Here is a 112906-nt window from a genome sequence, read left to right as displayed (position 1 = left end):
GTGAGTTATCAAGACCGCCGTAAGTTGTTCGAATTTCATCAACGAGAAAATATTTAGCCATTATGTCTTCAATTTTTTCTCGATTTTCTTTATCAAAAAAAGTGTGTTCCATTTAATCACCACCTTTCAAAATAAGTATATCAAATAAGGAGATATAAAAATGAACAATCTAGTAATCATGAAAAATCAGCAAGCAGTAACTAGCAGTTTACAAGTAGCGGAAGTATTTGAGAAGAATCATCGTGACGTTTTAAAAAGCGTTGACGAGCTGCGAGATGGGGTTGCGCAGAATTTCGCAGACCCCACGGATGGGGTGGCCGAAAATTGGGCAGACCTATTCTACGAAGATGTTTATACACATCCCCAAAATAAACAACAATACCGAGTTATCTATATGAATCGAGATGGTTTCACATTATTAGCGATGGGTTTCACTGGAATGAAGGCTCTGAGCTTTAAATTGAAATACATCGAAGCATTTAACCAAATGGAAAACAGCATCAAAACTCAATTGGAGTTACCAACTACACCACAAGGCATGTTGAAACTCGTATTGGAAAACGTCAACGACTCAAATGAGAAGGTTGAGGAGTTGGGAACACGATTAACCGACTTAGAACAGAACACACCGGTGGCGCCAGGCGACTATAACTATATTTCTCGTCGTATCAGTCAACGTGTCCGCGAAGTCGGCAGAGGTTACGGTGAGCTTACCCAGAAGCAACGTGGCGAGCTGTTTAGAGACATAAATCAAGGTGTTAAACGGATTGCAGGCGTTGGATCACGTTCGCAATTACGTGAACGACACTATAAAGCGGTTATCGACTTTATTAATGATTGGGAACCATCGACTGCCACTAAAACTTTAGTACGCCAAATGGCACTTGAATTGGAGGCTTAAACATGCAAAACAAAATTAACGAACTAGCTAATTTAATTATTGGTGATATTAGAAAAGAAGCCCTGAGCCACGGTAACAGCTACAACGAAGCCATTGATTACCTAAACGCAAAAAAAGAAAGTCTCCACTTGAATTATAAGGATAATCCTGTTTATGGAGTTCAAATTGATTTAATAATCAACGCGATACAGGAATTAAAAAAAGAAGCTATGCAGCTTCCTTTGAAAAACATTAAAAATTAAGATCAATGTCATGCTTATACGGATATGTATTTAGCATTTTATCATGAGAATCGCTTAAACGGTCAAATGCTCCCTTAACAACATCCTTTGGTGCTTTTGATTGATAGATTCTTAAAAATGACTTTGCTTTTTCAGTGACTGCTTCAAAAGTGAAATCATCCTTTAATTCCATATTGTTATAAAGATTGTCTTTCATATCCATCAGTCCTTGTATGAGTAGGACATAGCCATCTAATTCAGTAGAGCTAAATGCGTGAATTGATAGTTGGTCTACTAATACTCTGGAATTTTCCACAAGCATATTAGCAATTGATATTGCGTCATCTTCTACATCGAATAACATTTTATCACTACCTTTAATTAAATTTCAGCATTGCAGTGCTGATAAAGACAAGTATATCAAAATAAAACAGCTTAGGGAGGGCTAACCAATGTCAAGAGGTATCAGCCAATTAGACAAACCACGCAAACCAGATTCGGAGTTTCCAATGTTAATGACTAAAGAGACATTAGGTGGCTATCTAGGCAGAGATGCCAGCATGGTTGACTGGCTTATTTTAAACACCGAATTAGGCCGGTCGGCTATGGAGTATCCAAGGAAACAAACGGTCTATAGCAAACTTGTGGTTAATAAATGGCTTGAAAAGGAGGGCTGGTAATGAACTGGGATATTTACAAACAACTGGCCGACCGCTGGTACGAAGGCTACAAGCACAAACTTTATATTCAGCAACAAAAGGAGCGAAATCATGGAGAAGATTTATGTAACGGATGACGACCTAACAGTGTTAAGACTCTATCACAGCTGTGATCAAGTAGGGTTCACTAAACACGGCTTGAGTAAAGCTGGTGCGCGAGAGTTTGCTTCAATCTTAGGCGAACCAGGCTACACCAAATACGACGGCGCGGAGTGTTTCGGGCTATCAAAGGGAAAGATTGGCGTTGCAGCATTTATTGAACAGGGAGGGGACACAAAATGATTCAAATTGATGGGTTTATTTTCTTGTTATTGCTTATCAGCGTCGCGGTTCTCTGTTATGGTGCTGGCAAGATTGGATTTAAAAATCTATGGGGGTTCGATGATGACAAGTCTAATAGTAACGTTATTAAGTTTATCGACGGCCGGTATGTTAAGCCTAATCGAAAAGCGCAATAAAAAAGCCGACAGTGCTAGAGACACTGACGACCAAGGTTAAATAGTCTGGAAAGCTATTCGACCTCATTGTATCACGACCCAATAAAAAATGAAATGAGGTATTTAAATGATTATAGGGGCTGCAAAACACGTCCGATTACACATATCGGGTATTGACCCAAAGACTGGTGAAGAAACAAACTATTCTTTCTGGGCAGACGAAGACTATTCGTGCGACTACGTATTGAGAAATCTACTACGCGAGAGCGATCACGATTTAATTCAGATGTTATAAGACTATGGCTTAGATTCTGAATTCTTACTAGAAGCAATGGGGGCGGAACAAATATGATTACTCAAGAATTAAATACAGAACAGACGCCAGAACTTAATAAGGCGTTGTATGAAACTGCAAAGATGTTTGTACAACCCGTTAAAAATAAAGAAGCGCATTACGGTAAATATGCCGATTTAAGCGCTATTGATTCGGCGATTCGCAAAGCGATTAAAAAAGCTGATTCTGGTCTTAGTTTTTACCAAGGTGTTCTAGACAATCAGAGTGCAAATGGCAAAGACTCATGCAAGATTTACACAACAATTCGCCATATTAGCGGAGAGTCACTAACTATTTATGGTGATTCATTTCCGCGAGATGCAAAAATGCAAACTCAAGGTGCCAATGAAACTTATGCAAAAAGAACAAGTCTATGCCTAGCGTTTGGTGTTGTTGCAGATGATGACGATGATGGACAAGCTGTTGCATTGCTTGATGATTACACAGCTAAGCAAGAAGAGGCTAGAGAGCGAGTTGCCAAATGGATTACATCCGAGTTTATGAATCTAAAAAAAGACGAAGTCGACAAATTGCGATTAGTGCTTAAACACAAAGACAAGAAGCCTGCTGATCTAACATACGCAGAAGTATTTCAGTTAGCTGGGGCGCTCAACTTTTATAAATTACAGCAAGGTCAATTTGAAGAAAAATGACGGTCTACGGCAAACTTGGTAAGTACTCTAAACACAAACTCGAAATTGAAACAGATGATGAGCTAGACATCAACAAGATTAGCAAGTACGCCAACGGTCGTCAGGTGTCCGTCAGCGTTGAGATTGAAGACGGTAGACGTATTAGTCCTGACCAACGTAAGAAGACATACGCGCTGATTCATGACGTTTGCGACTACTTAGGTTATCCAGATGATGCAATGGAAGCATGGTTTAAATATAAGTTTATCCAGAAAAAGGGCATTGAGTGGTTCAGCCTAAGCGATTGTAGTATGTCGCTGGCAGCAAGCTTTCTAACATTTATCTTAGATGTTTGTTTTAAACAAGAAATACCTTTTAAAACTAAAACATGGGATATGATCCCGACAGACTACCACTTAACGCTGCAATGTTTGAAACATCGTAAGTGCGTCATCTGCGGTAAACGAGCACAGTTCGCACATGTTAACGCTGTTGGCATGGGTGTTAACCGAAATAAAGTCGACCATACTAAGCGATTCGTTATGCCACTCTGCGTTAATCATCACACTGAGCAGCATAACAAAGGGATTGATTCGTTTATTAATTATTATCACATTAAGCCAGTCAAACCGGACTTAGAAACATTGAGAATATTAAAGGTTAGAGGGGATTACGAAGATGCAAGCAATTAACAACAAGTTAGACAGCGCCTACTTAAAGATTGACGGTATGTTAGCACTACTTAATTACATGCAACAAGATTTTGAAGAAAGACTAAAGCATAGTATTGACCCTAAAAAACAAATAAGCGACATATTAAATACGGGTTACGGGCATGAAGTTGCTATAGGCAACGCTAGTAGTGGGATATCAGGGCTCACTGAAGATTTACGTGAGCTACAAGAACTTACGAACGAAGCAAATCGTGAAATTTTACAAGCTAATCATACTTTAAGAGGTGTTGAAAATGGCACAACGCAGAATGTTCAGTAATCGAATTACCAACAGTGCTAGGTTTATCAAAATGCCATTGAGCAGCCAGGCGCTTTACTTTCATCTTGGATTACACGCCGATGATGACGGTGTGGTAGAAGCATTTTCTATTATGCGCCAAACTGGGGCGGTTGAAGATGATTTGAGAATTCTTGTTGCGAAAGGGTTTGTCAGTGTTTTAAACGATGACTTAGTAACATATATTACTGACTGGAACGAGAATAATAAGATTCGAGCTGACAGAAAAGTCGATTCAATCTATAAAGATTTACTTTTAAAAATTATGCCAACCGCAGAATTAAAGCAGCCAAAACCCAGAGCTGACACAGGCAAAGTAACTGGACGTCCAATGGACAACCAATGGACCGCACAGGTTAGGTTAGGTAAGGATAGGTTAGGTAAGGATAGTAAAAAGAATAGTCGCAAGTCTCCGACTTACAACGCCGACAATTTGAATTATAAAGCAGCAGTTTATTTTTGGGAAAAGATACAAGATGTGTTCCCGAAGGCTAAGAAGCCTAACTTACAGAACTGGGCCAATGAAGTTCGTTTGATGCACGAACAAGACAAACGATCATACGACGAGATAAAAGCGGTTATTGATTGGGTCAATCAAGACGATTTCTGGGTAGGTAATATTTTATCGCCCAAGAAACTGCGAAAACAGTATGATGCGTTAGCGATTCAAATGACTCGTAAAGGCAAACCGAAGACAGCAGCTTACAAGAACCCTACAGAAATATCGGACGATGACTTACCGTTTTAGGAGGTAGAACGTGGAAGGAACGAACCGAGCTCTATCAGTCTTATTTAAAGGTTTAGAAAACTACGACAAGCAATGTCCTAACTGCTCAGCACAATTAGTTCGACCAAAAACATTATCGAGAGTGACCGGACAAAAGATGGCTGGCGCTTGCATGAGTTGCGGGTATAAGGAACCACCTACTGAACCACAAAATAATAAAGCGTTAACTAATTTAGAAATGAGCCAAATTGCGCGTAAGAACGATGCCACCAATTACTTATACAAGTATTCAATGCCATCAGATATGGATAGTTTTAAAAACCGATTCACCAACTACCAAGCAAACACGCAGGGGCAAAAAGATGCGTTGGAGTTTGCGAAAAAAGCGGCAGAAAATATTGCTGCGCGAGAACCAACTCACGTCTTAATGTATGGACAAACCGGCGTGGGCAAGACTCACTTAACTATGGGGATTATATGGGACGTGTTAGAACGTACTAAATACGCGTTAAACGTTGTATTTGTCGATTGGCGTGAACTCTTAGATGAAAGAAAACGTGGTATTAGTGATCGAGAAGTAAAGCGCCGTACAGAAGAAGTTATAAAACAAATAAAGCGTGCCGATTTAGTCATCATTGATGATTTAGGCAGTGAACGGGTCAACGAATACAGTGCAGACACGCTAGACGAGATTTGGCGTGCCAGAGAAAATAAGGCAACTATCGTTAATACCAATTTGGCTGGTTCGGCCTTAAAGGAAAACTACGGTGACCGTGTAATGAGTCGGTTTGGTAAGAATGGAATGTCCTATGCGTTTAAAAATATTCAAGACTACAGAGCGAAGAAGTAGGTGTGAATAAATGAAATTAGTAATCACGGGTGAACCAGTAGCGGCTGGTCGTCCAAGGTTCAGTAGTCGCGGTGGATTTGTTAAAGCGTATGATCCCAAAAAGAGTCGGGATTATAAGACTCTGCTTAAAGAGCAGGCTATGCAACAGCTACCAGATGATTATCAACCGATTGATTGTCCAATTGAAGTCGATATAAATGTCTACCGGTCAATCCAAAAATCGGTTAGCAAGAAAGAATATGCTAGAAGGCTCTCAAATGAGGTTAGACCGACAGTTAAACCCGATACGGATAATTACATCAAAATCATTTTAGATGGCTTAAATGGGCTCGTATGGCTTGATGACAACCAAATAACAGACGTAGCAGCGCATAAATATTATTCGGATAAACCGAGAGTGGAGGTAGTAGTCAATGAGTTATCCAAAATTAAGTGCTAAAGCAAAGACGTTACTAAAATACCCAGAGGTCAAACGAGCTATGCGAAATTTGCAAAAATCAAAGGCAATTGAAGAGCGAGCTTGTTTAGATGATTATAATAGCCAACCTGACCAATTAACTGGAGCGATTGCGGGTCTGAATATGCACTACAATGATTTGCATTTCAAGCTTGAAAAAGTCCTGGGCGTCTACGGAATTGACCTTGTGATTACCAATAATCGCCGCAAGGCTGAATACGACAAAATCCCAAAGACTCATACACAGGCAGAAGTTGATGAGTATCTGGCCAAAGAGTACGGAATTAACAAAATTTGCTGTTTATCAGCCAGAAATGAGTGGCTGACTGAAGATGAGTTTCAGGAACAGATTAAGGTTGGGAAAATAATGCAAGACATATTCGATAAGACGTTTGAAAAGAAGAGAGGGATTCAAAATGATTAATAGAGTTGTATTAGTTGGACGTTTAACTAGAGATGTTGACCTTAAATACACATCATCAGGTGCAGCGGTTGGGACCTTTACCTTAGCTGTAAACCGCCAATTTACCAACGCCAACGGTGAGCGTGAAGCAGACTTTATTAATTGTGTTATCTGGCGTAAATCAGCGGAAAACTTCGCTAACTTTACTCACAAAGGTTCGTTGGTCGGAATTGACGGCCGGCTTCAAACAAGAAACTATGAGAACCAGCAAGGCCAACGTGTTTATGTGACAGAAGTAATTGTTGATAATTTCTCGCTGTTAGAATCACGTGGGAACGATAAGGGAACGAATAAAGCGCCATTTAACGGCAAAAACACTGGAACAGGAACCGATCAAGGTAACGAAACGGCTAATAAGTCGCAAAGTGATCCGTTCGCTGGTAACGGGCAAGCGATTGATATTAATGATGACGATTTACCATTCTAGGAGGTGTGAACAATGGAAACAAAACAACAGACGGGATTATTAATTAATTGTGATGAGTTTAAACTCACGTCAACTGATCCACGGCAATTTACGGCAACAGTCGGTAGCAAGACAACTTATCACACTAGGTTGAACGACGCAGTTAACTGGATTGAAGCATCGATTGCTTTAAACAGTGGACAAGGTAACTGAAATGCGTCGCAGATATAGAGATAACAAAAGATTATATGGTGAAATTTAGGTAGCGAGACAGTGTGTCTATGATTGCGCGATGGAAATACCACTCAAGGAGGGCAAGGCAGATGAACGAAGGGCGGATAACTAACAGATGGGATGAATACACTACAAGAAAATTCATCGACAAACTACTTTTGGACCCGCGAACGAATGCAGTGTTGAATGCAAAAGAAATGGCGCAGACGTTTAGACTAAAACCCAAATCAGTTTATTCAAAAGTGATTGATTTGCGAAATGCGAATCTCTTACCAGCTCTTGATATGAAGAATGACGAAGTTAACAAAAGGTATTCCGCAAATGAAGATAAAATCATTAAGAATATGGTTTTAAATGGTGCAACGTCAAAGGAGATTGCTAGAGTCTTAGATAGATCTGAAGAATCTATTGCACGAAGGCGCTGGTTGTTAAAAATAAAGGTGGTCTATCTATGGACTGAGGAAGAGATTGATTTTCTCACCCAAAATATTCATCTCGACAGCAATGGCATCACGCAAAACACTGAGTATTTATCGAATAAATTAAGGAATCACACGAGAAGAGCGGTTCAGCATAAAATTTCCCTATTGCGTAAGGAAGGGAAAATACCGCCTAACATAAACAGAGGGACTACTAGGAACAATTTTTATAAAAATTTTAAATATGGGAGAAACTATGCTGGAGATTGAAGAGATTAATAAGCTGTTGGGCGTTGACGATTCTTGGAAGGCGCCAGAAGCGTTAATGAAAATGTTGATGAGGCGTGAGCAACGTGAAGGTTTATTTAAGCGATTCTTAGAAAAGGAAAGTGATTTAAGTTTTGACTGGTTCCGAAACTACTTTGAGTCTGAGGCTGCTGATCGAAAGAATAAGAAACAGGACTTTACACCAGACGGTGTCACGAAACTGCTCACAAAGATTATTGGCGACGGGAATAGCACGATAGATTCAGCTGCTGGTACGGGTGGAATCACGATTAGTAAGTGGTGGAACGACTGCACAAAAGTATTGCCGTGGGATTATCTACCATCGAACTACCTTTATTGGACTGAAGAGCTATCAGACAGAGCTATTCCGTTTCTACTATTCAACTTATCGATCAGGGGCATGAATGCGGTGGTTGTTCATATCGATTTATTGAGCAGAGAGGGATGTAAAGGCGTTTACTTCGTGCAAAATACAGCAGATAACTTTTTAGGATTTAGCAGCATTAATGTTATGCCGCAAACACGAGAAGTGAATCAATTTTTTAACGTAAACAGTTGGGCGCCAGATGCCACAGAGGCGCGCATTGAAGATAAGGTGTGGCCAGAATATCTAACGCGAAGAGGAGCAATTTACAGTGATGAATGAAGTGTTAGTTAAACACCATAATATGAATTTGTCTGTTGAAGATGAGCATGGAAATTTCAGACGAATCGACAAGAAGACGTTAAGGCGGCAAATTCGATCAATGACTTTTTATCAATATTATGTGTGGTATATCGAAAATAACAAACTGAACAAAGTGCGAGATGTCACGTATGAAAAATACGCGCTGACAGGAAGAGATATTAAGCGTATAGCCGGCGATATGTTGCTAGTTGATTTAGAAAACAATCGGATTAGCCTTCAATGGATTCTTGATAAATATGGTCAAACGCACAGAAGGCAGACGTGGTTGGACTTTAAAGGCAAGATACTTCAAGCGTTACGGTTTGCGGCCGAAGATGGTTACATTAGTGGATTCGCACAAAGTGGCCTAGTAATAAATACGATTGAGCATACTTGGGACGACAAAAAGCGCGATGATGTTTTTACAAAAAAGAAAGCTTTTAGTGCTACTGAGTTTGTAAAGTTTAAATCGTACTTGGATTTTAAGTTAGATGAGATGTTGGATAAAGAACCGGTTTACGAAGATAAGTCATTGCATATTAATAGCCGTTCAAAGACGCAAACAATACAGAACAAGTTATTAATATTATCAATCGCAATCCATACAGGCATGCGCTTTGCTGAAGTACTAGGGATAACGGAAGACTGCGTGTTTGACGACAAAATTAAGGTAAATAAAACATGGGACTATAAAACTTTTAGTGGCTTTATTCCAACTAAAAATAGGGCATCGCTAAGAGATGTGGCTGTTGATCAAACAATTGTGGGGCTGATTCGCAGGTACATTAAGTTTAAGCATAATTTTTTTCCAAAAGCTGATTTGAATTTACCAATATTTTTAGAATGTAAAGATACGGTTTTCTATAACGATGTGGTTAACAGTAATCTTTATACGATTGAAAAAAAACTAAATGTTGAACGACTATCCATACACAAATTACGCCACTCATACGCATCCTATTTAATTTTTCAAGGGATACCAGAAACAGTTATCGCTAAACAGCTTGGCCACACAGACACAAACATGTTGCATCGAGTGTATGGGCACCTTTTGGAGGAACAGGCCGAAGCTGGTTCATCTAAGATTAGAGGACTTATGGGATAAATTTAGTCGTAACGTTTGACCATTAACGCATAATCGAGGTTTATAGCCTAGAAATCAAATGTAAATAAAAGCGTGGACCGAGTTGCGACTTTGAAATAGATACGCAAATAAAAAGACTGCGTTAGCAAGTATGTGTATGACGATTTTACGGATGAAGTTGAACTCATGCAATACACCGGCTTAAAAGACGTACACGGCGTTAAAATTTACGAGGGAGATGTTGTGTTACGCCTTGACAATCCGGAAGGAAAACCGTTACTAGTCGTGTATGTTAGCGAAGGTGCACGATTTGTAACCGATCGAATAAGTTTTTATCAACCGATTGGAGAATTTCGCTACGAAGTCATCGGTAATAAATTCGAAAATCCGGAATTGTTGGAGGCTGAATAATGACAAATATAAAATGCCCGTGGTGTGGACATACCAATGAGTATGAACTTTGGGAACTAGCACCGGGTGCACGTTTTGAAGATGAACAGTGTCCAGATTGCGGCAAGTGTTTTGGCTATGATGTTGTGTTGGTTGAAGAATGGTTTGCTGACAATATTAAGAGGGTAGGAAAATGATTGGTGATATCTATCTAACTTTAAAGAGATGGTTTAAGCAACAAACGTGTATCCATGATTACGGAGCGTTCAAGGAACTTCATTGTCGAGTTGAAGGTTGCTCAAGCTATCAAGAATGTAAAAAGTGTGGAAGGTGGCATTGGTCATGATTAAAACCTACAGAAAAACAGCAACAATCCAAGCTGAACAGTTTGATGGGTCGGAAGAGATGATTAATCGTTATCAGATTGGAATACCTCGTAGTGGTTATATCGGGCATAAACCTAGCTATATCCTGTATACGCTCGAAGGTGCAATGAACTTAGAAATCGGTGACTGGATTGCGACAGGCATTAAAGGCGAACACTGGGTGATTGCTGATGATGTGTTCAAGGCTAGTTATGTGGAGGCTGACTAATGAACAACTACGAGCAACTCAAAGCTGACAACAAGCGGCTAAAGGAACGAAATGAATGGTTAGAGCAAGCCAACTGCGATTTAAATAAAGAAATAGAAGCAGCTTACGAGAGAATCCGTCAGCTTACAATTAAGATTGAAGAAATGTTTTAGGCACAAAAAAAGTCGCCCGGCAAGACGACTTTAATGAATTCACGGTAGTTCATTATTGACCACTATGTAATGAACATAGGTAATTATAACATAATAAAAGCCGTTCACGAAAGAACGACATAGTTAGTCTGTGATTACTCTAATTATATCATATAGGGAGCGGTTGCCAGTGTTATTACCAGAATTAGATGAACAGAAATGTAGAGACAACGCAAGATTAGTATTAAAACAGTATCGTCGTAAAGCCCGGATGGCAGGACAGCCGCTTTCTAATTTGAAATCGCCGGTTGTTACGGATATGCCACGATCTGATAGTTATGGTAATAGGGTTGAAAATGTGTACGTTAAAGGCGCAGATGCTGCAATTGATTTGGCTAAAATGGAGAAAGCTGTTTACTCATTGTGTCAAACAAGTTTTGAGACACTTTATTATACTTACATGACTCTAAATCGTCATCCTGACTATGCTATTGCAGGTGAGATGGGTGTGTCATTGAGCGCATTCAAGAAGTATCGCAATGATGCATTGGTTGAGTTTTTAGAGGCTTATGAGCACGGGAAATTGCTATGCTATAAAAAAAGCCGATTTGTGGCTAATTTGTAGCCAATTTAGAGCCATTTTATCCGTTTTTATGTGTTAAATTAGTATTATCAAATAGTTGCCCGTATAAATCTGCAAGGAAGGAGATTCCTTGTTGGACTTAATTAGTTGCGGGCAATTGTCCTAGTAGCTTAATGGTAAAGCGGCGCGGATGTGCACCTGCGATCACGATTCGGGTTCGAATCCCGACTAGGATGTAATAAGGTAGGCTAGACGTGTTGATGAGCGCGGTTTGATAGCCTGAAAGCGACGGTACGTGTGCACATGTATTCGTTACAGAAGTGGTAGCAGGAAACCTCAGCCACATCATCGTATCGCAGTGGCGGAATAGGTAGACGCAATGGGCCGGTAAGTCCAGTAACGCGTTGTGTGGTGCAAATCCACACCTGCGATATTGCACAAGCTGATAGGTTTAATACTTATCTGATTTGTGTTAGCATTATCCTTGCTCCAGATATTTATATACGCGCGAGGCAGGTTGAATACCTGTCTTTTTTAGTGTTTAATATAGTTGCGTATATAAATTGAATTTTGGAGGAAGCATAATGGATTTGATAGAACTAAAAAATGTTATCAGCACTGGCAGTAAACCAACATTGCATATGGCGCATAGGGGAAGTAAAATTGCAGTAGTCACTCCGAGCATTGGCGATGAATTGGCTCAGCAAATAAAAGATATTTTTATTAAAGAATTGGAAATTAATGGAGACGCCATACAAGAAAAATATAACGTTGTTGGATGTAACGATGAAGTTATAGAATTAGCAGATACAAAAGAATATAGAACGGAAATTGAACTAATAACCGAGGCCATAAAGACTCCTACTAAAAAGTTTAGGTTTAAACCAGATAATTTTGACTTTTTCATTTATGAATTTCCTAGTAACGTTCCAGACGAAGAACCTGTGTATGCTTTCCGAAGGACAAGAAAAATGAAATTCTTAAAGAAGGGGTTTATAGGAAGATTATTTACTGAGGGGTATTTTTCGGATCTAGAATTAAAGGATTTAATTGGTGTTGATGATTATATTGACTTTATAATTTATAAAGATGAGATATTAATATTGCAGCATATTTCTTTTGAACGAATATTAAAATTGAACAATCAGTTTACCGAACTAGCAAAAAAAGTCTTGTCGAACAAAAAATTTAGCGAGAAAATAGTGGGGTTTGATAAACTAAAAGAGGGTGCATTGTCCAATGCAAATTATGTTAAGCGTTTATCAAAATTGGGCAGCGATAATAACCCAACTTTATTTTTAGAAGACTTAAAAGCAACGAAGAATGTTTCGGAAGAGTTTAATTTGGAAATACGAATTGATGTAGAAAAAGATCAAATATTTTATGAAGATGATTCTCAACTGGGGAATTTTATTAATTTAATGCAGGATGCATATTATCATACATTAATTGGTAATAAATCGGGGGTTGATGACAGGAGGTAGAGTGAAATGGCTGGAATGGTATTTAAATGGTTAATATTTGTATCGTCATATATACCTGTGTTTATTATGATTTTTTTAAATAATTTAAGTGCCTTTTCTGGAGAAAAGTTAAAAGAAACGTGGAATTTAAATGCAAACTTTTGGATTATATTAGTTATATTGTCCATCGTTTCTTTTTTATCCTTAAAAATTTGGTTGTATCTTTTAAAGCGTCAGGCAGATAATGATGGGAAACGACGATATAAAATCGATAAGATAAAACCTAATGACTCCGAAGTACTTAATTTTTTTGTGACGTTCATAATACCTGTTATTTCATTAAAACCGAATTCAGCTCCATCCATATTGATGAATACCCTGTTATTGGTTATAGAAGGAATATATTTTGTTAAAAACAATTCTTTATATTTTAATGTTTTACTAATTATAATGGGGTATCATATTTACTCTTTTGGCGATGATTGTATCATTATTACCAAAAAAAATAAGGACGATTTAATTTTTGAAGAATCAGAAGCCAGTCAAGTTGGAACTACAAATATATTTTACATCTAGAGACAGCCTAGGCTGTCTTTTTTAGTCCAAATCGCAATAATAAATAAACTAAATAAGTCATAGCCAATCGGTTATGGCTTTTTTGCTGCAACAAAATACGACCACCAAAAGGCGGCCGCGTACTAGAGTAGAGATAATATAAAAAGGGTGTCGGATGTTGGAATTCACCCAACAAAGCCATTATATGGCAAGAAACGATTATGGTCAATAATGGAGAGTGGGAGTCATAGCAAAGTTAATACATTCAAAGTACGGCTACGAAACACCTGAATGGACGGCAGCCGATGCCCGTTTAGAGAAGTGGCTTAAACAGAAGAAAGAGAAACGCCGTTCGAGTGAGCGGCGTATTTTATTGCAGAAAAACAACCATAAAAAGGAGGGCGGTGCTATGTAATGAGCAAGCAAGAACAAGCTAATAAGGATTATTTGTCTGGTATGAAGTACAAAGACATTGCTGAGAAGTATGGCGTCTCAATATCAGCTGTTAAAAGTTGGAAGTCACGTTATTGGAGTGATACGACTAAGTCTAAAAAGGTTGCAACCAAATCACCGAAAGTTGCAACCCAAAAGAAGAAGGTTGCACCCAAAATAGTGAAGGAATTATCTGCTAATGATGGGTTAAACGATCAACAGAAAATGTTCTGTTTGTACTATTTGCAACGCTTCAATGCGACGTGGGCTTATATGCAAGCATATGGCGTTGATTATCGAACTGCTAATGTAAATGGCCCAAGGTTGCTAGTAAATGCTAGTGTGCGCAAGCAAATAGATAAGCTACGTGGTGAGATTGCGAGTGACTTGATGCTAACTGCTGATGACATTGCTAAACAGTATGCTAAGCAGGCGTTTGCGGATGTTGGTGATTATGTTCGATTTGGGTCGTGGCCAGAGGAATTAAAAGTATGGGACAGAAAACAAGAAGCATACGTACCACTTACTGATAATGATGGAAAATTAGTTATCCGGCATAATTCCTATGTTTACTTCAACAATGACAGGGAACTTGATACCTCTCTGATTAAATCGGTGAAGATGGGTAAAGATGGGCCAGTGATTGAACTCTATGACAAGCAGAAGGCGATGGATACACTCATGAACTATGTAGGTGAGAAGCAGACGCTTAAGGGCCAACTTATGCAGGCTCAAATTGACCGCTTGAAGATTCAGAATGGTGATAACGATCCTGATGAAGATGACGACGACGGCTTTATTGACGCTATTGATAAATCAATGGAAGGCGTGTGGACTGATGAAGCGAAAGAATAACGTTTTTAAGTTCACACCATTTTCTAAGAAGCAGATGCAGGTTCTAACTTGGTGGCGTTATGAAGGCACCAAAGATAAAGAAGCTGTCATCTGTGATGGCTCCGTACGTGCCGGTAAGACGTTGATCATGTCGTTGTCTTATGTGTTGTGGGCGATGACCGAGTTCGATGACGAGCAGTTTGGTATGGCTGGGAAGACAATTGGTTCATTTCGTCGTAACGTTGTGCGTCCACTCAAGCGAATGCTTAAGAGCCGTGGCTATCGTGTTAAGGATAAGCGCGCTGATAACATGCTTGAGGTCACAAAGAATGGTGTAACAAATAGTTTCTTTATCTTTGGTGGTAAGGATGAAGCTGCACAAGATTTGGTTCAAGGTTTGACAGCAGCAGGGTTCTTTTTTGATGAAGTTGCTTTGATGCCACAATCATTTGTTAATCAAGCAACGGCGCGTTGTTCTGTTGAGGGGTCTAAACTGTGGTTCAATATGAATCCGGAAGGCCCATATCACTGGTTCAAGCTTGAATGGATAGATAAGATTACCGAAAAGAACGCGTTGCACATTCACTTTACAATGAATGACAATCCGTCCCTGAGTGAGCAAGTACGTGCACGATATGAGCGTTTATATACTGGAGTGTTCTATCAGCGATACATTCTTGGATTGTGGGTGCTGTCTGAAGGTGTTATCTATGATAACTTTGATAGGCAAACAATGTCTGAAGATATCCCCGATGATATGCATTTCAGTAAGTATTATGTGTCATGTGATTATGGGACGCTTAATCCGACTGTATTCTTGCTGTGGGGATTGAATAACGGTGTTTGGTATTGCATCAAGGAGTATTACTACTCGGGGCGTGAGACCAAGCATCAGCGGACTGATGAGCAATATGCTAATGAGTTAATTAAGTTCTTAGACGGTATTAAAGCACAGATTATCATTGATCCGTCTGCAGCGTCATTCATTACTAAGTTAAGAAGTATGGGATTCACGGTCATTAAGGCACAGAATGATGTGCTTGATGGCATTCGTGCTACTCAAACGGCGTTGAATCTTGGGCAGATTAAGTTTAGCAATAAATGTATAAACGTGTTTAAAGAGTTTGCGTCTTACATCTGGGATATTACAGCGGAGCAACGTGGCGAAGATAAGCCTGTTAAAGAACATGATCACAGCATGGATGCAATGCGGTACTTCGTATTCATGGTTATTTACAAGAATAGAACAGCAAAAGTGTCAGCCAAACCGGCTGGCCTTTTTGGTTAGGAGGGATATTTTGGGATTTCCGATTGATAGAGAGTTGGCAGGGGACATTAATAACCCTAGCCTTGAACTCTTAGATTATGTGTTACGGAAACAAGCGAAGAACAAGCGGCGTTTTGATAAGTTGGACCGTTATTATAACGGCAAACATGATGTGTTAAATCGTCAGCTTAATGAAAATAGCAAGAATACCAAGATAGTTATCAATCATGCTAAATACGTCACTGATATGGCTGTCGGTTTTGTGACTGGTAACCCATTTAGTTATACTGCTGCGCCCGATAAGAATATCAAAGCAATACAGGATTCGTTCGATGCAATGGACATCGTTTCACACGATACTGAACTAGAGAAAGACTTATCTGTTTTCGGGGTAGCCTACGAGTTGTTGTACCTGAAGGCGATTGACGATAAGACGACTGAAGAACGGATTGAATCAATTGATCCCCGTGGTGTTGTGTTAGTCACCGATGACTCAGTAGAAAAGAATCCTTTATTCGGCATTCATTATCAAAAGAAGTTTGATTTGGATGGTCGTGAAAATGGCTATCTAGTTAAGGTCTACACCGATAAAGGCGTGCTTAGTTATCGAACCATTTCAGGGCTGAGGATGATTACTGGTAATGTTGGTAAACCTAAGTATAAGGAACACTATTTTGGTGGTGTTCCGATTATTGAGTATCGTAATAACGAAGAGAAACAAGGCGACTTTGAACAAGCTATCTCATTAATTGATGCATACAATGTACTTCAATCCGATCGTGTGTCGGATAAAGAAGCGTTCATTGATGCTTTACTAGTTGTCTATGGATTCAAAATTGAAGGCGAACTAAGGAATGGGATGATTGAAGCGCCTGGTAAAGGCAGTGACGGCGCGTCTGTTGAATGGTTAACTAAACAGTTTGATGAGTCACAGCTACAAGTATTGATCAAGTCATTGCAAGATGACATTCACAAGATTACTTATGTTCCTAATCTCAATGATGAACAATTTGCTGGGAACATCTCAGGTGAAGCCATGAAGTATAAGCTGTTTGGTTTGCTGAACCTCATGAGTATGAAGTCTCGCTACTTAGTTAAAGGGCTAAGACGACGCTTAGAATTGATGCAAAACATCATGCTTGTTAAGTCGCAAGATGTTGATGTGAAGGGCACTAAGATTGATATCACGCCTAACATCCCTGTTAACTTAACAGATATTATCAATAATATTCGTAATGCTGATGGCTTTATCCCTCGTGAAATCACATTAAGCTGGTTACCTGGTGTTGATGATCCTGCTGAAGTGGTAGCAATGTTGGATAAACAAAAAGCTGATGACATCGAACAGAACCAAAAAGCTTTGGGGCAACCAAGTAACAGCAAGTTGGATGACAAACCAGAAGGTAAAGGAGGTTATCGCGATGATCAAGGCGACGTTTCAACTAAACAAAAGCAACCAGATAACGGGTTATCGGATTAGCGGTCATGCTTTGTTCTTACCAAAAGGGATGGACATTGTTTGTGCGGGCGCTTCAGCGCTCACGATTGCTATTACTAATGAGTTGCGTAAGGACATCAGTGTTGATCATGGCAATGGCTATATTGCTGTTAGCAATATTCTACCTAGTACGGTTAATTTGACATTAACACGTACCCTTTTATCGGGGCTACAAAGCATTGCGGAACAATATCCGGATAACTTAACGATAGAACAATTAAATAGCTTAGAGGCGTAAATATGGCTGATAAGGATAAGCTTACTTATTGGGAGTTACGGTCAGCACTTGAGGAACAGAAGCTATTTAAGCGTGGTGACGAGTACGAACGGAAAGTTATCGATGTTTATAACCAAGCTAGACAGTACCTCACTAATGCGGTAGATGAGCTATACAAGCGATACGATGGCCAAACTTCATTAACTGAAGCTCAAGCAAAGGCCGCTCTAAACAATACAGTGCCAGCTACAGATTTAGTAGTTTTGCAGAATATTGTTAAAACGATTGATGATAAAGAAACTAAGGTTAAGGTACAAGAATATTTAGATTGGGTGGCCGCCAAGTCACGAATTACCAAGATGGAAGAACTGAAAGCTAAAGCTTACATAGTAGCTAAACAATTGGCAGACGTTCAATTGGAGCAATCAACTGATTACTATGTTAATGCGGTTAAAGACGCTTATGCCAGTGCTTCTAGAGAGGCGATTATAGGCAACGCTCAAACTAAAGCGGGTGTTTATCAGGGAGAAACGGTCCCGATGGTTAACCATGAGACCAATCGAATTGAGTTTGTTAAACCTGAAAAGACTACTCCAGTAAAAACTGATAATGCTGATGTGTTTAATGAATTATCTACTCATGAAGTTAAACAAATACTTGATACGCCTTGGCTCGGTAGCAACTATTCTAAACGAATCTGGAATGACACTGACTTATTGGCCAAGAAGTTGCAAGAACTATTTGCCGTTTCTGAAATGACTGGTATGAGTCAACGTGAAATGGCTGATAAGATTGCCAAGGAATTTAACACCGGTATCGGTGTTGCTAGACGCTTAATCCGTACTGAAGCTAATCACGTACACAATCAGGCTAAGTTAGCTGGTTGGAAAGCACATGGCGTCGAAAAGTATTCTTTAGTGGCTGTGCTAGATTTTCGGACTTCTCAAAAATGTAGAGATATCGACGGAAAGGTATTTGACGTTGATAAAGCAACTGTTAATGTTAATTTTCCACCGTTGCATCCTTGGTGCCGAACGGTTTCGGTCGCTTGGTTTAGTTACGCCAAGTATGGTGGCAATCGAACGGCTAATGATCCTATTACTGGCGAGACGTTTAAGCTCAATACTGATGATACTTACAGGGATTGGGAACAGATGCTAATCGATAAGCACGGGAAAAAGGCTGTTACTCGAAAATGAATTATTTGAGACCTGTCAAATGTCTTTAAACTGGGCAAATTACAGCGTGTGTAGGCTAAGTGTTTCACATTTAGAGATAAGCATTGTGTGTGGGTCAGAAATGATGTTCATGGGATGCTTATTTTTTGTGGAATGAATTGGTGTGCATGAGCTTAGGAGGAATTTTAAATGAAACATGTCAAGTTATTCTCAAATGTCTTACCAATGAAGTTACAACTATTCGCTGATGGCGGAGAAGGTGGACCCGGTGCGGGAGAAGGCGGTACTGGTGGTAATGGCGCAGGTGAAGGTGGGCAAGACCCAAATTCAAGCCAAATTACTTTTACCGATCAATCGGAATTAGATAGCTGGTATGACAAGAAGTTTGCTAAGTCTGCTGAAAAGCTAAAGGAAGGTTGGAAGCAAGAACAATCACAACAAAAGGCGTATGAAGATATGACGCCGGATGAACAACGCGAACATGATTTGGAACAACAACAATCTGAATTGGCTGATCGCGAGCAAAAGGTGACCATCGCTGAAAATCGGGCAAACATCACGCAAAAACTAGCTGCTGATGGATTACCAGTTGGATTAGTTGCTGCTTTTGAACCAGCTTTGGCTGATACAGATAATCTAGAAGATCTTTATACCAAAGTTGCTAGTGGTTACCGCGACACAGTTAGGGAAGCAGTCGATAAAAAGTTGGCAGGCTCATCTGATGTACCTGGTTCAACCGGAGGTGGTGGCGGTGGTAGCCAATCTGTTGGTGAATCATTAGCCGAACAACGCAATGCTAGTCAGCAATCCCAAAAATCTATTTGGGATAAAAAATATTAGGAGGAACTAATTATGTACGTAGGAAAGAAAGTTACAATGTCAGACGTCAACTTTTTAGCAAGTGAACACTTTATTTCGTTCACTGAACAAGTTGATGAAAATACAGTGGGTGTTATTACTGATGATTTAGGCCACAAAGTTGTACCTGCTGGCACAGTATTCCCTTCAAACGATGGTAAAGCAAAAGGAATTACGATTCATGAAGTTAACGTTTCAAACGGGCCACAACCAGTTGGTTTAATTGTTGAAGGTTGGTTATTGGCACAACGATTGCCAGTAATGCCAACTGATGAAGCTATGAAAGCTATGACTTCAATTAAGTGGCGTGACGTTGAAAAGAAAGATGAACCATCAGAAACAGGAAAATAATTAGAATACCGGAGGAACAGACATGAAAAAACAATTAGTTATGAATTTACAACATTTTGCAGACATCTTAGAAGTGTTTACTAAGAAAGATATTCTAGATTACACACGGAACCGTGCGTACCCTGAAATGCTTGGTGACGCTTTATTCCCATCTCGCAAAACTCAATCGTTAGAATTAGATCAGATTAACGCTGGTAGCATGACGCCGGTTATTGCATCAGTATCAGCATTTGATAGTGAAGCTGAAATTGGTAGCCGTGAAGCTAGCGCTCAAACGCTTGAACTAGCGTTGATCAAACGTAAAATGCAAATCAAAGAAAAAGATTTGATTGCACTACAAAATCCACGGACACCACAAGAAGGCGAGTACCTTCAAGGACGTGTTTATAATGACATTGATACTTTAGTTCAAGGCGTCCAAGCTCGTGCTGAAAAGATGACAATGGAAATGCTATCCACTGGTAAAATCACTATCAAAGGTAATGGCCTAGATGCTAATTTAGACTACTCAGTTGACAGGAAACATCAAGCTACATTATCAGGTGCTGAATCATGGACTAATGATGCAAGTGATCCGATCAAAAACTTAGAAAACTGGTCAGACAGCTTAGACGTTGCACCAACTCGCGTTTTAACATCAAATAAAATTTTGCGTATCTTTATGCGTCATCCTAAAGTGATTGCTGCCATTTTCGGTAAAGATTCAGGCAGAACAATTGGGATGGCCGATTTGGATTCCTTCATGCAAGCCCATGGATTACCTGTTATCCGTACCTATGATAATAAGTACAAAACACAAGATAAAAATGGGAAATATATCTCTGAACGCTACTTCCCAGAAAACAGCTTTGTGATGATGAATGATGACTTGCTTGGCGAAAAGGTATGGGGACCAACACCTGAAGAAATCGCATTAACAGGCGCCGGTGACGTTGAATCATCAATGATTGGGAATGTTTATGCTGGTATTTACCGTTCAACGATTGACCCAGTGGGGACATGGACTAAAGCATCAGGCTTAATGATTCCATCATTCGCTGCTGTTGATGAAGTATTCCAAGCAACCATTGATCTAACTAAATAATTGGAGTGATTGTTGTGAGCGATGAAAAAAGTAAACAATTAACTGCGTTGAAGCGTCTTACAAGTGAAGAGGATAATGATGCTGCTTTGATTGCTGACTTGTACGACGATGCGATCACTGAGGTTCTTGATTATACTAATCGGGATAAGATGCAAGATGGCATGTACGTATATGCTAAAAAGATTGCTAAGATTGCGTTTAATCAACTGGATGTCGAGGGTGAGACGGCTAGAACTGAAGGCGGCGTTGTTCAAAACTTTGAATTAGGAATCCCTACAAGTATTCGTTCCAAATTAAATCGTTACCGAATTGCTAAAGTGAGGTCTTTATATTGAGACTCAAACGAAGCGATTTAGTAGCGGTTTTTTTACGGAAACGAATAGTAGGGCATGATGATGAGTTGAACGAGATCATTACCTATGGTGATGGTCAAAAGCTAATGATGAACGTTCAGCCTGCATCTGGGCAAGTTGCAGCCGAATTGTATGGTGAGCGCCTACGTTACTTTGCTAATGCTAAGTATGTTGGTAGTGCAATCAAAGAGAACCGTAACGAGTTAGATGGTATTTGCTTGAATGTTATACCTGAGGATGATCCAGATTATCGGATTGTAGCAATCAACACTTACAGCAATCATCTAAACATGACTCTAGAGAGGATTAAGCAAGATGGTGAAAGTAGAAGTAAAAGGGATGAGCCAACTCAAAGCGAAACTCGATAGGCTGCCTAAGGTCATAGAAGATGCTGTTTGGGATGCGAACTTTGATATTGTCGAACTTGCTAGAGCCGATACCGTTAGAGAAATCCAATCTTCCACTAAACATGGGAGTGGCGAGACCGCCGGGTCATACAAGGATGAAGTTGTTATTAATAGCAACGGGCATGTTGTTGGCCGGATTTGGTCTGATAACCCAACAGCAATCTTTCGAGAGCTAGGTACCGGTCAAGTTGGCCAAGCCTCACCTAAGGATTTACCTGAAGGAGTCACACCTGTTTATCGACAGACACCTTGGTTTATTCCTGCTGAAGGGGTGCCTGATTTAAACGCTCTGTATGGCATGCCATTGATTACTATCAAAGGCAAGAAGTTCTATCGGACAAATGGGCAACCCGCCAGACAAGCACTCATGCCGGCCATAAAAGGGGCTAAACAGCAGGCTCCTGAAATCTATAAAGCTAATGTCCAGAAACAACTTAGAAAGTTGCGTGGTTAATTTGGAGATTATTAATATCAAACAGATTGTGGCAGATATTCTGTCTAAACAAACGGATTTAAACTATTGCGGTACATCATATCCAGATGAGTTAACTAAGTTTCCTGCAGCAGTTTATCACACCACACATAAGCCACATTTTATCGATGCGGGTAAGCAGGAACTAGAAACTGATTGGACTGTTTCCATCGATTTGTTTAACGATCATAGTTCTCTTACAGAACTCTCAAACAAGTTAGTAAATGAGCTTGTTAAGTTAGGGTTTTCTTACACTTCAGGAGACCAAAATTTAGCGGACGTTAAACGTACCGCTTTAGTATTTAACGCAATGGTTGATAACCAACGTAGAATGGTATTTCAAAATTAGGAGGAATTTCAAATGAAGTTATTAAAAACTGATTTACAAAAATTTGCAGAAACATTCGTAGACCCTAGTCTGGGTTTACTGACTAAAGGAACGAAACTGGCCTTTAAATCTAGTGCAGAAACGGATTTTGTCGAAGTAGCTGCAGTCAAAACAATTCCAGATATTGGGTCCGATCCAGAAAAAGTTGATGTTACGTCACTCGAAGACGATAAGAAAAAATCTATTGCAGGCTTGCAAGATTCTACTAACTTAGCTTTCGGAGTGGTCTATAAAGGTAAGAATTTCTATCAATTGTTAGATAAACAGGGTACTGATAAACAATATGATTGGAAAATTACTTATCCGGACGGTTTAACAGTAACATTTAAAGGCGCATTCTCGCTTAAATTGGGTAATGCTGAAGTTAATAAGAGCATGGATTACACAATCACGGTTGTGGTTTCTGATGGGCCTGATATTGCAGCCCCAAAAGCGTAACGGGAGTCACGCTTAATAAAACAACTTTAAGCTTAAAGGTTGGTGCTGTTGAAACACTAACCGCGTCCGTCACTCCCACGGATGCCACTGATAAAGCTGGTAAATGGTCTAGCGACAAAACTTCAATCGTTACAATTGATCAACACGGAAAAATAACTGCTATTACAGTTGGTACAGCCAAAATTACATTTAAAACAGATGATGGTTCATTTGTTGCAACATGCACAGTAACTGTTACCGCAGCATAAATAATTATTGGAGGAAACAAACATGACAAACGGTAAACAATTTAACTTAGGCGGTCTAATGTTAGACCTACGATTAAACGGAAAGGCAATCTTAAACATTGAAAAGCGCTTAGGCACATCAATCATGTCACTTTATATGGGTGGCAATGGTGGGGTAGTATTACCCGCCACTAACAAGCTATTAATCGTATTACAAGGTGCAAATCAAACTCACGGTATTACTGATAAAGATATGATTGGTGGTTTCGAAAAGTATCTCGAAGCAGGCAACACACCAATGGATTTAAATAATGTCATTCAAGAATTATTGGATGAAGCTGGTTTTTTCGGCAAGAAGAAGGACGATACCAAGACAGATGGGGAATCAGTGGAAACGACTCTAGACGGGGAACCAACGGAAGTTACGGATCCAGAAGAAACACTATAACCCAACCTGAATTTAAAACTGTGACCGAATTACTCTATGGTATTTATCCATATGCTGTAGAAAATGGCATCAAGGCTGACGAGTTTTGGCAGATGACGTTTGATGAAATTATGATTCACATTACTGCGACAATTAAACATCACAGAACCATGCTTAAAGAGCGTGCGGTAATGGACCATAAGACAGCAGAACTCATGGCGTTTGCCGTCAATGACCCAAGCAAGATGCCATCTGTTGAAAAGCACTACAGCTTTATGGATGACAACGCAGAACGTCAACCAGACACATTAAATAATGAGCCTGATCGAACTGAGCCAGAAGAATGGCAAAGTGATCAGGCTCTTTTAGTACAACAGGCTATGGCTGTTAGAGCTACTAACGAAAGGAAGAAGAAATGACAAAATATCAAGGCATTATCTACTACAAACATAATGGAACCAATGTATTTATGAACGCAGTTAAGGCAACAGATATTATTTCATTGTTCTGCTTCGATAAAAAACAAGTGGCCAAGTTAAATGAACGTTGGCCACTCAGTAAGAATAATATCTATATGTTATTTGAAGGGAAAGAAATTAAATTAGAGTCCGAGTGATGAAGTAATCAATTTACTGGCCACCGATGAAAGAATATTTAGTGACGCATTACCAACTTTTTTAGCGACAGTTGTGGTTGTTTCGGACCATATTTTGGGATTGCAAATATTGTCTAAAAACTTATTACCTTCCCAAGTAATTGTTCTAATTATCAACATATAATTACCTGCAAAATCCATTTTACATGTACCGGTGATGTATCCGGCATCCATTAATTGTTGCAGTGAATAAACAGTATCTTCAAGAGAATACTGATCAGGTGTCTTTTTGAGGTCGGCTAGTTGTAACGGGAAATCTCTTAACGGAAATGATTCAATCTCCAGTAATACGTCTCTTACGCAATCATGATTAAGTTTCATCGGTGTTCCTTCTTTCAATTTAATGTCTAAATTATAACAAAAAATGGAGGTGAGTAAATGGAGTTAGAAACGCTTGAGGTCTATATCGATGCCAACCTAAGCCGGATTAATGAGCAGCTTGAAAAAATCTATCCAGCTTTTGAAAAAGCATTTAGCAAAGTCGAACAAATTACTGGTGCTTCAATGGATAAGACTGAAAAGTCTATGGATATTAGCAAAGGCAGCAATAAGTTAATTGATGAAGTTAAAAAGATTAACGACAATATGTCCAAACAGTTCGACAACATGTCAAAAAATGCTGAATCATCCATGAGTAAAACAGGTGACGGTATGGCTAAAGGCATGGCTACATCAAGAGTTAAGGTTGGCAAAGAAGTTGATCAGTTGGTCAATAATGTTAATTCAAAAATGGAGCAAGCCAGAGCGATTCAACAAAAGGTTTCGTATCTTCAAAACAAGAAGGCTGTTGCTACTTCGAGCGGGAATCCCCTAGTCGCACAGAAGTTTGATGCTCAAGTAGCATCTGCTGAAGCGCGAATGACGCGATATCAGAATCAAGCTAAAGCTCTTGCTGCCGAAATGCAGTCGGAGTTTAATGCTGTGCCCGCATCATTAAACAAAATTGCTCAAACAATGGACCGGAATGAAGCTTCAATCAATCGCCTTAAAGCTAATATCAAGACATTGAAGGCTGAACAAGCTGATGCTGAAATGCCGACAGGTAACTTTACAGATGGGTTTAAAACAGCTCCCACAGCAAAATCAACGAAGATCGGTGATCAAGCGGCTAAGCAAGAAGCTAAGATGGCTAAACTCATTGCTCAAAATGATTCTTTAGGTGCAACATATGCAAAGGTAGAGGATAGAAGTACTAGCTTAGAAAAAGCTATTAAAAAACTTAACCTTGAACTTGGACAATCAGCAACAAGCTCAAAAAAATCAGCATCATCTATGAATGGGCTGAGCGCTAAGATTAATGATACATCAAGTAGATTTTCTAAGTTAAGTAGCATGTCCAAAAAAGCATTTGGGACAATGATGAGTCCGCTCGGAACGATAACTAAGCACCTATTTAATATCGGTAGTGGATCGAAAAATTTAGATAAAGTTGGTGGGGCTGCTGGTAGGAGTGGCGGAATGTTATCAGGAATGTCACGAGGGCTGAAATCCTTAGCCTCCCAATTGATTATATTCACGTTACTGTATCAAGGTGTAACGATGCTTGCATCAGGCTTAGGTAGCGCTTTAATGACTAACTCGCAGTTCGCAGCATCCTTTAATCAAATTAAGGTTAATCTTTTGACCGCTTTTTATCCTATCTATTCAGCTGCATTACCGGCTGTTAACGCGCTTATGAGCGTTCTTGCTAAAGCAACAAGTTATATTGCACAATTCACTTCGGCGTTGTTTGGGATGAGTTTTGGCGCTGCAAAACAAGGAGCATCAGGACTTTATAATCAAGTTCGTGCTATTAATGATACAGGTAGCGCTTCAAAGGCTGCTGCCAATCAAATTAAAGAAACTAACAAGCAAATAACTGCTGCTAATAAGAAGGCTGCTGATTCGGCAGCTGCTGCCAATGAAGCTTCTCGTAAACAGATGCAAGAAACCAAAAAGAAGGCGCAAGAACTTAAAGGGGCTTTAATGGGCTTCGATGAAATTAATGTGCTTTCATCTGCTGAAGATAAACCTGATTATTCTTACGACAAACAAAAGGCCGATAAGCAACCGTTACAATCTGCTGATTCTCTTGATGATAATAAACCGGGAACTAACTTTAATATTCCGGATGGAACACAGTTTGGTGGTGCCATTGCGGCAGCTAATGCATTAAAGAAAATTCTCGCTGATTTATTTAAGCCCATGAAGGAAGCGTGGGACAAGTATGGGAAAAGGGTTATCGAAGCTTGGAAATACGCTTTACGTGAGGTAGGCGGATTAATCAAGGCTATTGGTAAGTCGTTTATGGAAGTTTGGACGAATGGCACAGGTGCGGTATTTATTGGTAATATTCTTAAACTATTAGCCGATGTTTTAAATATCATTGGCGATGTAGCTAAAGCGTTTAAAGATGCTTGGAATGATGGTGGACGTGGAACTAATTTAATTCAAACAATCTTCAACGCCTTGAACTCTGTACTTGATCTGTTACATGTAATCGCAACTTCGTTTAGAGAAGCGTGGAATGATGGCACTGGTGTATCTATTGCTAAGAATTTAATAGATTTATTTACTAATATTGCCGCAATCATTGAAGCAGTTGCCAAAGCATTTCGAAACGCGTGGGTCGATGATGGTAATGGGACTAAATTGATTTCTTCTTTCTTAAAGATGTTTGACAGTATTTTAGGATTATTAAATTCGATTGCGAAGTCGTTTAAAGATGCTTGGAATGATGGAGGAATCGGTGAAAAAATTGCCAGTAATTTATTGGGGATCTATACAAATATTTTCAATACAATTAGCGGTCTAGCCAACCAATTTAAAAGTGCTTGGAATACGGCAGGACTAGGACAGACGATTTTTAACGATATTTTAAAAATCATCAATAGCGTATTAGACTCACTAAAGGGTGTCACAAAATCCACATCTGATTGGGCGAAAACATTAGATTTTAGACCATTACTTAATTCGATTGATGGGTTACTTAAAGCTATTCAGCCGTTAACTAAGAATATTGGCGATGGATTACAGTGGTTTTATAATAATGTATTGCTCCCTCTTGCTGGTTTTACAATCACCAAATTAATACCTGCCTTTTTAGACGCATTATCGGGCGCAATAAAGTTATTGAATGGTATCATCGATGCTTTAAAGCCTGCCGGAAAATGGCTTTTTGATAGTTTCTTAAAACCAATGGCGCAATGGACAGGTGGAGTTATAGTTTCAGTTCTTGAAGGTGTCGGAAAGGCACTCGGTGTTGTGGGCGATTGGATAAGCAAGCATTCGGAAGGTTTTTCAAATTTTGTTATTGCGGTAGCGTCATTTGCGGCTGCCTTAAAATTAATATCAATGGTAGAGACAGCAGTTACTGTTGTAGGCGGAATTATGTCAGCGTTAAGCGGAGTCGGAGGAATATCCGGTGCTTTATCTTTATTAGGATCAAGTTTAGGAGGCATTGTTACATTGCTTGGTGGTCCATTTACGCTTGCAATTGCGGCTGCGATTGGCGCTGGTGTCCTTCTTTGGAAAAACTGGGATACTTTGAAAGAGAAGGCTGGTCAGCTTGGTAAGTGGATTGGTGAAAAATGGGATGGTATTAAGAAAGTAACCGAGAAGGTTTGGAACGGAATCACAAAGTTCCTTAAAAAATGGGGTAGTGATATTCTCATCCTTATGGTTACTGGACCAGCCGCTCCTTTTATTTTATTTGGAAAATACGTTTCTAAACATTGGGATGAAATTTCTAAATCAACATCTAAAATATGGGGAAACGTAAAGTCAACAATAACCAAAAAAACAAAGGAAGCTTTTGATAATGGTAAGAAATATTTTGGTAATCTAAAAGATTCAGCTGCTTCTCATTTTGAAAGTATTAAAAAATCGGCTTCGGATAAATTTGAGAATATTAAATCAACGATTTCTTCAAAAGCGAGCGCTGCTAAAGACGGCGCTTTACGCGCTTGGTCATCAATGAGAGATAATACTAGTCCGTACTTTAGTTCTGTTAAGTCAACTGCAAAAAACGCGTTTGATAACGTCGCAAGTTGGGCCGGCAATTTAGGTGGCAGAATGGCATCGGGACTTAGATCGGGTGTTTCTGCAATCAAAAATGCTGCCAAAAGTATAGGGTCAGCGATTTTATCTCCAGTTAAAAAGGCCATAAATGGAGCTCTAAAAGGTATACGACATGTATTGAATAGTGTAGGAGCAGGTTCAGCGGCAAATAAAATTTTTGATTTTAATATTCCTGGATTCGCAAAAGGCGGAACTCATCGTGGCGGGCCTGCGTTAGTTAATGATCAATCAGGCGGAACGTACAGAGAAGCCTACCAATTACCAAATGGTAAGGTGGGCGTGTTCCCTGAGCAACGAAATATTATTGCCAATATGCCTGCAGGCACAAAGATTATGAATGCCACAAACACAGCAGGATTAATGCAATCAAATATTCCGCATTATGCATTTGGTATAGGTGATTTTACTTTCCCAGAGATTCATATTCCTAATTTAAGTAATATTTTTAGTGGTCTGGGTGGTGCATGGGATTCTGTCGTAGACACCACCGAAAGTATTTTGGATGATGTAACACATCCTGGCAGAGTTTTAGATTATTTTGTAAATAAATTTACTAGTTTTTCAGGACTTACTGGTATGCCGCTTGATCTTGCAAAAGGTGGTGTAAAAACTGTCAAAGATGGTGCATTGAGTACTGTTAAAAAGGCCCTAGAAGAGTTTTCTCCTGAACCTAGTGGTAGTGGTATCAAGAGATGGGCAGGTGTAATTCGTAAGGCGCTATCTAAGAATGGCTTGCCTACTAATGGTGCTTATACTAATGCGTGGTTACGCCAAGTTCAAACAGAGTCTGGCGGTAACGAGCATGCTATACAGGGTGATATTGGGGATATTAATAACAAGACTGGTAATCTTGCTCAGGGCTTATTACAGGTTATTCCGCCAACCTTTAGAGCTAATAAGTTCCCTGGCCACGGGAATATCTTAAAAGGTTACGATAATGCACTAGCGGCAATCCATTACGCTAAGGGTCGCTATGGCTCTGATATGCTAGGCGTTATTGGTCGCGGTCATGGTTACGCTAATGGTGGACCAATCTTTAAGCACGGATTGTATGAAATGGGTGAAGGCAATAATCAAGAAATGGTCTTGCCTCTAACCAATAGATCACGCGCTTGGGAATTAATGCAACAAGCATCAGAAATGATGGGCTTTGGTCAACTTCAATTGCCTGAAGTATTGTCTCGAGAAGATAACTTTTCAAGTAACTTTGATTTATCAAATGGCAATAATAATCAAACTGGTGGTGTAGGCACTAACAACGTGCTATCAGTAATTGCAGAGTTGTTAAGCAATAGAGGTAATGATGGCGGGCAACAGGCAACCGTTGAACAACCGCTCATTCTAGAACTTAATGACGACGTTTTGGGTAGAACTGTTATTAAAGTGATCAATAAAGAAATCAAGCGGACCGGTAAGATTCCGCTCAATATTTAGGAGGGATTGATATTCGTGTCATATTTAAAAATTGGTGGGACAGTGGTTAAAGCACCGCAGTCTTTTCAGGTAGCGATTCAGGATATTGATGGTAATACAACAAGAAATGCAAAAGGTAATATGAACCGAGATAGGGTCGCTGTGAAACGGAAGTTACAAGTTTCATGGGGGCCTTGTTCTATGGCTGAATCTGCTGCTATTCTTCAAGCTGTGTCGGCGGTATTCGTCGATGTTACATATCCTGACCCGCAGGACGGAGAGGTGGTAACTAGAACATTCTATGTGGGTGATCGAACAGCACCAACCTATTCATGGAATCCAAAGCTTGCCAAGATGGAATGGAAAGGAATCAGTTTTGATTTTGTCGAGAAGTAAGGAGGGCGAAGTATGTTAAAAGTAAGTGATGCGTTCAATGATGCATTCGCAGCATCTGGCCGAGAGTTGCGCGCACGTGTCACTATTGGTAAAAGTGTCTATAGTAGCGATGATTTAACGAGTGTAGCCTATGACAGTGGCGCAATGACGGGTGAGCAATTTTCAATTGGATCAACCTACATGAACTCGGCAAAGATTACCTTTAGCCATCTAGTAGAAGGCTTAAAGCAACTTGATGAAGTATTGTTAGAGTTCGGGATTGTTAAAGCTGATGGGACAACTGAATATGTCAAGATGGGCACATTCATCATTGATGATAAGATCCAGATGGACCGCAACAACAACTCAACAACTATTGAATGTACGGATCGTATGGTGATGCTCGGTGGAGCGTATAAATCAAAGATGAGTTATCCTGCTACCATTAAATCAGTGGCGGTAGAAATTGCTAATATGGCGGGCGTTAAAGCTAATGACACAAGCTTTGCAAGGTTGCCAAACATATCTATCAATGAACTGGTTGGCTATTCTTACCGTGACGCGATTGGGATTATTGCACAGTTTGCGATGGGCTTTGCGTTATTTGATCGTGATGGCTATCTTGATATTAGAACACTTGTTGATAGCGAATTTAAAATTGATCCAAGTCAATACTTCTTAAAAGGCCTCGTTAAAAACGAGACCTTTTTTAAGTTGAATGGCATTAGTTGTACTGTTGTGACTACAAGTAAGGATGAAACCGGTAATGAGACGTCCAAAACAACGGTGCTGCAAAGTGGTTCAAGTTCTGGAGCACAGATTAAGCTAGCTAATAACGTCATGACTCAAGATGTTTTAGATCGTATGTATGAAGAGCTCAAGTTTACTAATTACTATCCGTTCAGTTTAAATTGGAATGGCAATCCCGCTGTTGAAGCTGGCGATTGGCTAACTGTTGAAGATTTACAAGGTAATGAATTTAAAGTCCCTAATATGTCCTACACGATTACTTACAATGGTGGTTTAACAGCTACTTCTAAGGCAGATACGTCGGTTGGTTCGCCAGCAACTTATAGTTATGGTGGGATAATTAGTAATGTAGTAAATGAAATTGGTGGTCGTGAGGGTGCAGAGGGCAATCATATTTATGAAGGCACTGAGGAACAAGAACCACTATTCCCTAAAGAGGGAGACCTTTGGTATAAGCACGTTGGCCCAGATACTGAAGAACGGATTTACACTAATGGAGCTTGGAAGTTCTTAACTTCAACGAAGACTTCAACTGATGCTAAAAAAGCGGCTGACGAAGCGTCAAAAGAAGCGGAAGAAGCAAAGAAGCAGGCTAATAAGGCAGTAGATGGTGCCAATCAGGCCGTGGCTGATGCGGGATTTGCAAAGCAGCAAGTTATCGACGTTGATAAAACTGCCAATCAGGCTAAGGCTGATGCGGCCGCAGCTGGACAACAGGCTAAAGACGCATTAACGAATGCGGGCGCAGCCTTAACCAATGCTAAAAATGCCTTGGATAACGTTAATAAGTTAGATCAGACGGTTAAAACTGAAGTAACTAACATTAATGGGCAGCTTTCACAAAAAGTTAACCAGACTACGTTCGACACGTTAAAAGGCACTGTCACAAGTCAAGGCACGATTATTAATCAAAATAAGGCGGCAATCCAACTGAAAGCTGACTTATCGCTAGTCAACACGATTAAGCAAACCGTCACTAATAACACCGCTACTATTGATTTGAATAGCAAAGAAATCAAGTTAAAGGCCAACCAAAGTACGGTTGACTCGCTTAATGGTACGGTTAAAAATTTAGATGCGGAACAGAAAATACAGGCTGGGCAAATCACACAGACAGTATCTAAGACCGAGTTAACGTCAAAATTGAATGGATATGCCACTCAAACTTGGACGCAAGGTCAAATTAAGACTGAAGCCGACCAGATTAATATAGGCGTACAGAAGGTGCAAACTAATCTTGACAATATGCAGATTGGATCACGAAATTACCTTCTTAACAGTGACGCTTCCGATGGAACTAATCATTGGAATGTTTACAATAACGAATGGGTCATTGATAAAAGTGTCGCTATTGATGGAATTGCGTCGTTTAGAGGTAAAACAGCTGAGGTTTGGAGCGGTGGCACTGTTAACGGGATATGGCAAGCAATGTCAAATATCAGTCCTAACAGTAATATTTTGGTCTCGTTCTATGCAAAAGCCGATAAAAATGGCGCCTCGCTACATAGTGAGCCAAACGGTGGCGTTGGTGCTAAAGATTTCACGTTAACGACTGATTGGAAACGATACAGTTATTCGGGCACCTTAAAATCAGCTGCGGTCTACTGGATGATGAAAACTATCGGCGCTAACTACTGGTTAGCTAAACCGCAAGTTGAAACCGGGACAAAGGTCACGGATTATCATCGAGCGGTGGAAGATTATACGAGTCAAGTTGAGTTTAGTCAATTGAAGATAACAGTTAATAGTGTCCAGACGACTGTTAGTAATAAGGCTGATAAGTCACAAGTGACACAGCTAGCAGGCCAAATCACTAGCGCGATTCAATCAATTGATAAGTTAAACACCGAGTACACACAAGTTCAGCAGACAATCAAAGGAATTCAAACAACGGTTGGTAATAAGGCTGATAAGTCACAAGTGACACAGCTAGCAGGCCAAATCACTAGCGTGGTCGGGTCAATCGGCTCAGATAATTTAGTCGTTGATGGAAGTTTTGAGCATGTTGCGATTGGGAGCAAACCACTATGGTGGACGCTTTCTTATATGCCAAATAATATGGTTGTCATAGCGAATCCTCCTGCATCTAACGCAACGGTTAGAGCTGATGCGCATGTTTTGAAGTTGACAGGGGCTGCGACTGGGAACGTCGAGCCCAGCGGCCCGTTTTTTAGCGTGACACCGGGTGACGAGTTTTACTGTGAGTTTAAAACTAGATGGAGCACTACAGGTCTTAAAGGCGATGTAGTTTTAGGGTTGATTTTTTATGATGTTGACAGAAAAACGATAACAGGAGCAGTTGGTGGGCAATCTAAAACCGCAGAGAACTGGGCTAAGCACTCAGGCGTTGTTAAAGCACCAAGTAATGCAGTTTACGCAAAAGCGTGGGTCGCTTGGCGTAACAGTAATAACGCAGTGGCTTACGTCACGGTCACGGACTTGATTATAAGGCGTAACAGCGCTACCCAATCTCAAATCACCCAACTAGCGAACGACATCAATCTCCGCGTCGAAAAAGACAAAGTAGTTAACCAAATCAACATCAGCCCCGAGGGCATCCTGATAGACGGCAAGAAGGTCCACATCACTGGACAAACCTCAATTGATAACGCAGTAATTAAAGATGCAATGATTGCAGACATTAGAGCCGATAAGATTACAGCCGGCACGCTTAACGCCGCTAACGTGAATGTGATTAACCTTAACGCTAATAACATCACGACCGGGACTTTAAAGGGCGCTAATTTGAGCATGAATTTAAATACTGGTCAAGTTGTGTTTCAAAAAGGATATATAACATCTGCAGACGGTAGAATTCGTTTCGACTTAGATAGTAACTACTTTAGAAGTCTCGACTATAATAACAATGGATTTGAGGCCAAAGATGGTCAATTTGTTTGGTACAACAATTGGAGTGGAAGCAATAAGAATGAAATAGGCCGGGTTATGTTTGATGTTTTATCTGAAGGGAATGGCGGCATTGCCATTCAAGGGAAAACAGGTGCTAGTTTAATCACTAGTCAAGCAGGTGTCTACGTAGGGACCGCCGGATTAAACGATAAACCCAACGGAGTTGGCATTAGTGGCAATGCGTTTTTCTGGGGGAACTTAGACGTTATGGGCAAGAAAAATGCTGTCCATGTGACCTCAAAAGGCGTCGTAGAAACGCCTGCTTACGAAACGGCAGAGTCCTATTTAGGTGATATTGGTGAGGGCATCACAGATGAATATGGCAGTGCGTTAATCCATATTGATGACCTGTTTAATCAGATTATCAATACGGATCATGATTATCAGGTTTTTATCAGTTCTTACTCAAATGCTACAATCTGGGTGGAAGAGAGGAACGCAACAAGTTTTGAAGTCCACTCAAATATTCCTAACGCAAAATTTGCTTGGGAGATAAAAGCCAAACGGCGGGGGTACGAAACAGACCGCTTAGTTAAATCAGAAATGAAGTATGAACAATTAAATAAATTTCACGAAAAGAAGGTATCAGCATGACAAAAACACTAACTTTTAAAAACAATGAATTGTTACCAACGGCAAATTTTTTAAACGATTTAAACCTAAAGAACAGGGCAAGTCGCGGCCGAACCAAACTGATTAAATTAATCGCGGCTAAGAATAGTGAGTATGTCGATGAGCGCAAAGAAGCGCTAGACCCTTACTTTAAAGACGGAGAGTTGTTAAAAGGTCCTGATGATAAGGTGGACGAAACCAATGCAGCTAAAGCCAACGAGGTTGCTAGTGAGATTGAAGCCGAACCAGCGGTTATTGAATTCACGGAGTATAGCGATAAATTGAAGGCTCTCTACGAGTCCATCGTTGATTATCCAGACGATTTAAACGATCAGGACGCACTTTTGTATGACATCTTAATGGATCAGTTCGAAGCGGTATTTGAAAATGAAAAGGATGGCGAAAAATAATGAATATTAAAAAGACAGCACTAACTTATAATTTCGATGCAGATGGCAACACCTCATCCATTACCGTTAGTTTGTCCGGTAACGAGGGTTCAGATTACTTAAACGCTAATATGACCGTGACAGCCGAAGACTTAACCGACGGGCAAACATTCGATGATTTAACTATGAAGGACATCACAACGATTGCGCGGGCTAAGTTAGCTAAGGCTACGGCGGTTAAAGAATAGAAGGAGGGATAGCATGTGGTTGATTTAGAAAAAGAAGTAAAAGAGCACGGTAGCCGTCTGAATGACGTTGAACGGGATATCTCCGAATTAAAAAAAGACCTAAGCGAAGGCCTAACACGTGTGGATCAATCAAACCAATATTTGCGTGAACAAAACAGGGATATTTTAAAAGAAGTTATCAAGCGCAACGGATTGGCTGACCAACGTGATTTCGAGATTAAGAAGTTGTCTAAAAGTAATCAGTTCAAAATGTTTGGCATGATTTTCGGCGCTAGCGGGTTAGCGGCTTTAGTGCTAGATGTCATTATGAAACTGATTAAATAGGAGGTGCAAAATGATTGAAATTATCCAAACAGCTAACGCTGGTGCAATCGCAATGATCGCGGTCGTTGTGGCACTAGTCACGTGGGCTGTTAAACAAACGAAACTTGATAATCGCTGGTTACCGTTAATTGATATGGTAGTCGGCTTTTTAATTGGCGTGGCAGTATTCTATGCTATGCCAGGACAGTTTGAAACACAATTAATTGCGGGCATTGATGGCGCTATTGCTGGTCTTGTCAGCGCTGGCGGTTATGACGCAGTTAAATCAATTTTAGGAGGACAAAAATAATGACATTAAATGGTATCGATGTAGCTTCATATCAAACAGGAATGAATGTAGGTGCAGTAGCGGGTGATTTTGTTATAGTCAAGGCCACTGGTGGTACCGGCTATGTAAATCCTTCATGTAATACACATGTAGAACAAACTTTAAACGCAGGTAAAAAGTTGGGCTTGTATCACTTTGCCCACGAATTAGGTTATCAAGGTTCAGCAGAAGCTGAGGCGCAATTCTTCTTAGATTCAATCAAGAATTATATTGGTAAAGCGATGTTAATCCTTGATTACGAGTCAGATAATCAAACTGATACAGCATGGGCGAAACGCTGGTTAGATTACGTTTATGCTAAAACTGGTATCCGGCCAGTATTGTATATTAGCTTGTCTAATGAAAATAATGCTAATTGGAGTAACCTAGCCAATGACAACTATGGTTTGTGGATTGCCCAATACAATAATTACAATGCAGTTAACGGGTTCCAGCCTCGTGATTTGTACGGTAGTTTGAAGTATTTTAAAGTAATGACAATGTTTCAATACACTTCAACAGGTCGTTTGGATGGCTGGTCTGGTAATCTTGACTTTGATGTATTCTATGGCGATACTGGTGCTTGGGACGCTTATACCTCAGTATCAGGTAAGCCAGCCCCACAACCTAAGCCGACGCCAGCACCCGCACCAACAGCTCCTAAAACTTGGACTGATGAACTAGGCGTTCAATGGTATCAAGAAAAAGCAATGTTTATTAATTCGACTCCGATAAACTTACGTTGGGGAGCAAGCGAGTCTAGCGCATTAATCACAACTTTACCTGTTGGTTCGAAGGTTGAATATGACGCTAAATGTGTATCCGGTGGTTACATTTGGGTTCGCCAACCACGAGAAAAAGGATATGCTTATTGCGCTGTTGGCGAAGCTGATGGTTTTGGTATCAAGATTAAATCGTATGGAGAAATTAAATAACGTAAGCATCAAATAAGCCCTCGAATGAGGGCATACATAAATTGGTATAGTTAAAACCGTATTTTCTAATTAAGGTTAATTAGCGTTAAATAAGCTTTTTAAACAAGTTATTTTCAGATTGAAGCAAATTCGAACGCTTTTAAACATGTTTAAATACTCAAGAAAATAATCAAAAAATTGATTAAAATAATTGGTATATCTTGCTAATTAATGTATAGTAATATATCATTATGTGAAGAGGATAGTGATATTAGGATTGGAGGATGTTTTGATATGACTATGATAGATTTAAGTAATCATCTATTAGCAACAGCAGATAGAAATGACTTGCCTGTAACCAATTTACAATTACAAAAGGTTTTATATTTTATTATTAAAGACTATATAAAAGAAAATAATATTGATGATTTTATCAGCACGGTATACGATATTCCGTTTGAAGCTTGGCCTTATGGCCCCGTTGTTAGAGATTTGTATTTTGAGTATAATATATTTGGAAGTGATCAGATTACCGATGTTGGCTCAATTAATGAACAATACGAGGTGTTTACACCAAATATAATTACTAGACTGAAGCAAAATGTGTATGATTTAGTGGATTCAACACATAAAGAAATTTTCTGGAAATCAAATAAAGATCGTATATTAAAACATGATGAAATTACTTATAGGTTAGAGAATATTAGAGATGGAGAATAATTCAAAAAAGCTATCTGACATCTTGATTGAGTTACAATTTGTCTCAGGTAATGAAATTTTAAGTAGTGATATATATAAAGATTTAAAAGAGTATATTAAAAACAAACGTAGAATTCCGTACGTTGAAGTTTCGAGAATCGTATATCGAAATGAGTTAAAGGATACGTCATTTCTAGATTCTCTGAACGATGTTCTAAGCAATAGCCAAAATTTCGATAGTCATGAGAAAGCACTTAGAAAGAAGTTATATAAGTTAGTTGATCATATTCAATTAGCATCCATGCAAAAGATTGAATTATTGGATGAACCTACAAAAAAGATTGATAAACTAAATAATGATCTTGATTCCAGAGAGAAAGAAATTAAAAATTTAAAAAAAGAAAATGAAGATTTATTAGATAAGTATAAAAATTTATACTCAGAGTATATTGGGATTCTCGGAATTTTTACGGCAATAACTTTTGCAACATTCGGAGGGTTACAGCTTCTAGGTAATGTATTCGGAAATATAAAAGATACTGACTCTGTTAGCGTTGGGAGTGAACTAATGCTTGGAGCCGTATTCTTATTTGGAACATATATGATATTAGTAGCATTATTGACGGGGATTTCAAAATTAATGGGAAAAGATTATAAGACTTCTTACCCAACAAGATTTCTTGTTGTTTTTAGTTTTTTTATTATCTTCGTATTTGGGTTAATTTATGCTAATGTTAATTATATGGAATCTATTTTCACTGAACATGCTTTTTGGTGGAGTATAGGTTTAATAATAGTAACTGTGGTAATTGGAATTGTTGCAATAAATGTTGACAAATGGCATCAAAAAAGACATCCATAAATAAAACTAGCTTACTTAAGTAGTAAGCTAGTCTTATTTTAATCGATGGCAAATGGAGAAGTCGTTTGACGTAGCGTGAGTGGCCAAGCGGCATTGCGTGTGGAACATTTAAATAAGCAACTAAACAAGCCTAACTCACTAAAATTGTGGGTTAGGCTTGTTTTTTTACTACTCTATTCGAATTAATCTTGGGGACATTTTGGGGACATACTGGCATAAATTTATCGTTATATATCGTATTTTTAAAAATTAAAACCCCGATATAACGGGATATTGGTAGATATATCTATGGTTATGCAATTTGACCATAATTTAAAACCACCTTTCAATATTTATTGTATCGATAAGAAAGCGTTTTTACAAGAAGAATAGTTAACGTAGTGTAGTAAATTATATCGCCAACAATTGACTAATCGTATAGATAATAACGGCCATTAAGATAACGATGATAATGAATAATGATGATAAGTTAATTTAAAGGACTAGACGGCGCTACTAAATTCAGATAAAGTAGAGGTTTATAGGCAGTTTTAGCAAACTAGAACTGGATGTGAGATTTAGAGGAGGATTTGGATGATTTTTTTAAAAGGGATGCTAATTGGATTTGCTTTTGTCGCACCAATTGGGATGCAAAATATTTTCGTGTTTAATAATGCATTGTCGAATACGACACGGCGCGCGGTTTTAAATAGTTTGTTTATTTGGCTGTTTGATGCGCTCTTTTCCGTGGTGGCCTTTTATGGCATTGGTGCGTTAATTATTCAAAATGAAATTATTAAGTATACGATTATGGGTGTCGGCGGTCTCTTGATTTTGTGGATTGGTTATACGATTTTGCGGAGCGCGCGGGCGGCCGTTGAATTTGGTAAACTGCAACCAATCCCACTCAAAAAAGTGATTTTAACAGCCTTTATTGCTGTCTGGGGCAATCCGCAAGCCTTGATTGATGGAACATTGATGTTGGGTGCGCTGCGTGGGGACATGACTGCCAGTCAATCATTACCATTTATTATCGGCGTTGTGACGGCGACTGCTAGTTGGTTCTTCGGTATTGCCATCTTGTTTAGTATTTTTAGAGATAAGGTATCGCCTAAGTTCCTAATGTGGGTCAATATCCTTAGCGCACTAATTATTATCGGTTACGGTTTGATGTTAATTGTGAAAGTGGCCGGGATTTTAATTTAGATCGCAAAAAAAACGTTCATCAATTGATGGGCGTTTTTTTTAGCTGTTAAGAACGGTATGATAGAAGAAAGCGAAAAAACGGAGGCATTAGTAATGGCTGAATTATTAAAAGATATTTATACAGAAGCATTCCTGGCTAACTTTAGTCGGCAGGTTCAAGAAGTTTATCGGCCCTTTAAAACACAACAATTCGTGGGTGCCGTTCTAGCCGATAATTGGGCTGAATTAACGTTGAAACAACGGACCCGCCAAATTGCGACCGTACTCGGGCAATTTTTACCACAGGACTATTCAGAAGCGATTGCACTTTTAGAACAATTGGCGCCTGATTGTCAGGGATTTGCCTATCTCTTTTTCCCGGATTTCGTTGTTGTTTATGGCACACGTCCTGAGGATTGGGCGCTTTCAATGCACGCACTTGAGATTTTTACCCAACAATCTTCAGCGGAGTTCGCGATTCGGACTTTCATTTTAAAGGACTCAGAACGGGCGATGAGACAAATGACACAATGGGCGCAAAGCACAAATGCCCATGTGCGGCGTTTAGCAAGTGAAGGCTGTCGACCACGTTTACCTTGGGGAGAATCTTTACCGGTATTTAAACAAGATCCGACACCGGTCATAGCGATTCTAGAACGACTTAAAAATGATCCTGAACTATACGTTCGACGCAGCGTCGCGAATAATTTAAACGATATCGCTAAGGACCACCCACAATTGGTGATTGAAACGGCTAAAAAGTGGCAGGGACAATCTGAAGCGGTTGATTGGGTGATTCGTCATGGTTGCCGGACGTTATTGCGAAAGGATTTCTTGGCGGTTCAAACCTTATTTGGTTATGCAGCCGATAGTCCATCAAAGCCGTTAGTGCTATCAGCAACCATCAAAACAACCGCGACAACTGTAGCCATTGGTGATAAATTAGCGTTTCACTATCAGATTCGCTTTAGACCGGAAGCCAAGCTACTGATTCGGGTTGAATACGCAGTAGATTATGTGAAGGCCAATGGTCAACAGTCGCGTAAGTTATTTAAGCTAGCGGAAAAAGAAATTGATGGTCGCCAAGGGCTACGTGGTGAACGACAAATTAATTTTAAAGATTTAACGACCCGGAAACACTATCCAGGGCAACATAACGTGGCACTGATTGTCAACGGACGAGAAGTGGCTAAAACTGTGTTTGAAGTGGTCCGGCGTGAGGAGTGACATTTTTCAAAACCGGTGTGAATAACACTCGCTTGACCTTTGGGTTACCCTAGGGTTTATACTTTTTTGTGAGGTGAGAAGATGGCTGAAAAGTTATTGACGATTTCGGCATTTGCCAAATTATTTAAGACAACGCAGTACACCATCCGGCATTATGAGGATAAGGGGTTGTTATTGCCAGCGAAAATCGCTGAGAATGGCTATCGGCAATATGGTATGGCCGAGGCCTATCAATTATCGTTTATTCTATTTTTGCGGGCATTAGATTTATCAGTAGCTGAAATAAAGTTGATTTTAACAACGGATTATCCAGAACAAACGATGCTTCTGAATAAAAAACAGGCGCTGCAACAAGAAATTGCCCGGTTACAAGCGTTAGAGCGAACCGTTGATGAGCAATTACAACAAGCGACTCATGACACAACTTATCAGGTCAATCAAACAATTCATTTGCGCGTTTTAAAACGGCTACCATTTGCGCAAGATTTTGATTTATCGGTAGTTGAAGCAATTGATTGGCAGCCCGATTTGATGGTCCGCCAGCTGTATTATGTGATTGGCGAAACGGATTATGCGATTTGTATCGCAACGCCCATGCCAAGCGACTACCACATTGCCGCCGGTTGTTATGATTTTACGACAATTGAAGCCGCTAGCGGCGCGGAATTTGATAGCGCCTTATCAGCCATCACGACTCATCAAAACTTACCGTTAATTGGCATTGAAACGCGGGGTACTTTTTTGAGCCCTGGCAAACACTTAGCGGTTAAAATACTAGGAAAAAGGCAGGTACAATAATATGCAACTTGAAACACAACGCTTAATCCTCAGACCATTTGAATTGACGGATGATCAAGCAATCTATGAATATGCAAAAGATCCAGCGATTGGCCCCATTGCCGGTTGGCCGGTGCACACTAGCGTCGCTAATAGTCGCGAACTCATTCAAAACTATTTAATGGCAGAGGGAATTTATTCAGTTAATTTGAAAACAGCACCGCAACACGCAATCGGTAGTGTTGGTTTAGAATTAGTTAAAAATGGTGGTGGGCAACCCTTTATGGGTGAGAATGATGCCGAAATTGGCTATTGGATTGGTGTCCCATATTGGGGTCAAGGTTTAATCCCTGAAGCATCAAAAGCGATTTTAGCATACGGTTTTGAAACGCTTAAACTTGATAATATTTGGTGTGGTTATTATGACGGGAACCAACAATCAAAGCGCGCACAAGAAAAATTAGGTTTCCAACCAGAATTGACGATTGATGAAATGTATAACCCATTACTAGATGATACGCGTCAAGAACACTTTACGAAGATGACCAAGAAACAGTGGCTAGCGTTGAATAATTAAGCGCAAGAATATAAAAAACAATCCTCCAATCATTTTGACTGCTACCGAATGATTGGGGGATTTTTTTGTATTTTATTCATTATAAAATTTTATTGTATACGGCATAAACAAATCGCGTTAAATCGGCTTTTCCGCCACCTTATGCGATATTTCAACGTAAAATATGTTTTAAAGTCGAATTGACTTCAAAAAAAACATATGGTATTGTTCATGAATGGAAATGCGATACGCCGTATTACATTTTTAAATAATCAATGGGGAGGCATTATGACACTCTTAAATACAACTGAGATTATGGCGCTAATTCCAAATCGGTACCCGATTATTTATATCGATACTGTTGAGTCGTTAGTACCCGGTGAAGAAGTGGTGGCAATCAAGAACGTCACGATTAATGAACAATTCATGCGTGGCTATCGTCCCGATTCACCACAGATGCCAAATACATTAATGATTGAAGCTTTGGCACAGACAGCTTCAATATTAATTCTAAAATCACCAGAATTCTTTGGGAAGACAGCCTACCTGGGCGCTGCTAAAAACGTTTTGTTCCATCAAACGGTTCGGCCCGGTGATCAAATCGTCTTCACGGTTAAATTAACTAAGAAAAAAGAAAATATGGGAGTTGTCCAAACCAATGCGACTGTTAATGGTCAAATGGTTTGTGAAGCGGAGCTAACCTTTGTTGTGGCCCCGCGTGATGATCTCCTCGGAAAAAAGTAGAGGTTAACAAATGGCCTTTAAAATAATTGAAACGGCAAGTGCTTTACCCGCCAACATTGTGACTAACGACGATTTAACGGCCATTATGGAAACTTCTAATGAATGGATTGAAAGTCGAACAGGTATTTTAGAAAGACGGATTTCGGAAACGGAAAATACGTCTGATTTATGCTTACGCGTAGCACAAACGTTATTGGACAAGAGCGGTATCGCAGTTTCACAAATTAAGGCGATTATCGTTGCGACGATGACGCCGGATTATTACACACCTTCAACAGCAGCTATTGTGCAGGGGCGATTAGGGGCTGACCAAGCATTTGCGTTTGATATTAGCGCAGCTTGTTCCGGCTTTACTTACGCATTATCTGCTGCGCGAGGATACGTGCAGACACCAGATGATTACGTTTTGGTCATCGGTGGCGAAGTTATTTCCAAAATGCTCGATTGGTCAGACCGCAGTACTGCCGTTTTATTCGGTGATGGCGCTGCGGGTGTCTTGTTACAAGGCACTACCTCTGACCAAGAGAGTTGGGTCAGTGAAAAGCTGATCACGATTGGTACGGAAAGTGACCAATTAGTTTCAGGTTACGCACCGGTTAAACGGCCTAATTTCGGGCAGGTTGGTCAAACGCAAGTCGGGATTGATTTTTTCAAAATGACCGGTAAAGCAATCTACCAATTTTCAACACGGCGCGTGCCTAAGGCGATCGAAGCGGCGGTCCTAGAAGCCGGTTTGACACTTGATCAAATCGATCACTTCTTAGTCCACCAAGCGAATTCACGCTTGATTACAAAAATGGCTAGCATGTTGGATCAACCGCTAACCAAGTTTCCAATGAATTTACAGCACTACGGTAATACTTCGGCTGCCAGTATTCCACTATTATTAGCGGAACAAGTCGAAACAAACCAAATTAAGCGCGGTGATTTATGCGTGCTCTGTGGTTTTGGCGGTGGGTTAACCATCGGCATTCAAATTATTCGTTATTAAAAATAAACTAAAAAAATTAATTAATTATAAGGGGTTTTAATCATGACACAAGCAGACATCTTAAAAAAAGTACAAGCAGTTATTGCAGAACAATTAGACGTTGAAGAAAGCCAAGTAACACCAACAACGAACATCCGTGAAGATTTAGATGCAGATAGCTTAGATATCTTTGAAGTAATGAACCAATTAGAAGATGACATGGAACTTAAATTAGATCCAGACGAATCAATCGTAACGGTTCAAAACGTTGTTGACTACATCGAAAAAACAATAAACAAATAAAGAGTGCGTTTGAAACGGTTTGACTCTGAGCATTAACCGCATTTGGCGAATTGGCGATGGAATCGCTGATTTGACAAATATCGTTAAGCGCAAGAGTCAGTTTCAAAATGGACATTTAGCAATCTAAAGGAGCACAGATGATGGTTAAAATTGGACTTTTAATGAGCGGTCAGGGTAGCGAAGGCGTTGGAATGGGGAATGATTTATATCAAGATTATCCCATTTACCGCGACACGATTGACCAAGCTAGTCAGCTGACACAACTTGATTTACAAAAAATCATGAATGATGCTGATTTATTAGGTCAAACGCGTTATGCACAGCCGGCGATCGTAGCCATGAGCGTTGGGATTAGCCGCATGTTAACAGACGCGGGGGTTTCAACAGCTGGTGCCTTAGGGCTTAGCTTAGGGGAATATTCAGCATTAATTGCCAGTGGCATGCTTGATTTGACGACCGGTTTGCCGCTAGTCGCCAAGCGTGGTGCTTTAATGCAAGCGACTGTTGAAGCATATCCTGGCGCGATGATTGCGATCTTAAAACCTGATATTAATCAAATTCAAGCAGCTTGTGGGACGATTCAAAAGACTGGTGAAACGGTGGCGATTGCGAATTATAATTCGCCCAAACAAATTGTCGTTGGTGGGACTCAAAGTGGGATTCAGGCGTTAACAACGTTATTTGAAACGCTTGAAGTAGCACCTAAAGTGATTCCGTTACCCGTTAAAGGGGCCTTTCATACCGCTTTATTTGAAGAAACGGCGCACCAATTTGAACAAGCACTAGCGCAAATCACTTTTAAAGAGGGCGTTTATCCCGTGATCAGTAATACAACTGAACAACCTTTTGAAGTTACTAGCTTACAAGCAACCTTAACTGCACAGATGTATCAACCAACTCATTTTGCGACTGGTCTGACACAATTGGCTAAGCAAGAAGTGACAACGGTTATTGAAGTGGGACCGGGCAACGCACTTAGCAAGTTTGCGCGTCAAACGGTCTCTCAATTAGAACGATTTAATATTAGCAGTAGCGCACAGTTTGAAACTGTCGTGGCTGCCTTGAAAGAAGGCGTACATTAATGACTTCAAATGAAAAAGTAGCCGTGATTACTGGTGGTAGCCGCGGTATTGGTCGGGCAATTGCCCTCAAATTTGCAGCAGCAGGTTATCAACTCGTGCTTAATGCGCGTTCAGCATTGGATGCTGAACTCGTCCAAGCAATCGAAGATTTAGGCGTGACCTATTTATTCGTACAAGGCGATATTACCGCAGCAGATACCGCTGATCGTTTGGTTAAAGAAACCTTTGAATGCTATGGTCGATTGGACGTTTTGGTGAATAATGCCGGTATTACGCGCGATAAACTCGTGATGGCGATGTCCGTTGAAGATTTCCAAGCGGTCGTTGATGTCAACTTGGTCGGCACTTTTAGAGTGACCCAAGTGGCCTTCAAAAAAATGTTACGTCAACGCAGTGGTTGTATTATCAATCTTTCAAGCGTAATTGGCCAACACGGTAATATGGGCCAAGCCAATTACGCCGCTAGTAAAGCGGGTGTGATTGGGTTCACCCAATCCGTCGCCAAAGAAGGCGCTATGCGCAACGTCCGGTGTAACGCGATTGCACCAGGAATGATTGAAACTGAAATGACAGCGGTCTTAAAACCGAGTGTTAAAGAAGCGATTATGACGCAGATTCCATTACAGCGTTTTGGTCAACCAGAAGAAGTGGCATCAGCCGCTTTATTTTTAGCAGAAAATGACTATTTGACGGGGCAAGTTTTGACTGTCGATGGCGGGATGACAATATAAGTGAGGGATTAAGATGACGAGAGTAGTAATTACAGGAATGGGCGTTGTGGCACCTTTAGGAAACGACGTTGAGACATTTACACGCCGGATTCTAGCGGGCGAATTAGGCATTGGCCCCATTACAAAGTTTGATGCAACCACAACGGGTGTGTCATTAGCTGCCGAAGTTCTTGATTTTGATCCGACATTACGAATCGGCAAGAAAAAAGCAAAGCGAATGGATTTATTTTCACAATATGCGCTTGATAGTGCGCTAGCAGCACTCGAACAAGCCGGCATTAACGATGAAAATACCGAACCAGCTGACATGGGGGTTATTTACGGTTCTGGGATTGGTGGTTTAACCACGATTCAAGAACAAGTGACGCGCATGGTTGAAAAGGGTGCTGATCATATCTCACCACTTTTTGTGCCTAAATCAATTGGGAATATGGCTGCGGCCAACATCGCCATTGAAATCGGTGCGCAAAATATTTGTACAACGATCGTAACGGCTTGCTCAAGTGGGGCTAATGCGATAGGTGAAGCTTATCGCCAAATTAAAGAAAATCGGGCCACTGTGATGGTGACCGGTGGTTCTGAAGCCTCAATCAATGAAATTGGGATTGGTGGCTTCGCGGCGTTATCAACGTTATCAACCGCGACAGATCCAACGCGGGCTTCATTGCCTTTTGACGCAGACCGTAAAGGGTTTGTGATGGGTGAAGGTGGCGCCACTTTAATTTTAGAAAGTCTTGAACACGCACAAGCACGCCATGCGACCATTTTAGGTGAAGTCACAGGATACGGGACCAATTGTGATGCCTACCATATGACATCGCCTAATCCAAATGGTGAAGTTGCTGCTCGTGCAATGCAAATGGCAATTGACGAAGCCGGGATTACAGCGGCCGATGTTGATTACGTTAATGCACACGGCACTGGAACGGTTGCCAATGAGTTAGCAGAATCTGCTGCTTTGGCACGTGTTTTTGGTGACGAAGGAACAGTTCCTGTCAGCAGTACAAAGAGTATGACAGGTCATTTATTAGGGGCAGCCGGTGCGCTTGAAGCAATAGTTACAATTGGTGCTTTACAAGCCGGTACTTTGCCACCGAACGTTGGGTTACAAAATACTGATCCGGATTGTCACGTGAACTTAATCAAGACACCACTAGCTGCCCCAGACGCACAATATGGTATGAGTAACTCATTTGGCTTTGGTGGCCATAACGCTGTGTTGTTGTTGAAGAAATGGAGCGATTAGTTAAATGAACTACGATGAAGTCAAAGAAATGGTGGCCTTGTTTAATCAATCGGGCAACCAAGAAATGCAACTTGAAACAAGTGATATCAAACTTTATTTAAATAAACGAGGCGTTCAAGATGTGCAACACGCACCTGTAGCGCCGTCAGTGCCACCCACAACGTCAATGACAAGTATGCCAACTGAGAGCACTGAAGCACCAATGGCTGTTGCTGATGACACAATTGCGATTGAAGCACCGCTGGTTGGGAGTATTTATTTACAACCAGCACCTGCTGATCCAGCTTTCGTGAAGGTTGGTCAAACGGTAGCGGTTGGCGATGTCGTTTGTGTGATTGAAGCCATGAAGATGATGACGGAAGTCAAAAGTACGGTGGCTGGGACAATTACTGAAATCCTCGTTCAAAACGAAGAATTAGTTGAATACCAACAACCACTATTTAAAGTGAAAGAAGGCTAAACCATGTTAGATAGTCAAGAAATCCAAGCGATTTTACCCCATCGTTATCCGATGTTATTAATCGATCGCGTATTGAGTTTCGAACCAGGTGAATTCGCGATTGCACGCAAAAACGTGTCAATCAACGAAGCGGTTTTCCAAGGCCATTTTCCAGGTAATCCAGTATTGCCAGGTGTTTTCATTTTAGAAGCCATGGCCCAAACTGGGGCAGTCGCTTTATTAACGCTTGACCAATTTAAAGGGCGGACAGCCTTTTTTGGTGGCGTTAAGTCGGCTAAATTCAGACGCGTGGTTCGCCCTGGCGACACACTTGAAATTAAAGTCACGCTTGAAAAATTAAAAGATCGGATTGGGGTCGGTAAAGCGATCGCAACGGTTGATGGTGAAAAAGCCTGTACCGCAGAATTAACATTTATTATCGAATAGGAGGCACCACGCGATGTTTAAGAAAGTATTAGTCGCTAATCGGGGCGAAATCGCGTTGCACATCATTCGGACGTTAAAAGAAATGGGCATTCCCTCTGTATCGGTTTATTCTAAAGCCGATAAAAGTAGTTTGCACGTTCAATTAGCGGACGAAGCGGTCTGCATCGGCGGTAATCGACCACAAGAATCCTATTTAAATATGCAAAACGTTTTATCCGCAGCGATTGGGACTGGTTGCGACGCGATTCATCCAGGTTATGGTTTTCTATCTGAAAACAGTCAATTTGCTGAAATGTGTGAAGCCTGTGGCGTGACGTTTATTGGCCCTTCTAGCCAAGTAATTGCGCAGATGGGGGATAAAAGTCGGGCCAAAACCAGTATGAAGGCGGCCGCTGTACCGTTGATTCCTGGGAGTGATGGCCCACTAAAAAGTCTTGCGGATGCTAAAATCGTCGCCGCTAAAGTCGGTTATCCCGTGATGATTAAAGCCGTCGCCGGTGGTGGTGGCAAAGGCATTCGCTTGGTTGACGATGAAAGCCAACTCGCTGACAGCTATGCGCAAGCACAATTAGAAGCAGCCGGTGCTTTTGGCAATGATCAATTGTACCTAGAAAAAATCATGCTGGACGTTAAACATATCGAAGTCCAAATTTTTAGAGATCACTTTGGCAATGCTGTCTACTTCCCAGAACGGGATTGTTCAATGCAACGCTTTAAACAAAAGGTGATTGAAGAAACGCCGTCGGCTTTATTAACGCCGGCTGAACGGGCTGAATTGGGCGCAATTGCACTCAAAGCAGCTGAACAAATTAATTATGAAAATACGGGAACCGTTGAATTTTTAATGGACCAAGATCATCAGTTCTATTTCCTAGAAATGAACACCCGAATTCAAGTTGAACATCCGGTAACCGAAATGGTGACGGGTGTCGATCTTGTCCGGGAACAAATTTTGGTGGCCGCGGGGGCACCATTATCATTTGATCAAGCTGCCGTTGAAACGCGTGGCTTTGCGCTTGAATGTCGTTTAAATGCTGAAGATCCGGACAATAACTTTGCCCCATCGGCTGGTACGGTGAACTATTTATACTTACCAACTGGTAACTTAGGTGTGCGCATCGATACGCATTTATTCAGTGGTTATGCAATTTCACCGTTTTACGATGCGATGATTGGCAAGTTAATTACTTGGGGCGCAACGCGAGAAATTGCGATTGCTAAAATGCATCGGGTGCTCAACGAGTTGATTGTCTCAGGGATTAAAACGAATGCACAGTTCCAACAAACGTTATTAGAAGATCCGGTCTTTTTAAGTAGCCAAGCTACGACGGATTATTTAACGTCACTAGCAACAGATTAAAAGGAGGGGCACCATGCAATTATTCAATGCCGTTCGTAATATCGGTAAAGCCCATCTTAAATATAATCAAGAAGCACGGCAAAAGGTGCCGGATGGTTTGTGGGTTGCCTGTCCTAAGTGTCAGCAATCGATTTATCATAAGGACCTTGGTTATTACCGGACTTGTCCGGTCTGTCAATATGGATTTCGGACGCGGGCTAAGGTTCGCCTAGATTGGTTGGTGGATAGTTTTGAACCAGCCGGCGATTTAGTGCAAACGCCTAATCCGCTCCATTTTCCCAAGTATCCGCAGAAATTGCGAAAAGCACAGCAAATTACCGGACTAGAAGATAGTATTTTGACCGGTGTGGCAACTATTAAACAACAAAAATTCGCATTAGGTATCATGGACCCTTATTTTATTATGGGAAGCATGGGCAGTGCGACTGGTGAAAAAATTACACGGCTCTTTGAACTGGCAACTGAAAAAGGCTTACCCGTAATTCTAATTGCGGCTTCTGGTGGTGCTCGGATGCAAGAAGGGATTTTTTCTTTGATGCAGATGGCTAAAACCTCAGCAGCTGTTAAACAGCATGCCGAACAAGGACTGTTGTACATTAGCTTATTAACCGATCCGACAACCGGTGGGGTAACAGCTAGTTTTGCAACGGAAGCCGATATTATTTTAGCTGAACCCAAAGCAGTGATTGGTTTTGCGGGCCGGCGCGTGATTGAACAGACGATGCACGAACAGATCGCACCGGATTTACAAGATGCCGAAACCGTCTTAAAAAATGGTTTTATTGATCAAATCGTAGCACGCCAGGACCAAAAAAAGGTACTTCATCAATTGTTGAAGTTACATGAAAGAGGGGCTCATTATTAATCGTCAAAAAAAGACAGCCGCTAAGATTGTCGCCGGCGCCCGTAGTAGTCAAAAAATAACGACACCGGCATTATTGGCCAACCTTTTTGATGATTTGATGATTCTCAAAGGCGACCGAGTCGGCGGCGAAGATCCAGCCATTATTGGTGGTATCGCGTTATTTAATAATCAACCGGTGACGGTGATTGCAACTAATAAAGGGACAACGCTTGAAGAACGTATGGCGTGTCACTTTGGTTGTCCTGAACCCGCCGGTTATCGCAAAGCATTACGGTTAATGAAGGAAGCGGAGAAATTCAAACGTCCGATTATCACTTTAGTGAATACCGCGGGGGCTTACCCCGGGGCGCATGCTGAAGCGACCGGTCAGGGAATGGCGATTGCCAATAATTTATATGAAATCAGTACCCTGAAAACACCGATGATCAGCGTAATCTTCGGTGAAGGGGGTTCAGGTGGTGCCTTGGCACTAGCCTGTGGAGACCAAGTTTGGATGACCACTGAGAGTATGTATTCAATTTTATCGCCAGAAGGGTTTGCTTCAATTTTATGGAAAGATAGCCAGCGTGCTGATGAAGCGGCGGCAATCATGCAATTGACACCACAATCTTTACAAGATGCCGGTGTAATTGAAGGGATTATTCAAGAAGAACCAGATGAACACCTTTTCTGTCAAAATATAACCACCGTCTTAACCGAACAATTAAATCAATTACAACAATTACCTGTCGAGACTTTATTGGCCAATCGACAAGCCAGATTTAGGCAATTTTAACGAAAAAAAGGAGTGTCAGAAACGTGTTAAATGGAAAGAAAATCCTAGTGATGGGCGTTGCTAATCAAAGAAGTATCGCGTGGGGATGTGCACAAGCAATTACACAAGCTGGTGGGGAGGTTATCTATACCTACCAAAACGATCGGATTAAGCATAGTTTGTCAAAATTTGTCCCCGAAACAAGCTTATTGGTTGAATGTGATGTCAGCGATGATGCTGCAATCGAACAAACCTTTGCTGAAATTAAAGCCAAAGTGGGGCAAATTGATGGAATCGTTCATGCGATTGCCTATGCCAACCGTGAAGAACTAGAAGGGATGGTTTATGAAACGTCTCGCTCAGGTTATTTGTTGGCACAAGAAATTAGTGCATACTCATTAATCGCAGTCGCTAAATATGGTCGTGATCTCTTAAAACCAAATGGTAGCATTGTAACAATGACTTACTTTGGTTCAGAACGCGCTGTTCCTAACTACAATGTGATGGGTATCGCCAAAGCATCATTAGAAGCCAGCGTTCGCTATTTAGCACGGGATTTAGGCGCTGATCAAATTCGCGTTAATGCCATTTCTGCAGGGGCCATCAAGACACTCGCAGTGACCGGGGTTAAAGATTTCCGTTCATTATTAGAAGAATCAGAAAAACGAACTGTTGATGGTCAATCAGTCACGATTGAAGAAGTTGGGAATGTCGCGGGGTTCTTACTCAGTGATATGGCAACCGGTGTGACTGGTGACATTATCTACGTTGACAAAGGCGTTCATTTACAATAGACTTAATGACAATCGAGACGGCGCAAATACAGCGGGTACTTTCCCCGGAACTACGCGATTTGCTCACCATCTTAGTTCATCAAGCACTACCATCAACCAATGCTTATTTGTTGCAACAGCCAATGCGTGATCAGCAATGGTCAGTTGTGGTAGCGCAACAACAAACACAGGGCCGCGGCCAAAGAGACCACCAATTTGTATCGCCGATTGGTGGTCTTTATTTAAGTCTTTTGATGCCCGTTCGAGATCCTGCGTGTTTTAATGCCTTTCAACAAACAGCTGCAGCGGGCGTTGCACTTGCCGAAACAATTCAAGCCTTGTTGCATTATGAAGTTCAGCTTAAATGGGTCAATGACGTCTATAATCGGCGGCAAAAATTAGCAGGTATTCTAACAGAGGGTTATCTGGACGTTACCGGTCGCTTAAGTGGTGTCGTGGTAGGGGTCGGGCTTAACTTTGCTTCAACGATTGAAACAGAACATATCGGTAACTTGCGGGCGCTAGTAGAAGCACAGCAAGTGACGATTAATCAATTTAGTGGTCAGTATCTCAATCGATTGTACGCACTTTTACAATTACCGGCCTTTGAATTAACACGACATTATCAGCGCTGGACCCCTTTGGTTGGTCGTAAGCTTCAATCGATTGCCGGACAACCGGTTAAAGGTCTAAGTGTTAGTGCACTCAAGCCAGATGGCACATTAATTTTAAGTAATCGACAAGTCGTGCAAATTGGGCAACAAGTCCGATTTGCGGATTAGTAAGCAGGAGGAATTATGATGTCAATGTCAGTTGCGCGCCGGTTAAGCTATATCGGTGTATGTCTAGCCTTATTAATTGTTTGTGCTCAGATTAGTATTCCGATTTGGATAGTTCCGATTACACTTCAAACGCTAGCTGTTGGGCTGATTGCCACAGTCTTACCATTACAGTTGAGTAGTGCAGTGATTGCAGCCTATTTATTGCTAGGTTTGGTTGGATTACCGGTCTTTGCTAATTTTGCGGGTGGGGCCAGCGTCATCGTTGGCCCGACAGGTGGTTATTTATTTGGTTTTATCATCTATATTGGCATTGTGCATTACGGTCTACGTTATTTTGGCCATTCACGGCGCGTGCTGTTTAGTGTTAACCTACTCGCCAGTCTCTGCCAGTTATTAATTGGTACGCTGTGGTTGAGAATTGCACTTCATTTAGGTTGGCAAGCCAGTTTCTTAACTGGTTTTGCACCTTATGTCCCAATTGAAATATTAAAAAGTGGGCTGATTGTAGCGGTGATTGCACGATTGCCACAACGCATTCAGCAGTTCCATTAATCATGAAGAAAGTCGCCGAATAAGGCGGCTTTTTTGATGGTCAAAAAAAGCAAGATTGCATAATATGCTATAATAAAACCGTTATCATATTCGAGTACGATGGGGGAGATTATATGAAAAAGCAAGGGGTATTATTTGGTGCAGCAGCACTCTTATTATTAGCAGGATGCAGTCAAAAGGTTGAAGGACCTAAGTCAACAGCCAAAAGCAGCAGTACGAGCCAACAAGTTAAAACGTCAAAAAAGGCGAAGAAAACAACAACTAGCTCGGCCAAAAAGGTGAGTCGCAAACAAGTAACACAAACGTCGTCTTCGGATAAGACAGTCTGGTCATCAGCCAAGTCACAAGCATTGAAGACCTATATGGCCAGTTTTAGTCAGTCAATGAACCAACGATACGTTGAATATGCGCCAGGACAAGATGGTGAATATTACGGTATTCAATTCCCTGATTATTTAGAAAAGGATAAAGTGGCTGTTGATGATCAACATGTTACAGCTACCTGGTCCGAAAACGGTGTTGGCCAAGCGGATTACCAAGTTGTGGGTATTTATTCGGATTATAATACTGCACCAAGTATGGGAGCGCATCTGTACCTATTTACAATTCATGATGGTCAGCCAGTTGTTTTAATCACGGAACAAACACAAGGCATGCCAGATAATTTGATGCACTTCAAAGAAACAGCCAATACTGACTTAAAACAAAACTTTGCGCAAATTGTCGGTGGTGGTTCGGCAGCGACGGCTAATACGACTAAAACACCGTCATCGACTGCCAACTATCAAGTATCATCAGAATTAGCTGGCACTTGGTATGGTTATAATGAGTATAGTAAGCAGCCGGAGCAGATTGATACGCTTGAAATAGCTGGAAATAAGCTGACACTGAATGGCGAAACGACTGAATTACATCAAGATAGTGAACGAACAAGTCAAGAGCGCGAACTATTGAGTGGTAAAGGTGATCCAAATCAAATAGATAAAAATAAAATGGACAATTGGGGTGTTATTAAAGAGTTTGATGTCGAGGGCCGTCACTGGCTCAATGTTCGTGGTTGGTATCAAAGTGCCGGGGATGGTAGTTATTACGGTGTTAAGAGCCGCAATATCGATGGGGAAACCATGCCTGTTTTAACGATTGCTGGTGGGGCTGGTATGTGGCCTAGTCAACATTTATATCCAACTAAGGCAGCTGCGTTATCAATGAAAGATACGAAATTTGATGACGAGCACAATCAAGAATAATTAAAAAATTCATCGGAATTGCGCAAGATTCAGCTTTCCTCTATAATAATTTGAAAAGAGGAGTGATGGAGATGTTTAAATCGCGTGATGAAAAGGTAGTGGCTTACGAAATGCTACTCAAGCAACAAGCAGCATTATTAGAAGGCGAGACAAATTTAATTGCTAATTTGGCTAATTCTTCAGCCTTGTTGAACCAAACGTTACCAGAAACGGTTTTTGCCGGTTATTATTTGTATCAAGATAATGAGTTAGTTTTAGGACCTTTTCAAGGCAATGTCTCATGTATGCACATTACAATGGGCAAAGGGGTTTGTGGTGAAGCTGCCGCTGAGCAAGCGACTGTGATTGTAACGGATGTGACGAAACATCAAAATTACATCGCCTGTGACTCAACGGCCCGTTCTGAAATCGTCGTACCAATGATGAAAGACGCGCGATTGATCGGTGTTTTAGATCTCGATAGCCGCGAAGTCGGCGCTTATGATGCAGTTGATCAAGAATACTTAGAACGTTTTGTTCAGTTGTTAATGCAAGCATAAAAAAACAAGGTCCCTTTTGGGGGCCTTGTTTTTAATTTCTAGAGTGTGGCGATTTGTTTTTTGAGGTGGTAACAAACTTGGGTCACAATCACAATTGCCAACAAGCGATCTAGATAATCAGTTCCGGCTTGAACAAGTGTGATGCTTGCAAATTGATTGAGGCCGAGACCACTGAGTAGTTGAACAATCATGCTAGAACCTGAAGACGTAATGCCGTGGAATAGGAAATACGTAATCAGTGAACTAACGACAGTGCCAGGTAAAGCAACGCCGATGGCAACTAACGGAATTTCACGTTTACTACGGTGATGTTGGTATAAAAACCAGCCTGCTAGTAAGCCGGTTAAAAGGCCATCTGGTAAATAGTATAGTGCGAATAAGTCAGTTGTAATGCCACTAAGAACGCTACTGGCAGTCGCCGTTAATGCGCCCGCTAAGGGACCTAGTAAGGCACCCGCAAGGATTGTCCCAATACTGTCGAGGTAAATCGGTAACCGTAAGACGAGCGCAATGTTACTACCAACGTAATTTAAGGCGATTGCCAAGGCGATAATTGTTAAGTGGCGTGTTTTAAATTTTTTCATTAAGGGTTGTTCCTATCTGAGTTTTTTTAAGTCCGTTTTAATCATTGAAGCCTGTGCATTTAAAACGACGGTCAAAAACTGTTCAAAGAAACGATTTGTATCTACCTCAGTTAAAATGAGGCTATTAATAGGACGGTGCCAAAAGTCGAAGCGGTCCACCAGTGTTTGGCCAATACTGATGCCGGTTGTTTCGACAGTGGTGTAGCTTTCAAAGCCCTGACAAAGTGTCGGGTCGATGAAATAGGCGACTGCGAGCGGATCATTAATGACACAGCCGATGATGTGTTCATATTGCCAGTGGAAATCAAAATAAAACTGCGTAATAGCGGTTAAATAGTTACCAACTTCAGGATTGATCCGCTGACAATAAGCTAACAAGGTGGGTGTGAAGACAATTTCGCGAGTGACATCTAAGCCAATCATTTCGATTTTCTGATTGAGGTGTTCATAGACTGCCAAAGCGGCCTCCGGATCACTCCAATAATTGAATTCCGCTACCGGTGAGCAATTACCATGACTTTTATAGGTGCCGCCCATCGAAACGAAGCGCGCACAGTTGGCCCCTAATTGGGGATTTAATGTTAGCGCGGTTGCAATGTTGGTCAGCGGTCCGAGTGCGATAATACTAATATCACAAGGTGCCTTAAAAGTCGTCGCTAAAAAATCGGCTGCCGATTGCTCAGCGGCCTTGGTAGTCGTTTGGCGGGGAATATGACTATCGCCCAAACCATCCATACCATGTGTATCTTGAGCACTAACAAAGGTCTTCTTGAGCGGCTGGACCGCACCAGCGTAGACCGGGATGTCCAGTCGACCGAGTCGCTCTAGACATTTAAAGGCATTGTCGACACCAATTTCGACGGGGATGTTGCCGCAAACAATCGTTAAAGCAACGACTTCTACTTCAGGCGATTGAATGGCCAAATTCAACGCGAGAGTGTCATCGATGCCTGGATCGCAATCAATAATAATTTTGCGAGTTTGCATTTATTTCTAACCTCCTTGAGATCCTTAGTTTTTTATTCTGGGAAGTTTCCGAACCAGTCCAAGCGGGGCTTAGGCGCTTGATTTCAAATGCACCATTTCATGATAACGTGTTGATAGCGTCCTGTAAATAGGGGGATTTAAGCCGGATTGAAAAAAATTAAATAACTTAGCAAATTTGAGTTGACATTAATTGTCAGACTTGGTATTATAATAAACGTTGTAAGATATTGATATGGAGAATTACCCAAGTCTGGCTGAAGGGAACGGTCTTGAAAACCGTCAGGTGGGTTCTGCCCACGCGAGAGTTCGAATCTCTCATTCTCCTTAATAAATAACAGATAAACACCTCATCGGATAATCGATGAGGTGTTTTTTTGTCGTTTAATAGCACAAATAAAAAAAGACCAGTCGATTGAAAAATCAATGACTGATCATTTTTTGAAAGACTCTAATTAAAAGCGATTATTTGTTGTATGTTGTGAAGCGGTCTTCAATCGTTGCGTATTCCTTAGCATCTGCTGGATTTTCGATTGAACCAAATGGCATTTGAGCGCGAAGTTTCCAGTTTGATGGGATGTTCCATTTAGCAGCAACAGCTTCGTCAATGACTGGGTTGTAATGTTGCAAGTTAGCACCGATATTTTGTTCAGCAAGTGCCATCCAAGTTGCGTATTGTGCCATACCGTTTGATTGTTCTGCCCAAACAGGGAAGTTGTCAGCGTATAATGGGACATTTTCTTGGAAGCCCTTGATAACATCTTGATCTTCGAAGAAAAGAATTGTGCCGACACCACCAGCAAATGATGCTAATTTAGCTTGTGTATTAGGGAAGTATTCAGCGGGTGTTAATGGTTTTAAAGCACTTGCTGTAATATCATTCCATAAAGTATTGTTGGCTTCACCGAATAAAATAACTGCACGTGAACCTTGACCGTTGAAAGCACTTGGTGTTTCTTTGATTGTTTTGAAGATTAATTCTGAAACTTCAGCTTCAGTTAAGTCGATGTTTTGACCTAAAGCATAGATTGAACGGCGTTGTTGTTGTAAATCGTATAAGTTTGTCATATTTAAAATACCCCTTTAGAAGTTAGTTTATTGATAACAGGTATTACTATAACATACTTACAAAAGATAAGTAAAGTGTTTTTGTAAGCCTTTTTCAAAATAATGACTTATTGTGCATTGAAAATTGTTTGCAATTTAATTGGCAAATCCTTATTTGGTACGGCTTCCCACGTCTTTATGAAACGTCCTTTAGCCTCTAATTTAAGATAATAATTTTCTTTGAGTTGTTTTGGCGCTTGGAAAACGATGCGATAATGAGTCCCATCTGCTCGATAGGCTTCTTGACGATAGACATAGTCACCATGTTCCCGAATAGTCCCGTAACGATTGGCCGTTTTAACATAGATCGCCTCTTTAGGAATTAAGAGATTGAAACGATCCCATTGTTGTGCGAGATTGCTATCTGGATTATCGGAGCGGGTTACTGCTGATCCGATAATTGGAACGCTAATCAATAATAAGATTAACGTGCTGATACTGATTAATAATTTTTTCATGATAAACCACCTTTTTAGTTGTTAATTCTAGTCTAGCAAGGATGATAGGCTCAAAACTCGGTCGGAGGCACGAGATCTTTTGGGTGGGACGAACATTTTTGTCACTTTCAGAAAGCGTTTTATCAATCTTAACGGTTTATGTCTGAGTTAGAATACTCTATAATAAGGAGCTATGAGCAGTTGTCTGTAGAAAGTAGGGTGACGATTAATTGAAACAAGTTCAAAATGTTATTCAGCAACTTACAGAAATTAGAACAGCACTAATGAATGGTGAAATTTATCAATCTGTACCAGAAAAAGTTTTAGCCGTCATGGACGGTGTTCAATATAAAACACGCCGCACGCACATTGTAATTCCAGATGATGCGGACGCCGCTTTGGCGCGTATTGCCGCAATTGACCAACAAATCAAAACGGACGGGAAAGCCGCGCAAATATCGGATGAAGCGTTGGATGATTTATTACGACATATGGCTAGTCCAGATGCACGTGTGAGAGATAAGGGCGTCTTTTATCTCTTTAATCGGTTGTTACGTCAAACCGTTTTAACGAAGGCCCAACTATTATGGGTTAAAGATCGTTTATTAAGCGATGACTATTTATTCGCCCATATTTTTGAGCCTGAAAACGATGGTGTTTTCTTGCGCTCATTTAGTGCAATGTTTTTAGCAGGCGTTTTATACGCTAACCGGACGTTTTATCACGTTTTAACAGAGGCCGAGTTAGTGGCGATTGAAATGCGCATTATGGCCTATACGGTCATTGAATTGGATTCAAGAGGGTATGTTGAAAACAAGGGTTGGGCGCACGCAATGACGCATATTATTAACGTCTGGTCTGAACTAAATGAAACGACCGAATTACAACGGGCGGATAAATTATTAATGCTAGTGGTCGTCATGCAAGCTTATCGATTCTCTGATAATGCATTAGCGTACGGTGAAGACAGTCATTTAACCAATGTGATTATCAATTTGATGAAGAAGAATCGCTTATATGTCGATTATTTCTTAATTGTGCTTCAAGAATGGCAACAGGCGATGTTAACCATCGCACCGGAAGAAAATGTTGCGTTTTGGAACCGCTGGTATAATCGTAATCGCTTTTTACAATCATTGTTAGTGCAACCAGAATTACCAGAAAAAATCGCGGATTATTTACGTAAAATTTCTGATTTATTTTAAGATGATGAGTGAGGATTAAAACAAGTATGACAGTTAAAGGTGTAATTTTTGATGTTGATGGGATCTTAGTTAACAGTGAACCGTATTATTTTGAACAACGCTTAACGTTTTTAAACGCAATTGGGGCTAAATTAACCGTTGAAGAAAGTCGCCGCCAAATCGGATCCAATATGAATGCTGTTTTAAAGCAGGTTTATCCGGATAGAACAGTGAATGAATATGCAATGATTAAAGAAGGGTATCGCTCATATAAGCGTAGACACCCGATTCGATTTGATGCCATTTTAAATCAGGATGCACAGCCGCTTTTAGCTGAGATTGCACCGAACTATCAAATCGGGCTTGCTTCAGCTGGTGAACGGCAAATTATTGAGCAGATGCTCGCTGAAACGAAACTAGCACCTTATTTTGAAACAATCGTCAGTGGTGCAGAGACAGCGCACAATAAACCGGCACCGGATGTTTATACAACTGCAATTGCACAATTGGGGTTAAAAAGTGATGAAGCAGTGGCCATCGAAGATTCTGAGTTTGGCATTAAGGCTGGTAAGGCGGCGGGATTAACCGTCATTGCTTTAAAACCGCTTGACAGTCAATTTAAAATTAACCAAGAAGAGGCTGACTATCGTGTTGAATCTTTAACCGAGGTACCGGCTATTCTGGCACAATTATCATAAAAGTATAATCTTGAACCTGAGATTATTTTTTAGTTAATTGGCTAAATAACGTATATTAATACCTGTTTATCGTATATAATGGTAGGCAGGTATTAAGTGTCAACGGGATTAAATAAGAATGTCACTGGGGAATTTGAAGATGATGAAGATATTAGGGGAAAACTTTAAACGAATCCGTAAGTCAAAAGGATTCACGCAAGCTGATTTAGCGCATGGTATTTGTACGCAAGCGACGGTTAGTCTCGTCGAACGTCGTAATCAGGTGCCGAGTACGAAAATCTTAATGCAGCTTTGTCAACGCTTGGAAGTCTCGGTCGATAAAATTATCGTCCAAGAAGAAGATCAATTACACGTTTTAATGCGTAAGTTACAAGATTTAGCAAATGATGATGAGTTTGAACAGGCCCATCAAGTGATTCAACAGATTCATAGCAATGAATTGGTTGAATCTGAAGATTTCAAACGTTATTACTACTATCAAGGACAGATTAGCTTGTTGTTACAAGATAGTCCGGATGATGCCCTCTTTTTCTTCCACCGGGCCTATGAACAGTATGTAACGTCAAGAACCGACACATACGGCGTTTTATGCATTATTGGCATGAGTTTGGCTAATGTGAAGAAGGGACAGTTAGATCGCGCGCAAAAGCAGGTTGATAAGGCGATTCGGATTATGGATAGCGAACCGGGCTTAATGATGATTGATTTTCCGAATCATCTGCGGATTTATGGCACCATCGCTGAAATTTTCTGTGCATTAGGGGCTTACCCGACAGCACGGCGTTATGTACAAGAAGCGATTCAAGATGCGTTAGACAAACATAGTTTGTATCTATTGGATTATCTCTACTTCGTTTTAGGCCAAATTGAAGTTCAACGCGAAAACGACCAAAAAGCATTGCAACATTTTCACGTTGCCCAAACACTTGCGCAAATTAGAAAGCATCCTTTAATTTTGACGCAAGCCAACGCACAAATTCAAAAATTGGCATAAAAAAAGCTGAGGACCTAGGTCCTCAGCTTTTTTAGTGCCATTAAATATCTTGGCCAATACTACTTTTTTTCTTATTGAGTGCATGTTTATTATCGAGATCTGTTCTAACCACTAAAACGTCGCAAACAGCTGTCCGCGTAACGTATTCCGTTACTGAACCGATTAATAATCGTTCCACCGCGTTTAGCCCTGTGGCACCAATCATAATTAAATCAATGTCTTTTTTCTCAGGGACTTCACGAGCGATGAGGCTCTTAGGTGCCCCATATTCGATACTGTAATCAACGTCGGTTAAGCCGAGGTCATTGGCAGTCACGATATATTCGTCCATTGTTTTTTTAGCTGTTTCAGTTACTTGTTCGACCATTGCTGAATCGAAACTTGAAATGTTTTGGAAAGCGCGTGTATCGATAACGTGAATCAAATGTAATTGACCGTTGTTTCTAAGGGCTACTTCAACTGCTTTTCTAAAAGCAAGTTCAGCTTCATAAGAACCATCAATTGCGACCAAAATATGTTTATATTGTTGTAACATAGTCATCACCTCATTTAGATTTACAAGCTTATTGTACGCTAATTCAAGAACAAAAGTAAAACTTAAAGACTAGAAGCAAAAGATAATGCAACAAATCCAGCGACTAAACTAGCTGCAATCACGGTGATTAAATTCCACGTGAGAGGGAGTGCTATAAAAATAACGAGGCCTAACACGGCAATTAATAAGAGTAACCAACCAGCAACTAGCATGCGACGACCTAAGCGACGGTTCTCAGCGAGGTTGAAAAGCAAAAATGATTTATTCTGGTAGTAACAAAGCACACCGCCTAATAGGGCAATGACTGCCAGAAATAAAATAAGCACAAAAGAAATCAAAAGAAAAACCTCCTAAAAATTGTCAACAAAAAAGGGCCAACGCAAACGTTAGCCCTGTCAAAGTCATTGGACTTTGGGAAATCTAGTGGTACCGTAGAAGCTTCCCGATAGTTGAGCCCGCTTTAATATGCAGGTGGGTCAGACTATTGTTAGACTTGGTTCCTTCATGAAAAAGTATACACTCGCTAACAACTCGTCCATCCCATTAACGAATTACTTGATCGGTCAACATAAGGTGGGAAGACGCGCATACCTTAGAAATCCTACTATTATAGTAGCATGCTTATGGGATTGGCGCAACTTATTTGTAACCGTTCACTTGTTGCGACTTGCTTGTCTGAGTCGTTCTAGTTGTTGCTTTAAAACTTGCTCGTATTTACCAGTTGCCTTGGCTTCGTAATAATGACTGCCTAAAAGCTTAGCGGGCAGGTAATCCTGTGCAACCCAATCATTGGGATAGTTATGCGGGTACTTGTAATCAACACCGTGGCCAAGCTTAGCAGCACCGGCGTAATGTGCGTCTTTTAAATGTGCGGGGACTTCACCGGCCTTACCGGCGCGAATGTCGCCTAACGCATTATCGATGGCTGTAATGGCTGAATCTGACTTAGGTGAAAGACAGAGATCAATCACGGCAACTGCTAGTGGAATGCGGGCCTCAGGAAAGCCCAATTGCTTGGCAGCTGTTACTGCTTCAACCGTGCGGGCGCAGGCTTGGGGATTAGCTAAACCAACGTCTTCATAGGCCATCGTCATCAAACGCCTACTGATAGATGGCAAATCACCAGCCTCAATTAAACGTCCCATGTAGTGTAAGGCAGCATCAACGTCGCTACCACGAACGGATTTTTGAAAGGCTGAGATAACGTCATAGTGCGCATCGCCATCTTTATCGTGGGTAATGGCCTTTCTTTGAACACACTCCTCAATCACAGCGATATCAATATCGATTAAGCCAGTTTCTGGGTTTTTAGGCGTCGAGCGGACGGCCAATTCTAGCGCGTTTAAAGCACTTCGAAGATCACCATTGGTGACTTGCGCGAGGTATTTTTCAGCCGTTTCATCGAGGTTAACGGGTTCATCACCCAAGCCTTTTTGCGGATCGGTTAAAGCGCGTTGAATGGCGACGTGAATATCCGCTTCATTAAGTGGATGAACTTCAAATATCTGGGTCCGACTCCGAATGGCGGGGTTGATTGTGATATAAGGATTTTCGGTGGTAGCCCCAATCAGAATAATTCGACCGCTTTCAAGATGGGGCAGTAAGAAATCCTGTTTTGTTTTATCGAGGCGATGAATTTCATCGAGTAATAAAATAACGGTACCGCTCATTTTAGCTTCTTCAGCGACAATTTGGAGATCCTTTTTACTATCTGTTGCGGCGTTCAGCATCCGAAAGGCGTATTGCGTGCTACCAGCAATGGCGCTGGCAATACTGGTTTTTCCGGTGCCGGGTGGGCCATAAAGAATCATTGACGAAAGTAGTTTAGCATCAACCATTCGTCGAATGATTTTTTGCGGACCCACCAAGTGCGTTTGACCCACAATTTCATCGATATTTGTGGGTCGCATACGATATGCGAGTGGTTGTTGCATAGCTGTCATCCTTTAAAATAATGTTTACTATTAGTATAACACGTGTCAAAAATTTAACGACGAACAAGCGTTTTAAAAACTGGTGTGGATGTGTATAATAAGGATACAACTTTGAATAAAAGAGGCCTCGATATGTCCAATCAACTATTTGAACAAATTCAACAATTACATTTATCTCCACTTTTAAATTGGGGGGCCTTCGGTATTGAAAAAGAAGGACACCGAGTGACAGCCACTGGACAATTAAGTCCGCTTAGTCATCCAAAAAGTTTGGGTTCTCGTGATTTTCATCCGTACATTAAAACTGATTTTGCTGAAATGCAGACGGAATTGGTTAGCGATACCTTCGATAATACCGACGAAATCATGCAACAACTAGGTGCCTTATCAGAAGTACTTGAGATGAATTTAGTCGAAGATGAATTGATTTGGCCCCTCAGTATGCCACCTGTATTACCAAGCGACGAAACGACGATTCCAATTGCAGACGTCGCACCAGATGCGCGTGCTTACCGTGATTACTTAGTCAATCGTTATGGTCGCCGGCTACAGATGATTTCGGGTGTCCATTTTAATTTTAGCCTGGCCCCAGCTTTAATCGCGCGCTTATACGATGAGGTCTATCATGATCAATTTGCAACGGTGAAAGATTTTAGCGATATGTTGTACTTACAAATCGCACAAAATTATAGCCAATATCGTTATCTATTAACTTATTTATTTGGTGCTAGTCCGATTACTGAAGCGCATTTTCAAACAGATACAACGAATTTGCCGGAGCATGCAGTTCGTAGTTTACGCTCGAGCCAACTCTTCGGTTATGCCAATCATGACTTAGTTGTCTCGTTTGAATCAGTTGCTGCGTATCACGATTCATTGGAACGGGCAATTAATAAAAAACAATTGATTTCAGAACGTGAATACTATGGTAGTGTTCGGCTACGTAGTCACGGGCATCTTGCCCAAGACGGTGTCGACTATCTTGAATTCCGCGGTTTTGATTTGAATCCATTCGCTGCAAGTGGTGTGACACAAGAACAACTTGATTTCTTACATCTGTTCTTTACGTACTTATTATCGTTACCTAAGGCTGCTAAAAACTTAACGGATCGCATGACAGAAGGGCAGCAGTTGAATGAAGCGATTGCGCTTGAAGATGCGACAAAGGTATCGGCACAACAAGCTAAGATGCAAATGTTGATGGCTAATATCCGGCAATTTATTACAACTTACCAACTGGACCAACGGTTTATTGATGCGTGGACGGTTATGAATGAACGAGTTAATGATTTCAAACAAACATTGAGTTATCGACTAGCCCAAGAAGTCCAAGACGATTCTCTAACCGCTTTTGCCATGCAACAAGCACGGCAATTTAAACGCGAATTAACCGAGAAACCATTCCAATTACAAGGTTATACGGATATGGAATTATCAACGCAAATGTTAATGCTAGATGCCTTTCAAAAGGGGCTCCACGTTGCCGTATTAGATCGCAGTGATCAATTTGTCGAGTTAACCTACCAACAACACCATGAGTTGGTGAAAAATGGCAATATGACCAGCCTCGACCGTTTAATCAGCTGGCCGTTAGTGGATAATAAAGTCGTTACCAAGATTGTCTTGGCTAACCAAGGTATTCGCGTCCCAGCTGGTGCTGAATATGCGGATTTACAAGTTGCTAAACGTGACTATCAAGCAGCCTTTGGGCAACGGGCGTTGGTGATTAAGCCTAAGACAAGTAACATGGGGGCTGGGATTACGACCTTTTTAACACGGCCGTCAGAAACTGATTTTGTTACAGCCTTTAAACTCGCACAACAATACGACCAACAGGTGTTAGTTGAAGAGTATATCGCCGGTTCAGAATACCGTTTCTTAGTCATGGATCATCAGGTGCAAGCCGTCTTGGAACGCGTACCTGCCAATGTTGTTGGCGATGGCCGTTCAACAATTACGCAATTGGTCGCTAAGAAAAATCGGAATGAGTTACGTGGTGAGGATCACCGCACACCACTTCAAAATATTCGCTTAGGCGCTCGCGAACAATTGATTTTGAAACAACAAGGTTACCAAGTCGATGATGTGCCAATGCGTGGGTCGCAGGTCTTCTTATTACAAAATTCCAATATTTCAAATGGTGGGGATTCCGTTGATGTGACGGATGATATCGATAAGAGCTATTTTGCAATTGCCGAAAAGGTTGCAGAAATTCTTAATCTGAATGTTGCCGGGATTGATATTATTATTCCTAATTTATATCAACCGTATGATCCTGAACATCCTGAAATGGCGGTGGTCTTAGAAGCCAACTACAATCCAGCGATGTTGATGCATCTTTTCCCAATGATGGGACAACAGCGCCGTGTGACAACTAAAATGTTAACGATGTTGTTCCCTGAAATGGCCTAATTTAAAAAAAATACAAAAAAGCCGTTGGCATTGCCAACGGCTTTTTTAGTGGTTAATCGAATAGACGACCGAAGAGGCCTTCTTTTTTAGGCTTTTCCGGTGTAGGCGCTGTTGCTGGATATTTAGCGCTAATTGCGACAGTTTCGCAATTAATCGCGTCCTTGGCAACGACTAGTAAGCCGATTGCTTCCGGGGCAGTTTGCGCAGTTTCGTTATTGACCAAAGTAAATTCAACTTGGTATTTGGTAATTGCCGCGAGATAATTAGTGGCCGCGTCATTTTTACCATTCAAGAGGATATGGTAAGCCTTGAAATCGGATAGGTGGCTTTCGAAGGTTGCTTGAATCGAAGGTTGGCTTAATTCAGCGTTGGTGATGCTGAGTAAGACGCGTTCACGCAGAGAGCCTAAATACCGACGGCGTTCATCAGGATTGGTTTGGGGCGCGCCATGGATCGCACTATCTAGATGTTGTTGCAATTGATCGTTCTCTGACAAAATGGTCACCTCATTTCTAATTTGTGCTATATTAGAACTAAACCTAAGTATAACATGTTGGAGGAAAAAGATGTTTACACGTGCTGATTTTGAAATTTTTGATGACCCGACTTTAAAGGGGCGTTTGAATAAAATTTATACGGAACTTGATCCTAAATTTGAAGTGTTTGGGGCCCAATTACAAAATGAATTGGCTGTGGCCACTAAACGCGAATTTACGCTGCATATTGCCAAACATTTACGCCGCTTCAAAAATCCACCAATGAATACTTGGATGGCGCTTAGCGAGAGTTCGCGTGGTTACAAGATGATGCCGCACTTTGAAGTCGGCTTTTGGGATGACCGAATTTTCGTTTGGTTTGCCTTAATGGCTGAGATGCCAGATAAGACGGATTATGCACCACTATTGGCGAGCCAATCAGAAAAACTCTTAAGTGATTTTACTGATTATGATTTAAGTTATGATCACATGACGAAACAAAAATTTCCGATGTCACCGGATAACTTACAGTTGATCCAAGACAAGTTTGCTAAGACCAAAAAAGGGGAGTGGCTCCTCGGAAAAGTCTATCTGAAAGACAATCCTTTATTTGATCAACCAGAAGAACTCATGGCCGATATTCAAAAGACGTTATTAAAAATGGTCCCACTTTACGAATTAATAAATGCTAAATAAACCAAAAGGCGCTGCTAAATTTTAGCAACGCCTTTTTTGATGACAAAAAAAGAGCCAGACCGAAGTCTGACTCTTTTAATTGAACAGATAACTGCTTATCTGTTGTAGAATTCAACGATTAAGGCTTCGTCGATTTCTGGTTCTAATTCTGAACGTTCTGGTAAACGAACAAGTGAACCTTTTAAGTTGTCAGCGTCAAATTCAACGAATGAAGGACGACCAACAGTGCCTTCGATAGCGTCTTTGATGATAACAAGGTTCTTAGATTTTTCACGGATTGAAATTTCTTGACCAGGTTTTACTTCGTATGAAGGAATATCAACACGTTTGCCATCAACGGTAACGTGACCATGGTTAACTAATTGACGTGCTTGTGCACGAGTGCTTGCTAAACCTAAACGATAAACAATGTTGTCTAAACGTTGTTCTAGTAAGATCATCAAGTTAACACCATGTTTACCTTCGCGAATCTTACCAGCGCGAGCAAATAAGTTTCTGAATTGGCGTTCTGTTAAACCATACATTAAACGTAGTTTTTGCTTTTCGCTTAATTGCATACCATATTCTGAAATCTTACCGCGACGGTCGTTACCATGTTGACCAGGAGCGTATGGGCGACGGGCAAGTTCTTTACCTGTACCTGATAATGAAATTCCTAAACGACGTGAAAGTTTCCACTTTGGACCTGTATAACGTGACATAAAAAAATCCTCCAATAATTGTTTTGGAGTAAAATAATCCGATGTAAACTTAGTAATCGTTCAGTTCACTTATTAACAATCTTCACCTTTGCAGCCGCAAGGTTACGCAATTGAACCAAAACTCTGGGCAAATGAACTGTTGACGGCTTTACCGTTTACTGCTGCATTATTTTACACAATGGCTAGTATAGCTTATTCATTTGGACAACGCAAGCTATTTTAATAGTTGCTTGGTTTAATTTTTATACAATTTATCGGCAAATAGTACTGTATCAACGGCTTATTCATGCTATAATCAAGATTAGTTTGTAATAAAGAAATCGGTTAACTATTTAAAAATCTGAGTTAAATCGCAAAAGGGTGGGTCTTTGAATGCTTTACATTCTCATAGGAATCGTAGTCGTCGTTTTGATTGGCTACTTAGGAGTTGCTTTTTATCAGCGTTACTTCACCAAACAAATTAAGAGTTTAGAAGAACGTAAGGGTGCTTTAATGGCGTTGCCGATTCCCGAAAAGTTGACGAAGTTGCGCGCACTGCGTTTAACGGGTGAAAGCCAACAAAACTTTGATCGTTGGGAAAAACAATATAATGACATTACCAATCACAATTTTGAAGCGATTGAAGCTTATTTATTTGATGCGGAAACAGCTAACAGTAAATATCAGTTCCTATTAGTAGCACGGATTTTAAAACAATTGCGTGCCTATTTACAGGAAACGGACCAAGATTTGGTTGATGTTCAAGATGCGCTAGATCAACTATTAGCAAACCAAGCTGATACGCATGAACAAATTGAAACGCTGCGGGTCAAGTATCAAGGTCTGCGTAAACGTCTATTGACGAAGAGCTTTTCATTTGGTCCTGGACTAGAAGGCTTAGAAGCTATCTTAGGTCAATTAGAAGAAGACTTTAACCAAGCTAACGAATTAACGAGTGCCGGTGATTACTTGGGCGCCAAGATGATGTTACAAAAATTAATTGAACAAACTGATGATTTAGAAGATAAAATGGCACGTATTCCGAAGCGGTATAGTGAATTAGCCAATGAGTTCCCTGAACAAATTGATGAAATTAGTGAAACGTATCAAGCGATGTTGCGTGAACATTATAATTTTGGTGATAACCAATTGGAAGTTCAGCTCACACAAGTGACGGAACGCGTTGATAAGAGTTTAGATTTAATGGAAGCTCTTGATATCGAATCTGTTGAAGCCAATAATGTTGAAATTGCGCAAAATATCGATCAACTCTACGCGAGTTTAGAGGTTGAATTAAACGCACGCCAAACAGTGGAAGAACATATTGGTAAGACTGAGACGATCGTGTCACATGCCCAAACGCAAAATCGAGAATTATTATTAGAACTTGATCATTTGAACCAAAGTTATGCTTTAACGCATGACGAGTTAGTCACTGCTAAGAAATTAACGAAGCAAATTAATGAGCAAAAGGCGATGCTTGAAGGACACCAAGGTAAAATTGCCAATCATGAAGCTGTTTATTCTGTTATCGCGGATGATTTAATGGCCATTGATGAACGTTTGACCGATATTGAAACACAACAAAGGGATATTCATGAACAAGTTTCAGGGTTACACCAAGGTGAAGCCGTTGCTAACGAAAATCTACAACAATTCGAATTAGAATTGCGGAACTTAAAACGGACGGTTGAAAAATTACACTTACCAGGTCTTGCTGATAGTTATCTTGATTTCTTCTTTGTCGTAACGGATGAGATTAAACGTTTAGATCATGACTTAAGTCAGATTAAGATTAATTTAGATGAGATTGCTAAACAAATGGTGCTCGTTCAAGATGACTTAGATAAATTAAAAGTTAAAACTAACAATTTAATCGATAGCGCGTTGATTACGGAACAACTCTTGCAATATGCTAACCGTTACCGAATTGATTTCCCTGAGATTCAAACGGCTTGTGAAGAAGCGCAAGCGGTCTTCAATCGTGAGTTTGATTATCCTAAAGCAGTTGACATTTTAGCAACAGCTTTAGAACGAATTGATCCAGGGGCTTATACGCAGGTTGAAAAGAACTATTATAGTCAAAAACAAACTGATGCATTATAACCTTTAAAAAGTGGGCTAAAAGATAGCGCTGATATTAATCAGGTGTTGTCTTTTGGCCCACTCTTGTGTTTAATGTAAGATAGAACACTGGTCTTTATAAAAGAATTTGTTATAATTAAAAAAGTTTAAATACTAATTTTTAGTAAGAAGGATCGATAATGATTTATTTTGATAATAGTGCGACTACCAAGATAGCGCCCGGCGCGCTTCAAACTTACCAGGTAGTCAGCGAACAGTTTTACGGTAATCCCTCAAGTTTACACGTTGTCGGCGAAAAAGCATTCCATCTACTAGAACAATCACGGCAGCAAATTGCCGATTTATTGAACGTTCAATCAGATGAAATCTACTTCACCAGTGGCGGGACTGAAGGTGACAACTGGGTGTTAAAGGGCACTGCGATTGAAAAGAGCGCTTTTGGCAAGCATCTGATCACAACATCCGTTGAGCATCCAGCCATCATCAAATCAATGCAACAACTCGAAAAATTAGGTTTTGAAGTAACCTACTTACCAGTTGATAAGTTTGGGCGGATTAATCCGGCTGATTTAAAAGCGGCCATTCGTTCCGATACCATTTTGGTGTCAATCATGGCCGTTAATAATGAAATTGGGACGTGCCAACCATTATTGGCAGCGGCAGAAATCTTAAAAGATTATCCTAATATTCATTTCCACGTTGATGCGGTTCAGGGCATCGGTAAAGGCATCCAAAAAGAAATCTTTAACGACCGCGTTGATTTTGTGACACTTTCTGGGCATAAGTTCCATGGTCCACGTGGCACCGGGATTTTATACAAAAAACGAGGCCGTCATCTTGCACCGCTATTAACCGGTGGGGGACAAGAACATGATTTGCGTTCTGGTACCGAAAACGTTCCGGCAATTGCCGCCATGGCTAAGGCCCTTCGTTTGTTGTTGACCGATGAAGCACAAAAGGTTCAAAAACAAGCAGCTATTCGTGAACGCATCTACCAACATGTCAGCCAGGCTGAAAAAACGGTGATGTTTTCACAATTGACACCTGATTTTGCACCGCATATCTTATGTTTTGCAATCAAGGGTGTTCGAGGTGAAACGACGGTGCATGCTTTTGAAGAACATGAAATCTATATTTCAACGACGAGTGCTTGTTCTTCTAAGAAGGGCATGGAATCAAGTACGTTAAAAGCAATGCACGTTAACGAAAAGATTGCAACAAGTGCCATTCGGATTTCATTGGATGAATATAACACGTTAGCTGAAGCAGACGAATTCATCAAAGCCTTTGACCAAATTAACCACCGTTTCAAGAAAATTAATTCTTAAAATTAAACATTAAGGGAGATATTAATGCAATACACTGAAATTATGGTTCGCTACGGCGAACTTTCAACAAAGGGTAAAAACCGTAACGATTTTATCGGTCGTTTGAACGGTAACGTGACCAAAGCACTTCACGAATACAAGCAATTAAGAATTCATCCAAAACGCGATCGGATGCACATTATTTTAAATGGCGACGATGCTGAGGGTGTTATCGAACGTTTACGCCACGTTTTCGGGATTCAAAACTTCTCACCAAGTATCGAAGTTAATCGCGATTTAGATTCTGTTAAAGAAACAGCTTTAGCGATGATGAAAGAAATCGGCAAGCCCGGTATGACTTTCAAGGTTAATACGCGTCGTTCTGATCATAACTTCTTCTTGGATACCAATGATATGAACCGTGAATTGGGCGGTTACTTATCAGACGAGTTACCAGAATTAGAAGTTCAAATGAAAAAACCAGATATCACATTGCGCGTTGAAATTCGCCAAGATGCGATTTATTTAACAAACCAAGTGATCCAAGGTGCCGGTGGGTTACCAGTTGGTTCAGCCGGTAAAGGGATGTTGATGTTATCTGGTGGGATTGATTCGCCAGTTGCAGGCTACTTAACGCTCAAACGAGGCGTGGATATTGAAATGGTCCACTTCTTTAGCCCACCATACACAAGTGATAATGCTTTAAATAAGGCGAAAGAATTAACGGCTAAATTGGTACCATACGTTGGCGGGATTAAGTTTATCGAAGTCCCATTCACTGAAATTCAAGAAGAAGTGAAACATTCTGTACCAGAAGGCTACTTGATGACGATTCAACGACGGATGATGCTGCGTTTAACGGATCAAATTCGTGCTAAACGTCAAGGATTAGCGATTTTTAATGGCGAATCAGTTGGCCAAGTGGCTTCACAAACGCTTGAAAGCATGATGGCAATTAACGACGTCACAACAACGCCGATCGTCCGCCCAGTAGCAACGATGGATAAGAATGAAATCATCGAAATCGCGAAAGATATCGATACGTATGATTTATCAATCATGCCATTTGAAGATTGTTGTACGATTTTTGCACCACCAGCACCAAAGACGCGTCCTAATTTGGATAAAACACGTTTTTACGAACAACGAATCGATGTCGACGCTTTAATCGAACGATCACTTGCCGGCGTTAAGGTAACGGAAATCAAAGCAGGCGATCAATTCTTAAATCAAGACGAAGAGATCATTGCCGAACTTTTATAGCATCGAACGGTCCAACCAGAAATGGTTGGGCTTTTTTTGTTTTTAAAGAATATGAAATATTTCACAAAAATGAAAGCGCTTATGTTATGATAAATTTATCAGGATTAACAAAGTGAGGTTAGCAAAATGAGAACGCCAAAGCATGATTTACCAGAAGCAGTTGCTAAACGGATTCCAATTTATTATCGTTACTTTAAACTACTCGAAACAGATGGTATCGAGCGGATTAAATCGGAGCAATTGGCAAAATTGGTAGCCATTCCTTCAGCGACGATTCGCCGCGATTTTTCTTATATCGGTGACTTAGGCCGGAGCGGTTACGGTTATGAAGTGAGCCACTTAATTCAAATTTTTTCAACTGTTTTAAAAGCCGATATTCTAACTAAAATGGCCGTTATCGGGGTTGGTAACTTGGGCCGCGCCCTAATTGAAAACAACTTTAGAAGAAACGACAACTTACAGATTTCATGTGCTTTTGATACGAACCCCGCATTAGTCGGGCAGACCTTAAATGGGGTCCCAATTTATGCCATTGATCAACTAGTAACCGTTATTCCCGCTGCTGGCATCACAACGGCGATTTCGACCGTGCCTAGTGAAGCCTCGCAAGGATCCGCCGAGCAATTGATTGATGCTGGGATTACATCAATTTTGAATTTTGCACCGACGCGTCTGCAAGTGCCACGGCATATCAATGTGCGTTATCTAGATTTAACGGCGGAACTGCAAACTTTATTATTATTTGAGGAATGAAGGGCCTAGCCTATTGACCTTTGGCGTCGACTCAGCTAAACTATTAACAACGCGTTGAACAAGAGCGATTAATATTGGACTAGTTTAGAGAGAAGATGCATGGCTGAGACGTCTTCCGATGACCAATTAATCGGTAGCTTGTGAGCTGTTAACCTGAAATTCAGTAGGGCTAACCGGACAATTTCGTTCGTTAACAAATCATGAGTTGGGGACTAGTCTAGTCCTAATTTAGGTGGTACCGCGAAAAAGCATTCGTCCTATTGTGAGGAATGCTTTTTTTGTTTGCCATTAAACGCAATATTCAAAAGGAGTGAAGCAGATGACTGATCACAAAGAAATGTCAACCAAATACGATCCTAATCAAGTCGAAGACGGTCGTTATCAAGATTGGTTAAAAGAAGATTTATTTAAACCAAATGCCAATCCAGATGCAAAACCATATTCAATTGTTATTCCACCGCCCAATGTTACAGGTAAACTACATTTAGGCCATGCTTGGGATACAACTTTACAAGATATGTTAATTCGCCAAAAACGGATGCAAGGTTACGATGTGTTATGGCTACCAGGAATGGATCACGCCGGCATCGCAACACAAGCCAAAGTTGAAGCAAAATTAGCAGAACAAGGGATTTCACGTTATGACCTTGGCCGCGAAAAATTCATCGATCAAGTTTGGGAATGGAAAGATGAATATGCCGCAACAATTCATGATCAATGGGCTAAAATGGGCTTATCACTTGATTATTCACGTGAACGTTTCACATTAGACGATGGTTTATCAGACGCTGTTCGTAAAGTCTTTGTTAACTTATACAACAAAGGACTGATCTATCGTGGCGAATACATCATCAACTGGGATCCAAAAGCGCGGACTGCTTTATCAGATATCGAAGTGCTTCATCAAGATGATGAAGGAGCCTTCTATCATGTCAGTTATCCATTGACAGACGGTTCTGGCAGCATTGAAATTGCCACAACGCGTCCCGAAACATTACCTGGTGATACAGCAATTGCCGTTCACCCAGATGATGAACGTTACGCTGATCTTGTTGGCAAGACAGTCACATTGCCATTAATGAATCGTGAAATTCCAATTATCGCTGATCACTATGTTGATAAGGATTTTGGAACAGGGGCGCTTAAGATTACACCAGCGCATGACCCTAACGATTTTGAAGTTGGTAACCGTCATGACTTACCACGGATTAACGTGATGAATGAAGATGCAAGCATGAACGAAAGTGCCGGTAAGTATAACGGCATGGATCGTTTTGAAGCACGTAAAGCAATTGTTGCCGACTTAAAAGAACAAGGTTTCTTAATCAAAGTCGATCCAATGACGCATAGTGTTGGTCATTCAGAACGGACAGGTGTTCAAGTTGAAGCGCGTCTTTCAACTCAATGGTTTGTTAAGATGAAACCACTTGCTGAAATGGCTTTGAAGAATCAAGAAACAGATCAAAAGGTTAACTTTGTGCCAGAACGATTCGAAAATACCTTCACACAATGGATGGAAAACGTTCATGATTGGGTTATTTCACGTCAATTATGGTGGGGTCACCAAATCCCAGCTTGGTATCATAAACAAACTGGCGAAATGTACGTTGGCGAAGAAGCGCCAGAAGATATCGAAAACTGGACCCAAGATACTGATGTCTTAGATACATGGTTCAGTAGTGCACTATGGCCATTTTCAACAATGGGTTGGCCTAATACAGAAGCACCTGATTTCAAACGCTATTTCCCAACAAATACGTTGGTAACTGGTTATGACATCATCTTCTTCTGGGTGTCACGAATGATCTTCCAAAGCTTGGAATTTACGGAACAACGCCCATTCGAACACGTCCTCATTCACGGTTTAATCCGTGACGAACAAGGCCGTAAGATGAGTAAATCACTTGGTAACGGGATTGACCCAATGGAAGTCATTGAAAAATACGGTGCTGATGCATTGCGTTGGTTCTTAACAAGTGGTTCAACACCTGGTCAAGATGTGCGTTTCAGTTATACGAAGATGGATGCTGCCTGGAACTTCATTAATAAGATTTGGAACGCGAGTCGTTTCGTTATCATGAATCTTGAAGATACACCGGCACCAACTAAGGTTCCAGAAGCCGCTAACCTCGATTTAACGGATAAATGGATCTTGAGTCAATTAAACCAAACAGTTGCCGACGTCACACGTTTATACGAAGGCTTTGAATTTGGTGAAGCTGGTCGGACATTGTATAACTTTATCTGGAATGATTTCTGTGACTGGTATATTGAAATGGCTAAAGAAGTGCTTTATGGTGATGATCAAGAAGCAATTGCCAATAAACGCTATAACTTAGCTTATGTATTGGACCAAACATTGCGTCTATTACACCCAGTAATGCCATTTGTAACGGAAGAAATCTGGCAAAGTATGCCACATACTGGCGAATCAATCATGACCGCTAGCTATCCTGAAGTACATGCTGAATTAGATGATCAAGAAGCAACAACTCAAATGAATGCCTTGATCGACTTAATCAGAAGTGTTCGGAATATCCGTTCAGAAGCAAATGCCCCATTAAGTAAGCCAATCGATATCTTAATCAACATCCAAGATACACCGTTGATGGCTATTTTTAAGCAAAATCAAGACTTTATCGAACGTTTCGTTCATCCTAAGTCACTTGAAATTGCAGAAGGCCTAACAGCCCCTGCATTAGCTAAGACAGCCATTATCAGTGGTGCTGAAGTTTACGTGCCATTGGCAGAACTATTGGACTTAGACGAAGAAATTACGCGTTTAGAAGGCGAATTAAAACGTCTAAACGGCGAAATCAAACGTGCACAAGGTAAGTTAGCCAATAAAGGCTTTACTGACCGCGCCCCTGAAAAAGTCGTCCAAGAAGAACGTGACAAACAAGCTGATTATGAACAACAATATCAATCAGTCGAAAAACGGCTTGCAGAACTAAAAGCAGCTCGTTAAAGCACATCTCAAAACGCCACCTTATTTTAAGGTGGCGTTTTTGTATGTCATCAGTTTTTGGCAACCGATTAGCGGTCAATCTATGCTAAAATGGAAGGAGCATGTTAAAGGGGATTGAGCAATGTTGGTGACAGATTACGAAACAGCTTTGGCATATATTCATTCACGGCCAAGATTACATAAAGAAGCAAATTTAAACCGAATGACCCAGTTATTAGCGGCACTCGGTAATCCACATCAGGGACAACAGTTTATTCATGTGACGGGCACCAATGGGAAAGGTTCAGTAGTCAATATGGTCAGTAGCTTGCTGGTCGAATTGGGTTTAAAAGTTGGTCGCTACACATCACCATTTATTACCCGTTTCAATGAACGCATTGCGATTGACCAACAACCAATTGCGGATGACGATCTGGTCGCAGTTACGCAACACGTTCAACAGGCAATTGAAACAGTCCAACAAGCAGACGCCACTTTTGAAGTGACGGAATTTGAATTAATTACTGCAATTATGTTCACTTATTTCAAACAACAATCAGTTGATATTGCGGTCGTTGAAGTTGGGATTGGCGGCTTATACGATTCTACTAATGTCCTAACACCATTGATTTCGGTGATTACTTCGGTGGGGTTAGATCATCAAGCATTGCTGGGCGATACACTGGCAGCCATTGCCACCCAAAAAGCCGGCATTATCAAAGCACAGCATCCGGTAGTGATTGGCAAATTACCAGCAGAAGCGCAAACGGTGATTGTTGAAACGGCCAAACAATTAGCAAGTCCGCTAGCAATTAGTGGGGTCGACTTTTCGACAACGGCGGTTAAAGTCTTACCAACTTGGGGGCAGCAGTTAAACTTTCAGAATCAAACGGAGACACTTAAGCAACTTCAAATACCATTGATGGGCGATTATCAGATTGAAAATGCTGCAGTAGCGTTAGAAACCTTTTGTCAGTATCTAACGTTGACGCAGCAGCCGCTTGATATTAAGGCGCTTAAGCGGGGCTTGGCTCACGTGAGTTGGCCGGGGCGGTTTGAAAAAGTAAATGATGAACCGCTGATCATCTTGGATGGGGCGCATAATCCAGCCGGCGTTGAACAATTGGTTAAAACGGCAAAACATCAATTTAAGCATCAAGATGTTTATATCTTATTTGGGGCGTTGGGTGATAAATCACTGGCTGGGATGTTACCCCAACTTAATCAGTTAGCAACCCACTTAGTATTAACGACGGTCCCGGACAATCCGCGGGCTGCCACTCAGGCGCAATATGCGGCGGTTGATGACGCAATTCCATTTGAAGCGGATTGGCCTGTGGCATTAACCACAATGATTAGTGACTTATCGGCCGATGATGTTTTATTGGTGACCGGTTCGTTGTACTTGATTAGTACCATTCGTAGTTATTTTAAAGGAGTGTCATAGTATGCAAACTAGAGGGATTATTTTTGACATGGACGGCTTATTAGTCGATTCAGAAAAAGTTTATTATCAAGCTAACCAATTAGCGGCGCAAAAAATGGGCTTTGAGGTGACGGCAGAAGACCATCAAGCCATTCTGGGGACGACGGATACTTATTTACGCCAATATTTCTTACAGAAATTAGGCTCACCAGAATTAGTGAAGCAGTTTATTGATTTATCTTATAAAACAGTTGATGAGATTATTCAAGACCAAGGAGTGGCGATTAAACCCGGATTAGTAGAATTATTGGACTACTGTGACAATCACGGGATTAACCGGGTGATTGCTTCTAGTAATTTTAGAACAATGGTCGAAGATTTCATGCAAAGCACAGGGTTAAAGCCACGGTTCAACCAGATTGTCTCGGGCGATGAAGTGACACACGGTAAACCTCATCCAGAAATCTTTTTAAAGGCTTTGGATAAACTTGCCATTCCAGCCCCTAGCGCTTTAGTACTCGAAGATTCACCAAATGGGATTTTAGCGGCTAGCAAGGCTGACATTCCAGTGATTATGGTGCCAGATTTGATTGCGCCAACTGCCATTACTAACCAACAAACATTGGCAACGGTTGATAATTTAGCAGCCGTTATTCCGTTTTTAGAAAAATAAAGAACTAATTAACACGTATAGTTAAATGAATCAAAAAGGCGGTTAAAAATGCCTTTTGCAGGAGGCTATGACGATGTTAACGAGTCAATCAAAACTACAACCCAGAGAACAAGTGGCACTGTATGGTGCGGCTAGTCTAAGTGATGAACAATTAGCAACCGTGATTTTACGTTCGGGGACTCAACATTTACCAGTCGAAGTTATTGCCCAACGATTATTGCAACGGTACCCCGACTTTCAGGATCTCGAGCAAGCTGATTTGGCGCAGTTACGGCAAGTTGATGGTATAGGACCGGTTAAGGCAATTGAACTCCAAGCGATTTGTGAGTTGAGTCGGCGGATCCAAAATCAACGCACATTGCGTTTTGGTGTGGTGGCGTCCAGTCAGATGGTGGGGCAACGGATGATTGAATCCTTAGCAGGAGAGACACAAGAACAGCTATTAGCGGTCTATTTAGATGTTAAAAATCAGATTATTCAGATTAAGCAACTCTATTTGGGGACACTCAATAGCTCTGTCGCGCACCCACGGGAAGTCTTTAAATGGGCGCTTCAATATTCGGCAGCCAAGTTTATCTTGGTCCATAATCATCCGAGTGGTCAATTGGCACCATCGACGCAAGATATCAACTTTACAAAAAGAATTGTTAATTGTGGCCAACTGATGGGAATTACTTGTTTGGATCATTTAATCATCGGTAGTTCGCAGTACCTAAGCCTACGTGAGGAAGGGTATCTAGTTGATTAAAAGTATTTTGAATCTTGTTAAGAATCTATTAATTTTAAGGTAGACTTGAAAAATCTCCTGAAAATCAGGTACCATGAAGCTACATTGCGTTTTTTATTATTAAAAATTATGATATAATGCCAATGACTATAAAAACGTTTGGTTATTGAAGGAGAGAAAAATAGTGTTCGGATTAGGGACTAGAAATATTGGTATCGACTTAGGTACCGCAAACACACTTGTATATATGGACGGGAAAGACATTGTCTTAAGAGAACCCTCTGTTGTCGCCAAAAATACACAAACAGGTGAAGTCATCGCTGTCGGTTCCGAAGCACGCGACATGATTGGCCGGACACCTGGTAATATTGTGGCGATTCGTCCTATGAAAGACGGCGTTATTGCAGATTACGATACAACTGCAGCAATGCTTAAATATTTTATCGAAAAAACAATCGGCCATTCATCAAGCAAGCCATTTGTAATGGTTTGTGTACCTAGCGGTGTCACAGAAGTTGAAAAACGTGCTGTTATCGATGCCACTAAAGTTGCCGGTGCGCGTGATGCTTATGTGATTGAAGAACCTTTCGCAGCCGCAATTGGTGCAGGCCTTCCTGTGATGGATCCAACTGGTAGCATGGTTGTTGATATCGGTGGTGGTACAACAGACGTTGCGACCATTTCATTAGGTGGGATTGTCTCAAGTCGTTCAATTCGAATGGCTGGCGATAAGTTTGACGACGCAATTATTTCTTACATCCGTCAAAACAGTAACCTATTAATTGGTGAACGGACAGCTGAACAAATCAAGTTAGCGATTGCTTCAGCATCACCAGAACGTGCTAAAGAAGTTGAATCAATGAGTGTTCGTGGCCGTGATTTAGTCACTGGTCTACCAAAAACTGTTGATATCAAAGCAAGTGATATTGCTGAAGCAATTAAAGAAATTGTGACAGCGATTATCGATGCGATTAAAGAAACCCTTGAAGAAACATCTCCTGAAATTGCAGCGGATGTGATTGATCACGGGATTGTTTTAACTGGTGGTGGTGCTTTATTGAAACACTTACCAGAAGTTATCTCTGATGCTACTAAAGTACCTGTTTTCATTGCGCAAGATCCATTGGATTGTGTTGCAGTCGGTACCGGTGAATCATTAAAGAATATCGAAGTCATGAAAAAAAATTAAGATTAGCGTAAAGTAGTGGGACAAAGAGCGGTTAGCGTTTAAGTAGGCCTAAATTAGTGATTGATTCAGGTTTTTTTGAATCAATCGCGCAAGGTCCTTAATAACCGGTTTTTGTCCCATATTTACGATATTAAAGATGGATGGTGGCGAATAAACCATGCAAAAATTCTTTTCAAATAAAAAATTAATTATTTTATTGGTGACATTGATCGTCTGCATGGGCTTTATCGCAATGTCAGTTGGCTTGCGTAATAGCAAGAAGAGCCCAAGTTTTATCCGGCAATTCGGTAACGATGTGACCGGGATTACCAACCAAGTCGTTAGTGTCCCTGCTAATGGGATTGGTAACGGTGTCGATGCATTGACAGATTTAATTAATACTTATCAAGAAAACAAAGCCTTAAAAGCACAGTTAGATGATTTAGCGCAAACTAAGGTGCAAGCACAAACATTAAAAGAAGAAAATAAGAACTTGAAAAAAGAATTGAACTTGGCAGGTACCTTAACGGATTATACAACGCTCAATGCTTCCGTATTGTCGCGTAATCCGGATAATTGGCAAAATTCGTTGGTGATCAATAAAGGTGCTTTAGCAGGGCTTAAGAAAAACATGCCAGTGATGTCTGAATCAGGTATTATCGGGCGGATTTCAGAAGTTAATAAGACTAACGCTAAGGTGGAACTTGTTTCAAGCACTGGTCGTAACAGTAATGGTTTTGCCGCAGTGGTTAATACCAAAGATGGTAAACAAGTTAACGGTATTATGACGGGCTATAATTCAGATAAGAAACAATTGAAATTAGGTCAAATTAAAACCGATACAGCGATTGCTAAAGGCGATAAAGTTGTTACTTCTGGCCTCGGTGGTTTAACACCTAAAGGGCTTTACTTAGGTAAGGTGGCTTCAGTTAAAAAAGACGACTATGGGTTGGCATTAACCGTTTATGTCACACCGGCTGCCGATTTGAATAACTTAACAGTTGTGACGGTTATCAAACGTTCGATTGAAGGTGAGTAATATGGGAACATATCACTTGAAACATCGCTATTTAATCCCAATTTACTTGTTAGTCGCTTTTTACCTGGATGGTGCGATTAGTTCATTAGGGTCGCAATGGTTATATACGCCAGACCATACCCTAATTAGTCGCTTATTCATGTTAATGTTTATTATGGTTGCGTTTGTTCTACCGGAAGAAACGAATTTATCATGGTACGCAATAGGGATTGGTCTTTTGTATGATTTATATTATACGGGGATGATTGGCATGTATCTTTTTGTATTGCCACTGATTATTTATATCGTGCGTTACTTAAAACAATACATTCCAGATTCACCATTTTTTATTGGGTTAGTCGACGTTATTTGTTTAACGTTGTTGGAGGTCTCAATTTATATTATGAATCGGCTTGTTAATTTAACGAGTATGACACCAATTGATTTCATTAGTAACGTTTTAGCACCGACAATTGCATTAAACTTAGTCTTTTTTATCTTTTTGTATTTGCCTTTAAAGAAATTATTGCTAAAATTAAAATCAGAACGATGAGGGGTTTGATTTTTTTATGGATGCAGTCACGTTAAGAGGACGCAAAGAAGGATTCGAATTAAACATTGATGCTGGTGCCGATTTTGATCAAGCATTGGATTCAATTGTCGCATTATTGAGTAAAATTCGCTCAGAACAACCCAAGTTGGGTAACGATAAAATTGAGCTCGAATTAACGACAGGGATGCGTTTATTGAGTGAACAACAAAAAAAGGCGCTATATCAAACACTAGAACCGTTTCCTGAGTTTGATATCATGAGTATTCAATCTTCAGTCATGACGATTGAACAAGCCCAAATCGAACGGCAAGAAAACAGTATTCATGTTGAACCGAATGTTATTCGGAGCGGACAAGAAGTTAACTATGTCGGTGATGTTTTATTTGTTGGTAATTTACACCAAGGTGCTGTCATTAAAGCCACGGGGAGCATTTTTGTTCTAGGGTCAGTCGCAGGGATTGTGCATGCTGGTTTTCCAGATAATGCAGATGCAATCGTTGCTGGGAACCTAACGAAAGCTGTCCAACTTAGAATTGCAGATGCGGTTGAAATTATCGATCCAAAGAAGACGCCCTTTAATTCACAAAGTATCAGCTATATTAACGATTTACATGTCATCGATTATGGTGAGATAACGGATTTGAAACAAATTAATCCTAAATTATATCGTAAAATGGAGGAGCAATAAAATGGGAACAGCTTTGGTCATCACATCCGGTAAAGGCGGTGTTGGTAAAACAACTTCGAGCGCTAATATTGGAACGGCGCTTGCGCTTTTGGATAAAAAAGTTTGTTTGCTTGATTTAGATATCGGTTTAAGAAATTTAGACGTTGTATTGGGATTAAGCAATCGAATCATCTATGATATCGTGGATGTTGCCAAAGGCCGTGCCAAATTACATCAAGCGTTGATTAAAGACAAACGGTTTGATGAAAAACTCTATTTATTACCAGCTGCACAAAACACGGATAAAGAAGCACTCGTGCCAGAAGACGTGACAGCAATTGTGACGGCTTTAAAAGAAGAATTTGATTTTGTCATCATTGATTGCCCAGCCGGGATTGAATCAGGCTTTAAGAACGCAATTGCCGGCGCAGATGGTGCGATTGTAGTCGCAACACCTGAAATTTCATCAGTGAGCGATGCTGATCGGGTTGTTGGTTTGCTTGAAGAAACTGAAATGCAAATCGCACCACGTTTAGTTATTAACCGAATTCGTCGCCACATGATGAACGATGGTGAAACAATGGATGTCGATGAAATTACGAAACATCTTTCGGTATCATTATTGGGGATTGTTTTCGATGACGATGCTGTTATCAAAACATCCAATGCCGGTGAACCGATTGTCTTAGATCCTAAGAACTCGGCTAGCCAAGGGTATCGTAATATTGCGCGGCGTTTACTAGGAGAAACAGTGCCATTAATGACGCTTAAAGAAAAGAAAATCGGTTTTTGGGGTCGACTTTTTGGTAAAAAATAGTTGACTTTTCAAGTGAGAATCACTAGAATAATGTCAATACTTAAAACGTTGAACGGACCAAATTAGTTTTTAAGGCACAGAGAGCTGAGGTATGGTGTAAATCAGCCCTTCAAAACTAGTGGCACATCCGTGAGTTGATTATCTGAACGAAGTAGGATAATCCGTTAGCCCGTTATCGCTGTAGTTTTAGAAACTACATAAGTTTAAGCAATGTGAGTTGTTTATTAAACTGAGGTGGAACCGCGATAATATTCGTCCTCTTGGAGTAATCCGAGGGGACTTTTTTTATTGGTCTAAAACTAGTAGAGTTGTTTGCTGTGAAGTAAACAAAAATATGAGGTGGAACCGCGATTGATCGCCCTCTTGACGTGTAAACGTGAAGAGGGCTTTTTTTGTGGCAACGTTTAGCTAAAATACTTTGAAGGATATGTTTATATAAGGGAGATTTTATCATGCAATATAGTTTATCGATTTTACCAGCGCTTTTGAGTGGCGCTAAAATGACGTTAGCCATTTTTAGTTTAACTGTGATTGGTGCCATACCACTGGGGTTATTATTGAGCCTTGGTTTATTATCTAAATTTAAACCACTGCATTATTTACTTAACCTATATGTTTGGTTAATGCGGGGAACGCCATTGCTATTACAATTAATTTTTGTCTTTTACGGCTTACCGGTGATTGGGATTGTCTTTAATCGTTTCGACGCCGCATTAATTGCATTTATCTTGAATTACGCTGCTTACTTCGCTGAAATCTTCAGAGGGGGCTTTCAAGCGGTTGATGATGGTCAAATTGAAGCCGCATCAGTTTTAGGATTAACCTATCCCCAAACCATTTTAAAAATTATCGTACCCCAAACGGTTAAAATTGTTTTACCATCTGTCGGTAATGAGGTGATTAATTTGATCAAAGATTCATCATTAGTTTATGTGATTGGCATTGGCGATTTATTACGGGCAGGGAACGTTGCTAGTGCGCGCGATGTCAATTTAGTGCCGTTGCTGTTAGTAGGTGTCATCTACCTCGCATTAACCGCTATTTGTACGTGGTTATTGGGCCGTTTAGAACAATATTATCGTTATTACCGTTAGGAGGACTTATCGATGTTTAAATTAGAAAATATTAACCAGTCATTCAAGGGTCGCCAAATCTTGAATGATTTAAATTTAGAAGTTGAAACGGGCAGTATTTTAGCAATCGTAGGGCCTAGCGGGGCGGGTAAATCAACATTGCTCCGGCTAATCAGTGGATTGGACCAACCGGATAGTGGCCGGTTCGTGATCGACGGTGAGACCTATGTCCCAAGTGCCGCTGAAAAAGGGGGCCGGATAGGCGTTGTTTTCCAAGATTTCCGCTTATTCCCGCATTTATCAGTGTTAGAAAACGTCACGTTAGCCCCTAAGATGGTTAAAAAGTTAGCTAAGGATAAAGCTAACGTATTAGGGCAAAAATTATTACGCCAATTAGGATTAGGCGCACAAGAGGCGGCCTATCCGTTTCAATTATCAGGGGGACAACGGCAACGAGTCGCAATTGCGCGTGCACTAGCCATGCAACCGGATATTTTGTGTTATGACGAACCAACCAGTGCCTTAGATCCATCGTTAGTCGCTAATGTAGCAGAATTGATTCTGGGGCTTAAAGAAGATGGTATGACCCAGATTGTTGTCACCCATGATATTCAATTTGCAAACAAAATTGCTGATCAAGTTTTTGAATTACAACCAAACGAGGCCGAAAAATGATGAGATTAAAGAGATTAGCAACCGCCGGCTTATTATTAGGGTTATTAGCCAGTTTAGCGGGCTGTCACAGCCGGCAAAAGACCGATAGTTGGGCAACGATTGAACGCCGCCAAAAAGTGGTGATTGGGATTGATGATAGCTTTGTGCCGATGACTTACCGTGAGAAAAACGGGCAATTGACGGGATTTGATGTTGAGCTAGCCAAGGCGATTTTTAAAGGCAGTGGCATTCAAGTTGATTTTCAATCGATTGACTGGGATATGAAAGAAACTGAATTGAACAATCAAACGATTGATTTAATTTGGAGTGGCTATTCTAAGACCGAAGAACGAGCTAAAAGAGTGGCCTTCAGTCAACCCTATCTCACGAACCACCAGATGATTGTCTCGATGAAACAGAACCCAGTGAATCGCTTAGCTGATTTAAAAGGCCAGAATTTGGGCGTTCAAACCGGTTCTTCGGGTATGGCCCAATTGGATCGACAACCAGCCGTTTTAAAACAAAAAATTGCCAATCAAACGCCAATCCTATATGATACCTATAACAATGCTTTTATCGATTTGCAGGCTAAACGGATTAAGGGAATCTTAATTGATCAAGTTTATGCTAACTTTGAGATTAAAGCGCGGGCAAATGGACAAGATTTTCAAGCGATTGAGAGTCCTTTTGCAGCCGAGAAGTTCGCGGTTGGCATGCGCCCGGAAGATCAAAAATTACGACGCTTTATTAATCGCCGGTATCAAGTCCTCAAGCAAAATGGACAATTAGCGAAGATTCAAGCCAAGTGGTTTAAAGAATAGGACGCGACAGAGATGACGACGATGATTATCATAATTCTTAGTCTCATATTAGTAATTAATACAATCGGAGCGGTGATTACCGTTTTTCGACAATCAAGAGATATTGCGGCGACTTGGGCCTGGCTACTTGTTTTAATTTTGTTGCCAGTGATTGGGTTTGGGTTTTATCTCTTTTTTGGTAAAAAATTATCAGCAGAGCATCTTTACGATTTGCGGACGCAAGCGAAACTAGGGATTGATGAACGGGTGACTCAACAAAAAGCGGAATTACGGCAACGACGCAAGCAAAATCATCATTCATCAACACCGGAGATTCAAAGCTTGATTAATCTCTTTTTAGTATCCAATACAGCTGTTTTGACGCAAGAAAATAAGGTATCGGTCTTAACGGACACAACCACTGCTCAAGAACGACTATTGGCCGATATGAGCCGTGCTCGCGATCATATTCATTTAGAATACTATGCTTTTTTTGATGATCCTTTCGGTCACATTTTAATCAAGACGCTTGCCTATAAAGCGTATCAGGGTGTTAAGGTCCGCGTCATTTATGATGGCTTTGGCTCGCAAAAGGTGCCGCGTTCATTTTTCAAACCGCTAGAAGAAGCTGGTGGGCAAGTAACGCCCTTTTTTAGTTCGCGGTTTCGATTCATTAATTTTCGGTTGAATTTTAGAAATCACCGTCAATTGGTCGTAATCGATGGTAATACAGCCTATCTTGGCAACTTTAACCAACATAGTGTTGATACGCATTTACCGGTTCGAGATACGCGCTTACGGGTGAGTGGTGATGGTGTCTTGTCGTTTCAATCACGCTTTTTTATGGATTGGAATGCTGCGACACAACGTCAAAAGGTTTATTATAGTCAGCACTACTTTCCAAGTTCTGTTGAGCATGGCAAAACCAGTATGCAACTTGTTTCAGGCGGACCAGATCGTGATTTACCTGAAATTAAACTCGGTTTTTTGAAGTTGATTGCGGCTGCTAAAAAGCGGTTATGGATTCAAACGCCCTTTTTTATTCCGGATGATTCTGTTCTGGCAGCGCTAATACTTGCTATTAATTCTGGGGTAACCGTTAAAATTATGATACCTGAAAAAGCCAAACACAGCTTAGTCCAACACGCCAATCTCTATTATGCTAGGCAAATTGTTAAAGCAGGCGGACAGATTTACTTATACAAAGCGAGTGCTTTTAGAGCCCGGACAATGATGGTCGATGGCCAGCTTTCGGCGGTGGGGACGGCTAATTTGGATATTCGCAGCTTTAAACTTAATTTTGAAACGACGAACTTTTTATATGATCCTGCATTGACCAATACGTTAGAATTGACCTTTCAAAGGGATTTAAAAGATAGTGTACCGCTCACCAAACAACAGTTAAACGCGCAGACAACTAATCAGCGACTCTCGCAAGACTTGGCCCGGTTGTTGGCCCCGATATTATAAAAGTAGTCATAAAAAGGCCCTCGAAATTTTTCGAGGGCCTTTTTTGATGATGATTATTTGAAATAGTTTTGTAAACCGGCGTAAACGGCGTCGGCCACTTTTTCTTGATAACTACTACTACTGATGTAATTAAAGTCTTGATCAGAATTGATATAACCCATTTCCAATAGAACAGAAGGGCGTTCGTTATCGCGAAGTACTTGATAATTACCGTATTCAACACCCCGATTGGTGAGTGGTAATGACTTGATTTGATTGTTCAGCGCGTTGGCTAAGCTAGTGTCCTTACTATTTGAGTAATAATAAGTGGTTGTGCCACTGGCTTGGTTAGATTGCGCACTAGAATCAAAATGAATACTGATAAAGGCATCCGCACGTAATTTATTAGAAAGTGCAGGTCGAGGTGCTAAATCAACGAATTTATCAGACGAACGAGTTAAGACAACGTTGGCACCAGCGGCTTTTAACTTCTTAGCAATCGCATCGACGGTCTTAAGCGTATAAGTCTTTTCGTATTTATTACTATTTGATAAGGCCCCAACATCGTTGCCACCATGACCGGCATCTAAAACGATGGTTGCTTCAGAAAGGGAGGTAGCGCTTGTTTTAACGACTTCGTTCTTAGCAGAAGGGGTGACGACCCAACTGGCGACATAACCCGTATTGCCGTCCGAGTCTTTAACTTTGTACCAAGTGTCGCTCTTATCGAGATACGTTAGCTTCGTGTTGGCAGAATAGACTTGAGAATAGGCGTAGTTGACACCAGGACCGCTGCGCAACTTAGTATTATCCAGTTGCGTTGTGACGGATTTAATATCAGAAGTGGATTGACTGCTACTATCATCAGTCTTCGTATCCGTTTGAACAGCTGTTGGTGCTTCGTTAGAAATGCTGATCAAGTCACTTTGAACCCAACCAACAGCTGAATTGTATTTAACTTGGCTCCAACCGTTTTGTTGGTAGAGAACCGTTAATTTGTCGCCTTTATTGACTTTTCCTAACAGGGGGCTGCTGGCATTGCTGCTTTGGCGGACGTTTGCAAAATCATTGGTGACAGTTGCGACCCGGTTAGAGGTTGCGCTGACTTCCGTATTATTGACCAACCAACTGGCAACCCAACCAATTTTATCGCCACTTAAGCGGACTTGATACCAGTTATTTTTTTGTGAAATGACGTTCATCACTTCGCCTTTGCTTGCCTGGCCCATTGTATCGTAGGAAAGACCGGGTCCTTGGCGTACATTAACGACGTTTGCTTTAATGGTAATTTGTTGGTACGTTGCAAGGACGTGTGTCGCGAAGAGACCGACACCAACTAGAATGAATAATATGAGAACGGCAGGATACCGTTTTATCCAGTTCAAAGGTTTTTGCATATCTTCAACACCTTTGTCATTTATTTATAAGAGCTTCATATGGTTCATTATAGCAAAGATAGTGGATATCTAAAGGGGTTGACCCTTAAAAATTAGAAAAAATTCAGGAATTATTGACTTTTTTTTCAAATAACGTTAATCTAATAGCAACGAGAATATGAGATGACCAGTGATAAAGTATGGTAAACGCACCACTTAACAGAGACGATTTCAAAGCTGAAAGAAATTGACGGTGTCCACCTGACTGCTTTTGAGGTCTGCGTGTTTAACACGCCGTTGGCTAACAACGTTATGCTTAAGCAAAAATTAAGGTGGTACCGTGCATTCAAGCACCCTTGTTCAACAACAGGGGTGTTTTTTTATTGGGTATCTATTGGAGGAATGGAACATGGGTTATCAAAAGCCAAAAGGCACAGCCGATATTTTGCCAGGAGAATCAGATCAATGGCAACTTGTTGAAAAAACAGCGCGCGACGTTTTTGCGCGTTATCAATTTAAGGAAATCAGAACACCATTATTCGAAAGCTACGATGTCTTTTCACGAAGCTCAGGCGATACATCTGATATTGTCAGCAAAGAAATGTATGATTTCATGGATAAAGGGGATCGGCATATTGCGTTGCGCCCAGAAGGCACAGCCGGTGTTGTCCGCGCCTTTGTTGAAAACAAATTATATGGTCCTGAACATCAAAAACCTTACAAGGTGTATTACATGGGCCCTATGTTCCGTTATGAACGACCACAATCAGGTCGGCAACGTCAATTCCACCAAATCGGTGTGGAATCATTTGGGTCTGAAAGCCCAGCAGTTGATGTTGAAGTTATCAGCATGGCAATGCGTCTATTACGTGAATTTAAAATCACTGATTTGAAATTAGCGATTAATACACTAGGCGATGCTGCTAGCCGGGCTGCTTATCATGAAGCCTTAGTTAATTACTTAGAACCACATTTTGATGAACTGAGTGATGATTCTAAAGTTCGTCTACACAAGAACCCCTTGCGGGTTCTTGATAGTAAAGATGCAAAGGATCAAGAAATTGTCAAAGATGCACCAATCATTCTTGATTATTTAACGGATGAAGCCAAAGCGCATTTCAATACAGTGAAGACTTTATTGGAATCATTAAACATTCCATACGAAGTTGATACTGAAATGGTTCGTGGTTTGGATTATTATAACCACACCATCTTTGAAATCATGACGAATAATAAAGTCTTGGGCCGCGGCTATACAACGGTCTTAGCCGGTGGTCGTTACAATGGCTTAGTTGAACAATTAGGTGGTCCTGACATGCCTGGTGTTGGTTTTGGCCTTGGTGTTGAGCGCTTATTATTATTAATGAATGCTCAAAATAGTGACTTAGTAGCGGCACCTGTGTTGGATGCCTACGTGGTTGGCATCGGCGCTGAAACGAGTGCAACAACGCTCCACTTGGTTGAAAGCTTGCGGGAAGCTGGGTTGACGGCTGATCGTGATTATTTAGATCGGAAACCAAAAGCCCAATTTAAGACAGCCAATAAGTTAAACGCCCAATTTGTGGTGACAATTGGTGAATCAGAATTAGCTGATAAGACGGCCCACGTGAAGGATATGACCAGTGGTGTTGAAATTACAGTGCCGTTGACGACGCTAGAAGCCGATTTCGCAGCAGTTAAAAATGAACTAAAAGCACAAGAGGAGAATGCATAATGAAAACAAGAACAACTTACAGTGGTTTAGTTGATGAAACATTTGTTGGTCAAACAGTCACATTACATGGCTGGGTTCAAAAACGCCGGAGCTTAGGTAATCTAATCTTCGTTGATTTACGTGATCGTGAAGGCTTAGTGCAATTAGTCTTTAACCAAGATAATGCTGATATCTTAACGCTTGCTAACACTTTACGTAATGAATACGTTATTGAAGTGACTGGGACGGTGCAAGCCCGTGATGAAGCTGCTATTAACCCAGATATGAAGACTGGTAAGGTAGAAGTCATCGTTAGCGAATTAACGATTTTAAACGAAGCTAAAAACTTACCTTTTGAAATCAAAGATGGCATCACAACTTCTGAAGAAACAAAATTAAAGTATCGCTACCTTGATTTACGTCGGCCAGAAATGCAACAAGCAATTATTCGTCGTTCACAAATTACACAAGCAGCACACAAATATTTAGACAATAATGGTTTCTTAAACATCGAAACACCTGATTTAACACGTTCAACACCAGAAGGCGCTCGTGATTACTTAGTGCCATCTCGTGTTTATCCTGGTAGTTTCTATGCCTTGCCACAATCACCACAAGTCTTCAAACAACTTTTGATGGATGCTGGCTTTGATCGTTACTACCAAATGGCGCGTTGTTTCCGTGATGAAGATTTACGTGGCGATCGTCAACCAGAATTTACACAAATCGATGTTGAAACATCATTTATGAGTGCCGAAGAAATTCAAGACCAAGCAGAAGGTATTATCAAACAAGTCATGCAAGATGTCATGCATATTGATGTCCCAACACCATTCAAACGAATGAAATGGCAAGAAGCAATGGATCGTTACGGTTCAGATAAACCTGATATCCGTTTTGATCTTGAAATCCAAGACTTAACTGAAATGATGAAAACAAGCTCATTTAAGGTCTTCAGTGACACTGCCAATAGTGGCAATCTGGTTCGTGCAATTGTGGTTCCAGAAGGTGCTGCTAAGTACTCACGGAAGATGTTGGACGAACAAACAGAATATATCAAACGTTATGGCGCTAAAGGGATGGCATGGGTCAAAGTTGTTGATGGTGAATTGACAGGACCAGCTGCCAAATTCCTAAAAGAACAAGAAGCTGAATTACTTAGTGCCTTATCAGCTAAAGATGGTGATTTAGTGCTCTTTGTTGCTGATAAATTCCAAGTGGTCTGCGATAGCTTAGGCTACTTACGGAAACACTTTGCACAGGACATGGGCTTAGTGGATGAATCACAATTTGCCTATCTTTGGGTTGTTGATTGGCCATTATTTGAATACGATGAAGGCTTTGGTCGTTGGATTGCAGCGCACCATCCATTCACACGTCCAAACGATAGCGATGTTGATTTATTGGAAACTGATCCTCATAAAGCACATGCGCAATCATATGACATTATCTTAAATGGTTACGAATTAGGTGGCGGTTCACTTCGTATCTACCAACGTGATATTCAAGAAAGAATGTTCAAAGCACTTGGTATCAGTCCAGAAACTTATGAAGAACAATTTGGTCACTTATTAAGTGCCATGGATTATGGTTTCCCACCACATGGTGGTTTTGCCATTGGCCTTGATCGTTTTGCAATGTTACTCGCAGGCCGCGATAACATCCGTGACGTAATTGCCTTCCCTAAAAACTCACATGCTTCAGAACCAATGACGAATGCGCCTAGTCGTGTTGCACCAGCACAATTAGATGAACTCGGCTTAGAAGTTGAACCAGAGGTTGAAAAGGATTAATTAAATACTAAATAAAAAAGACTGCCTAGTTGGCGGTCTTTTTTTGTGAGCATATTAATCGCTAATTGTGTGCATCCGACTATAATAATAACCACGAAGGAGTGATGGATAATGAGCGATGATTTACGACAACAATTAACACCGGAACAGTATGCGGTGACACAGGAGAATGCAACTGAGATGCCATTTAGTGGTGAGTACGATGAGTTTGATCAACCGGGTATCTACGTTGATGTTGTTAGTCATGAGCCGCTATTTAGTTCCTTAGATAAATATGATGCTGGGTGTGGTTGGCCCTCATTTACGCGACCCATTGTTAAATTAAATGAAAAACGAGATCGAACACACGGGATGGAACGTGTTGAAGTCCGTAGTCAAAATGCCGATTCGCATTTAGGTCACGTTTTTACGGACGGCCCACAAGACCAAGGTGGTTTGCGCTATTGTATTAATTCAGCAGCCTTGAAGTTTATTCCCAAAGACGACTTAAAAGCTGCAGGGTACGGTGAGTATCTCGCATTATTTGAAAAGGAGGGTCAATAATGGCAACTGAAACAGCAATTTTTGCAGGTGGGTGTTTCTGGTGTATGGTGCATCCGTTCGATCAACAACCAGGAATTATTAAAGTGGTCTCTGGCTACACCGGTGGACATGTTGCTAATCCAACCTATGAACAAGTTTGTTCGCACACAACGGGGCATACAGAAGCGGTTGAGATAACGTTTGATCCGGCAGTGATTTCGTATGCTGAATTAGTCGAAATCTATTGGCGCCAAACAGATCCAACAGACGCGATGGGTCAATTTCAAGATCGAGGCGATAGTTATCGGCCGGTGATTTTTGTTAACTCAGCGCAACAACAGGCAATTGCCGAAGCATCCAAAGAAAAATTGATTGCTAGCGGTCGATTTAATGAACCAATCGTGACGCAAATCGAAGCGGCTAAACCCTTTTATCCTGCTGAGGAGTACCATCAAGATTTCTATAAAAAGGAACCCTGGCGAGCAGAATTAGGGGAAGTCAAGCGAAAAGCCTTCATTCGAGAAAAATGGTCGGATTAATTCTAAAATAACCTTTAGTATTAAGGGTTTGTGTGCTAGAATGAAAGACATTAAAACGAATGATAGGTGATTATTAAGTGGACGATCTAGCGCGAAAACATCAGAACATGGCCAAAGTTTCGGCGGCTATCTTATATGGGATTTGTGTGTCAATTGCATTGAACTTTTTCTGGGAAGAAGGCGGCGTATACGCCTCGGGGATTACCGGGTTCGCGCAATTTATTCATACCGTGACGGCGAAGTTTATGCCGTTTCTACCATTTCCATTATCAACTTCCTTGATGTTATTCTTGCTAAACGTACCGCTTTTTGTTTTAGCTTGGTTTAAGATTGGGCATCACTTTACAATTTATACGTTTATCGCTGTTATTTTTTCAAGTTTAATGGTCCAAATTATGCCGCTGACCCAATTGACGGATAATCCAATTATCTGTGCGATTTTTGGGGCCGTTATTAACGGTTTTGGGACCGGGATGGCCTTGAAAAATGATATCTCAACCGGTGGGTTGGATATTATTGGAATTGTTCTTCGGAAGAAGACTGGGCGTTCCGTTGGGACCATCAATATTATTTTCAACGTTGCGTTAGTCTTTGCCGCAGGTTTTATCTTTGGCTGGGAACATGCTTTATATAGTATCTTGAGCATCTTCGTCAATGGTAAGGTCATCGACATGGTCTATACACGTCAACAAAAGATGCAAGTGATGATCATTACAGACAATCCTAAAGTCGTGATTCAAATGATTCAAGATGAGATGCGTCGCGGGATTACGATTGTGCATGACGTTGAAGGGGCTTATAACCGTGAAGAAAAAACGATGTTATTCACCGTTATCTCACGCTTTGAAATGCATGACCTTGAAATGGTCATGAAAGAAGCCGATGACCGCGCTTTTGTCAGCATTACAGAAGCGGTTAAGATTCTGGGACATTTCTACGAACCAAAAATTAAATAACTATCAAAGGGTCGTCAATATTAAATTGACGACCCTTTTATTTTGGAAACAGGCGATTATTGACTAGTAAACACGCTCTTTTTCGCTTGCTTTTTATTCTGGTATCTGTGACAATCGAAGTAATTATGATAGTTGGAGGTTACGCGATGTTATTAGGTAGTCACGTTAGTATGAAGGGTAAGGAAATGCTGTTAGGTTCAGCACAACAGGCAGCCGAATTTGGGGCAAATACATTCATGATTTATACCGGGGCACCTCAAAATACCCGGCGTAAACCAATTGAAGAATTGAATATTCCAGCAGCACAAGAATTAATTGCGGCTAAAAACTTAGGCCCAATTGTGGTCCATGCACCCTATATTGTTAACTTAGGCAATACGGTGAAACCAGAAAACTTTAAATTTGCGATTGAATTTTTACAGCAAGAAGTCATTCGAGCTGAAGCGCTAGGCGCAAGCCAAATCGTTTTACATCCGGGTGCACATGTTGGTGCAGGCGCAGATGCTGGTATTAAGCAGATTATTAAAGGGTTAAATGAAATTTTACGACCAGATCAAACGGCTCAAATTGCCTTGGAAACAATGGCTGGCAAAGGAACAGAAGTTGGCCGTCGTTTTGAAGAAATCGCTCAGATGATTGACGGTGTCACACTAAACGACAAGTTATCAGTAACGTTTGATACTTGTCATACAAGTGACGCGGGTTACAATATTCGCGAGGACTTTGACGGTGTTTTAAACGAATTTGATCATGTTATCGGTTTGGACCGACTTAAGGTGATTCATTTGAACGACTCTAAGAATCCACAAGGGGCGCATAAAGATCGACACGCCAATATCGGATTTGGCGAAATTGGTTTTGACGCCTTACACGGTGTTGTAACCCATCCGCAGCTTGTTGATGTCCCTAAAATTATGGAAACACCATACGTTGGTGAGGACAAGAAGCATAATTTTGCACCATATGCATACGAAATTGCGATGCTCAAAAAGGGTGAATTTGATCCAGAATTATTAACGAAGATTGAGCAGAATGAAGGTCGATTATGAGATTAAAACGTTCGCGCTATCTTTGGCTAGCACTAATGGTTTTACCGGTATTGTTATTACTGGTCAAACCGGTGCAAGCAGCCGATACGTATGATATTAGTCGCTATCATGTTCAGGTTAATGTCCAAAAAGACGGTAGCGCACTAGTAGAACAAAAAATGAATTTTGATATTCAAGATGATATCAACGGTATTTATCTCAATCAAAATTTACAAACAACCGTTGGTGAGCCTAAAAAGTTGGTGCAGCCACAAGTGGCCGTTAATGGCCGGACTTTCCAAGCGAGTCAATCCGAGACGGCGGGGACGTATTCGCTAACAGATGATGATCAGAAATATCGTTTCAAGCTCTACCAACCAGCGACAGAAGATGATCGGTTAGCAGTCACTTTGAAATATCAGTTACAAAATCTGATTATTAATTATCAAGATACTGCGGAATTAAACTGGAAAGTGATTGGGGATGCCTGGGACAGCAGTCTGGGCGATGTTCAAGTTACGATTCAATTACCAACAACTCTGAAACAGTCTGAATTAAAGTCGTGGACACATGGCGATTTAGATGGGCAACAGATTGTTGATCCGGCAAAAGGGCGGGTTACCATCAAAATGACGAATAATCCGGCCAATCAATTTGTTGAATCCCATCTTATTTTCCCAACTTCAGTTACCCCAACTAACCCCAATCGGGTGACTAAAAAGCAACGGGCAACCATTATCGCGCAAGAAGCAAAAATGGCTAAAGAAGCCAATCAAGCACGTCAGGCGCAACAACGGCGGTATTGGGTGCTTTCGGTGGTTGCGGTGGTCTTAGCACCGGTCTTATTGTTAGTGGTTTGGTATCGGGTCAAACGAGCATTGCCTCGGATGCATTATCAGGGGCATGCGCCAGAACACGTCTATGACCTGCCAGATGATAATGGTCCAGCCGTTATTCGTTATCTATTAGCACTACCAATGACGGAAAAAGCAAAGGAAGAAAGCTTATCGGCTACCATTTTAGATTTGGTAGCCCGTAAAAACCTGACAATCGAGGTCCAAACACCTGAGAAACAAGTTTTTAGAAAAGCAAAACCACAATTTACGTTAACTTTATTAAATCGCAATCGATTATCACGTTCTGAACAAAAATTAGTGACCTGGTTATTCGATATCATTGGTAACGGACAACAGGTTAGCCTTTTTGAAATTGAAAAATATCCTAAACGCCATAGCGAAAAAGTCTTTAATCAACATTATCGCGGTTGGCAAATGGCGGTTGAAGATGAAGCGAACCAAAGTGGTTGGCTACGGGACCGTGTTTTTGCCGTTGCAACCAGTTTAAATTACTGGTTGATAGGACTTGGTACACTAACCGTGATTTTAATGTTAGCAGCGTTAATCGAAGTCGTCGCTTGGTGGACGATTTTACCAATGTTGATAGTCTTTCTCCTAACGGGCTGGCAGAGGCTACGATTGCAATTATGGACGCAACACGGTTATGAAAAACGGGGCGAGTGGTTAGGCTTTAAACAGATGTTGAAAGACATTTCGACGCTTGATATGGCCAATGTGCCGGATGTCATGTTGTGGGATCGTTATCTGAGTTTTGCAACGGCATTCGGAGTAGCCGATAAGGTGGTTAAAGCGTTGAAGATTAAATTGACTCCTGAGCAACTACAAACAATGCCATTAGGTTATTATTATTACTACGGCTATACTGGTGGGCTCAATATTGGCCAATCCTTTACAAGTGCCCTGAGTAGTAGTGTGAATAGTGCGGTGAGTGCTGCTAATCCAACCAGTGTCAGTGGTGGCTCTGGCGGATTCTCCGGGGGTTCATCAGGTGGTTTTGGTGGCGGTTCCGGCGGTGGTACATTCTAGCAAACAAATGATTATGATATTCCCGTTAAACGTGGTATGACTATATGGAACAAAAATACAAAGTATAAGTGATATCGGTTTAAAATAAGGGAGGCACTAACATGGAATTTAACGACGTTATCAATAGTAGAAAATCAATTCGCTCGTTTGATCCGCATAAAACAGTATCAGATGAGTTAATTAAAAAAATCATTACCTCAGCACAACGCACACCATCATGGACGAATTCACAACCTTGGCGAGTTTACGTGGCAACTGGTGAAACGTTGGCTAGTATCAAAGCAGATCACCTTGAACGGACGCAAAATAAGGTTAAGGGCAATTCTGATTTAGCAGTGATTCATCGTGCTGATTGGGGGCAGATGATGTCTGAAAATAGTCGGGTTTGGAATACTGAAATCAGTGATTATTTGGGTGAGCCAGGTTTGGCAGCATTTAGTGATTTACAAATGCATCTTTTTAACGCACCAGCCGTTATCTATTTGACGGTTGAACGCAAAGTCTCACCGTGGATGATTTATGACATGGGTGCTTTTAGCCAGTCGATTTTACTGGCGGCGGCTAATGAACAGGTAGATACGATTCCGGCTTATGAGACAGCTAAATATCCGGATGCAATTCGTAAAATTGTGGGCATTCCTGATAATGAAGTAATTATTGGGGGCATTGCGATGGGTTATCGCAGTGAGGGCAAGATTAACCAATTCCACGCTAAACGAAGTGCACTGGATAATTTCTTGACGATTAAACATTAAAAAAGACCTCGAACAAATTGAATTTTGTTTGAGGCCTTTTTATTGGGGTTAATTAACGTGATCTGTCGAGCTGCTTGCAAAATCTAAGCCGGTTTGTTCGAGAATGATAGCCGCTGTTTCTTCGATTGAGCGGTTGGCGACGTTGATGACTTGGCATCCGATTTTATCATATAAATCTTGTGCGAAGTCTAATTCAGCCTTAATTTCATCCATATCCGAATAGGTTGTGTCAGGATTTAAGCCATAGGCAATCATCCGTTCACGACGAATGTTATTTAAAACTTCAGGTGTATTCATCAAGCCGATAATCTTCTTAGGGTCAACATGCCATATTTCGTCTGGAATGTGCGCCTGTGGCACGATTGGCAAGTTGGCAACCTTGATGTTCCGGTTCGCTAAAAACAGCGACAGTGGCGTTTTAGAGGTCCGAGAGACCCCTAACAAGACAATGTCTGCCTCTAAGAAGCCGTGGGGATCTTTACCGTCATCGTACATGACGGCAAATTCCATCGCTGAAATCCGGTCAAAGTAACGATCGTTTAAATGATGAAGTGCGCCAGCCTCACCTGATGGGGCTAAACTTGTTTGAGCTGTAATTAATTTGGTGAGTGGGCTCATCATATCAAATGACGCGATTTTTTTAGCGTCACAATAATTTTGAGCAATTTCCGAAAGGCCGGTCGTGGCTAATGTATGCACAACAATTGTTTCTCCTGGAACAGCCTTGCTTAAAACGTCAGTTAATTTATCAACGGAATGCACAAACGGAAAACGAATAATATCGGGTTTAACGTTTGGATATTGCGCTAAGGCTGCTTGCGCAAGTTGTAAAGCGGTTTGGCCAACTGAATCTGAGAGAACAAAAACCGTTAAGGGGGTAGACTGTGACATAATAAAACTCCTTTTTGCACTTTTATAGCGCTATCATATCATATTTGGGCAAAAAGCGGCGATATTTAAAAAAAGTTTTAATTAATTGCCCGTGGGTTATTGACCGTATTTTCAACATTCGCTATAATAGCAAAGAACAGTTTATGTGAAACCAATTTTTGGGCGCGCATAAACGGTTATACTTAGCACGCGAGGGGAGGGATATCATATGGGCAAGACAGTCGTTCGCAGTAACGAATCTCTAGATGATGCTCTTCGTCGCTTCAAGCGTTCCGTATCAAAAGCTGGTACAATACAAGAATATCGTAAACGTGAATTTTACGAGAAACCAAGTGTAAAACGTAAGTTGAAATCAGAAGCAGCAAGAAAACGTAAGAAATTCTAATTTCTTCATAAAGGAAATGATTGAATGAGTTTACTTGAACAATTAAGTTCTGATTTGAAAACGGCGATGAAGGCCAAGGATAAGTTGCGACTAACAGTTATTCGGAGTTTAAAGACCGCTTTAACTAACGCAAAAATTAGTGCAGGGCAAGACTTATCTTCTGACGAAGAACTAAGTGTATTATCATCACAAGTTAAGCAACGTAAGGATTCTTTAGCTGAGTTTGAAAAGGGCGATCGTGCAGATCTCGCTGAACAAACAAAAGCAGAAATTGAAATCGTACAAGCTTATTTACCAGAACAGCTGGATGAAGCCGCTGTGATTGTAATTGTTGATGAAGCAATGCAGGCAACAGGAGCGACAGGCAAGGCTGACTTTGGTAAGGTGATGCAATATGTAATGCCTAAGGTCAAAGGACGAGCTGATGGCGCAATGGTCAATCAAGTCGTTAAATCAAAATTGAGTTAATTTTTGGTAGGACTTCCCGCGGGAGGTCCTACTTTTTTTGTGGTAAAGACGGGCTTAAACAAGGAAATCAGTTAATTTTTCCCCTTTGTGATTATAAAGTCGCTATAATTGGAGAAATAGCGCGGTTGTCTGCTTTTAAAACCGGGCTTGATTGTGATAGAATGAATGTAGTTTTCATCTTGAAAGGATGAATCGTGCTATTGAAAGTTGGTTTGGATACTTTCAAGGTAGTTTGATTTTGAAATGTGTTTAGATGAATAAACTCATCCGAACATTCTGAGAGGGGTTTACTTTTTGGTTGAGGTAGAAGAGCGTTTATTTCAATTAGCAACGCCTAATTTGGCGGCTGCTTTAATGGGTGCACACGATCACTTTTTAAAAATCATTGAAGAAAGTCTAACCGTTGAATTGATTGCGTTTGATGATCATATTACGATTCGGGGGACTCAACCGGGGTTAAGACAAGCGAACGCGGTTTTAGAGAGTCTAGTCGCGTTATTACAACACGGTGTGATCCTCAAGGAGACAGACGTAGTCAGTGCGACGAAAATGGCGCTCAAAGGGACGTTAAATCAATTTGAGGCCCTTTATACTGAACCGCTCATCAATGACCGCAAAGGCCAACCAATTCGTGTTAAAACGTTTGGACAACGGCAATATATCGATGCGATTCGCCACAATGATGTGACGTTTGGCATTGGGCCTGCCGGAACCGGTAAAACGTTCTTAGCAGTCGTCATGGCGATTGCCGCTTTAAAAAAAGGAACGGTTGAACGCATTATTCTAACGCGGCCAGCGGTTGAAGCCGGTGAAAGTCTCGGCTTTTTACCAGGTGATCTAAAAGAAAAGGTTGATCCTTATTTACGACCCATTTACGACGCGCTTTATGCGGTGTTGGGTAAGGAACATACGGAACGACTAATGGACCGTGGGGTCATTGAAATTGCGCCACTTGCGTATATGCGGGGTCGGACGCTGGAAGAAGCTTTCGTTATTTTAGATGAGGCCCAAAATACGACACCTGCTCAGATGAAGATGTTTTTAACGCGGTTAGGTTTTAATTCTAAAATGATTGTTAATGGCGATATCAGCCAAATTGATTTACCTAATAAAACCCAGAGTGGGTTAGTACAAGCGGAACAAATTTTGCGCGACATTCCTAAAATTAACTTTGTGCAATTTAGTGCGGAAGATGTTGTTCGGCACCCAGTTGTCGCGAGAATTATTAATGCCTATGCGGCAATGGATAAGACGAGAAAGTAGGACGAATGAATGGATATTCAAATCATCGATGAAACAAAAATTGTACCAGAAGCACAAATTAAATTGGTGAAAGATGTATTAGAGTTTGCTGGTCAAAAGCTTGAATTAGCTGAAGATACAGAAATGTCAGTAACATTTGTAACTAACGAACGCATTCGCCAAATTAATCAAGAATACCGTAATACGGATCGTGCGACTGATGTTATCAGTTTTGCAATTGAAGAAGATCCTGAAGAAGAAGGCTTACCTGCCAACTTTGAAGAATTGTTTGATATTCCTAAGAATATTGGCGACTTATTTGTTTCATTAGAAAAAGCCGCTGAACAAGCTGAAACTTACGGACATTCATTTGAACGTGAATTAGGGTATACGATGGTTCATGGTTTCCTTCATTTGAATGGCTATGATCATATCCATACTGAAGACGAAGTTAAAATGATTCCTTTACAGGAGACTATCTTAGATGAATTCGGACTCAAACGCTAAAAAGACGCAGACGGATAAAAATCGTAATTTTAATCAATCGACACATCACGCTTTAGATGGGATTATCACCGCTTTTAAGGAAGAAGCTAACCTGAGACGTGATTTTGTGATTGCGATGGTCGTGCTAGTAGCCGGTTATTTTGCCCGATTACACTATCTAGATTGGCTATTTTTGATTTTAGCGATTTTTATGGTGTTGCTGGCTGAATTTTGGAATACCGTGATGGAACACTTTGTCGACTTATTGGTTGATCGACAGTTTCATCCACTGGCGAAGAAGATTAAGGATATCAGTGCTGGTAGTGTTTTAATTGGCGCGTGTTTAGCTGTGATTATCGGTTGTGTCGTTTTTGGACACGCGGTGCTTTATTATTTTTAAAAGAAATTAATTGAGATTTAAAAAAGGGGACTATTATGTCAGATACTTATCGCTCAGGCTTTGTGGCCATTGTTGGCCGACCAAACGTTGGGAAATCAACATTTATGAATCGAATGATCGGTGAAAAAATCGCCATCATGTCATCAAAAGCACAAACAACTCGGAATAAGATTCAAGGGATTTATACGGATGACAACGCACAAATCGTGTTCGTTGATACACCTGGGATTCATAAACCACATAACGAATTAGACGAATACATGGATCAAGCAGCGCTTTCAACATTTAATGAAGTGGATGCGATTTTATTCATGATTAGTGGCGTTGATAAGAAGGGCCCTGGTGATCAATACATCATGGATCAACTTAAGAACGTTAAGAAACCCGTTTATTTGGTTGTTAACAAAATTGATGCCATTCACCCAGATGATTTATTACCAATGATCGAACAATATCGTCATGAATTGGACTTCAAGGCTGTTTACCCAATCTCAGCATTGGAAGGCAATAACGTGCCAGAAATGTTGAAAGAACTTGAATTAACATTGCCAGAAGGCCCACAATACTATCCTGAAGATCAATTAACAGATCACCCAGAATATTTCGTTGTTGGTGAATTAATCCGCGAAAAAATTCTGGAATTAACCCACGAAGAAGTGCCACATTCAGTAGCCGTTGTGGTTGAACGAATGAAAGACCGCGTCAATGATAAACTTCAAATTGAAGCCAACATCATTGTTGAACGTGATGGTCAAAAACGGATTATCATCGGACAAAAAGGTTCAATTATCAAAGAAATCGGGATTCGTTCACGTCGCGAAATCGAAGCTCTTTTAGGCGAAAAGGTTAACTTGAAGCTTTGGGTTAAGATTCAAAAGAACTGGCGTGATAATAACCAATATCTCCGTGAATTTGGTTACAATAAAAAGAGATTGTAGGCTTTAAGATGGCGGAACATCGATTCGAAGACTTTAACGGTCTAGTGATGTATCGAAAGAATTACAAAGAAAAAGATATGTTGGTTAAGATTCTAACGGATCGTTTTGGCAAGAAAATGTTTTATCTGCGTGGGGCCAATAAACCTAAGTTTCGTCTGAGTGCGGCTATTTTACCGTTTACACAGGCCGAATATGGCGGCGATATTCGCGATGATGGCTTATCATTTTTGAATAATGTGAAGTCAGCCACGCAATTTCAAACGATCAGTCAGGATTTATTTTTAAATGCTTATGCGACTTATATCCTTAACTTAATTGATGTCGGCTTTCCGGACAGCGAACCATTAGGCATCTGGTATGATAAGGTTGAACAGGCGTTAAATCTGATTGATGAAGGCTTTGATGCCGCGATGATTACCCATATTATCGAAATTCAATTACTGCAGGTGTTTGGTGTGCAGCCGCAATTACAAGGATGTGCCGTTTGTGGCCGAACCGATTTAGCGTTTGATTACTCTGAGAGTTACGGGGGGCTTTTGTGCCAACGTCATTGGCATTTAGATCCCAATCGTTTCCATAGTAGTCAGCGGGCAATCTATTACCTCCGGTTGTTTTCCGTGATTGATCTGTTTAAAATTCAATCGGTGAACGTGAAGAAAGCCACTCAGGTCGAACTCAAAATGATTATTGACCGACTCTATCAAGATACTGTGGGCCTGTCATTGAAGAGTAAGCAATTCATCGACAAGATGTACAGTTTTGATAGTCAATTACCACAATTAAAAAAAGTGTCGTCAGAAATTGACAGCACACCAAAAGACGACTAAAATAGTAATCAACTTAATAGACGTTGAAGAAAAGGGTCCCTTAAAACGGTCAGACAGTGATTCTAGGTGAGTGAGAACTAGAACAAGTTTTAAGTGGATTGGCATTTCGGAGTCATACCAATGAAGCAGCAGCTCGCTTTGAGCTGAAGTAGGGTGGAACCGCGAGAAATCGTCCCTATGTGACTAACTGTCGCATAGGCTTTTTTTATGCGCAAATAACGGAAAAGAGGAATTGAAATGGTTAAAAAGTTGAATGTTCAAGAAATGATTTTAACCTTACAGCGTTTTTGGTCTGAAAAAGGCTGTATGTTGATGCAAGCTTATGATACAGAAAAAGGGGCCGGCACAATGAGCCCTTATACGTTCTTACGGGCAATTGGACCAGAGCCATGGAATGCCGCTTACGTGGAACCCTCACGGCGCCCAGCGGATGGCCGGTATGGTGAAAATCCTAACCGTTTATTCCAACATCACCAATTCCAAGTGATTATGAAACCAGCGCCTTTAAACATTCAAGAATTTTATTTGGATAGTTTACGGGCCTTAGGAATCGATCCTTTAGAACATGATATCCGTTTTGTTGAAGATAACTGGGAAAACCCCTCAATGGGCTGTGCCGGTGTTGGTTGGGAAGTTTGGTTAGACGGAATGGAAGTCACACAATTCACATACTTCCAACAAGTTGGTGGTTTGCAATGTGACCCTGTCACAAGCGAAATCACATACGGTGTTGAACGGCTCGCTTCTTACATTCAAGATGTTGATAATGTTTTTGATCTTGAATGGGGTAACGGTGTTTTATACGGTGATATTTTCAAAGAACCAGAATATGAACACTCAAAATACGCCTTTGAAGATAGTAATCAAGAAATGCTTTTGAAATTCTTTGATGAATACGAAACAGAAGCCAAACGTTTAATCGATTTAGGTCTTGTTCACCCAGCTTACGATTACGTCTTGAAATGTAGCCATACCTTTAACTTATTGGATGCACACGGTGCTGTTTCCGTTACAGAACGGGCCGGCTACTTGTCACGCATTCGTCGGATGGCACATTCAATCGCGCAAGCATTCGTCGCTGAACGTGAAAAACGCGGATTCCCACTATTAAAACATGCACAAGAAGCAAAAACGGAGGTCGTAGATCATGACTAAACCATTCTTATTAGAAATTGGCTTGGAAGAAATGCCAGCCCACGTTGTGATGCCAAGTATCCAACAATTAGAAAAACGGGTGCGGGACTTCTTAGAAGAACAACATCTTGAATTTGGTCAATTAAAAACTTATGCCACACCACGGCGTCTTGCAATTTTGATTGAAAACTTAGCTGACAAGCAAGCCGACATTCACGAAGAAGCAAAGGGCCCTGCTAAAAAGATTGCCCTCGATGCAGAAGGTAACTGGAGTAAAGCAGCCCAAGGCTTCGTTCGGGGCCAAGGCTTAACAACGGACGACATTACTTTTAAAGAATTAAAGGGCGTTGAATACGTCTATGTTGAAAAATCAATCATCGGCAAACCCGTTGAAGCCATTTTACCTGAATTAAAAGCCGTCATTATGGCGATGACCTTCCCAACACGGATGCACTGGGCCGATTACGATTTCGAATACATTCGCCCAATTCACTGGATTATTGCGCTATTAGATGATGAAGTTATCGACTTTAGTATTCTAAACGTCACAACCGGTCGGACAACGCAAGGTCACCGTTTCTTAGGCCAAGAAGTGACTTTGGCTAAAGCAACTGACTATGAAGCAGCCCTTGAAGCACAATTCGTGATTGCTGATGAAGCTAAACGCCAAAACTTAATTCAAACGCAAATCGAAAAAATGGCGCAAGAAAATGACTGGCAAGTTGATTTAGACGCTAACTTATTAGAAGAAGTGACGAACTTAGTTGAATGGCCAACCGCTTTTTACGGTCAATTTGATGCTAAATACCTTGAAATTCCAGAAGAAGTGCTCATCACTTCAATGAAGGATAACCAACGTTACTTCTATGCACGGAGCCAAGCTGGTGATTTATTACCAGTCTTTATCGGCGTTCGTAATGGGAACGACGCTTTCATGGAAAATGTGATCGCAGGGAACGAAAAAGTCCTTACAGCGCGTTTAGAAGATGCTGATTTCTTCTACCATGAAGATCAAAAAGTAACCATCGCTGAAAACGTCGCTAAGTTACAAAACGTTTCTTTCCACGATAAAATTGGGAGCCTTGCTGAAAAGATGACCCGTGTTGGTTTAATCGCTCAATTCTTAGGTCAAAAATTCGGTTTATCTGAAGCTGAATTAGTTGATTTACAACGTGCTAGCGACATCTATAAATTCGATTTAGTAACCGGCATGGTCGGCGAATTTGCTGAATTACAAGGTGTGATGGGGGAAAAATACGCGCTATTACAAGGCGAAACACCTGCTGTTGCGACTGCTGTTCGTGAACATTACATGCCAATCAGTGCAGAAGGCGCCTTACCTGCAACGAAAGTCGGTGCTGTTTTAGCAATTGCTGATAAGTTCGATAGTATGGCTGATTTCTTCGCTGTCGGGATGATTCCTAGTGGTTCAAACGATCCATATGCATTGCGTCGTCAAGCTTACGGAATTGTTCGGATCTTAGAAAACCAAGACTGGCACTTCCCAATGGCTGATTTCCAAGCAGCTATGAGCGACATTGTTAAGCAACAAGCCGATTTCGATCTAGATTGGTCAGCCAATGCAGCTGCCATCAGCGATTTCTTAACGGATCGTGTTCGTCAACGCTTTAACGGGATGCGTCCTAAGGTTCGTCGAGACATCGTCGACGCTGTCTTGAAAAACCAAGGGCAAGACCCAGTTGTGATGTTTGAAGCCGCTAAAGTGCTCTCAGCACATCAAGATGATGCTGATTTCAAGGCAACAATTGAAGCTATCACGCGTGTCTTACGTTTAGCTGAAAAAGTTGACTTTGAAACAACTGATTTAACGGTTGATCCAGCGTTATTTGAAAACGATGCTGAAAGAGTACTTTATACAGCAGTCGAAGACTTACGTGGCGCAACAGCGACAAATACGTTAGCTGAAAATTATGCCGCGTTACAAACACTACGACCATTAATTGAAGCTTACTTCGATGCCACAATGGTAATGGCTGAAGATGAAGCCGTTCGTCGTAATCGTTTGACACAACTCATGATTATCGCTCAAATCGCGCTTAGCTTAGGCGATTTAAACGAATTGATTGTTAAATAAGCAATTCAAAAGGGGATAATAAACATGTTACAAATGAAACGGGTTTATGAAGCAGCCGCTGATTCTGACGGTTGTCGGATCTTGGTTGATCGAATTTGGCCACGGGGGATTTCAAAAGAACGCGCCGCGATTGAGACGTGGGCTAAAGAAATGACACCCACCACTGACTTGCGGAAGTGGTTTGGTCATGAACCAGCTAAGTTTCCCGTTTTTAAAGAAAAGTATCTCGCTGAAATTGCTACTAATCCGGCCTGGCCAGAATTCTGTCACTTAGTGCAGCATCAATTAGCGCTTGGTAATGTGACGCTCGTCTACGCGGCTAAAGATCCGCAATATAACCACGTTGTGATTTTAATGGCACTTTTAAAAAAGACGCTTGACAAGTAATAAAAATGTTTGTTATATTTATTTGCAACTACACCTAAATGGTGATATGATGTATAGTGTATTTTTGTGCTGATAATCCTAAGAGTCGCATTTCATTGTGAGGTGCGGCTTTTACAGTCTTAGTACAAATTGAAGTGAATTGTGAGGTGAGACCAATGGCGGGTAAGATTCCGAACGAAGTCATCGATGAGATTCGGAGCCAGACTAATATTGTTGATGTTGTTGGTCAATACGTTCAACTCAAGAAAGCCGGCAAGAACTTATTTGGTGTTTGTCCTTTTCATGATGAGAAGACACCATCGTTTTCCGTGAGTGAAGAGAAACAGATTTTTCATTGTTTTTCTTGCGGTCGCGGGGGGAACGTCTTCAAGTTCTTGATGGAATTGGAACAAATTAGTTTTCCAGAAGCACTGACGAAGGTCGCAGATTTTGCTGGAGTGACATTGGCGGATAGTTATAAGCCAACTGCTGTTCATCGCGAATCAAGCGAGGTTACGCAGTTTAAGCAACTCTATCAACAAGCCAACGAACTGTTTAAGCATATTTTAACTAGTACGGTGGCTGGGCAACCAGCGCTTGATTATTTACACGAACGACAGATGACCGATGCGTTAATTGAGACATTTAGTATTGGTTATTTACCGGATCAATCAGATTTATTGTTGACGTTTTTCCAGAATAAGGATATTCCTTATCAGGTATTGCGCCAATCCGGATTGTTTATTGAAACACAAACGGGTAAGTTACACGATCGTTTTTCTGGGCGGGTAATGTTCCCAATTCGAAATGCGCAGGGTGAGGTCATCGCCTTTTCCGGGCGGGTCTTAACCAAACAGCCGGATCAACCAAAATATTTAAATAGTCCTGAAACTGTGATTTTTAATAAGCGGAAAGTACTGTTTAACTATGATTTGGCTAAACAAACCATTCATCAATCCAAAAAAGTTTATCTTTTTGAAGGCTTTATGGATGTGATTGCAGCCTATTCGGCGGATGTCGTCAATGGTGTCGCGTCAATGGGCACGAGTTTGACCACCGAGCAGTTGAATCTGCTAGCGCAACAGGCGCAGGAATTAGTGGTGTGTTATGATGGGGATCAACCCGGGATTGAAGCGATGAAACGGGCGATTAACCTATTGCAACAGCATACGACACTTGAATTGAGCGTCGTCGTCTTACCGGGCGGCGTCGATCCGGATGAGTATGTCCGCCAATATGGTGGCCCGCAATTTAAGGAAACCTTGCAAAATGGGACGGAAACACCGATTGCGTTCGAATTGCGTTACTTGAAACAAGGGTTAAACCTCGATAACGAGAAGGATCAGCTTGATTATGTTCAACAAGCATTAGAAGTTGTTGCACGTGTTGAGTCGCCTTTAGCAATCGAAGTTTACTTGAAACAGGTCGAAGCCGATAGCGGGATTACACTGGATACATTGAAGCGGCAGTTACAAACGGTGCGGGTTAAACATGCCACGCAAGTCCCCATCAATCAGGTGGGACAACCGGAAGCACCGCCATACTTTGATGATTTTCAGGCACCACCGCTACCGCCAGAAGAAATGGCTGGGGCTTTTGGCGATCCACGGACGATTGCGCCCAAGCGACAACCTAAACGGTTGACGCGGATTGAGCATGCTGAGCAAGAAATTTTGCACATGCTGATTCATAACGAAGATGTGCGTTTACAACTCGAAAATAATGCCGATTTTAGCTTTGTGCACACCCCGTATCAACTCTTATATGAGTTATGGCGGTCCTTCATCGCAGAAGGGCAACCGGCTGATATAGCGGGTTTCACGAGTTATATTCCAGATGACTTGCAGGAACTAGTCGTTCAGATTGATCTTCTTGATTTACCTGAAGAGGCTAATCAAGAAGCGTTGAACGATTGTTTGGCGGTCATCGGGCAAAATTCGATTCAGGAACGTTTAAAAGAAGCAAAAATCGCCTTAAAAGAGGCAACTAAATTAGGCAATCATAGTGAGGAACTACGGTTAACTAATGAAGTGATACAACTTGTTTCGCAAATGAAATGAGATATTAACTAGGAGGTTTCTGAATGGCTGACAATAAAAAAGCTGATACGAAGAAATTAGACACTGCGGTTAAGGCCTTAATTAAGGAATACAAACCCAAAAAAGAAATCACCAATGATGAATTAGTGGCAAAAATCGTTAAACCATTTGCACTTGAAGCAGATGAAATCAATGAATTAATGCAACAAGTGGAAGATCACGGGATTGGGATCGTCGATGAAGATGGTAACCCAAGCGCTGCCACACTAAAAAAAGAAAAAGTTTCTGCTAAAGAATTAAAAGATATGTCTGCACCAACTGGGATCAAAATCAATGATCCTGTTCGGATGTATCTTAAGGAAATCGGCCGTGTTTCTCTTTTAAATGCGCAACAAGAAGTTGACTTAGCCTTGAGAATCGAACAAGGTGATCAAGAAGCTAAACAACGTCTTGCCGAAGCTAACTTACGTTTGGTGGTCTCAATCGCTAAACGGTATGTCGGTCGGGGCATGCAATTCTTGGATTTAATCCAAGAAGGGAACATGGGCTTGATGAAGGCTGTTGAAAAATTTGATCACCGTAAAGGGTTCAAGTTCTCAACTTACGCTACATGGTGGATCCGTCAAGCGATTACGCGTGCGATTGCCGATCAAGCTCGGACAATTCGGATTCCAGTTCACATGGTTGAAACGATTAACAAGTTAATCCGGATTCAACGTCAATTACTCCAAGATTTAGGGCGCGAACCAACGCCTGAAGAAATTGGGGCTGAAATGGATATGAACACGGATAAGGTGCGTGAAATCTTGAAGATTGCACAAGAACCAGTTTCCCTTGAAACCCCAATCGGTGAAGAGGACGACTCACACTTAGGCGATTTTATCGAAGATCAAGATGCAACTAGTCCTGAAGAACATGCTTCTTATGAATTGTTGAAAGAACAATTAGAAAGTGTCCTAGACACCTTAACAGATCGTGAAGAAAACGTCTTACGTTTACGTTTCGGTCTTGATGATGGTCGGACACGGACGTTAGAAGAAGTGGGTAAGGTCTTTGGTGTCACGCGTGAACGGATTCGTCAAATCGAAGCCAAAGCATTGCGGAAACTCCGCCACCCATCACGTTCAAAACAATTAAAAGACTTTTTAGAATAAATTCAAAAAAACGGTCATCTAAAAAGATGGCCGTTTTTAATTTGGACAATACTTCAAATAATAAATCTTATGTCAACTAGATGTATCTTTCAATATTAAAGACACTGATAGAGCGTTTGCTAAAGATTGAAAATGCCCCATAATCCAAAGCCAATCATCATGAGTGCCATTAAGCCTCCTGAGTACAGAGCAATTGGCATGAAGTACGAAACATTGTGATTAGCCTCTGTCTTCAAATACTTGAAAGTATTTAAAGTTGCGAAAACCTGATAGAGACCAAGCATTAAAAGGACGACACTTAAGAAGAGAGACATAGAAAAACCTCCAAATTGCTATTTAAAGCGCTTTCTTTCGCTTGACTAGAGTATAGAACGGATAGGATGATTATGCAACCTTTAACGACAATCAATATTCATAATGAGACAATGGACTGATGAAAGCTTTGTCTGCTTTGACGCTCAAAATTTGGTATACTAACTGTAACAATCAAAGTTTCTAGAATGGAGTTTTATTTTTGTCACCAATTAATTTATCGAAACGTTTAGCTGCAGTTGCGCAGTTCGTCCCACAAGATAGCATCGTTGCTGATATCGGCTCAGATCATGCTTATTTACCAATCTGGCTCACAGAGCAAAAACGATTAAAGGGGGCCATCGCGGGTGAAGTGGTTGCTGGACCTTTTGAATCAACCCAAACACATGTGATCCAATGGCACTTAGAGGACCAAATTCAAGTCCGGTTAGGTGATGGTGTCGAAGTGCTTAACCCCGAAGAAGACCAAGTCACCTGTATTGTGATTGCGGGGATGGGTGGTCTATTGATTACTGAAATATTGGAACGTGGCTTAGCACATCTAAACGGGCACGAACGGTTAGTCCTACAACCTAATATTATGGAACCCACCGTCCGGGAATGGTTAATGAATCACCACTACGCAATTGTAGAAGAAGCAATCGTTGCTGAAGACGGTCATATTTACGAAGTCATCGTTGGTGAACCAAGAACTGAGGCTGTTGAACTCGACGAAGCTGACTTAGTATTCGGCCCAATTTTACGACGCCGTCAACCGGCAGATTTCCAATTGAAATGGTCAACTTTATTAAATAAGAAACGTCATTTATTGGATCAACTTCAAGGTGCTCAGGTCACGCCAACTGAAAAAATTGCTACAGTTCAACATGAAATTCAATTAATTGAGGAGGTTCAAACATGGGACAATTAATCGCAAGTGACTTGATTGCGGCGATTGAAGATTATGCGCCATTAGCGCTTAAAGAGGGTAATGATCCAACTGGTTTTCAAATTGGTCGTCGTGATAAGGTGGTTAAAAAAGTACTCGTCACATTAGATGTTCGGCCGGAAGTGGTCCAAGAAGCGATTGATAACGAGGTTGATTTTATTTTTGCCCACCACCCAGTGATGTTCCGACCTGCACGCAATCTTGATCTAAGTGATCCGCAAAATAAGATGTACGCTGATATACTGACGCATGATATGACGGTCTATGCAGCCCATACTAACCTTGATAAGGCGCAAGGTGGCATAAATGATTGGTTGGCAGCAGCGTTAGCACTTAAAAATGTGCAACCGTTCAATGTCACTGATTATGAACCATTAATGAAACTAGCTGTTTTCGTACCTGAAACACATGCGGATGTGGTACGCCAAGCGTTAGGGCAGGCTGGTGCTGGTGAATTAGGAAATTATCAAAACTGCAGTTTTAGCGCTGAAGGCACTGGTCGTTTTGAACCACAAGTTGCGGCTGATCCGTTTATTGGTCAAGCGGGACAACCAGAAGCGGTTGCTGAGGTTAAGATCGAGGTTATTCTACCAGCGGTTAAAAAGAATCGTGTGTTAAAAGCGATGCTTGCGGTGCATCCTTACGAAGAACCAGCGTATGATTTAATCCCATTGGCTAATCAACAACAACCTATCGGAATCGGGCGTATTGGTCAAGTTGATCAACCAATGACAGTCCGGGATTACGCCCAATTTGTTTGCGAAACGTTTAATTTAACCGGTCTCCGTTTAATTTCAAATGAACCTGATAAAGTAGTTGAAACAGTCGCACTAGTTGGCGGTGATGGTGGTAAGTTCTTCCCAGCTGCTTTGCAGGCTAAGGCTGATTTGTATATTACTGGTGACGTTTATTATCATACAGGCCATGACATGTTAGCGGCCGGATTATCTGTTATCGATCCTGGTCATCATATTGAAAGCATTGTGAAGACTAAGATGACTGCGTTATTTGAAGAATGGCGTCAAATAAACGATTGGCAAGTTACTTTTATTAAATCTCAGCAAAAAACTGATCCGTTTACATTTATTTTTAATGCGAAGTAGGTTAGAATAGAATTAGTATTAAATAATATCTAGGAGGCTTCACCATGGCTAAATATGAAAAATTAATTCCGCGTTTTCTAGAATATATCACAACAGAAACTCGTTCAGACGAAAATGCGACGACGATTCCTTCAACACAAACACAAGTGGTTTTCTTACACAAATTGATGGATGACTTGAAAGAAATCGGCTTAAGCGACGTTAAGTATAACGAAAAAAACGGCTATGTCACAGCGTTATTACCAAGTAATATCGATAAAAAAGTCCCAACAATGGGCTTTTTATCACACGTTGATACAGCAGATTTCAATGCCAAGGGTGTTAATCCCCAAACAATTGAAAATTATGATGGCGAATCAATTATTAAATTAGACGAAGCTGGTCAATTTGTTTTAGATCCTAAAGAATTCCCTAACATGA

At 40.9% G+C, this 112906-nt stretch carries 129 protein-coding genes, 2 tRNA genes, 1 pseudogene, 1 riboswitch and 2 other annotated features (1 of these 135 running past the window's edge); of the genes and pseudogenes, 118 read left to right on the top strand and 14 right to left on the bottom strand.

All coding sequences use genetic code 11. The features are described from left to right. Nucleotides 1–160 precede the first annotated feature (160 nt). Nucleotides 161–901, top strand: coding sequence for a Rha family transcriptional regulator (locus tag ACPBEH_RS02645; protein WP_424349622.1), 741 nt, complete (start codon nucleotides 161–163; stop codon nucleotides 899–901). Between the two features lie 2 nt (nucleotides 902–903). Next, nucleotides 904–1143 (top strand): hypothetical protein, encoded by a 240-nt coding sequence (locus ACPBEH_RS02640; RefSeq protein WP_424349621.1) that lies wholly within the window; start codon nucleotides 904–906, stop codon nucleotides 1141–1143. Here ACPBEH_RS02640 and ACPBEH_RS02635 read toward each other — a convergent pair. Beyond that, nucleotides 1133–1486 carry a hypothetical protein gene (locus tag ACPBEH_RS02635; RefSeq protein WP_424349620.1) on the bottom strand — a complete coding sequence of 118 codons (354 nt, stop codon included), beginning with the start codon at nucleotides 1484–1486 and terminating at the stop codon, nucleotides 1133–1135. The genes ACPBEH_RS02640 and ACPBEH_RS02635 overlap by 11 nt on opposite strands. 88 nt (nucleotides 1487–1574) lie before the next feature. Here ACPBEH_RS02635 and ACPBEH_RS02630 point away from each other — a divergent pair, with 88 nt between their 5' ends. From ACPBEH_RS02630 to ACPBEH_RS02435, 40 genes and pseudogenes are all read left to right on the top strand, one after another. Continuing rightward, nucleotides 1575–1802: a hypothetical protein gene (locus tag ACPBEH_RS02630; RefSeq protein ID WP_056948412.1), complete on the top strand. Its 228-nt coding sequence runs from the start codon at nucleotides 1575–1577 to the stop codon at nucleotides 1800–1802. A 90-nt stretch (nucleotides 1803–1892) separates the two neighbouring features. Further along, entirely contained in the window at nucleotides 1893–2123 is a 231-nt protein-coding gene (locus tag ACPBEH_RS02625) for a hypothetical protein (RefSeq protein WP_424349619.1), read from the top strand. Further along, on the top strand, nucleotides 2120–2299 hold the full coding sequence (locus ACPBEH_RS02620; RefSeq protein ID WP_424349618.1) for a hypothetical protein: 180 nt from the start codon (nucleotides 2120–2122) through the stop codon (nucleotides 2297–2299). The genes ACPBEH_RS02625 and ACPBEH_RS02620 overlap by 4 nt, the downstream gene beginning before the upstream one ends. A gap of 327 nt (nucleotides 2300–2626) precedes the next feature. Further along, nucleotides 2627–3265, top strand: a complete 639-nt coding sequence (locus ACPBEH_RS02615; RefSeq protein ID WP_424349617.1) for an ERF family protein — start codon at nucleotides 2627–2629, stop codon at nucleotides 3263–3265. Beyond that, complete coding sequence (locus tag ACPBEH_RS02610; protein WP_424349616.1) at nucleotides 3262–3936, top strand: putative HNHc nuclease; 675 nt, start codon at nucleotides 3262–3264, stop codon at nucleotides 3934–3936. The genes ACPBEH_RS02615 and ACPBEH_RS02610 overlap by 4 nt, the downstream gene beginning before the upstream one ends. Next, entirely contained in the window at nucleotides 3923–4237 is a 315-nt protein-coding gene (locus ACPBEH_RS02605; protein ID WP_424349615.1) for a hypothetical protein, read from the top strand. Before ACPBEH_RS02610 ends, ACPBEH_RS02605 begins: the two co-directional genes overlap by 14 nt. Then, entirely contained in the window at nucleotides 4212–5003 is a 792-nt protein-coding gene (locus ACPBEH_RS02600) for a replication protein (RefSeq protein WP_424349614.1), read from the top strand. Before ACPBEH_RS02605 ends, ACPBEH_RS02600 begins: the two co-directional genes overlap by 26 nt. A 10-nt stretch (nucleotides 5004–5013) precedes the next feature. Beyond that, nucleotides 5014–5832 (top strand): DnaA ATPase domain-containing protein, encoded by an 819-nt coding sequence (locus ACPBEH_RS02595; protein WP_424349613.1) that lies wholly within the window; start codon nucleotides 5014–5016, stop codon nucleotides 5830–5832. A gap of 10 nt (nucleotides 5833–5842) precedes the next feature. After that, nucleotides 5843–6271, top strand: coding sequence for a RusA family crossover junction endodeoxyribonuclease (locus tag ACPBEH_RS02590; RefSeq protein ID WP_424349612.1), 429 nt, complete (start codon nucleotides 5843–5845; stop codon nucleotides 6269–6271). Further along, the gene (locus ACPBEH_RS02585) at nucleotides 6246–6713 is read left to right on the top strand and encodes a hypothetical protein (RefSeq protein ID WP_424349611.1); all 468 of its coding nucleotides are present in this window, start codon (nucleotides 6246–6248) and stop codon (nucleotides 6711–6713) included. The genes ACPBEH_RS02590 and ACPBEH_RS02585 overlap by 26 nt, the downstream gene beginning before the upstream one ends. Next, entirely contained in the window at nucleotides 6706–7179 is a 474-nt protein-coding gene (gene ssb, locus ACPBEH_RS02580; RefSeq protein ID WP_424349610.1) for a single-stranded DNA-binding protein, read from the top strand. The genes ACPBEH_RS02585 and ssb overlap by 8 nt, the downstream gene beginning before the upstream one ends. A gap of 12 nt (nucleotides 7180–7191) precedes the next feature. After that, nucleotides 7192–7371 carry a hypothetical protein gene (locus ACPBEH_RS02575; RefSeq protein ID WP_424349609.1) on the top strand — a complete coding sequence of 60 codons (180 nt, stop codon included), beginning with the start codon at nucleotides 7192–7194 and terminating at the stop codon, nucleotides 7369–7371. 110 nt (nucleotides 7372–7481) lie between these two features. Further along, the gene (locus ACPBEH_RS02570; protein ID WP_424349608.1) at nucleotides 7482–8081 is read left to right on the top strand and encodes a hypothetical protein; all 600 of its coding nucleotides are present in this window, start codon (nucleotides 7482–7484) and stop codon (nucleotides 8079–8081) included. Continuing rightward, nucleotides 8068–8745 (top strand): SAM-dependent DNA methyltransferase, encoded by a 678-nt coding sequence (locus ACPBEH_RS02565; RefSeq protein ID WP_424349607.1) that lies wholly within the window; start codon nucleotides 8068–8070, stop codon nucleotides 8743–8745. The genes ACPBEH_RS02570 and ACPBEH_RS02565 overlap by 14 nt, the downstream gene beginning before the upstream one ends. After that, nucleotides 8738–9871, top strand: a complete 1134-nt coding sequence (locus ACPBEH_RS02560) for a site-specific integrase (protein ID WP_424350047.1) — start codon at nucleotides 8738–8740, stop codon at nucleotides 9869–9871. The genes ACPBEH_RS02565 and ACPBEH_RS02560 overlap by 8 nt, the downstream gene beginning before the upstream one ends. Nucleotides 9872–10003: 132 nt before the next feature. Then, nucleotides 10004–10261 carry a YopX family protein gene (locus ACPBEH_RS02555; RefSeq protein ID WP_424349606.1) on the top strand — a complete coding sequence of 86 codons (258 nt, stop codon included), beginning with the start codon at nucleotides 10004–10006 and terminating at the stop codon, nucleotides 10259–10261. Beyond that, entirely contained in the window at nucleotides 10261–10437 is a 177-nt protein-coding gene (locus ACPBEH_RS02550; RefSeq protein WP_424349605.1) for a hypothetical protein, read from the top strand. The genes ACPBEH_RS02555 and ACPBEH_RS02550 overlap by 1 nt, the downstream gene beginning before the upstream one ends. Nucleotides 10438–10582: 145 nt before the next feature. Continuing rightward, nucleotides 10583–10834: a hypothetical protein gene (locus ACPBEH_RS02545; protein WP_424349604.1), complete on the top strand. Its 252-nt coding sequence runs from the start codon at nucleotides 10583–10585 to the stop codon at nucleotides 10832–10834. Continuing rightward, on the top strand, nucleotides 10834–10986 hold the full coding sequence (locus tag ACPBEH_RS02540; protein WP_424349603.1) for a hypothetical protein: 153 nt from the start codon (nucleotides 10834–10836) through the stop codon (nucleotides 10984–10986). Before ACPBEH_RS02545 ends, ACPBEH_RS02540 begins: the two co-directional genes overlap by 1 nt. A 169-nt stretch (nucleotides 10987–11155) precedes the next feature. Further along, entirely contained in the window at nucleotides 11156–11590 is a 435-nt protein-coding gene (locus ACPBEH_RS02535) for an ArpU family phage packaging/lysis transcriptional regulator (protein ID WP_424349602.1), read from the top strand. A gap of 117 nt (nucleotides 11591–11707) precedes the next feature. After that, nucleotides 11708–11784 (top strand) — tRNA-His (locus ACPBEH_RS02530). 348 nt (nucleotides 11785–12132) lie between these two features. After that, complete coding sequence (locus tag ACPBEH_RS02525; RefSeq protein WP_424349601.1) at nucleotides 12133–13032, top strand: Kiwa anti-phage protein KwaB-like domain-containing protein; 900 nt, start codon at nucleotides 12133–12135, stop codon at nucleotides 13030–13032. Between the two features lie 6 nt (nucleotides 13033–13038). Next, complete coding sequence (locus tag ACPBEH_RS02520; RefSeq protein WP_076799897.1) at nucleotides 13039–13587, top strand: hypothetical protein; 549 nt, start codon at nucleotides 13039–13041, stop codon at nucleotides 13585–13587. Between the two features lie 393 nt (nucleotides 13588–13980). Further along, the gene (locus ACPBEH_RS02515; protein WP_424349600.1) at nucleotides 13981–14853 is read left to right on the top strand and encodes a terminase small subunit; all 873 of its coding nucleotides are present in this window, start codon (nucleotides 13981–13983) and stop codon (nucleotides 14851–14853) included. Then, nucleotides 14837–16120, top strand: a complete 1284-nt coding sequence (locus tag ACPBEH_RS02510) for a PBSX family phage terminase large subunit (protein WP_424349599.1) — start codon at nucleotides 14837–14839, stop codon at nucleotides 16118–16120. Before ACPBEH_RS02515 ends, ACPBEH_RS02510 begins: the two co-directional genes overlap by 17 nt. 10 nt (nucleotides 16121–16130) lie before the next feature. Beyond that, nucleotides 16131–17579, top strand: coding sequence for a phage portal protein (locus tag ACPBEH_RS02505; protein ID WP_424349598.1), 1449 nt, complete (start codon nucleotides 16131–16133; stop codon nucleotides 17577–17579). Continuing rightward, on the top strand, nucleotides 17521–17835 hold the full coding sequence (locus tag ACPBEH_RS02500; protein WP_424349597.1) for a ribosomal-processing cysteine protease Prp: 315 nt from the start codon (nucleotides 17521–17523) through the stop codon (nucleotides 17833–17835). Before ACPBEH_RS02505 ends, ACPBEH_RS02500 begins: the two co-directional genes overlap by 59 nt. Nucleotides 17836–17837: 2 nt before the next feature. Beyond that, nucleotides 17838–19013, top strand: coding sequence for a minor capsid protein (locus ACPBEH_RS02495; protein WP_424349596.1), 1176 nt, complete (start codon nucleotides 17838–17840; stop codon nucleotides 19011–19013). 168 nt (nucleotides 19014–19181) lie between these two features. Continuing rightward, complete coding sequence (locus ACPBEH_RS02490) at nucleotides 19182–19832, top strand: capsid assembly scaffolding protein Gp46 family protein (RefSeq protein ID WP_424349595.1); 651 nt, start codon at nucleotides 19182–19184, stop codon at nucleotides 19830–19832. Nucleotides 19833–19844: 12 nt separating this feature from the next. After that, entirely contained in the window at nucleotides 19845–20201 is a 357-nt protein-coding gene (locus ACPBEH_RS02485; RefSeq protein ID WP_424349594.1) for a hypothetical protein, read from the top strand. 22 nt (nucleotides 20202–20223) lie between these two features. Further along, nucleotides 20224–21285 (top strand): major capsid protein, encoded by a 1062-nt coding sequence (locus ACPBEH_RS02480; protein WP_424349593.1) that lies wholly within the window; start codon nucleotides 20224–20226, stop codon nucleotides 21283–21285. 14 nt (nucleotides 21286–21299) lie between these two features. Further along, nucleotides 21300–21620: a phage head-tail connector protein gene (locus tag ACPBEH_RS02475; protein WP_081394594.1), complete on the top strand. Its 321-nt coding sequence runs from the start codon at nucleotides 21300–21302 to the stop codon at nucleotides 21618–21620. Beyond that, nucleotides 21617–22006: a hypothetical protein gene (locus ACPBEH_RS02470; RefSeq protein WP_424349592.1), complete on the top strand. Its 390-nt coding sequence runs from the start codon at nucleotides 21617–21619 to the stop codon at nucleotides 22004–22006. The genes ACPBEH_RS02475 and ACPBEH_RS02470 overlap by 4 nt, the downstream gene beginning before the upstream one ends. Further along, a complete protein-coding gene (locus tag ACPBEH_RS02465) occupies nucleotides 21954–22499 on the top strand; it encodes an HK97 gp10 family phage protein (protein ID WP_424349591.1) in 546 nt (181 codons plus the stop codon). The genes ACPBEH_RS02470 and ACPBEH_RS02465 overlap by 53 nt, the downstream gene beginning before the upstream one ends. A 1-nt stretch (nucleotide 22500) precedes the next feature. Continuing rightward, nucleotides 22501–22866: a hypothetical protein gene (locus tag ACPBEH_RS02460; RefSeq protein ID WP_424349590.1), complete on the top strand. Its 366-nt coding sequence runs from the start codon at nucleotides 22501–22503 to the stop codon at nucleotides 22864–22866. 12 nt (nucleotides 22867–22878) lie between these two features. After that, nucleotides 22879–23343, top strand: coding sequence for a phage tail tube protein (locus ACPBEH_RS02455; RefSeq protein WP_424349589.1), 465 nt, complete (start codon nucleotides 22879–22881; stop codon nucleotides 23341–23343). Between the two features lie 56 nt (nucleotides 23344–23399). After that, nucleotides 23400–23591 (top strand): annotated as a pseudogene (locus tag ACPBEH_RS02450) (Ig-like domain-containing protein); the annotation flags it as partial. 22 nt (nucleotides 23592–23613) lie between these two features. Continuing rightward, entirely contained in the window at nucleotides 23614–24018 is a 405-nt protein-coding gene (locus ACPBEH_RS02445) for a DUF6096 family protein (RefSeq protein ID WP_061827099.1), read from the top strand. 20 nt (nucleotides 24019–24038) lie between these two features. After that, nucleotides 24039–24416, top strand: a complete 378-nt coding sequence (locus ACPBEH_RS02440; protein ID WP_367294374.1) for a hypothetical protein — start codon at nucleotides 24039–24041, stop codon at nucleotides 24414–24416. Then, nucleotides 24413–24613 carry a hypothetical protein gene (locus tag ACPBEH_RS02435; protein ID WP_076632012.1) on the top strand — a complete coding sequence of 67 codons (201 nt, stop codon included), beginning with the start codon at nucleotides 24413–24415 and terminating at the stop codon, nucleotides 24611–24613. The genes ACPBEH_RS02440 and ACPBEH_RS02435 overlap by 4 nt, the downstream gene beginning before the upstream one ends. Here the strand turns inward: ACPBEH_RS02435 and ACPBEH_RS02430 are convergent. Continuing rightward, nucleotides 24599–24973, bottom strand: a complete 375-nt coding sequence (locus ACPBEH_RS02430; RefSeq protein ID WP_424349588.1) for a DUF2513 domain-containing protein — start codon at nucleotides 24971–24973, stop codon at nucleotides 24599–24601. The two genes, ACPBEH_RS02435 and ACPBEH_RS02430, sit on opposite strands and share 15 nt — an antisense overlap. 57 nt (nucleotides 24974–25030) lie before the next feature. Between ACPBEH_RS02430 and ACPBEH_RS02425 the strand changes: the two genes are divergently transcribed. The 30 genes from ACPBEH_RS02425 (at nucleotide 25031) to ACPBEH_RS02280 (ending at nucleotide 55072) form a co-directional block, all read left to right on the top strand. Then, complete coding sequence (locus tag ACPBEH_RS02425) at nucleotides 25031–30145, top strand: hypothetical protein (RefSeq protein ID WP_424349587.1); 5115 nt, start codon at nucleotides 25031–25033, stop codon at nucleotides 30143–30145. Between the two features lie 15 nt (nucleotides 30146–30160). Further along, nucleotides 30161–30520: a DUF6711 family protein gene (locus tag ACPBEH_RS02420; RefSeq protein WP_424349586.1), complete on the top strand. Its 360-nt coding sequence runs from the start codon at nucleotides 30161–30163 to the stop codon at nucleotides 30518–30520. Nucleotides 30521–30532: 12 nt separating this feature from the next. Beyond that, nucleotides 30533–34753, top strand: a complete 4221-nt coding sequence (locus ACPBEH_RS02415) for a gp58-like family protein (RefSeq protein ID WP_424349585.1) — start codon at nucleotides 30533–30535, stop codon at nucleotides 34751–34753. Beyond that, a complete protein-coding gene (locus tag ACPBEH_RS02410; protein WP_424349584.1) occupies nucleotides 34750–35181 on the top strand; it encodes a DUF1617 family protein in 432 nt (143 codons plus the stop codon). Before ACPBEH_RS02415 ends, ACPBEH_RS02410 begins: the two co-directional genes overlap by 4 nt. Beyond that, on the top strand, nucleotides 35181–35408 hold the full coding sequence (locus tag ACPBEH_RS02405; protein ID WP_424349583.1) for a hypothetical protein: 228 nt from the start codon (nucleotides 35181–35183) through the stop codon (nucleotides 35406–35408). Before ACPBEH_RS02410 ends, ACPBEH_RS02405 begins: the two co-directional genes overlap by 1 nt. A 15-nt stretch (nucleotides 35409–35423) precedes the next feature. Further along, the gene (locus ACPBEH_RS02400; RefSeq protein ID WP_424349582.1) at nucleotides 35424–35732 is read left to right on the top strand and encodes a hypothetical protein; all 309 of its coding nucleotides are present in this window, start codon (nucleotides 35424–35426) and stop codon (nucleotides 35730–35732) included. 10 nt (nucleotides 35733–35742) lie between these two features. Then, complete coding sequence (locus ACPBEH_RS02395) at nucleotides 35743–36021, top strand: phage holin family protein (protein WP_424349581.1); 279 nt, start codon at nucleotides 35743–35745, stop codon at nucleotides 36019–36021. Further along, nucleotides 36021–36974 (top strand): GH25 family lysozyme, encoded by a 954-nt coding sequence (locus ACPBEH_RS02390; protein WP_424349580.1) that lies wholly within the window; start codon nucleotides 36021–36023, stop codon nucleotides 36972–36974. Before ACPBEH_RS02395 ends, ACPBEH_RS02390 begins: the two co-directional genes overlap by 1 nt. A 273-nt stretch (nucleotides 36975–37247) precedes the next feature. Then, nucleotides 37248–37673, top strand: coding sequence for a Panacea domain-containing protein (locus tag ACPBEH_RS02385; RefSeq protein ID WP_424349579.1), 426 nt, complete (start codon nucleotides 37248–37250; stop codon nucleotides 37671–37673). Then, the gene (locus ACPBEH_RS02380) at nucleotides 37663–38514 is read left to right on the top strand and encodes a hypothetical protein (RefSeq protein ID WP_424349578.1); all 852 of its coding nucleotides are present in this window, start codon (nucleotides 37663–37665) and stop codon (nucleotides 38512–38514) included. Before ACPBEH_RS02385 ends, ACPBEH_RS02380 begins: the two co-directional genes overlap by 11 nt. A gap of 573 nt (nucleotides 38515–39087) precedes the next feature. Continuing rightward, entirely contained in the window at nucleotides 39088–39699 is a 612-nt protein-coding gene (locus tag ACPBEH_RS02375) for a LysE/ArgO family amino acid transporter (protein WP_056948489.1), read from the top strand. 93 nt (nucleotides 39700–39792) lie between these two features. Continuing rightward, nucleotides 39793–40905: a DNA alkylation repair protein gene (locus ACPBEH_RS02370; protein ID WP_424349577.1), complete on the top strand. Its 1113-nt coding sequence runs from the start codon at nucleotides 39793–39795 to the stop codon at nucleotides 40903–40905. A gap of 81 nt (nucleotides 40906–40986) precedes the next feature. Continuing rightward, nucleotides 40987–41703 (top strand): MerR family transcriptional regulator, encoded by a 717-nt coding sequence (locus tag ACPBEH_RS02365; protein WP_424349576.1) that lies wholly within the window; start codon nucleotides 40987–40989, stop codon nucleotides 41701–41703. 1 nt (nucleotide 41704) lies between these two features. Continuing rightward, entirely contained in the window at nucleotides 41705–42259 is a 555-nt protein-coding gene (locus ACPBEH_RS02360; RefSeq protein WP_407142773.1) for a GNAT family N-acetyltransferase, read from the top strand. 267 nt (nucleotides 42260–42526) lie between these two features. Further along, on the top strand, nucleotides 42527–42982 hold the full coding sequence (gene fabZ / locus ACPBEH_RS02355) for a 3-hydroxyacyl-ACP dehydratase FabZ (protein WP_011374518.1): 456 nt from the start codon (nucleotides 42527–42529) through the stop codon (nucleotides 42980–42982). A gap of 10 nt (nucleotides 42983–42992) precedes the next feature. Further along, nucleotides 42993–43973, top strand: a complete 981-nt coding sequence (locus ACPBEH_RS02350) for a beta-ketoacyl-ACP synthase III (RefSeq protein ID WP_011374519.1) — start codon at nucleotides 42993–42995, stop codon at nucleotides 43971–43973. A 42-nt stretch (nucleotides 43974–44015) separates the two neighbouring features. Beyond that, the gene (locus ACPBEH_RS02345) at nucleotides 44016–44255 is read left to right on the top strand and encodes an acyl carrier protein (RefSeq protein WP_011374520.1); all 240 of its coding nucleotides are present in this window, start codon (nucleotides 44016–44018) and stop codon (nucleotides 44253–44255) included. A gap of 137 nt (nucleotides 44256–44392) precedes the next feature. Beyond that, on the top strand, nucleotides 44393–45337 hold the full coding sequence (locus tag ACPBEH_RS02340; RefSeq protein WP_424349575.1) for an ACP S-malonyltransferase: 945 nt from the start codon (nucleotides 44393–44395) through the stop codon (nucleotides 45335–45337). Then, a complete protein-coding gene (gene fabG, locus ACPBEH_RS02335) occupies nucleotides 45337–46068 on the top strand; it encodes a 3-oxoacyl-[acyl-carrier-protein] reductase (protein WP_424349574.1) in 732 nt (243 codons plus the stop codon). The genes ACPBEH_RS02340 and fabG overlap by 1 nt, the downstream gene beginning before the upstream one ends. Before the next feature lie 13 nt (nucleotides 46069–46081). Next, nucleotides 46082–47314: a beta-ketoacyl-ACP synthase II gene (gene fabF / locus ACPBEH_RS02330; protein WP_424349573.1), complete on the top strand. Its 1233-nt coding sequence runs from the start codon at nucleotides 46082–46084 to the stop codon at nucleotides 47312–47314. Nucleotides 47315–47318: 4 nt separating this feature from the next. Further along, the gene (gene accB, locus ACPBEH_RS02325) at nucleotides 47319–47774 is read left to right on the top strand and encodes an acetyl-CoA carboxylase biotin carboxyl carrier protein (RefSeq protein WP_011374524.1); all 456 of its coding nucleotides are present in this window, start codon (nucleotides 47319–47321) and stop codon (nucleotides 47772–47774) included. Nucleotides 47775–47777: 3 nt separating this feature from the next. After that, on the top strand, nucleotides 47778–48200 hold the full coding sequence (fabZ, locus tag ACPBEH_RS02320; protein ID WP_011374525.1) for a 3-hydroxyacyl-ACP dehydratase FabZ: 423 nt from the start codon (nucleotides 47778–47780) through the stop codon (nucleotides 48198–48200). 13 nt (nucleotides 48201–48213) lie between these two features. Then, nucleotides 48214–49560: an acetyl-CoA carboxylase biotin carboxylase subunit gene (accC, locus tag ACPBEH_RS02315; RefSeq protein ID WP_424349572.1), complete on the top strand. Its 1347-nt coding sequence runs from the start codon at nucleotides 48214–48216 to the stop codon at nucleotides 49558–49560. A gap of 13 nt (nucleotides 49561–49573) precedes the next feature. Continuing rightward, nucleotides 49574–50425, top strand: coding sequence for an acetyl-CoA carboxylase carboxyltransferase subunit beta (locus ACPBEH_RS02310; RefSeq protein WP_424349571.1), 852 nt, complete (start codon nucleotides 49574–49576; stop codon nucleotides 50423–50425). Beyond that, nucleotides 50403–51200, top strand: a complete 798-nt coding sequence (gene accA, locus ACPBEH_RS02305; protein WP_011374528.1) for an acetyl-CoA carboxylase carboxyltransferase subunit alpha — start codon at nucleotides 50403–50405, stop codon at nucleotides 51198–51200. The genes ACPBEH_RS02310 and accA overlap by 23 nt, the downstream gene beginning before the upstream one ends. A 23-nt stretch (nucleotides 51201–51223) precedes the next feature. Further along, entirely contained in the window at nucleotides 51224–51973 is a 750-nt protein-coding gene (gene fabI, locus ACPBEH_RS02300) for an enoyl-ACP reductase FabI (RefSeq protein WP_424349570.1), read from the top strand. A gap of 5 nt (nucleotides 51974–51978) precedes the next feature. Beyond that, complete coding sequence (locus ACPBEH_RS02295) at nucleotides 51979–52734, top strand: biotin--[acetyl-CoA-carboxylase] ligase (protein ID WP_424349569.1); 756 nt, start codon at nucleotides 51979–51981, stop codon at nucleotides 52732–52734. Between the two features lie 18 nt (nucleotides 52735–52752). Further along, nucleotides 52753–53286, top strand: coding sequence for a biotin transporter BioY (locus ACPBEH_RS02290; protein WP_424349568.1), 534 nt, complete (start codon nucleotides 52753–52755; stop codon nucleotides 53284–53286). Between the two features lie 113 nt (nucleotides 53287–53399). Further along, complete coding sequence (locus ACPBEH_RS02285) at nucleotides 53400–54533, top strand: DUF4767 domain-containing protein (protein WP_424349567.1); 1134 nt, start codon at nucleotides 53400–53402, stop codon at nucleotides 54531–54533. Between the two features lie 71 nt (nucleotides 54534–54604). After that, complete coding sequence (locus tag ACPBEH_RS02280) at nucleotides 54605–55072, top strand: GAF domain-containing protein (protein ID WP_424349566.1); 468 nt, start codon at nucleotides 54605–54607, stop codon at nucleotides 55070–55072. A 38-nt stretch (nucleotides 55073–55110) separates the two neighbouring features. Here ACPBEH_RS02280 and ACPBEH_RS02275 read toward each other — a convergent pair whose 3' ends face one another. Then, a complete protein-coding gene (locus ACPBEH_RS02275) occupies nucleotides 55111–55656 on the bottom strand; it encodes an ECF transporter S component (protein ID WP_424349565.1) in 546 nt (181 codons plus the stop codon). 12 nt (nucleotides 55657–55668) lie between these two features. Further along, a complete protein-coding gene (locus ACPBEH_RS02270; protein WP_424349564.1) occupies nucleotides 55669–56643 on the bottom strand; it encodes a nucleoside hydrolase in 975 nt (324 codons plus the stop codon). 18 nt (nucleotides 56644–56661) lie between these two features. Next, nucleotides 56662–56706, bottom strand: a riboswitch (PreQ1 riboswitch). 171 nt (nucleotides 56707–56877) lie between these two features. Here ACPBEH_RS02270 and ACPBEH_RS02265 point away from each other — a divergent pair. Continuing rightward, nucleotides 56878–56968 (top strand) — tRNA-Ser (locus ACPBEH_RS02265). Nucleotides 56969–57105: 137 nt separating this feature from the next. Here the strand turns inward: ACPBEH_RS02265 and ACPBEH_RS02260 are convergent. Beyond that, complete coding sequence (locus tag ACPBEH_RS02260) at nucleotides 57106–57708, bottom strand: nitroreductase family protein (RefSeq protein WP_424349563.1); 603 nt, start codon at nucleotides 57706–57708, stop codon at nucleotides 57106–57108. Nucleotides 57709–57815: 107 nt separating this feature from the next. Continuing rightward, nucleotides 57816–58205 carry a YxeA family protein gene (locus tag ACPBEH_RS02255; protein WP_424349562.1) on the bottom strand — a complete coding sequence of 130 codons (390 nt, stop codon included), beginning with the start codon at nucleotides 58203–58205 and terminating at the stop codon, nucleotides 57816–57818. A 209-nt stretch (nucleotides 58206–58414) separates the two neighbouring features. Here ACPBEH_RS02255 and ACPBEH_RS02250 point away from each other — a divergent pair, with 209 nt between their 5' ends. The 3 genes from ACPBEH_RS02250 to ACPBEH_RS02240 all read left to right on the top strand — a co-directional run bounded on the left by ACPBEH_RS02250 (nucleotide 58415) and on the right by ACPBEH_RS02240 (nucleotide 61060). Beyond that, nucleotides 58415–59389 (top strand): DUF2785 domain-containing protein, encoded by a 975-nt coding sequence (locus ACPBEH_RS02250; protein ID WP_424349561.1) that lies wholly within the window; start codon nucleotides 58415–58417, stop codon nucleotides 59387–59389. Between the two features lie 26 nt (nucleotides 59390–59415). Continuing rightward, nucleotides 59416–60066 carry an HAD family hydrolase gene (locus ACPBEH_RS02245; protein WP_424349560.1) on the top strand — a complete coding sequence of 217 codons (651 nt, stop codon included), beginning with the start codon at nucleotides 59416–59418 and terminating at the stop codon, nucleotides 60064–60066. Between the two features lie 139 nt (nucleotides 60067–60205). Further along, entirely contained in the window at nucleotides 60206–61060 is an 855-nt protein-coding gene (locus ACPBEH_RS02240; RefSeq protein WP_424349559.1) for a helix-turn-helix domain-containing protein, read from the top strand. A gap of 40 nt (nucleotides 61061–61100) precedes the next feature. On the opposite strand, the gene ACPBEH_RS02235 is transcribed toward ACPBEH_RS02240, so the two are convergent. The 3 genes from ACPBEH_RS02235 to ACPBEH_RS02225 form a co-directional block, all read right to left on the bottom strand. After that, a complete protein-coding gene (locus ACPBEH_RS02235) occupies nucleotides 61101–61595 on the bottom strand; it encodes a universal stress protein (protein WP_011374541.1) in 495 nt (164 codons plus the stop codon). A gap of 62 nt (nucleotides 61596–61657) precedes the next feature. Next, nucleotides 61658–61933, bottom strand: a complete 276-nt coding sequence (locus ACPBEH_RS02230) for a hypothetical protein (RefSeq protein ID WP_424349558.1) — start codon at nucleotides 61931–61933, stop codon at nucleotides 61658–61660. Nucleotides 61934–62248: 315 nt separating this feature from the next. Further along, complete coding sequence (locus ACPBEH_RS02225; RefSeq protein ID WP_424349557.1) at nucleotides 62249–63529, bottom strand: replication-associated recombination protein A; 1281 nt, start codon at nucleotides 63527–63529, stop codon at nucleotides 62249–62251. Between the two features lie 132 nt (nucleotides 63530–63661). On the opposite strand from ACPBEH_RS02225, the gene gshAB reads away from it, so the two are divergent. Next, entirely contained in the window at nucleotides 63662–65941 is a 2280-nt protein-coding gene (gene gshAB / locus ACPBEH_RS02220) for a bifunctional glutamate--cysteine ligase GshA/glutathione synthetase GshB (RefSeq protein ID WP_424349556.1), read from the top strand. A gap of 52 nt (nucleotides 65942–65993) precedes the next feature. On the opposite strand, the gene ACPBEH_RS02215 is transcribed toward gshAB, so the two are convergent. Next, nucleotides 65994–66437 carry a YueI family protein gene (locus ACPBEH_RS02215; RefSeq protein WP_424349555.1) on the bottom strand — a complete coding sequence of 148 codons (444 nt, stop codon included), beginning with the start codon at nucleotides 66435–66437 and terminating at the stop codon, nucleotides 65994–65996. Between the two features lie 70 nt (nucleotides 66438–66507). On the opposite strand from ACPBEH_RS02215, the gene ACPBEH_RS02210 reads away from it, so the two are divergent. After that, nucleotides 66508–67113: a DUF1054 domain-containing protein gene (locus tag ACPBEH_RS02210; protein ID WP_424349554.1), complete on the top strand. Its 606-nt coding sequence runs from the start codon at nucleotides 66508–66510 to the stop codon at nucleotides 67111–67113. Between the two features lie 95 nt (nucleotides 67114–67208). Here the strand turns inward: ACPBEH_RS02210 and rpsD are convergent, their stop codons facing one another. Continuing rightward, nucleotides 67209–67814, bottom strand: a complete 606-nt coding sequence (gene rpsD / locus ACPBEH_RS02205; RefSeq protein ID WP_011374547.1) for a 30S ribosomal protein S4 — start codon at nucleotides 67812–67814, stop codon at nucleotides 67209–67211. Between the two features lie 372 nt (nucleotides 67815–68186). Between rpsD and ezrA the strand changes: the two genes are divergently transcribed. From ezrA to cls, 17 genes are all read left to right on the top strand, one after another. Then, the gene (gene ezrA / locus ACPBEH_RS02200) at nucleotides 68187–69899 is read left to right on the top strand and encodes a septation ring formation regulator EzrA (RefSeq protein ID WP_424349553.1); all 1713 of its coding nucleotides are present in this window, start codon (nucleotides 68187–68189) and stop codon (nucleotides 69897–69899) included. Between the two features lie 158 nt (nucleotides 69900–70057). After that, entirely contained in the window at nucleotides 70058–71206 is a 1149-nt protein-coding gene (locus tag ACPBEH_RS02195; protein ID WP_424349552.1) for a cysteine desulfurase family protein, read from the top strand. Between the two features lie 24 nt (nucleotides 71207–71230). Beyond that, nucleotides 71231–72448 (top strand): tRNA uracil 4-sulfurtransferase ThiI, encoded by a 1218-nt coding sequence (gene thiI / locus ACPBEH_RS02190; RefSeq protein ID WP_016265022.1) that lies wholly within the window; start codon nucleotides 71231–71233, stop codon nucleotides 72446–72448. Between the two features lie 126 nt (nucleotides 72449–72574). Beyond that, nucleotides 72575–73201, top strand: a complete 627-nt coding sequence (locus tag ACPBEH_RS02185; protein WP_424349551.1) for a redox-sensing transcriptional repressor Rex — start codon at nucleotides 72575–72577, stop codon at nucleotides 73199–73201. A 45-nt stretch (nucleotides 73202–73246) separates the two neighbouring features. Continuing rightward, nucleotides 73247–73464: a binding site (T-box leader), on the top strand. 56 nt (nucleotides 73465–73520) lie between these two features. Next, on the top strand, nucleotides 73521–76169 hold the full coding sequence (locus tag ACPBEH_RS02180; RefSeq protein WP_016265024.1) for a valine--tRNA ligase: 2649 nt from the start codon (nucleotides 73521–73523) through the stop codon (nucleotides 76167–76169). Between the two features lie 121 nt (nucleotides 76170–76290). Then, nucleotides 76291–77595: a bifunctional folylpolyglutamate synthase/dihydrofolate synthase gene (locus tag ACPBEH_RS02175; protein WP_424349550.1), complete on the top strand. Its 1305-nt coding sequence runs from the start codon at nucleotides 76291–76293 to the stop codon at nucleotides 77593–77595. 1 nt (nucleotide 77596) lies between these two features. After that, on the top strand, nucleotides 77597–78247 hold the full coding sequence (locus tag ACPBEH_RS02170; protein ID WP_258525135.1) for an HAD family hydrolase: 651 nt from the start codon (nucleotides 77597–77599) through the stop codon (nucleotides 78245–78247). 73 nt (nucleotides 78248–78320) lie between these two features. Next, on the top strand, nucleotides 78321–78995 hold the full coding sequence (radC, locus tag ACPBEH_RS02165; protein WP_424349549.1) for a RadC family protein: 675 nt from the start codon (nucleotides 78321–78323) through the stop codon (nucleotides 78993–78995). Between the two features lie 163 nt (nucleotides 78996–79158). Continuing rightward, nucleotides 79159–80163: a rod shape-determining protein gene (locus ACPBEH_RS02160; protein WP_011374556.1), complete on the top strand. Its 1005-nt coding sequence runs from the start codon at nucleotides 79159–79161 to the stop codon at nucleotides 80161–80163. 157 nt (nucleotides 80164–80320) lie between these two features. Further along, nucleotides 80321–81181 carry a rod shape-determining protein MreC gene (gene mreC, locus ACPBEH_RS02155; protein WP_424349548.1) on the top strand — a complete coding sequence of 287 codons (861 nt, stop codon included), beginning with the start codon at nucleotides 80321–80323 and terminating at the stop codon, nucleotides 81179–81181. A 1-nt stretch (nucleotide 81182) separates the two neighbouring features. Next, nucleotides 81183–81713 carry a rod shape-determining protein MreD gene (gene mreD / locus ACPBEH_RS02150; protein WP_424349547.1) on the top strand — a complete coding sequence of 177 codons (531 nt, stop codon included), beginning with the start codon at nucleotides 81183–81185 and terminating at the stop codon, nucleotides 81711–81713. A 16-nt stretch (nucleotides 81714–81729) separates the two neighbouring features. After that, nucleotides 81730–82401, top strand: coding sequence for a septum site-determining protein MinC (locus ACPBEH_RS02145; protein WP_424349546.1), 672 nt, complete (start codon nucleotides 81730–81732; stop codon nucleotides 82399–82401). Nucleotide 82402: 1 nt separating this feature from the next. After that, nucleotides 82403–83197: a septum site-determining protein MinD gene (minD, locus tag ACPBEH_RS02140; RefSeq protein ID WP_016265029.1), complete on the top strand. Its 795-nt coding sequence runs from the start codon at nucleotides 82403–82405 to the stop codon at nucleotides 83195–83197. Between the two features lie 39 nt (nucleotides 83198–83236). Then, nucleotides 83237–83460 (top strand) — a binding site (T-box leader). Between the two features lie 189 nt (nucleotides 83461–83649). After that, nucleotides 83650–84291, top strand: a complete 642-nt coding sequence (locus tag ACPBEH_RS02135) for an amino acid ABC transporter permease (protein ID WP_011374561.1) — start codon at nucleotides 83650–83652, stop codon at nucleotides 84289–84291. Nucleotides 84292–84303: 12 nt separating this feature from the next. After that, nucleotides 84304–84945, top strand: a complete 642-nt coding sequence (locus ACPBEH_RS02130) for an amino acid ABC transporter ATP-binding protein (RefSeq protein WP_424349545.1) — start codon at nucleotides 84304–84306, stop codon at nucleotides 84943–84945. Next, nucleotides 84942–85745 (top strand): amino acid ABC transporter substrate-binding protein, encoded by an 804-nt coding sequence (locus ACPBEH_RS02125; RefSeq protein ID WP_424349544.1) that lies wholly within the window; start codon nucleotides 84942–84944, stop codon nucleotides 85743–85745. The genes ACPBEH_RS02130 and ACPBEH_RS02125 overlap by 4 nt, the downstream gene beginning before the upstream one ends. A gap of 12 nt (nucleotides 85746–85757) precedes the next feature. Further along, nucleotides 85758–87194, top strand: a complete 1437-nt coding sequence (gene cls, locus ACPBEH_RS02120) for a cardiolipin synthase (protein WP_424349543.1) — start codon at nucleotides 85758–85760, stop codon at nucleotides 87192–87194. A gap of 53 nt (nucleotides 87195–87247) precedes the next feature. Here cls and ACPBEH_RS02115 read toward each other — a convergent pair whose 3' ends face one another. After that, nucleotides 87248–88570, bottom strand: a complete 1323-nt coding sequence (locus ACPBEH_RS02115; RefSeq protein ID WP_011374565.1) for an N-acetylmuramoyl-L-alanine amidase — start codon at nucleotides 88568–88570, stop codon at nucleotides 87248–87250. A 388-nt stretch (nucleotides 88571–88958) separates the two neighbouring features. Here ACPBEH_RS02115 and hisS point away from each other — a divergent pair, with 388 nt between their 5' ends. From hisS to ACPBEH_RS02075, 8 genes are all read left to right on the top strand, one after another. Continuing rightward, nucleotides 88959–90263, top strand: coding sequence for a histidine--tRNA ligase (hisS, locus tag ACPBEH_RS02110; protein WP_424349542.1), 1305 nt, complete (start codon nucleotides 88959–88961; stop codon nucleotides 90261–90263). Further along, nucleotides 90263–92035: an aspartate--tRNA ligase gene (gene aspS, locus ACPBEH_RS02105; protein WP_424349541.1), complete on the top strand. Its 1773-nt coding sequence runs from the start codon at nucleotides 90263–90265 to the stop codon at nucleotides 92033–92035. The genes hisS and aspS overlap by 1 nt, the downstream gene beginning before the upstream one ends. A gap of 111 nt (nucleotides 92036–92146) precedes the next feature. Then, nucleotides 92147–92578 (top strand): peptide-methionine (R)-S-oxide reductase MsrB, encoded by a 432-nt coding sequence (gene msrB / locus ACPBEH_RS02100; protein ID WP_424349540.1) that lies wholly within the window; start codon nucleotides 92147–92149, stop codon nucleotides 92576–92578. Then, complete coding sequence (gene msrA / locus ACPBEH_RS02095) at nucleotides 92578–93096, top strand: peptide-methionine (S)-S-oxide reductase MsrA (RefSeq protein ID WP_424349539.1); 519 nt, start codon at nucleotides 92578–92580, stop codon at nucleotides 93094–93096. Before msrB ends, msrA begins: the two co-directional genes overlap by 1 nt. 107 nt (nucleotides 93097–93203) lie before the next feature. After that, nucleotides 93204–94052 carry a YitT family protein gene (locus ACPBEH_RS02090; protein WP_185920776.1) on the top strand — a complete coding sequence of 283 codons (849 nt, stop codon included), beginning with the start codon at nucleotides 93204–93206 and terminating at the stop codon, nucleotides 94050–94052. A gap of 146 nt (nucleotides 94053–94198) precedes the next feature. After that, nucleotides 94199–95101: a deoxyribonuclease IV gene (locus ACPBEH_RS02085; protein WP_424349538.1), complete on the top strand. Its 903-nt coding sequence runs from the start codon at nucleotides 94199–94201 to the stop codon at nucleotides 95099–95101. Beyond that, a complete protein-coding gene (locus ACPBEH_RS02080; RefSeq protein ID WP_424349537.1) occupies nucleotides 95098–96963 on the top strand; it encodes a DUF2207 family protein in 1866 nt (621 codons plus the stop codon). The genes ACPBEH_RS02085 and ACPBEH_RS02080 overlap by 4 nt, the downstream gene beginning before the upstream one ends. Nucleotides 96964–97064: 101 nt before the next feature. After that, nucleotides 97065–97718: a nitroreductase gene (locus ACPBEH_RS02075; protein WP_424349536.1), complete on the top strand. Its 654-nt coding sequence runs from the start codon at nucleotides 97065–97067 to the stop codon at nucleotides 97716–97718. Between the two features lie 48 nt (nucleotides 97719–97766). Here ACPBEH_RS02075 and ACPBEH_RS02070 read toward each other — a convergent pair whose 3' ends face one another. Next, nucleotides 97767–98609, bottom strand: a complete 843-nt coding sequence (locus ACPBEH_RS02070; RefSeq protein WP_424349535.1) for a pyruvate, water dikinase regulatory protein — start codon at nucleotides 98607–98609, stop codon at nucleotides 97767–97769. 208 nt (nucleotides 98610–98817) lie between these two features. Between ACPBEH_RS02070 and rpsU the strand changes: the two genes are divergently transcribed. The 12 genes from rpsU to rpoD all read left to right on the top strand — a co-directional run bounded on the left by rpsU (nucleotide 98818) and on the right by rpoD (nucleotide 110143). Continuing rightward, nucleotides 98818–98994: a 30S ribosomal protein S21 gene (rpsU, locus tag ACPBEH_RS02065; protein ID WP_004270806.1), complete on the top strand. Its 177-nt coding sequence runs from the start codon at nucleotides 98818–98820 to the stop codon at nucleotides 98992–98994. 24 nt (nucleotides 98995–99018) lie between these two features. Then, complete coding sequence (locus tag ACPBEH_RS02060) at nucleotides 99019–99462, top strand: GatB/YqeY domain-containing protein (RefSeq protein WP_016265043.1); 444 nt, start codon at nucleotides 99019–99021, stop codon at nucleotides 99460–99462. A 354-nt stretch (nucleotides 99463–99816) separates the two neighbouring features. Then, nucleotides 99817–100725, top strand: coding sequence for a PhoH family protein (locus ACPBEH_RS02055; RefSeq protein ID WP_424350046.1), 909 nt, complete (start codon nucleotides 99817–99819; stop codon nucleotides 100723–100725). A 9-nt stretch (nucleotides 100726–100734) separates the two neighbouring features. Then, the gene (ybeY, locus tag ACPBEH_RS02050; RefSeq protein WP_424349534.1) at nucleotides 100735–101211 is read left to right on the top strand and encodes an rRNA maturation RNase YbeY; all 477 of its coding nucleotides are present in this window, start codon (nucleotides 100735–100737) and stop codon (nucleotides 101209–101211) included. Beyond that, nucleotides 101189–101590: a diacylglycerol kinase family protein gene (locus tag ACPBEH_RS02045; protein WP_011374579.1), complete on the top strand. Its 402-nt coding sequence runs from the start codon at nucleotides 101189–101191 to the stop codon at nucleotides 101588–101590. Before ybeY ends, ACPBEH_RS02045 begins: the two co-directional genes overlap by 23 nt. Before the next feature lie 35 nt (nucleotides 101591–101625). Then, nucleotides 101626–102528, top strand: a complete 903-nt coding sequence (gene era / locus ACPBEH_RS02040) for a GTPase Era (protein WP_424349533.1) — start codon at nucleotides 101626–101628, stop codon at nucleotides 102526–102528. Between the two features lie 8 nt (nucleotides 102529–102536). Continuing rightward, the gene (gene recO / locus ACPBEH_RS02035) at nucleotides 102537–103355 is read left to right on the top strand and encodes a DNA repair protein RecO (RefSeq protein ID WP_424349532.1); all 819 of its coding nucleotides are present in this window, start codon (nucleotides 102537–102539) and stop codon (nucleotides 103353–103355) included. A gap of 237 nt (nucleotides 103356–103592) precedes the next feature. Next, on the top strand, nucleotides 103593–104510 hold the full coding sequence (gene glyQ / locus ACPBEH_RS02030) for a glycine--tRNA ligase subunit alpha (protein WP_104963952.1): 918 nt from the start codon (nucleotides 103593–103595) through the stop codon (nucleotides 104508–104510). Then, entirely contained in the window at nucleotides 104503–106584 is a 2082-nt protein-coding gene (gene glyS, locus ACPBEH_RS02025) for a glycine--tRNA ligase subunit beta (protein WP_424349531.1), read from the top strand. Before glyQ ends, glyS begins: the two co-directional genes overlap by 8 nt. A 24-nt stretch (nucleotides 106585–106608) precedes the next feature. Beyond that, nucleotides 106609–106971 (top strand): DUF488 domain-containing protein, encoded by a 363-nt coding sequence (locus tag ACPBEH_RS02020; protein WP_424349530.1) that lies wholly within the window; start codon nucleotides 106609–106611, stop codon nucleotides 106969–106971. A 155-nt stretch (nucleotides 106972–107126) separates the two neighbouring features. After that, on the top strand, nucleotides 107127–109010 hold the full coding sequence (dnaG, locus tag ACPBEH_RS02015; protein WP_076632577.1) for a DNA primase: 1884 nt from the start codon (nucleotides 107127–107129) through the stop codon (nucleotides 109008–109010). Nucleotides 109011–109033: 23 nt separating this feature from the next. Then, nucleotides 109034–110143 carry an RNA polymerase sigma factor RpoD gene (gene rpoD, locus ACPBEH_RS02010; protein ID WP_011374586.1) on the top strand — a complete coding sequence of 370 codons (1110 nt, stop codon included), beginning with the start codon at nucleotides 109034–109036 and terminating at the stop codon, nucleotides 110141–110143. Between the two features lie 119 nt (nucleotides 110144–110262). On the opposite strand, the gene ACPBEH_RS02005 is transcribed toward rpoD, so the two are convergent. After that, nucleotides 110263–110457: a hypothetical protein gene (locus ACPBEH_RS02005; RefSeq protein WP_424349529.1), complete on the bottom strand. Its 195-nt coding sequence runs from the start codon at nucleotides 110455–110457 to the stop codon at nucleotides 110263–110265. A 200-nt stretch (nucleotides 110458–110657) separates the two neighbouring features. On the opposite strand from ACPBEH_RS02005, the gene ACPBEH_RS02000 reads away from it, so the two are divergent. The 3 genes in view from ACPBEH_RS02000 to pepT are tightly spaced (at most 44 nt apart) and all read left to right on the top strand, a layout consistent with a single transcriptional unit that may run on beyond the window. After that, nucleotides 110658–111365: a tRNA (adenine(22)-N(1))-methyltransferase gene (locus tag ACPBEH_RS02000; protein ID WP_424349528.1), complete on the top strand. Its 708-nt coding sequence runs from the start codon at nucleotides 110658–110660 to the stop codon at nucleotides 111363–111365. Then, on the top strand, nucleotides 111353–112486 hold the full coding sequence (locus tag ACPBEH_RS01995) for a Nif3-like dinuclear metal center hexameric protein (RefSeq protein WP_424349527.1): 1134 nt from the start codon (nucleotides 111353–111355) through the stop codon (nucleotides 112484–112486). Before ACPBEH_RS02000 ends, ACPBEH_RS01995 begins: the two co-directional genes overlap by 13 nt. A 44-nt stretch (nucleotides 112487–112530) precedes the next feature. Further along, nucleotides 112531–112906, top strand: the beginning of a protein-coding gene (pepT, locus tag ACPBEH_RS01990; RefSeq protein ID WP_424349526.1) for a peptidase T. 866 nt of this gene lie beyond the right edge of the window; 376 of the gene's 1242 nt are visible here — the first part of the coding sequence; it begins with the start codon at nucleotides 112531–112533; the stop codon falls past the right edge of the window.

It is taken from the genome of Latilactobacillus parasakei (genome assembly GCF_049674265.1).
Taxonomy (GTDB): domain Bacteria; phylum Bacillota; class Bacilli; order Lactobacillales; family Lactobacillaceae; genus Latilactobacillus; species Latilactobacillus sakei.
The sequence above is the reverse complement of the archived record's forward strand: the minus strand, read 5'-3'. Positions and strand labels throughout refer to the sequence as shown.

What these genes read in the sequence shown, in the direction of transcription:
- ACPBEH_RS02645 (WP_424349622.1), top strand. Translation starts at nt 161, where the DNA reads ATGAACAATCTAGTAATCATGAAAAATCAGCAAGCAGTAACTAGCAGT.
- ACPBEH_RS02640 (WP_424349621.1), top strand. Translation starts at nt 904, where the DNA reads ATGCAAAACAAAATTAACGAACTAGCTAATTTAATTATTGGTGATATT.
- ACPBEH_RS02635 (WP_424349620.1), bottom strand. Translation starts at nt 1,486, where the DNA reads ATGTTATTCGATGTAGAAGATGACGCAATATCAATTGCTAATATGCTT.
- ACPBEH_RS02630 (WP_056948412.1), top strand. Translation starts at nt 1,575, where the DNA reads ATGTCAAGAGGTATCAGCCAATTAGACAAACCACGCAAACCAGATTCG.
- ACPBEH_RS02625 (WP_424349619.1), top strand. Translation starts at nt 1,893, where the DNA reads ATGGAGAAGATTTATGTAACGGATGACGACCTAACAGTGTTAAGACTC.
- ACPBEH_RS02620 (WP_424349618.1), top strand. Translation starts at nt 2,120, where the DNA reads ATGATTCAAATTGATGGGTTTATTTTCTTGTTATTGCTTATCAGCGTC.
- ACPBEH_RS02615 (WP_424349617.1), top strand. Translation starts at nt 2,627, where the DNA reads ATGATTACTCAAGAATTAAATACAGAACAGACGCCAGAACTTAATAAG.
- ACPBEH_RS02610 (WP_424349616.1), top strand. Translation starts at nt 3,262, where the DNA reads ATGACGGTCTACGGCAAACTTGGTAAGTACTCTAAACACAAACTCGAA.
- ACPBEH_RS02605 (WP_424349615.1), top strand. Translation starts at nt 3,923, where the DNA reads ATGCAAGCAATTAACAACAAGTTAGACAGCGCCTACTTAAAGATTGAC.
- ACPBEH_RS02600 (WP_424349614.1), top strand. Translation starts at nt 4,212, where the DNA reads ATGGCACAACGCAGAATGTTCAGTAATCGAATTACCAACAGTGCTAGG.
- ACPBEH_RS02590 (WP_424349612.1), top strand. Translation starts at nt 5,843, where the DNA reads ATGAAATTAGTAATCACGGGTGAACCAGTAGCGGCTGGTCGTCCAAGG.
- ACPBEH_RS02585 (WP_424349611.1), top strand. Translation starts at nt 6,246, where the DNA reads ATGAGTTATCCAAAATTAAGTGCTAAAGCAAAGACGTTACTAAAATAC.
- ssb (WP_424349610.1), top strand. Translation starts at nt 6,706, where the DNA reads ATGATTAATAGAGTTGTATTAGTTGGACGTTTAACTAGAGATGTTGAC.
- ACPBEH_RS02575 (WP_424349609.1), top strand. Translation starts at nt 7,192, where the DNA reads ATGGAAACAAAACAACAGACGGGATTATTAATTAATTGTGATGAGTTT.
- ACPBEH_RS02570 (WP_424349608.1), top strand. Translation starts at nt 7,482, where the DNA reads ATGAACGAAGGGCGGATAACTAACAGATGGGATGAATACACTACAAGA.
- ACPBEH_RS02565 (WP_424349607.1), top strand. Translation starts at nt 8,068, where the DNA reads ATGCTGGAGATTGAAGAGATTAATAAGCTGTTGGGCGTTGACGATTCT.
- ACPBEH_RS02560 (WP_424350047.1), top strand. Translation starts at nt 8,738, where the DNA reads ATGAATGAAGTGTTAGTTAAACACCATAATATGAATTTGTCTGTTGAA.
- ACPBEH_RS02550 (WP_424349605.1), top strand. Translation starts at nt 10,261, where the DNA reads ATGACAAATATAAAATGCCCGTGGTGTGGACATACCAATGAGTATGAA.
- ACPBEH_RS02545 (WP_424349604.1), top strand. Translation starts at nt 10,583, where the DNA reads ATGATTAAAACCTACAGAAAAACAGCAACAATCCAAGCTGAACAGTTT.
- ACPBEH_RS02540 (WP_424349603.1), top strand. Translation starts at nt 10,834, where the DNA reads ATGAACAACTACGAGCAACTCAAAGCTGACAACAAGCGGCTAAAGGAA.
- ACPBEH_RS02525 (WP_424349601.1), top strand. Translation starts at nt 12,133, where the DNA reads ATGGATTTGATAGAACTAAAAAATGTTATCAGCACTGGCAGTAAACCA.
- ACPBEH_RS02520 (WP_076799897.1), top strand. Translation starts at nt 13,039, where the DNA reads ATGGCTGGAATGGTATTTAAATGGTTAATATTTGTATCGTCATATATA.
- ACPBEH_RS02515 (WP_424349600.1), top strand. Translation starts at nt 13,981, where the DNA reads ATGAGCAAGCAAGAACAAGCTAATAAGGATTATTTGTCTGGTATGAAG.
- ACPBEH_RS02510 (WP_424349599.1), top strand. Translation starts at nt 14,837, where the DNA reads ATGAAGCGAAAGAATAACGTTTTTAAGTTCACACCATTTTCTAAGAAG.
- ACPBEH_RS02500 (WP_424349597.1), top strand. Translation starts at nt 17,521, where the DNA reads ATGATCAAGGCGACGTTTCAACTAAACAAAAGCAACCAGATAACGGGT.
- ACPBEH_RS02495 (WP_424349596.1), top strand. Translation starts at nt 17,838, where the DNA reads ATGGCTGATAAGGATAAGCTTACTTATTGGGAGTTACGGTCAGCACTT.
- ACPBEH_RS02490 (WP_424349595.1), top strand. Translation starts at nt 19,182, where the DNA reads ATGAAACATGTCAAGTTATTCTCAAATGTCTTACCAATGAAGTTACAA.
- ACPBEH_RS02485 (WP_424349594.1), top strand. Translation starts at nt 19,845, where the DNA reads ATGTACGTAGGAAAGAAAGTTACAATGTCAGACGTCAACTTTTTAGCA.
- ACPBEH_RS02480 (WP_424349593.1), top strand. Translation starts at nt 20,224, where the DNA reads ATGAAAAAACAATTAGTTATGAATTTACAACATTTTGCAGACATCTTA.
- ACPBEH_RS02465 (WP_424349591.1), top strand. Translation starts at nt 21,954, where the DNA reads ATGGTGAAAGTAGAAGTAAAAGGGATGAGCCAACTCAAAGCGAAACTC.
- ACPBEH_RS02455 (WP_424349589.1), top strand. Translation starts at nt 22,879, where the DNA reads ATGAAGTTATTAAAAACTGATTTACAAAAATTTGCAGAAACATTCGTA.
- ACPBEH_RS02445 (WP_061827099.1), top strand. Translation starts at nt 23,614, where the DNA reads ATGACAAACGGTAAACAATTTAACTTAGGCGGTCTAATGTTAGACCTA.
- ACPBEH_RS02435 (WP_076632012.1), top strand. Translation starts at nt 24,413, where the DNA reads ATGACAAAATATCAAGGCATTATCTACTACAAACATAATGGAACCAAT.
- ACPBEH_RS02430 (WP_424349588.1), bottom strand. Translation starts at nt 24,973, where the DNA reads ATGAAACTTAATCATGATTGCGTAAGAGACGTATTACTGGAGATTGAA.
- ACPBEH_RS02425 (WP_424349587.1), top strand. Translation starts at nt 25,031, where the DNA reads ATGGAGTTAGAAACGCTTGAGGTCTATATCGATGCCAACCTAAGCCGG.
- ACPBEH_RS02415 (WP_424349585.1), top strand. Translation starts at nt 30,533, where the DNA reads ATGTTAAAAGTAAGTGATGCGTTCAATGATGCATTCGCAGCATCTGGC.
- ACPBEH_RS02410 (WP_424349584.1), top strand. Translation starts at nt 34,750, where the DNA reads ATGACAAAAACACTAACTTTTAAAAACAATGAATTGTTACCAACGGCA.
- ACPBEH_RS02405 (WP_424349583.1), top strand. Translation starts at nt 35,181, where the DNA reads ATGAATATTAAAAAGACAGCACTAACTTATAATTTCGATGCAGATGGC.
- ACPBEH_RS02395 (WP_424349581.1), top strand. Translation starts at nt 35,743, where the DNA reads ATGATTGAAATTATCCAAACAGCTAACGCTGGTGCAATCGCAATGATC.
- ACPBEH_RS02390 (WP_424349580.1), top strand. Translation starts at nt 36,021, where the DNA reads ATGACATTAAATGGTATCGATGTAGCTTCATATCAAACAGGAATGAAT.
- ACPBEH_RS02385 (WP_424349579.1), top strand. Translation starts at nt 37,248, where the DNA reads ATGACTATGATAGATTTAAGTAATCATCTATTAGCAACAGCAGATAGA.
- ACPBEH_RS02380 (WP_424349578.1), top strand. Translation starts at nt 37,663, where the DNA reads ATGGAGAATAATTCAAAAAAGCTATCTGACATCTTGATTGAGTTACAA.
- ACPBEH_RS02375 (WP_056948489.1), top strand. Translation starts at nt 39,088, where the DNA reads ATGATTTTTTTAAAAGGGATGCTAATTGGATTTGCTTTTGTCGCACCA.
- ACPBEH_RS02370 (WP_424349577.1), top strand. Translation starts at nt 39,793, where the DNA reads ATGGCTGAATTATTAAAAGATATTTATACAGAAGCATTCCTGGCTAAC.
- ACPBEH_RS02365 (WP_424349576.1), top strand. Translation starts at nt 40,987, where the DNA reads ATGGCTGAAAAGTTATTGACGATTTCGGCATTTGCCAAATTATTTAAG.
- ACPBEH_RS02360 (WP_407142773.1), top strand. Translation starts at nt 41,705, where the DNA reads ATGCAACTTGAAACACAACGCTTAATCCTCAGACCATTTGAATTGACG.
- fabZ (WP_011374518.1), top strand. Translation starts at nt 42,527, where the DNA reads ATGACACTCTTAAATACAACTGAGATTATGGCGCTAATTCCAAATCGG.
- ACPBEH_RS02350 (WP_011374519.1), top strand. Translation starts at nt 42,993, where the DNA reads ATGGCCTTTAAAATAATTGAAACGGCAAGTGCTTTACCCGCCAACATT.
- ACPBEH_RS02345 (WP_011374520.1), top strand. Translation starts at nt 44,016, where the DNA reads ATGACACAAGCAGACATCTTAAAAAAAGTACAAGCAGTTATTGCAGAA.
- ACPBEH_RS02340 (WP_424349575.1), top strand. Translation starts at nt 44,393, where the DNA reads ATGATGGTTAAAATTGGACTTTTAATGAGCGGTCAGGGTAGCGAAGGC.
- fabG (WP_424349574.1), top strand. Translation starts at nt 45,337, where the DNA reads ATGACTTCAAATGAAAAAGTAGCCGTGATTACTGGTGGTAGCCGCGGT.
- fabF (WP_424349573.1), top strand. Translation starts at nt 46,082, where the DNA reads ATGACGAGAGTAGTAATTACAGGAATGGGCGTTGTGGCACCTTTAGGA.
- accB (WP_011374524.1), top strand. Translation starts at nt 47,319, where the DNA reads ATGAACTACGATGAAGTCAAAGAAATGGTGGCCTTGTTTAATCAATCG.
- fabZ (WP_011374525.1), top strand. Translation starts at nt 47,778, where the DNA reads ATGTTAGATAGTCAAGAAATCCAAGCGATTTTACCCCATCGTTATCCG.
- accC (WP_424349572.1), top strand. Translation starts at nt 48,214, where the DNA reads ATGTTTAAGAAAGTATTAGTCGCTAATCGGGGCGAAATCGCGTTGCAC.
- ACPBEH_RS02310 (WP_424349571.1), top strand. Translation starts at nt 49,574, where the DNA reads ATGCAATTATTCAATGCCGTTCGTAATATCGGTAAAGCCCATCTTAAA.
- accA (WP_011374528.1), top strand. Translation starts at nt 50,403, where the DNA reads ATGAAAGAGGGGCTCATTATTAATCGTCAAAAAAAGACAGCCGCTAAG.
- ACPBEH_RS02295 (WP_424349569.1), top strand. Translation starts at nt 51,979, where the DNA reads ATGACAATCGAGACGGCGCAAATACAGCGGGTACTTTCCCCGGAACTA.
- ACPBEH_RS02290 (WP_424349568.1), top strand. Translation starts at nt 52,753, where the DNA reads ATGTCAATGTCAGTTGCGCGCCGGTTAAGCTATATCGGTGTATGTCTA.
- ACPBEH_RS02285 (WP_424349567.1), top strand. Translation starts at nt 53,400, where the DNA reads ATGAAAAAGCAAGGGGTATTATTTGGTGCAGCAGCACTCTTATTATTA.
- ACPBEH_RS02280 (WP_424349566.1), top strand. Translation starts at nt 54,605, where the DNA reads ATGTTTAAATCGCGTGATGAAAAGGTAGTGGCTTACGAAATGCTACTC.
- ACPBEH_RS02275 (WP_424349565.1), bottom strand. Translation starts at nt 55,656, where the DNA reads ATGAAAAAATTTAAAACACGCCACTTAACAATTATCGCCTTGGCAATC.
- ACPBEH_RS02270 (WP_424349564.1), bottom strand. Translation starts at nt 56,643, where the DNA reads ATGCAAACTCGCAAAATTATTATTGATTGCGATCCAGGCATCGATGAC.
- ACPBEH_RS02260 (WP_424349563.1), bottom strand. Translation starts at nt 57,708, where the DNA reads ATGACAAACTTATACGATTTACAACAACAACGCCGTTCAATCTATGCT.
- ACPBEH_RS02255 (WP_424349562.1), bottom strand. Translation starts at nt 58,205, where the DNA reads ATGAAAAAATTATTAATCAGTATCAGCACGTTAATCTTATTATTGATT.
- ACPBEH_RS02245 (WP_424349560.1), top strand. Translation starts at nt 59,416, where the DNA reads ATGACAGTTAAAGGTGTAATTTTTGATGTTGATGGGATCTTAGTTAAC.
- ACPBEH_RS02240 (WP_424349559.1), top strand. Translation starts at nt 60,206, where the DNA reads ATGATGAAGATATTAGGGGAAAACTTTAAACGAATCCGTAAGTCAAAA.
- ACPBEH_RS02235 (WP_011374541.1), bottom strand. Translation starts at nt 61,595, where the DNA reads ATGTTACAACAATATAAACATATTTTGGTCGCAATTGATGGTTCTTAT.
- ACPBEH_RS02225 (WP_424349557.1), bottom strand. Translation starts at nt 63,529, where the DNA reads ATGCAACAACCACTCGCATATCGTATGCGACCCACAAATATCGATGAA.
- gshAB (WP_424349556.1), top strand. Translation starts at nt 63,662, where the DNA reads ATGTCCAATCAACTATTTGAACAAATTCAACAATTACATTTATCTCCA.
- ACPBEH_RS02210 (WP_424349554.1), top strand. Translation starts at nt 66,508, where the DNA reads ATGTTTACACGTGCTGATTTTGAAATTTTTGATGACCCGACTTTAAAG.
- rpsD (WP_011374547.1), bottom strand. Translation starts at nt 67,814, where the DNA reads ATGTCACGTTATACAGGTCCAAAGTGGAAACTTTCACGTCGTTTAGGA.
- ezrA (WP_424349553.1), top strand. Translation starts at nt 68,187, where the DNA reads ATGCTTTACATTCTCATAGGAATCGTAGTCGTCGTTTTGATTGGCTAC.
- ACPBEH_RS02195 (WP_424349552.1), top strand. Translation starts at nt 70,058, where the DNA reads ATGATTTATTTTGATAATAGTGCGACTACCAAGATAGCGCCCGGCGCG.
- thiI (WP_016265022.1), top strand. Translation starts at nt 71,231, where the DNA reads ATGCAATACACTGAAATTATGGTTCGCTACGGCGAACTTTCAACAAAG.
- ACPBEH_RS02185 (WP_424349551.1), top strand. Translation starts at nt 72,575, where the DNA reads ATGAGAACGCCAAAGCATGATTTACCAGAAGCAGTTGCTAAACGGATT.
- ACPBEH_RS02180 (WP_016265024.1), top strand. Translation starts at nt 73,521, where the DNA reads ATGACTGATCACAAAGAAATGTCAACCAAATACGATCCTAATCAAGTC.
- ACPBEH_RS02175 (WP_424349550.1), top strand. Translation starts at nt 76,291, where the DNA reads ATGTTGGTGACAGATTACGAAACAGCTTTGGCATATATTCATTCACGG.
- ACPBEH_RS02170 (WP_258525135.1), top strand. Translation starts at nt 77,597, where the DNA reads ATGCAAACTAGAGGGATTATTTTTGACATGGACGGCTTATTAGTCGAT.
- radC (WP_424349549.1), top strand. Translation starts at nt 78,321, where the DNA reads ATGTTAACGAGTCAATCAAAACTACAACCCAGAGAACAAGTGGCACTG.
- mreC (WP_424349548.1), top strand. Translation starts at nt 80,321, where the DNA reads ATGCAAAAATTCTTTTCAAATAAAAAATTAATTATTTTATTGGTGACA.
- mreD (WP_424349547.1), top strand. Translation starts at nt 81,183, where the DNA reads ATGGGAACATATCACTTGAAACATCGCTATTTAATCCCAATTTACTTG.
- ACPBEH_RS02145 (WP_424349546.1), top strand. Translation starts at nt 81,730, where the DNA reads ATGGATGCAGTCACGTTAAGAGGACGCAAAGAAGGATTCGAATTAAAC.
- minD (WP_016265029.1), top strand. Translation starts at nt 82,403, where the DNA reads ATGGGAACAGCTTTGGTCATCACATCCGGTAAAGGCGGTGTTGGTAAA.
- ACPBEH_RS02135 (WP_011374561.1), top strand. Translation starts at nt 83,650, where the DNA reads ATGCAATATAGTTTATCGATTTTACCAGCGCTTTTGAGTGGCGCTAAA.
- ACPBEH_RS02130 (WP_424349545.1), top strand. Translation starts at nt 84,304, where the DNA reads ATGTTTAAATTAGAAAATATTAACCAGTCATTCAAGGGTCGCCAAATC.
- ACPBEH_RS02125 (WP_424349544.1), top strand. Translation starts at nt 84,942, where the DNA reads ATGATGAGATTAAAGAGATTAGCAACCGCCGGCTTATTATTAGGGTTA.
- cls (WP_424349543.1), top strand. Translation starts at nt 85,758, where the DNA reads ATGACGACGATGATTATCATAATTCTTAGTCTCATATTAGTAATTAAT.
- ACPBEH_RS02115 (WP_011374565.1), bottom strand. Translation starts at nt 88,570, where the DNA reads ATGCAAAAACCTTTGAACTGGATAAAACGGTATCCTGCCGTTCTCATA.
- hisS (WP_424349542.1), top strand. Translation starts at nt 88,959, where the DNA reads ATGGGTTATCAAAAGCCAAAAGGCACAGCCGATATTTTGCCAGGAGAA.
- aspS (WP_424349541.1), top strand. Translation starts at nt 90,263, where the DNA reads ATGAAAACAAGAACAACTTACAGTGGTTTAGTTGATGAAACATTTGTT.
- msrB (WP_424349540.1), top strand. Translation starts at nt 92,147, where the DNA reads ATGAGCGATGATTTACGACAACAATTAACACCGGAACAGTATGCGGTG.
- msrA (WP_424349539.1), top strand. Translation starts at nt 92,578, where the DNA reads ATGGCAACTGAAACAGCAATTTTTGCAGGTGGGTGTTTCTGGTGTATG.
- ACPBEH_RS02090 (WP_185920776.1), top strand. Translation starts at nt 93,204, where the DNA reads ATGGCCAAAGTTTCGGCGGCTATCTTATATGGGATTTGTGTGTCAATT.
- ACPBEH_RS02085 (WP_424349538.1), top strand. Translation starts at nt 94,199, where the DNA reads ATGTTATTAGGTAGTCACGTTAGTATGAAGGGTAAGGAAATGCTGTTA.
- ACPBEH_RS02080 (WP_424349537.1), top strand. Translation starts at nt 95,098, where the DNA reads ATGAGATTAAAACGTTCGCGCTATCTTTGGCTAGCACTAATGGTTTTA.
- ACPBEH_RS02075 (WP_424349536.1), top strand. Translation starts at nt 97,065, where the DNA reads ATGGAATTTAACGACGTTATCAATAGTAGAAAATCAATTCGCTCGTTT.
- ACPBEH_RS02070 (WP_424349535.1), bottom strand. Translation starts at nt 98,609, where the DNA reads ATGTCACAGTCTACCCCCTTAACGGTTTTTGTTCTCTCAGATTCAGTT.
- rpsU (WP_004270806.1), top strand. Translation starts at nt 98,818, where the DNA reads ATGGGCAAGACAGTCGTTCGCAGTAACGAATCTCTAGATGATGCTCTT.
- ACPBEH_RS02060 (WP_016265043.1), top strand. Translation starts at nt 99,019, where the DNA reads ATGAGTTTACTTGAACAATTAAGTTCTGATTTGAAAACGGCGATGAAG.
- ACPBEH_RS02055 (WP_424350046.1), top strand. Translation starts at nt 99,817, where the DNA reads ATGGGTGCACACGATCACTTTTTAAAAATCATTGAAGAAAGTCTAACC.
- ybeY (WP_424349534.1), top strand. Translation starts at nt 100,735, where the DNA reads ATGGATATTCAAATCATCGATGAAACAAAAATTGTACCAGAAGCACAA.
- ACPBEH_RS02045 (WP_011374579.1), top strand. Translation starts at nt 101,189, where the DNA reads ATGAATTCGGACTCAAACGCTAAAAAGACGCAGACGGATAAAAATCGT.
- era (WP_424349533.1), top strand. Translation starts at nt 101,626, where the DNA reads ATGTCAGATACTTATCGCTCAGGCTTTGTGGCCATTGTTGGCCGACCA.
- recO (WP_424349532.1), top strand. Translation starts at nt 102,537, where the DNA reads ATGGCGGAACATCGATTCGAAGACTTTAACGGTCTAGTGATGTATCGA.
- glyQ (WP_104963952.1), top strand. Translation starts at nt 103,593, where the DNA reads ATGGTTAAAAAGTTGAATGTTCAAGAAATGATTTTAACCTTACAGCGT.
- glyS (WP_424349531.1), top strand. Translation starts at nt 104,503, where the DNA reads ATGACTAAACCATTCTTATTAGAAATTGGCTTGGAAGAAATGCCAGCC.
- ACPBEH_RS02020 (WP_424349530.1), top strand. Translation starts at nt 106,609, where the DNA reads ATGTTACAAATGAAACGGGTTTATGAAGCAGCCGCTGATTCTGACGGT.
- dnaG (WP_076632577.1), top strand. Translation starts at nt 107,127, where the DNA reads ATGGCGGGTAAGATTCCGAACGAAGTCATCGATGAGATTCGGAGCCAG.
- rpoD (WP_011374586.1), top strand. Translation starts at nt 109,034, where the DNA reads ATGGCTGACAATAAAAAAGCTGATACGAAGAAATTAGACACTGCGGTT.
- ACPBEH_RS02005 (WP_424349529.1), bottom strand. Translation starts at nt 110,457, where the DNA reads ATGTCTCTCTTCTTAAGTGTCGTCCTTTTAATGCTTGGTCTCTATCAG.
- ACPBEH_RS01995 (WP_424349527.1), top strand. Translation starts at nt 111,353, where the DNA reads ATGGGACAATTAATCGCAAGTGACTTGATTGCGGCGATTGAAGATTAT.